The 115,343-nt window shown below is 52.8% G+C and carries 77 protein-coding genes, 4 tRNA genes and 4 rRNA genes (2 of these 85 running past the window's edge); 26 read left to right on the top strand and 59 right to left on the bottom strand.

The annotated features are described in order from the left end of the window. Window positions 1-178, bottom strand: the beginning of a protein-coding gene (aceE, locus tag STH12_RS20255) for a pyruvate dehydrogenase (acetyl-transferring), homodimeric type (RefSeq protein WP_164551264.1). Its footprint begins 2,501 nt before the window's first position; only the first 178 of its 2,679 coding nucleotides appear in the window; its start codon is at window positions 176-178; the stop codon falls past the left edge of the window. 72 nt (window positions 179-250) lie between these two features. After that, window positions 251-1,003: a pyruvate dehydrogenase complex transcriptional repressor PdhR gene (gene pdhR / locus STH12_RS20250; RefSeq protein ID WP_126169211.1), complete on the bottom strand. Its 753-nt coding sequence runs from the start codon at window positions 1,001-1,003 to the stop codon at window positions 251-253. A gap of 205 nt (window positions 1,004-1,208) precedes the next feature. On the opposite strand from pdhR, the gene STH12_RS21475 reads away from it, so the two are divergent. Beyond that, window positions 1,209-1,349: a hypothetical protein gene (locus STH12_RS21475; RefSeq protein ID WP_164551263.1), complete on the top strand. Its 141-nt coding sequence runs from the start codon at window positions 1,209-1,211 to the stop codon at window positions 1,347-1,349. On the opposite strand, the gene ampE is transcribed toward STH12_RS21475, so the two are convergent. Further along, window positions 1,342-2,220 (bottom strand): beta-lactamase regulator AmpE, encoded by an 879-nt coding sequence (gene ampE, locus STH12_RS20245; protein ID WP_126169210.1) that lies wholly within the window; start codon window positions 2,218-2,220, stop codon window positions 1,342-1,344. The two genes, STH12_RS21475 and ampE, sit on opposite strands and share 8 nt — an antisense overlap. Before the next feature lies 1 nt (window position 2,221). Next, window positions 2,222-2,794, bottom strand: a complete 573-nt coding sequence (gene ampD, locus STH12_RS20240; protein WP_126169209.1) for a 1,6-anhydro-N-acetylmuramyl-L-alanine amidase AmpD — start codon at window positions 2,792-2,794, stop codon at window positions 2,222-2,224. Window positions 2,795-3,040: 246 nt separating this feature from the next. On the opposite strand from ampD, the gene nadC reads away from it, so the two are divergent. The 9 genes from nadC (at window position 3,041) to mutT (ending at window position 11,765) form a co-directional block, all read left to right on the top strand. Beyond that, window positions 3,041-3,898 carry a carboxylating nicotinate-nucleotide diphosphorylase gene (nadC, locus tag STH12_RS20235; protein ID WP_126169208.1) on the top strand — a complete coding sequence of 286 codons (858 nt, stop codon included), beginning with the start codon at window positions 3,041-3,043 and terminating at the stop codon, window positions 3,896-3,898. A 1,313-nt stretch (window positions 3,899-5,211) separates the two neighbouring features. Further along, on the top strand, window positions 5,212-5,709 hold the full coding sequence (locus tag STH12_RS20230) for a pilin (protein ID WP_126169207.1): 498 nt from the start codon (window positions 5,212-5,214) through the stop codon (window positions 5,707-5,709). Window positions 5,710-5,765: 56 nt separating this feature from the next. Next, window positions 5,766-7,472 (top strand): type IV-A pilus assembly ATPase PilB, encoded by a 1,707-nt coding sequence (pilB, locus tag STH12_RS20225; protein ID WP_126169206.1) that lies wholly within the window; start codon window positions 5,766-5,768, stop codon window positions 7,470-7,472. 34 nt (window positions 7,473-7,506) lie between these two features. Continuing rightward, entirely contained in the window at window positions 7,507-8,766 is a 1,260-nt protein-coding gene (locus STH12_RS20220; protein WP_126169205.1) for a type II secretion system F family protein, read from the top strand. A gap of 26 nt (window positions 8,767-8,792) precedes the next feature. After that, window positions 8,793-9,707, top strand: a complete 915-nt coding sequence (locus STH12_RS20215) for a prepilin peptidase (protein ID WP_126169204.1) — start codon at window positions 8,793-8,795, stop codon at window positions 9,705-9,707. Then, window positions 9,707-10,324 carry a dephospho-CoA kinase gene (coaE, locus tag STH12_RS20210; RefSeq protein ID WP_126169203.1) on the top strand — a complete coding sequence of 206 codons (618 nt, stop codon included), beginning with the start codon at window positions 9,707-9,709 and terminating at the stop codon, window positions 10,322-10,324. The genes STH12_RS20215 and coaE overlap by 1 nt, the downstream gene beginning before the upstream one ends. Beyond that, complete coding sequence (gene zapD, locus STH12_RS20205) at window positions 10,317-11,051, top strand: cell division protein ZapD (protein ID WP_126169202.1); 735 nt, start codon at window positions 10,317-10,319, stop codon at window positions 11,049-11,051. Before coaE ends, zapD begins: the two co-directional genes overlap by 8 nt. A 61-nt stretch (window positions 11,052-11,112) precedes the next feature. After that, complete coding sequence (gene yacG, locus STH12_RS20200; protein ID WP_126169201.1) at window positions 11,113-11,328, top strand: DNA gyrase inhibitor YacG; 216 nt, start codon at window positions 11,113-11,115, stop codon at window positions 11,326-11,328. Between the two features lie 41 nt (window positions 11,329-11,369). Next, a complete protein-coding gene (gene mutT, locus STH12_RS20195) occupies window positions 11,370-11,765 on the top strand; it encodes an 8-oxo-dGTP diphosphatase MutT (RefSeq protein ID WP_126169200.1) in 396 nt (131 codons plus the stop codon). Window positions 11,766-11,896: 131 nt separating this feature from the next. Here mutT and rrf (STH12_RS20190) read toward each other — a convergent pair. The 10 genes from rrf (STH12_RS20190) to STH12_RS20145 all read right to left on the bottom strand — a co-directional run bounded on the left by rrf (STH12_RS20190) (window position 11,897) and on the right by STH12_RS20145 (window position 21,785). Then, window positions 11,897-12,012 (bottom strand): 5S ribosomal RNA (gene rrf, locus STH12_RS20190). A gap of 40 nt (window positions 12,013-12,052) precedes the next feature. After that, window positions 12,053-12,128: transfer RNA gene (locus STH12_RS20185), tRNA-Thr, on the bottom strand. Window positions 12,129-12,171: 43 nt separating this feature from the next. After that, a 5S ribosomal RNA gene (gene rrf / locus STH12_RS20180) occupies window positions 12,172-12,287 on the bottom strand. 38 nt (window positions 12,288-12,325) lie between these two features. After that, a tRNA-Val gene (locus tag STH12_RS20175) sits at window positions 12,326-12,401 on the bottom strand. Window positions 12,402-12,486: 85 nt separating this feature from the next. Next, window positions 12,487-15,380 (bottom strand): 23S ribosomal RNA (locus STH12_RS20170). Between the two features lie 286 nt (window positions 15,381-15,666). Then, window positions 15,667-15,742 (bottom strand) — tRNA-Ala (locus tag STH12_RS20165). A gap of 119 nt (window positions 15,743-15,861) precedes the next feature. Beyond that, window positions 15,862-15,938, bottom strand: a tRNA-Ile gene (locus STH12_RS20160). Window positions 15,939-16,009: 71 nt separating this feature from the next. Then, window positions 16,010-17,554, bottom strand: a 16S ribosomal RNA gene (locus STH12_RS20155). Together the 16S, 23S and 5S rRNA genes with 4 tRNA genes alongside form the textbook arrangement of a ribosomal RNA operon. A gap of 550 nt (window positions 17,555-18,104) precedes the next feature. After that, window positions 18,105-20,828 carry a preprotein translocase subunit SecA gene (secA, locus tag STH12_RS20150; RefSeq protein ID WP_126169199.1) on the bottom strand — a complete coding sequence of 908 codons (2,724 nt, stop codon included), beginning with the start codon at window positions 20,826-20,828 and terminating at the stop codon, window positions 18,105-18,107. A 57-nt stretch (window positions 20,829-20,885) separates the two neighbouring features. Further along, complete coding sequence (locus tag STH12_RS20145) at window positions 20,886-21,785, bottom strand: M23 family metallopeptidase (RefSeq protein ID WP_126169198.1); 900 nt, start codon at window positions 21,783-21,785, stop codon at window positions 20,886-20,888. Between the two features lie 27 nt (window positions 21,786-21,812). Here STH12_RS20145 and STH12_RS20140 point away from each other — a divergent pair, with 27 nt between their 5' ends. Continuing rightward, window positions 21,813-22,265 carry a DUF721 domain-containing protein gene (locus STH12_RS20140; RefSeq protein WP_126169197.1) on the top strand — a complete coding sequence of 151 codons (453 nt, stop codon included), beginning with the start codon at window positions 21,813-21,815 and terminating at the stop codon, window positions 22,263-22,265. A gap of 13 nt (window positions 22,266-22,278) precedes the next feature. On the opposite strand, the gene lpxC is transcribed toward STH12_RS20140, so the two are convergent. The 15 genes from lpxC to mraZ form a co-directional block, all read right to left on the bottom strand. Next, window positions 22,279-23,199 (bottom strand): UDP-3-O-acyl-N-acetylglucosamine deacetylase, encoded by a 921-nt coding sequence (gene lpxC / locus STH12_RS20135; protein WP_126169196.1) that lies wholly within the window; start codon window positions 23,197-23,199, stop codon window positions 22,279-22,281. Window positions 23,200-23,354: 155 nt separating this feature from the next. Continuing rightward, window positions 23,355-24,536 (bottom strand): cell division protein FtsZ, encoded by a 1,182-nt coding sequence (gene ftsZ, locus STH12_RS20130; RefSeq protein ID WP_126169195.1) that lies wholly within the window; start codon window positions 24,534-24,536, stop codon window positions 23,355-23,357. A 28-nt stretch (window positions 24,537-24,564) separates the two neighbouring features. Continuing rightward, window positions 24,565-25,800 carry a cell division protein FtsA gene (gene ftsA, locus STH12_RS20125; protein ID WP_126169194.1) on the bottom strand — a complete coding sequence of 412 codons (1,236 nt, stop codon included), beginning with the start codon at window positions 25,798-25,800 and terminating at the stop codon, window positions 24,565-24,567. 3 nt (window positions 25,801-25,803) lie between these two features. Continuing rightward, window positions 25,804-26,622, bottom strand: a complete 819-nt coding sequence (locus STH12_RS20120; protein ID WP_335925343.1) for a cell division protein FtsQ/DivIB — start codon at window positions 26,620-26,622, stop codon at window positions 25,804-25,806. Window positions 26,623-26,734: 112 nt separating this feature from the next. Further along, window positions 26,735-28,189, bottom strand: coding sequence for a UDP-N-acetylmuramate--L-alanine ligase (gene murC, locus STH12_RS20115; protein ID WP_126169193.1), 1,455 nt, complete (start codon window positions 28,187-28,189; stop codon window positions 26,735-26,737). A gap of 9 nt (window positions 28,190-28,198) precedes the next feature. Next, window positions 28,199-29,281, bottom strand: coding sequence for an undecaprenyldiphospho-muramoylpentapeptide beta-N-acetylglucosaminyltransferase (gene murG, locus STH12_RS20110; protein WP_126169192.1), 1,083 nt, complete (start codon window positions 29,279-29,281; stop codon window positions 28,199-28,201). Then, on the bottom strand, window positions 29,281-30,489 hold the full coding sequence (ftsW, locus tag STH12_RS20105) for a cell division protein FtsW (RefSeq protein ID WP_126169191.1): 1,209 nt from the start codon (window positions 30,487-30,489) through the stop codon (window positions 29,281-29,283). The genes murG and ftsW overlap by 1 nt, the downstream gene beginning before the upstream one ends. Then, complete coding sequence (gene murD / locus STH12_RS20100; protein WP_126169598.1) at window positions 30,479-31,798, bottom strand: UDP-N-acetylmuramoyl-L-alanine--D-glutamate ligase; 1,320 nt, start codon at window positions 31,796-31,798, stop codon at window positions 30,479-30,481. The genes ftsW and murD overlap by 11 nt, the downstream gene beginning before the upstream one ends. Window positions 31,799-31,813: 15 nt before the next feature. Further along, the gene (gene mraY / locus STH12_RS20095) at window positions 31,814-32,896 is read right to left on the bottom strand and encodes a phospho-N-acetylmuramoyl-pentapeptide-transferase (protein ID WP_126169190.1); all 1,083 of its coding nucleotides are present in this window, start codon (window positions 32,894-32,896) and stop codon (window positions 31,814-31,816) included. Then, window positions 32,897-34,264 carry a UDP-N-acetylmuramoyl-tripeptide--D-alanyl-D-alanine ligase gene (locus tag STH12_RS20090; RefSeq protein WP_126169189.1) on the bottom strand — a complete coding sequence of 456 codons (1,368 nt, stop codon included), beginning with the start codon at window positions 34,262-34,264 and terminating at the stop codon, window positions 32,897-32,899. It abuts the gene before it with no gap. Then, window positions 34,261-35,724, bottom strand: coding sequence for a UDP-N-acetylmuramoyl-L-alanyl-D-glutamate--2,6-diaminopimelate ligase (gene murE, locus STH12_RS20085; protein WP_126169188.1), 1,464 nt, complete (start codon window positions 35,722-35,724; stop codon window positions 34,261-34,263). Before murE ends, STH12_RS20090 begins: the two co-directional genes overlap by 4 nt. Continuing rightward, window positions 35,721-37,457 (bottom strand): penicillin-binding transpeptidase domain-containing protein, encoded by a 1,737-nt coding sequence (locus STH12_RS20080; protein WP_126169187.1) that lies wholly within the window; start codon window positions 37,455-37,457, stop codon window positions 35,721-35,723. Before STH12_RS20080 ends, murE begins: the two co-directional genes overlap by 4 nt. Further along, on the bottom strand, window positions 37,454-37,765 hold the full coding sequence (gene ftsL, locus STH12_RS20075; RefSeq protein ID WP_126169186.1) for a cell division protein FtsL: 312 nt from the start codon (window positions 37,763-37,765) through the stop codon (window positions 37,454-37,456). The genes STH12_RS20080 and ftsL overlap by 4 nt, the downstream gene beginning before the upstream one ends. 10 nt (window positions 37,766-37,775) lie before the next feature. After that, window positions 37,776-38,717 (bottom strand): 16S rRNA (cytosine(1402)-N(4))-methyltransferase RsmH, encoded by a 942-nt coding sequence (gene rsmH / locus STH12_RS20070; RefSeq protein ID WP_126169185.1) that lies wholly within the window; start codon window positions 38,715-38,717, stop codon window positions 37,776-37,778. A gap of 30 nt (window positions 38,718-38,747) precedes the next feature. Then, a complete protein-coding gene (gene mraZ / locus STH12_RS20065; protein WP_126169184.1) occupies window positions 38,748-39,206 on the bottom strand; it encodes a division/cell wall cluster transcriptional repressor MraZ in 459 nt (152 codons plus the stop codon). Between the two features lie 392 nt (window positions 39,207-39,598). On the opposite strand from mraZ, the gene STH12_RS20060 reads away from it, so the two are divergent. From STH12_RS20060 to STH12_RS20040, 5 genes are all read left to right on the top strand, one after another. Further along, the gene (locus STH12_RS20060) at window positions 39,599-40,285 is read left to right on the top strand and encodes a hypothetical protein (RefSeq protein ID WP_164551262.1); all 687 of its coding nucleotides are present in this window, start codon (window positions 39,599-39,601) and stop codon (window positions 40,283-40,285) included. Then, entirely contained in the window at window positions 40,282-41,322 is a 1,041-nt protein-coding gene (locus STH12_RS20055; RefSeq protein ID WP_126169182.1) for a PepSY domain-containing protein, read from the top strand. The genes STH12_RS20060 and STH12_RS20055 overlap by 4 nt, the downstream gene beginning before the upstream one ends. Window positions 41,323-41,373: 51 nt before the next feature. After that, on the top strand, window positions 41,374-41,643 hold the full coding sequence (locus STH12_RS20050; protein ID WP_126169181.1) for a hypothetical protein: 270 nt from the start codon (window positions 41,374-41,376) through the stop codon (window positions 41,641-41,643). Between the two features lie 75 nt (window positions 41,644-41,718). After that, window positions 41,719-42,900, top strand: a complete 1,182-nt coding sequence (locus STH12_RS20045) for a YjgN family protein (protein ID WP_126169180.1) — start codon at window positions 41,719-41,721, stop codon at window positions 42,898-42,900. A gap of 2 nt (window positions 42,901-42,902) precedes the next feature. Then, entirely contained in the window at window positions 42,903-44,000 is a 1,098-nt protein-coding gene (locus tag STH12_RS20040; RefSeq protein ID WP_126169179.1) for a M48 family metallopeptidase, read from the top strand. A 50-nt stretch (window positions 44,001-44,050) separates the two neighbouring features. On the opposite strand, the gene glpK is transcribed toward STH12_RS20040, so the two are convergent. The 7 genes from glpK to leuA all read right to left on the bottom strand — a co-directional run bounded on the left by glpK (window position 44,051) and on the right by leuA (window position 52,937). After that, entirely contained in the window at window positions 44,051-45,535 is a 1,485-nt protein-coding gene (gene glpK, locus STH12_RS20035) for a glycerol kinase GlpK (protein WP_126169178.1), read from the bottom strand. A gap of 26 nt (window positions 45,536-45,561) precedes the next feature. Continuing rightward, window positions 45,562-46,041: a nuclear transport factor 2 family protein gene (locus STH12_RS20030; RefSeq protein ID WP_126169177.1), complete on the bottom strand. Its 480-nt coding sequence runs from the start codon at window positions 46,039-46,041 to the stop codon at window positions 45,562-45,564. A gap of 270 nt (window positions 46,042-46,311) precedes the next feature. Continuing rightward, window positions 46,312-47,664 carry an outer membrane protein transport protein gene (locus tag STH12_RS20025; RefSeq protein ID WP_126169176.1) on the bottom strand — a complete coding sequence of 451 codons (1,353 nt, stop codon included), beginning with the start codon at window positions 47,662-47,664 and terminating at the stop codon, window positions 46,312-46,314. Window positions 47,665-48,182: 518 nt separating this feature from the next. Then, window positions 48,183-48,788, bottom strand: coding sequence for a 3-isopropylmalate dehydratase small subunit (gene leuD, locus STH12_RS20020; protein ID WP_126169175.1), 606 nt, complete (start codon window positions 48,786-48,788; stop codon window positions 48,183-48,185). 3 nt (window positions 48,789-48,791) lie between these two features. Next, window positions 48,792-50,204 carry a 3-isopropylmalate dehydratase large subunit gene (gene leuC, locus STH12_RS20015; RefSeq protein WP_126169174.1) on the bottom strand — a complete coding sequence of 471 codons (1,413 nt, stop codon included), beginning with the start codon at window positions 50,202-50,204 and terminating at the stop codon, window positions 48,792-48,794. After that, the gene (gene leuB / locus STH12_RS20010) at window positions 50,204-51,298 is read right to left on the bottom strand and encodes a 3-isopropylmalate dehydrogenase (RefSeq protein WP_126169173.1); all 1,095 of its coding nucleotides are present in this window, start codon (window positions 51,296-51,298) and stop codon (window positions 50,204-50,206) included. Before leuB ends, leuC begins: the two co-directional genes overlap by 1 nt. 70 nt (window positions 51,299-51,368) lie before the next feature. Beyond that, complete coding sequence (leuA, locus tag STH12_RS20005; protein ID WP_126169172.1) at window positions 51,369-52,937, bottom strand: 2-isopropylmalate synthase; 1,569 nt, start codon at window positions 52,935-52,937, stop codon at window positions 51,369-51,371. A 498-nt stretch (window positions 52,938-53,435) separates the two neighbouring features. Here leuA and STH12_RS20000 point away from each other — a divergent pair, with 498 nt between their 5' ends. After that, window positions 53,436-55,190, top strand: coding sequence for a hypothetical protein (locus tag STH12_RS20000; RefSeq protein WP_126169171.1), 1,755 nt, complete (start codon window positions 53,436-53,438; stop codon window positions 55,188-55,190). Window positions 55,191-55,219: 29 nt separating this feature from the next. Here the strand turns inward: STH12_RS20000 and recQ are convergent, their stop codons facing one another. After that, complete coding sequence (gene recQ / locus STH12_RS19995) at window positions 55,220-57,049, bottom strand: DNA helicase RecQ (RefSeq protein ID WP_126169170.1); 1,830 nt, start codon at window positions 57,047-57,049, stop codon at window positions 55,220-55,222. A 208-nt stretch (window positions 57,050-57,257) separates the two neighbouring features. Between recQ and rarD the strand changes: the two genes are divergently transcribed. Continuing rightward, window positions 57,258-58,139 carry an EamA family transporter RarD gene (gene rarD, locus STH12_RS19990; RefSeq protein ID WP_126169597.1) on the top strand — a complete coding sequence of 294 codons (882 nt, stop codon included), beginning with the start codon at window positions 57,258-57,260 and terminating at the stop codon, window positions 58,137-58,139. 89 nt (window positions 58,140-58,228) lie between these two features. On the opposite strand, the gene STH12_RS19985 is transcribed toward rarD, so the two are convergent. The 5 genes from STH12_RS19985 to radC all read right to left on the bottom strand — a co-directional run bounded on the left by STH12_RS19985 (window position 58,229) and on the right by radC (window position 61,759). After that, window positions 58,229-58,762, bottom strand: a complete 534-nt coding sequence (locus STH12_RS19985; RefSeq protein ID WP_126169169.1) for a PH domain-containing protein — start codon at window positions 58,760-58,762, stop codon at window positions 58,229-58,231. Window positions 58,763-58,930: 168 nt separating this feature from the next. After that, complete coding sequence (gene argA / locus STH12_RS19980; protein WP_164551261.1) at window positions 58,931-60,253, bottom strand: amino-acid N-acetyltransferase; 1,323 nt, start codon at window positions 60,251-60,253, stop codon at window positions 58,931-58,933. A 292-nt stretch (window positions 60,254-60,545) separates the two neighbouring features. Continuing rightward, entirely contained in the window at window positions 60,546-60,719 is a 174-nt protein-coding gene (gene rpmG, locus STH12_RS19975) for a 50S ribosomal protein L33 (RefSeq protein ID WP_126169167.1), read from the bottom strand. Window positions 60,720-60,725: 6 nt separating this feature from the next. Next, on the bottom strand, window positions 60,726-60,962 hold the full coding sequence (gene rpmB / locus STH12_RS19970) for a 50S ribosomal protein L28 (protein WP_011758449.1): 237 nt from the start codon (window positions 60,960-60,962) through the stop codon (window positions 60,726-60,728). Window positions 60,963-61,081: 119 nt separating this feature from the next. Next, the gene (radC, locus tag STH12_RS19965; RefSeq protein ID WP_126169166.1) at window positions 61,082-61,759 is read right to left on the bottom strand and encodes a RadC family protein; all 678 of its coding nucleotides are present in this window, start codon (window positions 61,757-61,759) and stop codon (window positions 61,082-61,084) included. An 84-nt stretch (window positions 61,760-61,843) separates the two neighbouring features. Between radC and coaBC the strand changes: the two genes are divergently transcribed. From coaBC to folE, 5 genes are all read left to right on the top strand, one after another. Then, a complete protein-coding gene (coaBC, locus tag STH12_RS19960) occupies window positions 61,844-63,106 on the top strand; it encodes a bifunctional phosphopantothenoylcysteine decarboxylase/phosphopantothenate--cysteine ligase CoaBC (RefSeq protein WP_126169165.1) in 1,263 nt (420 codons plus the stop codon). Next, window positions 63,103-63,561 carry a dUTP diphosphatase gene (gene dut, locus STH12_RS19955; protein ID WP_126169164.1) on the top strand — a complete coding sequence of 153 codons (459 nt, stop codon included), beginning with the start codon at window positions 63,103-63,105 and terminating at the stop codon, window positions 63,559-63,561. The genes coaBC and dut overlap by 4 nt, the downstream gene beginning before the upstream one ends. 39 nt (window positions 63,562-63,600) lie before the next feature. Continuing rightward, complete coding sequence (slmA, locus tag STH12_RS19950) at window positions 63,601-64,194, top strand: nucleoid occlusion factor SlmA (protein ID WP_126169163.1); 594 nt, start codon at window positions 63,601-63,603, stop codon at window positions 64,192-64,194. Between the two features lie 116 nt (window positions 64,195-64,310). Then, the gene (locus tag STH12_RS19945; RefSeq protein ID WP_126169162.1) at window positions 64,311-66,260 is read left to right on the top strand and encodes an alpha/beta hydrolase family protein; all 1,950 of its coding nucleotides are present in this window, start codon (window positions 64,311-64,313) and stop codon (window positions 66,258-66,260) included. Between the two features lie 182 nt (window positions 66,261-66,442). Then, window positions 66,443-67,093 carry a GTP cyclohydrolase I FolE gene (folE, locus tag STH12_RS19940; RefSeq protein WP_126169161.1) on the top strand — a complete coding sequence of 217 codons (651 nt, stop codon included), beginning with the start codon at window positions 66,443-66,445 and terminating at the stop codon, window positions 67,091-67,093. A gap of 81 nt (window positions 67,094-67,174) precedes the next feature. On the opposite strand, the gene pyrE is transcribed toward folE, so the two are convergent. Together pyrE and rph are read right to left on the bottom strand one after the other, a co-directional pair. Then, window positions 67,175-67,816, bottom strand: a complete 642-nt coding sequence (gene pyrE, locus STH12_RS19935; RefSeq protein WP_126169160.1) for an orotate phosphoribosyltransferase — start codon at window positions 67,814-67,816, stop codon at window positions 67,175-67,177. 104 nt (window positions 67,817-67,920) lie between these two features. After that, window positions 67,921-68,634 carry a ribonuclease PH gene (rph, locus tag STH12_RS19930; protein ID WP_126169159.1) on the bottom strand — a complete coding sequence of 238 codons (714 nt, stop codon included), beginning with the start codon at window positions 68,632-68,634 and terminating at the stop codon, window positions 67,921-67,923. A gap of 243 nt (window positions 68,635-68,877) precedes the next feature. Between rph and STH12_RS19925 the strand changes: the two genes are divergently transcribed. Both STH12_RS19925 and pepN read left to right on the top strand, forming a co-directional pair. Next, a complete protein-coding gene (locus STH12_RS19925) occupies window positions 68,878-69,741 on the top strand; it encodes a YicC/YloC family endoribonuclease (protein ID WP_126169158.1) in 864 nt (287 codons plus the stop codon). Between the two features lie 198 nt (window positions 69,742-69,939). Continuing rightward, a complete protein-coding gene (pepN, locus tag STH12_RS19920; RefSeq protein ID WP_126169157.1) occupies window positions 69,940-72,618 on the top strand; it encodes an aminopeptidase N in 2,679 nt (892 codons plus the stop codon). A 68-nt stretch (window positions 72,619-72,686) separates the two neighbouring features. On the opposite strand, the gene STH12_RS19915 is transcribed toward pepN, so the two are convergent. The 9 genes from STH12_RS19915 to STH12_RS19875 all read right to left on the bottom strand — a co-directional run bounded on the left by STH12_RS19915 (window position 72,687) and on the right by STH12_RS19875 (window position 108,571). Beyond that, window positions 72,687-73,553 (bottom strand): transglutaminase-like domain-containing protein, encoded by an 867-nt coding sequence (locus tag STH12_RS19915; RefSeq protein ID WP_126169156.1) that lies wholly within the window; start codon window positions 73,551-73,553, stop codon window positions 72,687-72,689. After that, window positions 73,528-74,295 (bottom strand): hypothetical protein, encoded by a 768-nt coding sequence (locus STH12_RS19910; protein ID WP_126169155.1) that lies wholly within the window; start codon window positions 74,293-74,295, stop codon window positions 73,528-73,530. The genes STH12_RS19915 and STH12_RS19910 overlap by 26 nt, the downstream gene beginning before the upstream one ends. A 16-nt stretch (window positions 74,296-74,311) precedes the next feature. Then, a complete protein-coding gene (locus tag STH12_RS19905) occupies window positions 74,312-79,261 on the bottom strand; it encodes a golvesin C-terminal-like domain-containing protein (RefSeq protein WP_126169154.1) in 4,950 nt (1,649 codons plus the stop codon). 261 nt (window positions 79,262-79,522) lie between these two features. Next, on the bottom strand, window positions 79,523-80,029 hold the full coding sequence (locus STH12_RS19900) for a DUF4304 domain-containing protein (protein ID WP_237158675.1): 507 nt from the start codon (window positions 80,027-80,029) through the stop codon (window positions 79,523-79,525). A gap of 80 nt (window positions 80,030-80,109) precedes the next feature. Beyond that, a complete protein-coding gene (locus STH12_RS21825) occupies window positions 80,110-83,745 on the bottom strand; it encodes an RHS repeat-associated core domain-containing protein (protein WP_472835747.1) in 3,636 nt (1,211 codons plus the stop codon). A 1,105-nt stretch (window positions 83,746-84,850) separates the two neighbouring features. Next, complete coding sequence (locus tag STH12_RS19890) at window positions 84,851-105,319, bottom strand: right-handed parallel beta-helix repeat-containing protein (protein WP_126169151.1); 20,469 nt, start codon at window positions 105,317-105,319, stop codon at window positions 84,851-84,853. A gap of 25 nt (window positions 105,320-105,344) precedes the next feature. Beyond that, window positions 105,345-106,022 (bottom strand): hypothetical protein, encoded by a 678-nt coding sequence (locus tag STH12_RS19885; RefSeq protein ID WP_126169150.1) that lies wholly within the window; start codon window positions 106,020-106,022, stop codon window positions 105,345-105,347. A gap of 323 nt (window positions 106,023-106,345) precedes the next feature. After that, on the bottom strand, window positions 106,346-107,038 hold the full coding sequence (yjjG, locus tag STH12_RS19880; protein WP_126169149.1) for a pyrimidine 5'-nucleotidase: 693 nt from the start codon (window positions 107,036-107,038) through the stop codon (window positions 106,346-106,348). 99 nt (window positions 107,039-107,137) lie between these two features. Then, the gene (locus tag STH12_RS19875) at window positions 107,138-108,571 is read right to left on the bottom strand and encodes an alanine/glycine:cation symporter family protein (RefSeq protein ID WP_126169148.1); all 1,434 of its coding nucleotides are present in this window, start codon (window positions 108,569-108,571) and stop codon (window positions 107,138-107,140) included. A 313-nt stretch (window positions 108,572-108,884) separates the two neighbouring features. Here STH12_RS19875 and STH12_RS19870 point away from each other — a divergent pair, with 313 nt between their 5' ends. Continuing rightward, the gene (locus STH12_RS19870; RefSeq protein WP_126169147.1) at window positions 108,885-109,520 is read left to right on the top strand and encodes a paraquat-inducible protein A; all 636 of its coding nucleotides are present in this window, start codon (window positions 108,885-108,887) and stop codon (window positions 109,518-109,520) included. A 69-nt stretch (window positions 109,521-109,589) separates the two neighbouring features. On the opposite strand, the gene STH12_RS19865 is transcribed toward STH12_RS19870, so the two are convergent. The 6 genes from STH12_RS19865 to STH12_RS19845 form a co-directional block, all read right to left on the bottom strand. Further along, a complete protein-coding gene (locus tag STH12_RS19865; RefSeq protein WP_164551260.1) occupies window positions 109,590-110,627 on the bottom strand; it encodes an MFS transporter in 1,038 nt (345 codons plus the stop codon). A 57-nt stretch (window positions 110,628-110,684) separates the two neighbouring features. Beyond that, on the bottom strand, window positions 110,685-110,825 hold the full coding sequence (locus tag STH12_RS21470; RefSeq protein WP_164551259.1) for a hypothetical protein: 141 nt from the start codon (window positions 110,823-110,825) through the stop codon (window positions 110,685-110,687). 257 nt (window positions 110,826-111,082) lie between these two features. Next, complete coding sequence (locus STH12_RS19860; RefSeq protein ID WP_126169145.1) at window positions 111,083-111,544, bottom strand: very short patch repair endonuclease; 462 nt, start codon at window positions 111,542-111,544, stop codon at window positions 111,083-111,085. Beyond that, window positions 111,534-113,096 carry a DNA cytosine methyltransferase gene (locus STH12_RS19855; RefSeq protein WP_126169144.1) on the bottom strand — a complete coding sequence of 521 codons (1,563 nt, stop codon included), beginning with the start codon at window positions 113,094-113,096 and terminating at the stop codon, window positions 111,534-111,536. Before STH12_RS19855 ends, STH12_RS19860 begins: the two co-directional genes overlap by 11 nt. Window positions 113,097-113,243: 147 nt before the next feature. Continuing rightward, complete coding sequence (locus STH12_RS19850; protein ID WP_126169143.1) at window positions 113,244-115,283, bottom strand: AIPR family protein; 2,040 nt, start codon at window positions 115,281-115,283, stop codon at window positions 113,244-113,246. Then, window positions 115,280-115,343: the 3' portion of a PD-(D/E)XK motif protein gene (locus tag STH12_RS19845; protein ID WP_164551258.1), read on the bottom strand. 953 nt of this gene lie beyond the right edge of the window; 64 of the gene's 1,017 nt are visible here — the last part of the coding sequence; the start codon falls outside the window, past its right edge — the gene reads right to left on this strand; the stop codon is at window positions 115,280-115,282. The genes STH12_RS19850 and STH12_RS19845 overlap by 4 nt, the downstream gene beginning before the upstream one ends.

The raw sequence follows: 115,343 nt of genomic DNA, 5'->3' as shown, positions 1-115,343 counted from the left end.
TGCCGGTGGGCATGTCTACACCGTCAAGACGGGCTTGCTCCAACACTTGCTCCAGCAGGAACTGGGCACGCTCTACGCCTTCTTCACGAACGACGGACTCGAGGGCCGCAAGCCACTCCTGGGTTTCGGTTGGGTCTAAGTCTTGTAGCACTGAATTTTTTTGCATAGGTTCAGACATGAGACTGTCCTTATTTATACATATTTATAGGAAAGCGGCTGACTGGGTACTGGCGAAGTGCCATCCCAGTTATCAGGCGCCGCTCTTTAATCGGCGCAGACTGCGCTGCAACCGGCTGTCTTCTTCCCTCACGGCCAGCATGACCTCCTCGATGTAGCTCAAGTGCTCATTCGAGGCTTCGCGGGCCGCTTCGGGATCGCGGCGAACAATGGCGGCAAGCAGAGCCCGGCGGTGTTCGTTCGCCATGCGGGAGGCTTCTTCGCGGCGGCTCAGAAGCTCCAGGTTTTGTGCCACATTCTTGTGAAGCACCGGAGTTAAACTTAAAACCAGATGCAACATGGCCACGTTGTGGGAGGCTTCGGCCACGGCGCGATAAAAACGCACGATGGCAGCGGCCTGGCCTTCAATATCCTTGGCCTCTTCCACTTCGAGGATCATCCGCTGGATGTTTTGCATGTCGGCATCGGTACCGCGCAGGGCGGCAAAGTAAGCCATCATGCCTTCGGTGGCATGACGGAATTCGAGCAGGTCGTATTGGCTTTCGGTGTCGCTCTGCATGAGCTCCACTATGGGATCAGCCATGCTTTGCCACAGCTGTTCCTTTACATAGGTGCCACCACCCTGACGACGCATCAGCAGGCCTTTGGCCTCCAGTTTCTGGATGGCTTCGCGCAGGGAAGGACGGGAAACTTCGAATTGAATGGCCAGCTCCCTTTCGGGGGGCAGTTTTTGGCCGGGCTTGAGACTGCCTTCGAGGATCATGCGCTCGAGCTGCTGCATGATCACATCTGAGATCTTCGGCTGGTTGATTTTGCTATATGCCATGTGGGCCCTCAGCTCCATTGTAAATTGGTCTTACCAATTTATGCGAGTGAGCGCACTTTATCAAATCACAGTTTTAAAGTCCATACAGTGATCGATATCACCCACGACAAGAGAGGATAGCGGAAAAAAATTGTCATGGGGTCAGACCAATTTATGAAAGCCTGAAATAGCCTCTTCAAGAAGGCGTAAATCGCAGGCTTTGGCCATGTCCTTTGGCACGGGTCTGAAGATGATTGGCGACGCTGAGCAGCAACCTGGTCGGCGTCTACTCGGCGCCTCCGCTATATCAGCTGCCCAGAGCCTTGGGCTGCGTCAATCTGCCAGCATTTTATTGGTGGTTAACTGATAAAGCCAAATATTGTCAGCAGCGATGCCAGCGCCAGCAGCAACACAAAGTTACGTTTACTCAGCCCAAGCAGCACCAGAGTTGGCTGCAAACACACGGGTGCGGCGCTGGGGGCTGGAATGGTTTCGGCCTCGGTGGCGGTTTCGGTAATGATTTGCCGCGCCGAAGACGATGCATTGAACGCCAGCTTTTGCCAGCGACTGAAGGCCGAGTGGAAATGCCCCGTCAGCACATAGCCGAAGGCAAATAAGCGGCTTGGCAACCAATCGAGCACCGTCAGAATGGCATCAACATAAGGCAGTTTGAACTCAGCGGTGGTCTGCTGCTGCGCCTTTTGACGCACATCATAAAAACGCACTGTGCAATAAAGGACGGCCGCGACCGGACCAAGCACAATCAGATAAAGCGCCACAGCGCCATAAAAACGGTAGTTAATCCAGGCCACACTCTGTCCGACCTTGAGCCCAAGCTCATCGGCACTCACCGCCTCGAGGCAGGAGGAGCAATCCAGCTCTGCTGCATGGCGATAACAGGCCTGGATATCACCACGACAAGCGGCCTGAATATAGCGCTTGAAGGCACTGCGCTGTTCCTGATGGCTGAAGCAAACCATGGCGACCAGCACCCACACAGCCAGCGATACCAGCCCCCACACCATACCCTCGACCAGGGAAATGGCGAGATACACCAGAAGTGCAGGCAGCAGTAGCGCCGCCAGCACTTTGAATTCTGAAACCTTGCCTGAATAAAAGTCATCTCCACCAAACAGACGTTGGTGCAGCCAGGTTTGTAACGAGTCGAATTGCCAGGACTCCGGCAACAGCTTAAGGCGCTCGGCCAGAATGGCCATCAACAATGAAAACAGTGCCATGTTAAATCTCCTCTCCCTGGTTGATTGGAGTCAGACCGGTTAAGTAACGCTGCCAATCAAATCCCGGACCGGGGTCGGTCTTGCGCCCGGGGGCTATCTCGCTGTGGCCGGTGATCCGCTCAGGCGTAATGGCCGGGTATTTGGCCATCATAGCCTTTGTCAGGGTTTCAAGACAGGCATATTGCGCATCGGTGTAAAGCGAATTGTCGGTGCCTTCAAGCTCTATGCCTACCGCATAATCATTACAATTTGTACGCCCCTCAAACGAGGACACCCCGGCGTGCCAGGCCCGGTCATCACAGGAAACAAATTGCACCAGCTCGCCGTCGCGGCGGATAAGAAAATGCGCCGACACCTCCAGCCCCTTGAGCTGGGCAAAGCTGTGATGCGCATGGCAATCGAGGCAACCGGTGAACAAGGCTTCGATGTGCGGCAACCCGAAGTGCCCGGCCGGCAGGCTGATATTGTGGATCACCAGCAGGCTCACCTCGCCGAGGGGACGCTGATTAAAAAAGGCTGAGGGGCTTCGCCTGGCATCGGCATACCACCCATTTTCCCACGTTGCCGTTGTCATCGCAGCTTATCGAGCCTCCACCTGTATCTGGCTAATGCCTGATTATTGTAGCGATTTTACTTATGTTCTCCAGCCATAATCTGAATTGCCAGCAGATGCCGGTCAGGCAACCATGGAGGTTGGCTTTGAGGAGGTCTGCTTCACTTCTAGATAAGAACCGATACGTGGTATCCTTTGCCGCAAAGGTTTGTCGCCTGTTCTTAACGCCAATAGATACAACGCTCACTTAAATTCAAGGAAGTCGTCATGCTGGAAAATGACATCAGACTCGCAGTTAAAGCCGCACTGGATGAAGATCTGGGTCAGGGCGGCGCCAACGCCGATATTACTGCCGAGCTTATCCCCGAAGACAAGATTGCCGAAGCCACTCTGATCACCCGAGAAGAAGGGGTTTTCTGCGGCAAGGCCTGGGCCGAGCAAGTCTTCAACCAGCTGGGCGGTACAGTTGCCATTCACTGGCATGTGGATGATGGCGATCTGGTGGTGCCCAATCAGGTACTATGTGAGCTGTCTGGTCCCGCCCGTGCCATCCTCACCGGCGAGCGCACTGCGATGAACTTTATCCAGACGCTTTCCGGCGTAGCCAGCCTGACCAAAATCTATGTGGATAAGCTGGCAGGCACGAATTGCCGGTTGCTGGATACCCGCAAGACGATTCCGGGGCTCAGAACCGCGCAGAAATACGCAGTTACCTGCGGCGGCGGTAAAAATCATCGCATCGGTCTCTATGATGCTTTTCTGATTAAAGAAAACCACATCATGGCGTGCGGTGGCATCAAAGCTGCCATCGACAAAGCCCGGACTCTGCATCCAACCAAGCCGGTGGAAGTTGAGGTAGAGAGCCTGGATGAACTGACCCAGGCTTTGGACGCCGGCAGCGACATCATTATGCTGGATAACTTCGACATCACCATGATGCTCGAAGCAGTCAGCATCAATGATGGCTACAAAGCTCGTGGCGGCGGGGCCAAACTGGAAGTGTCCGGTAACGTGACCTTGGATACCCTGGGCGAGTTTGCCAAAACCGGCGTGGATTTTATCTCGGTGGGCGCCCTCACTAAACATGTGCGTGCCATGGACTTATCACTTCGCTTAAAGAACTGATTTGATTGACATTGGTTGCCTGTGATTCATACAGGCAACCAACAGCAATTTTTATTTTTGCTCGATATTCTGAACGCTTAGCTTGATAGACCCCGAATGCAGATTATTCTGCCACTGCGGCTGACCGCAGTGAATTACTTCAAATTCCCATCAGTCTCAGGTTTCATTCTTCAACAAAAACCCCTGCCCTTTTTGACACAGGTTCAACCCGCAAATTACGACAGTTTTTTGACCTTGAACAGAAAACCGTCACCCTTTCGAACGCAGTCAAAAAATTGTTAGAACAAACCGTACACCAAACAAACTACTTTAGATAAATTAAGTGAATAGCGACGACTTTCGTGCAATTTCCTGTTTCATTTTCGCAAACTTTGTACTAACTTTTACCCAAGGCTCAATGGCCTTTCCGGCCAGTGCAAAAAAGCAGCAAATTTAGGGTGTTTTAAATCATTGGATCTTGTGCCTTCAGCAGGGGTTCATACTAAAGCACTATAAATGCAGGTGAACTTCCGAGTCTTGGGAGTGCCGCTTTACCGCACTACCGGAATAAAGTACGTTATGCGGCAACTTGGCTAGCTAACGAAGTGTAGGAGGCAAGCAAACTGGGTTCAGCGAGCAAACCACTACAATTTGTTTACAAGTGAGACAGGCAACGCCTAAGGTACTGGATACCGAGATAGCCAGAAGGGCCAAAATCGGTTTCTACCCTGCAGTCTGTTTGCTGAGTATTAACAGTTAGCAGCGCGCAGCATCGGCTACTTCCTAGCCGCCGGTGCAGCAAGCGGTCAAAGGTTAATTCATAGCAAAACGCTCATTCTTAACAGAATGAACTTCGGGGCAATAACAAACCAAGATGTGAACGGATCCAGTAATGGGCAAGGCCACATCCAGGGTGAAAACACGGGGCTGGACCAAGCTTTGAGGATAACAAGTGCAGCAGCACATGCTATCCAACTGAGTGGACGCTAAGCCCAAATTGGTTAACAGGCCTTCTCCATCTTATGCAAACTCAATGTTTGCGGCCGCATAAGCTGGAAAGTGCAAGTGTCGTCGAGGAAGACGTAAGCTTTAGCACGCGTAGCGCGCTTTTTACAGGTAGTAAATGATGCATTACACTTTAACTGCTCAAGCTTGCATGACAGGGCACCACAGGAGTGACGCCAACACCTTGCTGTGGGAAGTCTCACCAAACCAGCTCTTAGCAGAACGGGACGGGTGATAAAGATCGACCACAACGAAGGCAACTTTTTTGCGCTGTTGCTGAGGTTTAACACACACTACCTCACACAGCATTGCAATTAACGGAGAGAGAAATGAAAGGTATCACTTTAAACAAGAACGCCAAGGGTTTCACCCTGATTGAACTGATGATCGTAGTAGCCATCATCGGTATCCTGGCCGCCATCGCGCTGCCTGCTTACAAAACTTACACTCAGCGTGCAAAGTTCAGTGAAGTTGTTTTGGCCTCGACTCCGGCTAAAACTGCCATGGATGTCTGTTACCAAACCGGCGCAAACTGTGACACTTTAGATGAAGCGTCAACTGGCTGGGCCAACGCACCGTCTGTACAAACGGTATTAATCGACGCCGCGTTGTATGATGATGACAATGATCCCGCCACTCCTGACGTTGCTAATCCACAAGGTCCTTTCACCATCACTGTGACCTCTGAAGCAGTGTTCGACGGTAATAGCTACACCTATGTTCTTGAAGGTACTCCGAAACAGGATGCTGCCGGCAAGTACTTAGGTTCCATTGTGTGGGCAGTGAATGCTGCAGACAGCACCTGTAAAGCTGCCGGTCTGTGCTAAAAGCATTAAGTCTCATAGGGGCGCTTTAGCAGAGCCCCTATATTCAAGGTCAATTAATGCCAACTACTGGTCTCCACTTAGGATTATCGACGCTATTTATCCGTAAGAAGCTACTCACAGAGGAGCAACTGTCGGAGGCCGTCGCACTTTCGCGTAAAAACAGGCATTCGCTGGTCACCACCTTGGTGGCCAGCAAATTACTGTCGGCGAGGGAAATTGCTGAACTGTGCTACGAGGAGTATGGAACTCCACTACTGGATTTAGTCGAATTTGATATTAAGAGCATCCCTGAGGAATTCCTTAATCGCAAATTAATCGAAAAACACCGTTGCTTACCACTGTTTAAGCGTGGTAATAGGCTGTATATAGGCACATCTGACCCAACCAATATTGCCGCCCTCGAAGACTTTCAGTTTTCCGCAGGCCTGCATGCTGAAGCAATATTGGTGGAAGATGACAAACTAGTTGCAGCCCTTGAGAAAATCCTCGAAGAGGACATTAGTGCGCTGGACTTAAGTGGGATTGACGAGGACTCACTAGCTGGCATTGAGGTTGCTGATACTGATAAACGCCCCGAGAATGACAACGAAGGTGCAGATGATGCCCCTATCGTAATTTACATTAATAAAATCCTAACAGATGCCATTAGGCGTGGTGCATCAGATTTGCACTTTGAGCCCTATGAAAAGCGCTATCGCATTCGCTTTCGTATTGATGGGATCCTTCATGAAGTTTCTGAGCCACCGATAAACCTTTCGGGTCGTATATCCGCCCGACTAAAGGTAATGTCAAAACTGGATATTGCTGAGAGACGGCTGCCTCAGGACGGCCGTATCAAGATGAAACTCAGTCGTACCAAGAGCATCGATTTCCGTGTAAGCACCCTACCTACGCTCTGGGGCGAAAAAATTGTAATGCGTATTCTGGACTCATCCTCTGCCCAACTCGGCATTGAGAAGCTGGGGTATGAGCCAGACCAAAAGCAACTCTATCTGGACAATCTAGCCAAACCTCAGGGTATGATTTTGGTAACCGGCCCCACCGGCTCGGGTAAAACCGTATCCCTCTACACGGGTCTTAATATCCTCAATACCGAAGAGCGCAATATTTCCACCGCCGAAGACCCGGTGGAAATTAACTTGGAAGGTGTTAACCAAGTTCATATTAATAATAAAGCGGGTCTCACATTCGCTTCAGCCCTTCGTTCCTTCCTGCGTCAAGATCCTGATGTGGTGATGGTCGGGGAAATCCGTGATCTAGAAACTGCTGAAATCGCCATCAAAGCAGCACAAACCGGCCACTTGGTGCTTTCAACTCTGCACACGAATTCAGCGGCAGAAACATTAACACGTCTTCTGAACATGGGTGTTCCAGGCTACAACATAGCAAGCTCCGTGAATCTCATCATTGCCCAGCGTCTTGCCCGTAGACTATGTCCGGAGTGTAAGCAACCAGAAGAGATCCCACAGCATGAGCTTGAACGACTAGGATTCTCGCCGGAGCAGATTTCAGAAGGTTTTACTGTATTCAAGCCCTGCGGCTGCGACCTCTGCTCTGGTGGTTACAAAGGCCGCGTAGGTATTTATGAAGTGATGCCCATGTCTGACGAGATTGCCCGGGTTATTATGGAGGGTGGCAACTCACTGGAGATTGCCAGAATGGCCAAAACGCAGGGCATTAGGGACCTCAGGCAATCGGGCCTTTTAAAAGTCGTCCAAGGCGTTACCAGCATCACAGAAGTGAACCGGGTAACCAGTTTCTAATCTAGAATCTACAATTAACTAAGGAAGGCGTTACATGGCAACCGTGGCCGCGACCAAGTCAAAAAAAGCCGCCTCAAAACAGCAGCCCAAAGTGTATAACTTTGAATGGAAAGGCTTAAACCGTGACGGTAAAAAGTCCAGTGGCGAGCTGAGAGGGACATCGGTTGCCGAAATTAAAACTATTCTGAAGAATCAGGGCATTAATCCAAAATTAGTTCGAAAAAAATCTGAGGGTCTCTTCGGAAAAGGCAATAAAAAAATCAATGCGATGGATATCGCTATGATCACCCGTCAAATAGCAACCATGTTAATGGCAGGCGTCCCTTTAGTGACGACCATCGATATTTTAGGAAAAGGGCATGAAAAGCCTAAAATGAGAGAACTTTTAGGTACTATCTTAAATGATATCCAAGCTGGTATTCCTCTCTCCGATGCTCTAAGACCTCACCGTATCTATTTTGATGATCTCTATGTTGACTTGGTAGCAGCAGGTGAGCATTCTGGTTCTCTGGATGTGGTATTCGACCGCATTGCCACATATAGAGAAAAAGCAGAGGCACTAAAATCAAAAATTAAGAAAGCTATGTTCTACCCCGCCGCAGTTGTGGTAGTAGCCATTGCGGTAACAACCCTACTGCTACTTTTCGTAGTACCGCAATTTGAAGATATTTTTAAGAGTTTTGGTGCAGAACTTCCAGCATTCACCCAAATGATCATTAATATCTCGAGGTTCCTGCAATCATCTTGGTATTTCTTCCTCACCGCGATTGTTGCGTCAGTCTGGCTCTACATAAGGGCACACAGAAACTCTCAAGTTGTAAGGGATCGGCAAGACGAGTTTGTGTTAAAGATACCTGTAATCGGAGATATTTTACATAAAGCTGCCATGGCTCGTTTTGCCCGCACTTTGGCCACCACCTTTGCTGCTGGCGTGCCCCTCATTGATGGCTTGGAATCTGCGGCTGGTGCTTCTGGTAACGCAGTTTACCGTAAAGCGCTCTTAAAAATTCGCACCGAGGTAATGGCCGGTATGCAAATGAACGTCGCTATGCGCACGGTAAACCTTTTCCCAGACATGCTGATTCAGATGGTAATGATTGGTGAAGAGTCAGGCTCTCTCGATAATATGCTCAATAAAATTGCCAACATTTATGAAATGCAAGTAGATGATGCCGTCGATGGTTTGTCCAGTCTAATCGAACCCATTATGATGGTTGTAATTGGCACCTTGGTTGGTGGATTGATCGTAGGCATGTACCTGCCAATCTTCCAGATGGGTAACGTGGTAGGATAATCCACTCGTTTATATAATGATAAGCAATGACCGAATTAATCTCCTTAATGAGCCAGTACCTCTGGCTCTTTATTTTGCTCGCATTCATTTTTGCAGCCACCATCGGCAGTTTTTTGAATGTCGTCATTCATCGCCTTCCCGTCATGATGAAAAGAGAGTGGCAGCAGGAATGTAATGCCTATCTGGAAGAGTACCAGCCTGAGCTTTTTAAAAAACTTGGAAAAGCAAATCTGGAAAAGCCCATTGATGGTTATCCCGCACGTTACAACCTGATTGTCCCAGGCTCCTCGTGCCCAAAATGTGGCAACGGCATCAAGCCTTGGCACAATCTGCCGGTTCTGGGGTGGCTCATGCTTGGTGGCAAATGTGCCTCATGTAAAACTCCTATATCCAGTCGCTACCCCATTGTTGAAGCATTTACAGGTGTCGCTGTTGCCGCTCTCGCGTGGCATTTTGGCCCTACATGGGAATTTGCGGCATCAGCCTTGTTAACCTTCGGTCTGATTGCTATGTCAGGTATCGATCTGGATGAGATGCTGCTGCCCGACAGCCTTACGCTGCCTCTGCTGTGGCTTGGATTGCTGCTGAATTACCAAGACCTTTTCACCAGTCTAGAGGATGCACTGATTGGTGCCGTTGCGGGCTACCTGTCGCTTTGGTCGGTTTATTGGCTATTTAAGATTACCACCGGCAAGGAAGGCATGGGTTATGGTGACTTCAAGTTGATGGCACTCTTTGGGGCCTGGCTTGGCTGGCAAATGCTGCCGCTTATCATCCTGCTCTCGAGCCTCGTCGGCGCCCTTGTAGGCATCGCGATGATGGTTTGGAAAAGCCATAAACGGGAGAATCCAATTCCATTCGGCCCCTATATAGCTGCCGCAGGCTGGATAGCACTTGTGTGGGGGAATGACATCGTTACCTGGTACCTGGGAAGCCTGTGATGGCCAGCTATCTGCTTGGGCTCACCGGTGGTATTGGCAGCGGCAAAACAACCGTCGCCAACCTATTCCATGCCCGTGGCATTGACCTGGTAGATGCGGATATTATTGCCCGGCAAGTGGTTGAGCCAGGCTCGAGCGGACTTCATGCAATAGCAAAGCACTTTGGAGCCGAGATTCTCCAGCCCGATGGCACGCTTAATCGCGCCAAGTTACGCCAGTACATTTTTGCCAACGAGAACGAGCGGCTTTGGCTCAATAGTTTGCTGCACCCGATGATCCGCGAAACCATGCTGTCTTCGGCAAAAAAGGCCGACTCGCCCTATGTAATTTTGGTCGTACCCTTGCTATTTGAAAATGGGTTAGATAGGTTAGTCGATCGTACCTTGGTGGTTGATATTTCACCCGAACTACAAATCAGTCGTACCGCCAAACGAGATAACGTGAGCGAAGATCAAGTCGCCAGTATCGTCGCCAGTCAAGTAAGCCGCGAACAAAGGCTTGCCATGGCTGATGACATTATCGATAACCGGGGAGTGATTGCCGAGCTGGAAAAGCAGGTTGATCTCCTGCACCAGAAATATCTGGCATTGGCAGCATCGAAGACAAAAAATGACTGAACTGATTTATGAGCAACCCTTGAATGAAAAAATCCGCAGCTATCTGCGGCTTGAATACCTTGCTCAGCAAGTTCAACACAATTTGGATAATGACCATCAGCAGCGCTGTTTCTACCCCTTATTTTCGCTGCTTGAGCTCAATGAACGCTGCGACTACCGCGGTGATCTTCTTAAAGAAATTGATAAACAACTCTTCATCCTGGCCAAGTGGCAGGTACTCCCTCACGTTGACTCCGTTCAGGTACAAGAATATATCGATGGCCTCTCCAAGGCGCGAGAGCTGTTGCAAAACCCATCCCGGATCGGCAGTGCCCTCAAGCAGGACAGATTTCTCAGTGCTCTCAGGCAACGTTTTGGCATGCCAGGTGCTTGTTGTAACTTCGACCTGCCTCAACTGCATTATTGGCTTGCCAAACCCTGGGAAGAGCGCAGAGGCGAATATCAACAGTGGGTAGAACACTTTACGCCGCTGCTTACACCGGTAAGCCTGTTGCTCTCGCTGATCCGCAGCACCGCTGAATACCAGAATGCAACCGCTGCCGGCGGCTTCTATCAGGGCACCAATGCCCAGCCACTGTCGCTCATTCGGGTGAAGATTGACCCGGCACAAGGCTGCTATCCTACTATAAGCGGCCATAAAACCCGCTATGCCATTCACTTCGTTCAATTCGCCGATCAACGTCATTCAGATAAGACCATCGCCTTTAAACTGGCGACCTGCGCCTGAAGGCTTTACCATAAGGCTTCCCCATTTTGGGATTGTTATTCCATCCAAAAAGGTTTTTCTCATGACATTGACGGTTAAGTGCCCCCAGTGCCAAAAGCCTGTTACCTGGGACGCCTCCTCCGCCTTCAAGCCATTTTGCAGTGAACGCTGCAAACTGATTGACTTGGGAGATTGGGCCTCAGAGAAGCATGCCATTCCAGTAAAAGATGACATCAGCGAAGAGCTGCTGGATCAGCTCGGTTATGAAGAAGCAGACTTCTTCAAAGCACCCGATTGACCCCAAGCCCATTCCCAAACTTACTATCAAAGAGTCATCGTATGACCAAACGTGTTCACGTTGCCGTAGGCATCATTAAACAAGGCTCGCACATCTTGCTGGCGAAGCGTCATGGCCATCTGCATCAGGGTGGAAAATGGGAGTTTCCCGGTGGCAAGGTCGAGGCCGGTGAAACCACCTCAGAAGCCCTCAAACGCGAGCTAAAAGAAGAAGTTGGCCTGACGGTACACACCAGCCAACCTTATATGGAAATCAGCCACGATTATCCTGACAAGCAGGTACTGCTGGATATTCATCTCGTAGAAGACTTCAGTGGTGAAGCTAGCGGTATCGAAGGGCAACAAATCGAATGGGTGTCAATGCAGGACATAGGCACATATCAGTTCCCGGATGCCAACCAGCCGATTCTTGATAAAATACTGCAAGACTTTAGCTGAACTTTCTCTGCAGGCATTACTGAGGTGTTACGTTAGCTGTGGCGTAACACCTCTCTTAAAAACAGCATCTGGCTTTCGAAGCCCAGATAAAGAAAAACCCCGACGTTGCCGTCGGGGTTCTCATATTTGATGCCTGGAAATGTCCTACTCTCACATGGGGAGGCCCCACACTACCATCGGCGCTACTGCGTTTCACTACTGAGTTCGGAATGGGATCAGGTGGGACCACAGCGCTATGGTTTCCAGGCAAATTTTGTTGCTGCCATTTAGTACCTGGCGGCGAATAATGGTGCTGATACCCAGAATCGAACTGGGGACCTCATCCTTACCAAGGATGCGCTCTACCGACTGAGCCATATCAGCAAACTCTTTGATTTCACTTTAAAAGTGCAAATCAGAATTTGGCGTCTGGCAATGACCTACTCTCACATGGGGAGACCCCACACTACCATCGGCGCTGCTCCGTTTCACTACTGAGTTCGGAATGGGATCAGGTGGGACCAGAGCGCTATTGTCACCAGACAAATTTGTTAATTCGGAAAGCTGCTTTGCAGTAAATATGGTGGTCGCTACTGGGATCGAACCAGTGACCCCCTCCTTGTAAGGGAGGTGCTCTCCCGGCTGAGCTAAGCGACCGGTATTCTGTGCTATTGAGTTATCACTTCAATCAAGTCTGGTCTCTTCAAGACTATCTACACCATCTGAAACCCATCTGGGTTGTATGGTTAAGCCGCACGAGTCATTAGTACAGGTTAGCTCAACGCCTCACAACGCTTACACACCCTGCCTATCAACGTCCTGGTCTCGGACGGCTCTTCAGTGGACTCAAGGTCCAAGGGAAGACTCATCTTGGGGCTCGCTTCCCGCTTAGATGCTTTCAGCGGTTATCGATTCCGAACGTAGCTACCGGGCAATGCCATTGGCATGACAACCCGAACACCAGCGGTTCGTTCACTCCGGTCCTCTCGTACTAGGAGCAACCCCCCTCAATCTTCCAACGCCCACGGCAGATAGGGACCGAACTGTCTCACGACGTTCTGAACCCAGCTCGCGTACCACTTTAAATGGCGAACAGCCATACCCTTGGGACCGACTTCAGCCCCAGGATGTGATGAGCCGACATCGAGGTGCCAAACACCGCCGTCGATATGAACTCTTGGGCGGTATCAGCCTGTTATCCCCGGAGTACCTTTTATCCGTTGAGCGATGGCCCTTCCATACAGAACCACCGGATCACTATGACCTACTTTCGTACCTGCTCGACGTGTCTGTCTCGCAGTTAAGCTGGCTTGTGCCATTACACTAACCACACGATGTCCGACCGTGTTTAGCCAACCTTCGTGCTCCTCCGTTACTCTTTGGGAGGAGACCGCCCCAGTCAAACTACCCACCAGGCACTGTCCCTAGTCCAGATTCATGGACCGAGGTTAGAACACCAACACTACAAGGGTGGTATTTCAAGATTGACTCCACGAGAACTGGCGTTCCCGCTTCAAAGTCTCCCACCTATCCTACACATGTAGGGTCAATGTTCAGTGCCAAGCTATAGTAAAGGTTCACGGGGTCTTTCCGTCTAGCCGCGGGTATACGGCATCTTCACCGCAATTTCAACTTCACTGAGTCTCGGCTGGAGACAGCGTGGCCATCATTACGCCATTCGTGCAGGTCGGAACTTACCCGACAAGGAATTTCGCTACCTTAGGACCGTTATAGTTACGGCCGCCGTTTACCGGGGCTTCGATCATGAGCTTCTCTTGCGATAACCCAATCAATTAACCTTCCGGCACCGGGCAGGCGTCACACCGTATACTTCCTCTTGCGAGTTTGCACAGTGCTGTGTTTTTGATAAACAGTTGCAGCCACCTGGTATCTGCGACTGCCAGCAGCTTAAGGAGCAAGTCCCATCACCGCCAGCAGCGTACCTTCTCCCGAAGTTACGGTACCATTTTGCCTAGTTCCTTCAGCCGAGTTCTCTCAAGCGCCTTGGTATTCTCTACCCGACCACCTGTGTCGGTTTGGGGTACGATTCCTGCTAACCTGAAGCTTAGAAGATTTTCCTGGAAGCATGGCATCAACCACTTCAGTGCCGTAGCACCTCGTCATCAGCTCTCGGTATATGTGTGCCCGGATTTGCCTAAGCACACTACCTACCACCTTAAACACGGACAACCAACGCCGTGCTGGCCTAGCCTTCTCCGTCTCTCCATCGCAGTTAGCAGAAGTACGGGAATATTAACCCGTTTCCCATCGACTACGCCTTTCGGCCTCGCCTTAGGGGTCGACTCACCCTGCCCCGATTAACGTTGGACAGGAACCCTTGGTCTTTCGGCGAGGGGGTTTTTCACCCCCTTTATCGTTACTCATGTCAGCATTCGCACTTCTGATACCTCCAGTGTGGGTTACCCCTTCACCTTCAACGGCTTACAGAACGCTCCTCTACCGCGTACACGTTATCGTGTACACCCGTAGCTTCGGTGAATTGCTTAGCCCCGTTACATCTTCCGCGCAGGCCGACTCGACTAGTGAGCTATTACGCTTTCTTTAAATGATGGCTGCTTCTAAGCCAACATCCTAGCTGTCTAAGCCTTCCCACATCGTTTCCCACTTAGCAATTACTTTGGGACCTTAGCTGACGGTCTGGGTTGTTTCCCTTTTGACGACGGACGTTAGCACCCGCCGTCTGTCTCCCGGATAGCACTCTTTGGTATTCGGAGTTTGCAAAGGGTTGGTAAGTCGGGATGACCCCCTAGCCTTAACAGTGCTCTACCCCCAAAGGTGTTCGTCCGAGGCGCTACCTAAATAGCTTTCGAGGAGAACCAGATATCTCCCGGTTTGATTGGCCTTTCACCCCCAGCCACAAGTCATCCGCTAATTTTTCAACATTAGTCGGTTCGGTCCTCCAGTTGATGTTACTCAACCTTCAACCTGCCCATGGCTAGATCACCGGGTTTCGGGTCTACGCCTTGCAACTAAACGCGCAGTTAACACTCGGTTTCCCTACGGCTCCGCTATTCGCTTAACCTCGCTACAAAACGTAAGTCGCTGACCCATTATACAAAAGGTACGCAGTCACGGTCTCAAGAACCGCTCCCACTGCTTGTACGTATACGGTTTCAGGTTCTATTTCACTCCCCTCACAGGGGTTCTTTTCGCCTTTCCCTCACGGTACTGGTTCACTATCGGTCAGTCAGGAGTATTTAGCCTTGGAGGATGGTCCCCCCATGTTCAGACAACATATCACGTGTGCCGCCTTACTCGATTTCATCATCGGTTAGTTGTCGTGTACGGGACTGTCACCCTGTACCGTTGCGCTTTCCAACGCATTCCACTAACACCCCGAAGACTTAAGGGCTAATCCCCGTTCGCTCGCCGCTACTGAGGGAATCTCGGTTGATTTCTTTTCCTGAGGGTACTTAGATGTTTCAGTTCCCCTCGTTCGCCTCACTAAGCTATGTATTCACTTAGTGATGACACCTTATGGTGCCGGGTTTCCCCATTCGGACATCGCTGGCTATAACGGTTGTTACTACCTCACCAACGCTTTTCGCAAGTTACTACGTCCTTCATCGCCTCTGACTGCCAAGGCATCCACCGTATACGCTTAGTCGCTTAACCATACAACCCGGATGAGTTTCCTCACCGCGCTGTATTGCAACCAGCTGGTTTTCGATAGTTCATTTTACTGAACTCGCCTTGAAGAATTTCCAAAACACTTGATTGAAGTGTTTGAGAACTCAATTTTTGTATTCATCAATCCAACTCCTAAGAGTCGTTTTGATGTCTACTATCAGCTTTCCAAATTGTTAAAGAGCGGGCTTAAAAAAGCCAAAGATAAATTCATCACTTATCTTTGGCGTCTCTATCCTTGGGACTTATGTCCTGAGACTCACATATTGAATAGTGGTGGAGCTATGCGGGATCGAACCGCAGACCTCCTGCGTGCAAAGCAGGCGCTCTCCCAGCTGAGCTATAGCCCCGTTTCTGCAATATGCAGTCTGAAACAAATACGCATTGATAAATCTCATTCAGGCGAGGCGGAAGCGGAGGACGTTTACTGGTGTAAACGACGACGTTTCCAACGAAGCATCAATGAGATTGGTGGGTCTGAGTAGACTCGAACTACCGACCTCTCGCTTATCAGGCGAACGCTCTAACCACCTGAGCTACAGACCCATCGCATTTGTCTCTTTATCTTCTATCAAGCAATCTGTGTGAACACTCAGCAGGATAATGTGTCGCTTAGGTAAGGAGGTGATCCAGCCCCAGGTTCCCCTAGGGCTACCTTGTTACGACTTCACCCCAGTCATGAACCACACCGTGGTAAACGCCCTCCCGAAGGTTAAGCTATCTACTTCTGGTGCAGCCCACTCCCATGGTGTGACGGGCGGTGTGTACAAGGCCCGGGAACGTATTCACCGTGGCATTCTGATCCACGATTACTAGCGATTCCGACTTCATGGAGTCGAGTTGCAGACTCCAATCCGGACTACGACCGGCTTTATGAGATTAGCTCCACCTCGCGGCTTCGCAACCCTCTGTACCGACCATTGTAGCACGTGTGTAGCCCTACTCGTAAGGGCCATGATGACTTGACGTCGTCCCCACCTTCCTCCGGTTTATCACCGGCAGTCTCCCTAAAGTTCCCGGCATTACCCGCTGGCAAGTAAGGATAAGGGTTGCGCTCGTTGCGGGACTTAACCCAACATTTCACAACACGAGCTGACGACAGCCATGCAGCACCTGTCTCAGAGTTCCCGAAGGCACCAATCCATCTCTGGAAAGTTCTCTGGATGTCAAGAGTAGGTAAGGTTCTTCGCGTTGCATCGAATTAAACCACATGCTCCACCGCTTGTGCGGGCCCCCGTCAATTCATTTGAGTTTTAACCTTGCGGCCGTACTCCCCAGGCGGTCTACTTAATGCGTTAGCTTGAGAGCCCAGTGTTCAAGACACCAAACTCCGAGTAGACATCGTTTACGGCGTGGACTACCAGGGTATCTAATCCTGTTTGCTCCCCACGCTTTCGTGCCTGAGCGTCAGTCTTTGTCCAGGGGGCCGCCTTCGCCACCGGTATTCCTCCAGATCTCTACGCATTTCACCGCTACACCTGGAATTCTACCCCCCTCTACAAGACTCTAGTCTGCCAGTTCGAAATGCAGTTCCCAGGTTGAGCCCGGGGCTTTCACATCTCGCTTAACAGACCGCCTGCGCACGCTTTACGCCCAGTAATTCCGATTAACGCTTGCACCCTCCGTATTACCGCGGCTGCTGGCACGGAGTTAGCCGGTGCTTCTTCTGTGGGTAACGTCACAGCTGATAGGTATTAACCATCAACCTTTCCTCCCCACTGAAAGTGCTTTACAACCCGAAGGCCTTCTTCACACACGCGGCATGGCTGGATCAGGGTTTCCCCCATTGTCCAATATTCCCCACTGCTGCCTCCCGTAGGAGTCTGGACCGTGTCTCAGTTCCAGTGTGGCTGTCCATCCTCTCAGAACAGCTAGGGATCGTCGCCTAGGTGAGCCATTACCTCACCTACTAGCTAATCCCGCCTGGGTTCATCCAATCGCGGAAGGCCCGAAGGTCCCCTCCTTTCCCCCGTAGGGCGTATGCGGTATTAGCAGTCGTTTCCAACTGTTATCCCCCTCGATTGGGCAGATCCCCAGGTATTACTCACCCGTCCGCCGCTCGCCGGCGAAGATAGCAAGCTATCTTCCCGCTGCCGCTCGACTTGCATGTGTTAGGCCTGCCGCCAGCGTTCAATCTGAGCCATGATCAAACTCTTCAATTAAAGTTTTGGTCTCAATGAATTTCTGCTGTCATGCTCTGCATGAAAACTCCTTCATTGATAAAATCGTTTTGTCGACTTCATCAACCTGCGAGTATCCACACAGATTGCTTGATAAATTTTTAAAGAACGTGACCGACTTTCATCTGGTCAGGGCTGCGTATTCTACAGAAGCCCTTTTCGGCGTCAAGCCCTTTTTTGATGAACATTTTCAACTGTTGTTTTAATGTTCGGGCTCTTGCCTGGACCGGGTTAACAGGCTGCTTTCGCTGCCGTTGTGCCCTGTCAGTGGAGGCGCATTATAGGGGGCCAGAACTTTTGTGCAAGGGCTTTTTCCATCTTTTTTCGATCTTTTTGCGATCTGTTACGCTGCACACAAGTCTTACAGTTCTTACCCCCAGAGTTATCCACAATCGCGCGTTTTATCGACTGTTTTGATCTTCGCTTGGCTATATCAAAGATAAAAGGGGGAACTTGTAATCTTACTGTCTATCGCTAAACAACAGAAAAACAAAAGGCAGCCATGGGGCTGCCTTTTGTATTAGTGCGCTTATCAGGTCAACTTGCCGTGGCACTGTTTGTACTTTTTACCTGAACCGCAGGGGCAAGGATCGTTTCGACCAACTTTCTCGCCGTCGCGTACCTGAGGCACATGTGATGCCATTTCTGCCAGCTCGCTGTTGTCGCTGGCCATAGACTCAGCGGCAGCGTGTTGATATTCGCGCTGGATACGCGCTTCTTCTTCACGGCGACGGGCTTCCATTTCCTCTACATCGGACTGGGCCTGTACCTGCACTTTAGACAGAATCGCAATCACATCATGCTTGAGTGATTCCAGCATCTGCTGGAACAGCTCGAAGGATTCGCGCTTATATTCCTGCTTGGGGTTCTTTTGCGCGTAGCCACGCAGGTGAATACCCTGACGCAGGTGATCCATGGCTGCCAGGTGTTCTTTCCACAGACCATCGAGGGTTTGCAGCATCACAGCCTTTTCGAACTGGCGCAGCACAGGGGTGCCGACCATTTGCTCTTTGGCCTGATAAGCCTGACGCCAGGTATCGACGATACGCTCACGCAGAGTTTCTTCGTGCAGGTCGTCTTCTTTGTCCAACCATTCCTGAATTGGAAGCTGCAGACCAAACTCATTGGCCAGACGCTCTTCCAGACCCGGAACGTCCCACAGCTCTTCTACTGACTGAGGTGGAATGTACTGATCAACCAGGCCATCAATAACATCGGCCTGAATGTTCTGAATGGTTTCTTCGATGCTTTCGGCATCCATCAGTTCGTTACGCTGGGCATAAACCACCTGACGCTGGTCGTTGGCTACGTCATCGAACTCGAGCAGTTGCTTACGGATATCGAAGTTACGCGCTTCTACTTTACGCTGGGCGTTTTCGATAGCACGGGTCACCCATGGGTGCTCGATGGCTTCGCCTTCTTCCATACCCAGCTTCTTCATCATGTTGGCTACACGCTCAGAAGCGAAAATACGCATCAGGTTATCTTCCATCGAAAGATAGAAGCGGGAAGAACCCGGATCGCCCTGACGACCGGAACGACCACGCAGCTGGTTGTCGATACGGCGTGATTCGTGACGCTCGGTACCCAAAATGTGCAGACCACCGGCCTCAACCACGGCATCGTGACGCTGCTGCCAGTCGGCGCGTACTGCGGCAATCTGTTCGGCGGTTGGGTTATCCAGCGCCTCGATTTCAGACTTCCAGTTACCACCGAGCACAATGTCGGTACCACGACCGGCCATGTTGGTGGCAACGGTCACTGTGCTTGGACGACCAGCCTGGGCCACGATATCGGCCTCTTTTTCGTGGAACTTGGCGTTCAGAACCTGATGGGGGATCTTGTCTTGATTGAGCAGACGTGACAGCAGTTCAGACTGTTCGATGGACACGGTACCCACCAACACTGGCTGGCCACGTTCACGGCAATCTTTGATATCGGCGATGATGGCCTGGTACTTCTCACGGGCAGTGAGGTAAACCAGATCCGGCATGTCTTTACGCACCATGGGGCGATTGGTTGGCACCACTACGGTGTCCAGACCATAAATATGTTGGAATTCGAACGCTTCGGTATCGGCAGTACCTGTCATACCCGCCAGCTTCTCGTACAGACGGAAGTAGTTCTGGAAAGTAATGGACGCCAGGGTCTGGTTTTCGTTTTGGATACGTACGCCTTCTTTGGCTTCAACCGCCTGGTGCAGACCTTCTGACCAGCGACGACCTGGCATGGTACGGCCGGTGTGCTCATCCACAATCACCACTTCATCGTTTTGCACCACATAGTCCACGTCCTTTTCGAACAGGGTGTGGGCACGCAGGGCGGCGTTAACGTGGTGCAGCAAAGAAATGTTGGCGGCTGAATACAGCGAATCACCTTCCGCCAGCAGGCCGGCTTCGGTAAGCAGTTGCTCAACCTTTTCCTGACCACGCTCGGTCATGTGTACCTGACGGGCTTTCTCGTCGATGGAGTAGTCGCCTTCACCCACGAACTCTTCACTGTCTTCTTTGTCCTGACGCACCAGATTGGGGATCAGTTTGTTGACGCGGATGTAGAGCTCAGAGCTGTCTTCGGCGGCGCCGGAGATGATCAGTGGCGTACGGGCTTCATCGATCAGGATGGAGTCCACTTCGTCGATAAGGGCGTAGTGCAGTGGGCGCTGAACGCGATCGTCTGGCGAAAACGCCATGTTGTCGCGCAGATAGTCGAAACCGAATTCGTTGTTGGTGCCGTAGGTAATGTCGGCATCGTAGGCGGCTTTTTTGTCGGCGTGGCTCAGACCGGCGACGTTGATGCCCACAGACAGACCGAGAAACTCAAACAGCGGACGGTTGTTTTCGGCATCGCGGCGAGCCAGGTAGTCGTTCACGGTAATCACGTGTACGCCTTTTCCGGTCAGTGCGTTCAGGTAAGCCGGCAGGGTCGCGGTCAGGGTTTTACCTTCACCGGTACGCATCTCGGCGATGCGGTTGCTGTCGAGTACCATACCACCCATCAGCTGCACGTCGAAGTGGCGCATCTCGAACACACGCTTGGATGCTTCACGCACGGTGGCGAAAGCTTCGGCCATGATGTCGTTGAGGCTTTCGCCTTTTTCCAAACGGGCCTGGAACTCGGCAGTCTTGGCCTTCAGTTCCTCATCGGAGAGCTTTTCGTAGTCGGCTTCCAATGCGTTAATTTTTTGGACAACTTTACCCAGCTGTTTCAGGGTGCGGTCGTTACGGCTACCGAAAATTTTTGTCAGTACATTAAACATCTGAATACTTATCTCAATCTAGGCCAAGTCCCTGGTCGAGTCTCACAGCCAAAGTTGTTAACCTGCCTTGCGGTAGACGTACTTTCTCGGATCCACTTGCTGACCCGACCGCAACACTTCGTAGTGCACATGGGGACCAGTCGAACGACCGGTACTGCCCATAGTGGCAATTTTCTCACCCTTGGCGACCACATCACCTACAGCTACTGACAAAGTTTTATTGTGTCCATACCGGGTACGCAGACCATTACCATGATCTACCTCCACCAATTGGCCATAACCGAACATGTCTCCAGCCCATGTCACCACACCACCGGCGGTAGCGACAACATCGGCCCCCTCTGAACCAGCGAAGTCTATGCCTTTATGCATGGTTCTTCGGCCGGTAAAGGGATCATTGCGTAAACCGTAGGGCGACGAGAGATAGCCTTTGCTGACAGGGCGCCCTGATACATAACGTTCTTCATCTATATGGAGATTGGCTGCCACAGTTTCAAGTAGTGCCAGCTGAGCGTCATTGTTATCAATTCTGAGTGCCAGCTTATTCATGTCTTCGATAAGCTGACCAATTTCGATGGCAGAGCCGAGATCGGATGAACCACCCACACCGGCTTCGGCGGAGAAGTCAAACTGATCATCGAGCTTGTAATTCTGAGCAACATGCTGACCCAAGGCTTCGAGGCGAGTGATTTTCGCCTGCATGCGCGCCACATAGGCGGTCAGGGTTGCGAGTTGGGATTCGGTAGCGTCCTTGAGTTCCAGCACTTCGCGTTTTTGGTTTTCGCGGGCCTGACGTTCACTGTCTACACTGGCCTGCTGGCTTTCGAACCGGGCATTATTGTACTGGTACAAGCCGGCTCCGGTGGCGAGCAACAACACCGGCAGCAACAACCAGCGTTTGCCGGGTTGCCAACGGGTAACGCCGCTGCGACCTTGAATAAAAACTGTTACACTCATAGCTTCAGTCAGCCATCTTCTTATTGAATGAAAAAGTTACCTCAGGACCTTGCTGCACTCATGCACACCACAGGCACACTGCCGGATATCGCCGAAAAGGCAGAGTTGCTGAACAATCTGGATCACATCGTAAAACAGATGGTTTCAGGTCCGGTTGCGGAGCAACTAAAGGTAGCAAATCTCCGCCACGGTACTCTCGTTATAGAAACGGCTACGGCCGCCTGGGCCGCCCGAATCAACTTTCAAAAGCCTATGCTTCTCAAACAACTGCAGGCTGAAACGCTCCCAATGCTTACCGCTATTGACGTTAAAGTCAACCCGGCGCTGGCACAGTATCGACCAAAAGCGCCGATTAACACCAATCAGTTGAGCGAAACGGCCGCAGCCCATATTGAAGCCCTGGCCGAGCACACCGAAGGTAGTCTGGGCCAGAAACTGAAACGGCTGGCTGCATTGGCCAGCCGTCACAGGCAGTCATAAATCCATTTGTTGCTCAGGCAAGAACCACACTGCCTGGCATGGCGAAGCTGACAGGTGCGTCGGCTTCTTTGTCAAAGCTCACCAGTTCCCAGGCATCCTGAGCGGCAAGCACCGCCCTGACCAATTGGTTGTTCAGGGCGTGGCCGGTCTTATAGGCACAAAACTCACCTATGATGGCATGACCGGCGACATAGAGATCGCCAAATGCATCCAGGATCTTGTGCTTAACGAACTCGTCCTCATAACGCAGGCCATCGGGGTTGAGGACGCGGTATTCATCAAGCACAACGGCATTTTCCATGCTGCCACCGAGCGCCAGGTTGTTGGCACGCAGGTATTCGATATCGCGCATAAACCCAAAGGTGCGGGCACGGCTGATATCTTTCACAAAGGCAGTCGAGGAAAAGTCCATCACCATATGCTGCTGGCTGCGCGCGATCTCAGGGTGGTTGAAGTCAATGGCAAAGTTGACTCGAAACCCCTGGAACGGACGGATTTCCGCCCACTTGTCGCCGTCTTCCACGCGTACGGTGCGCTTGATACGCAGATATTTTTTGGCCGCTGACTGCTCCTGAATACCGGCGCTCTGCAGCAGGAATACGAAGGGGCTGGCACTGCCATCCATAATCGGGATTTCAGGCGCGTCCACTTCTATTACGGCATTATCAATGCCGAGACCTGCCAGGGCGGCAAACAGGTGCTCGATCGTCGAAATGCGAACACCTTCATCATTTACCAGGGCCGTACACATGGTGGTTTCCCGAACCATATTTGCCTTGGCTGGAATGGCCACGGCTGGGTTCAGGTCAGTACGCATCAGTACGATCCCTGTATTGATAGGCGCGGGTTTAATGGTGAGTGTGACCTTGTTACCGGAGTGCAATCCAACACCGGTGGTCTTAACCATTTCTTTAACTGTTCTTTGAAAAATCATTCAGTTACCCGTTTTTGCATTCAACAATTCACTGTCACTCAGGCAGTCGTAAACGACAGCCGGAGAGTCGGCTGGTCAGACATGCTACCACAAGTCTGGCATTTCACAAAAAGTACGCTACTTCGCCAGCGCTCTGTCTGTACCGCTTTTTTTACTCAGTCTGCCTGTTTGCGCAGGAAGGCTGGAATATCCAGGTAATCAAGCTCGTTCTTGGGCGCAGGGGCAACCTGAGGTGCTGCCGAGGGTACGGCGTTACCTTTGGCTGCTGGCTGAGCCTGGAATACTGGCTCTTCGGCCACGAAGGCTTCAACCTTTGGCTCTACAACCACTGGCTCTGGACGAGGCTGAACTTTAGGTACCAACTGGATATCAGGCTTCTTCTCGGCACCGATACCGGTAGCAACTACAGTAACGCGCAGCTCATCGCTCATCTCTGGGTCGATAACGGCCCCCACCACCACAGTGGCGTTGTCAGAGGCATAAGCCTTAACGTGGTTACCTACGGTTTCGAACTCTTCGATAGTCATGTCCATACCGGCGGTGATGTTCACCAGTACGCCACGGGCACCTGCCAGGTCGATGTCTTCCAGCAGCGGGCTGGCAACGGCGGCTTCGGCGGCCTCTTCGGCACGGTCTTCACCACGGGCAACACCGGTACCCATCATGGCATTACCCATTTCGGACATAACGGTTTTCACGTCGGCGAAGTCGACGTTAATCAGACCGGGACGGGTAATCAGCTCAGCAATACCCTGCACAGCGCCCAGCAATACGTTGTTGGCCGCAGCAAAGGCGTCCAGCAACGACGTACCGCGGCCCAGTACCTTGAGCAGCTTTTCGTTGGGAATCGTGATCAAGGAATCGACGTGCTTGGCCAGCTCGTTGATACCCTGCTCGGCATAGGCCATACGCTTCTTGCCTTCGAATGGGAACGGCTTGGTCACCACGGCTACGGTCAGAATGCCTTCTTCGCGTGCCACTTCGGCAACCACTGGCGCAGCGCCAGTACCTGTACCACCGCCCATACCGGCAGCGATAAAGATCATGTCCGAGCCCTTGATGGCAGCGCGGATGCTTTCTTTATCTTCTTCGGCGGCCGCACGGCCCACCTCAGGATTGGCACCGGCACCCAGACCCTTGGTCACATCGCGACCCAACTGGATGGTTTGGCCTGCGGCAGATTTGCGCAGCGCCTGTGCGTCAGTATTGGTTGCAACGAACTCAACACCTTCAATATTGTGCTTCACCATATGCTCGACGGCGTTGCCACCACCGCCACCAACGCCGATGACTTTAATCACCGCCTCGTCGGAATGAGTATCCATGATCTCAAACATGGTCTAAATCTCCATTTGCCTGCGTTAGTTAAAATTCACCTTTAAACCAGCTCTGGACCCGATTCCAGACACTGGTCACCCCCTGACGCTGCGGCCGCTCGTATTGCCTCTCGAGCACCCGGCGCGCGCCATAATGGAGCAGCCCCACCCCGGTGGAGTAAATGGGCTGATCCACATATTCAAACAAACCTTTCACCGGCAGTGGCGATGCCACCCGCACCGGCATACCGAACACAGCTTCGGCCACATCGACGGCACCCTCGATGGAGGATGTGCCACCGGTGAGCACTATGCCCGCGGCAATCTGGTCTTCCAGTCTGGCCCCGCGAAGCTCCTTGAGTACCAGTTCAAACAGCTCCTGGTATCTTGGCTCCACCACCTCTGCCAAGGTGTGGCGGGACATGGTTCTGGAAGGACGCCCGCCCACTGACGGCACTTCAATGCTGTCTTCGCGGCTGACCATGGCACTGCGCGCACTGGCGTACTGCACCTTGATTTGCTCCGCGTGGGACAAAGGCGTTCTGAAAATCTTGGCGATATCGTTGGTCACCTGGTTGCCGGCCACCGGCACCACGGCGCAGTGACGCAGGGCGCCATTGGTGTACACAGTGATATCCGTGGTACCGCCACCAACGTCCACCAGGCACACGCCCAGATCTTTTTCATCGTTGGTCAGCACCGCATCGGCGGAAGCGATACCGGAAAACACCAAATCGTCGACCTTAAGGCCGCAGCGCTCCACGCTCTTGGTGATGTTCTTGGCCATATCGTTGGCACAGGTAACGATATGCACCTTGGCTTCCATGCGCATGCCCGACATGCCGATGGGGCTCTTGATGCCCTCCTGCACGTCGATGGCGTATTCCTGCGGCAACACATGCAAAATGCGACGCTCGGTTGGGATCTTCACCGAACGCGCGGTGTGGATGACGTTGTCCACGTCTTCCTGGGTCACTTCTTCATCGTTGATAGACACCATGCCGCGCTCGTTCTGGCAGGCGATGTGCTTGCCGGAAATCGACAAATACACAGATGACACCTGGCAGTCAGCCATCAGCTCGGCCTGGTCCAGCGCCCGCTGCACACTGCGCACGATAGAGTCGAGGTCGTTCACCCCACCCTTGTCCATCCCCCGTGAAGGGTGATTGCCAAGACCCACAATGCTGATCTCTCCGTCAGGCATGACTTCGCCAATGATCGCAGCGACCTTGGCGGTACCTATGTCCAATCCGACTATCAGATTTCTATCCTGGTTCTTGGTCATCAGTTAGCGACTCTCTTGTGTTGTCTCATCCCAGCCTACGGCCAATCCTGTGTCGTAGCGCAAATCCACCCTGGCTACAGCCTTGGTTTGCTTTGCCAACGTCGGGTACACATTGATAAAACGTTGCACCCGCGCCATCTTGTCTTCTCTGCCCAATTCGAGCGTGATGCCGCTGTCGAGCACGGCAATCCAGGCGTGTCTTGGACTCAGGCTCAGGCTCTCAAGCCCAAAGCCGTTAATCTTCAACAGTTCGGCCACTTGCCGATAGGCGGTCAGTACCTCGGCCGATCTGGCTTCGGGTCCCGACAGCTTGGGCAGCTGTTCCAGCCCCGGCTGGGTGGGCGCACTGAACACTTCACCGTGCTCGTTCACCCAGTCCATGCCATTCCAGCGGGCTACCGCCTGCTGCTCTTGCAAATACACCTTGATGCGCGCTGGCCAAACCCGCCGCACCGTGGCCTTGTACACCCAGGGCAAGGCCTCGATGGCCTGCTGGATTTCCGCCACGTCCGCACTGAAAAAGCTGCGTTGCATCAGTTTTTCCATGGCAGAGCGGATTTCATCCTCGGTGGTGTAAACCCGCTCACCTTTTATCACCAGCGCCTCAATCGGCAAGGCTTCGGCATCGTTCAAAAGCCCATGGAGCCGATAACCGCTGTAGCCCAGCATCCCCAGCACCAGCAGGAAAAACCCAAAGCCGGTGATGAAATACCAGTTCAGCGCCTTAAGCCTGGGCAGTATTGGCTGCCGCGGCGCCTTGACCTCTTTGGTCCGCTCTTCCCGGGAAGGTCGTTTCCGGGGCTGCGCTTTTTCTCTTGCCAAACCCGGCTCCTCAGCGACCCGCCGCAGGGGAACCGGCCATTATATAGACCCGGGATCTCAGGTCAAAGGCCAAAAGGAACAACCACTTAACTGGCGAATATTTCAGCAGCATCTAGTTGTTGTCCGCCTTGTCGAACCCCAGTTGGCTCGCCGCCAGCTCACGGGACAGGGCACCGATATTGCCCGCCCCCTGACACAGCAGCAGATCGCCATCTTCCAGCACGTCCGGCATCACCGCCGCGAGTTGGTCGGGGCTGGCAACAAAAATCGGTTCCAGCTGACCGCGCTGACGAATCGAGCGGCACAGGGCCCGGCCATCGGCGCCGGGGATTGGCGCTTCACCGGCGGCATACACTTCAAGCAGCACCAGCTTATCGACCTGAGACAGCACCTCGACGAAGTCTTCGTACAGGTCCCGGGTACGGGTATAACGGTGCGGCTGATAGGCCATCACCAGACGCTTGTCCGGCCAACCCGCGCGGGCAGCCTTGATGGTAGCGGCCACTTCGCTGGGATGGTGACCATAGTCGTCCACCAACATCACTTCGCCCTTGGGGGTATCGAACTTACCCAGGTGCTGGAAGCGGCGGCCAATGCCCTGGAATTCGCCCAGCGCCTTGACGATAGCCTCGTCTTCAATTTCATCCTCGGTCGCCACCGCAATCGCAGCCAGAGAGTTGAGCACATTGTGCTGCCCAGGCAGATTCACCTTCAGCGACAAATCGTCTTTGCCCTTGCGGCGCACGGTAAAGCGGCAGCTGTGGCCTTCCTGAACAAAATCCAGCGCCTGCACATCGGCATCGTCGCTGAAGCCGTAGGTCACTACCTGGCGGCCAATGCGCGGGATCAGCTCGCGCACCACAGGGTCGTCCACACAGACCACGGCCACGCCGTAAAACGGCAGATTGTGCATAAAGTCCACGAAGGTGGATTTGAGCTTCTCGAAGTCGCCGCCGTAAGTATCCATGTGGTCGGCTTCGATATTGGTCACCACAGTCACCATTGGCTGCAGATGCAGGAAGCTGGCATCACTCTCGTCAGCCTCGGCAATCAGATAACGGCTCGAACCCAAACGGGCGTTGGTACCTGCGCTGTTGAGCAGACCACCAATCACAAAGGTTGGGTCACGGTCGGCCTGACCATAAATGCTGGCAATCAAACTGGTGGTAGTGGTTTTACCGTGGGTACCGGCCACCGCCACCCCATGGCGATAACGCATCAGCTCGGCGAGCATTTCGGCGCGGCGCACCACAGGAATACGATTGGCCTTGGCAGCCAGCAATTCCGGGTTTTCTTTGTTGATGGCGGTGGATACCACCACCACGTCCACGCCTGCTACATTGTCGGCACCATGGCCGATAAAAATACGGGCACCCAGACCACCAAGACGCTCGGTCACGGCATTGTTCGCGATATCTGAGCCGCTGACCTGATAGCCTTCGTTCACCAGCACTTCGGCAATCCCACCCATACCGGCGCCGCCAATGCCCACAAAGTGGATTCGGCGCACCCGGCGCATCTCGGGGATCATGGTACGAAGCTGTCTGTACTTCTCTGTCTGTGTCATAACCAACCTTTACTTAGCCAGCTCGCGGCAAACGTCAGCCACCCGCTCGGTGGCATCCAATACGGCAGCCGCTCTGGCTCTTTCACCCATACGGGTCAATTCTTCACGGTCGCCGGCAAGCAATCTGAGCTTGTCGGCCAATAGCTCGGTGGAAGCGATAGGCTGAGGCACCAAGAAGGCCGCACCGGCATCCACCAGCACTCTGGCGTTCATGGTCTGATGGTCATCCACCGCATGGGGATAAGGCACCAGAATGCTCGGCAATCCCACCGCCGCCAGTTCGGAAACTGTCAGGGCGCCGGCCCGGCACAGCACCACATCGGCCCAGCGGTAAGCCGCTTCCATATCATCAATAAATTCAGCGATATTCACGCCACCGTCCTGCCCCAGCTCCTGGTATGCCGCCTGTACGGCCGCCAGGTTGTTCTTGCCGGTCTGATGCCAGACGGTCACGGCCTGCTCCTGCGCCAAACGTGCCGTCACGGCAGGCATCAGGTCATTGAATACCTTGGCGCCAAGGCTGCCGCCAACCACCAGCACCTTGAGCGCATCGCTCTGCACCTGGCGGGGTTTGGCGCCCAGGGCCACCAGCTCATCCCGAATCGGATTCCCCACGGTTTGCCCCTGAGTGCCAAAAGCACCGTCAAAGGCGCACAACACCCGACTGGCAATGCGGGACAAAAGCTTATTAGTCATCCCCGGAATGGCATTTTGCTCATGCAGCACCAGCGGGATGCCGCACAGCTTGGCAGCCACGCCGCCCGGACCACTGGCGAAACCGCCCATGCCCAGCACCACATCCGGCTTAAAGCTTTGGATAACCTTTCTGGCCTGCATCACTGAGCGCAGGATTTTCACCGGCGCCGCCAGCTTGCGCAGCAAACCATTTCCACGCACGCCCTGAATATCGATAAAGTCGATATCGAAACCATGCTGCGGAACCAGACGAGCCTCCATACGATCGGCGGTGCCCAACCAGCGAACCTGCCAGCCTTCACTCGCCAAACGACGTGCCACCGCCAGCGCAGGAAATACGTGACCACCGGTACCACCGGCCATCACCAAAAGACGTTTTCCTGACTGCGGGCCCATTAGAGTCTCCCCTGTACCGCCTGAATTTGACTCAGGCGTTTTTCATAATCGATACGAAGCAAAATACACACGGCCGAGGTCATCACCCACAGGCTCGAACCACCGTAACTGACAAACGGCAGTGTCAGCCCCTTGGTGGGCAGCATGCCGATGCTCGCGCCCACGTTCACCACGGTCTGGAAGCAAATCCAGATGCCGATGGCATAAGCAAGATACCCCTCAAAGGCGCGCTCCAGTCCCAGGCATTCATTGCCAAGGCGAATCGCTTTGAGCGCCACAAACAGCAGCCCGGAGAGCACCAGTACAATGCCAACAAAGCCCAGCTCTTCGCCAATCACCGCAAAAATAAAGTCGGTGTGAGCCTCGGGCAGGTACTCCAGCTTCTGAATACTGTTACCCAGTCCCTGACCAAACCAGTCACCGCGACCATAGGCAATCAGCGACTGCACCAACTGATAACCGCTGCCAAACGGATCTTCCCATGGGTCTAGAAACGACGTCACCCGTCGCATCCGGTAAGGCTCCAGCAGTACCAGCGCCACAAACGCCAGCACCCCGGCAAAAATCAGCGCGAAGAAGTCAAGCATCCGCGCGCCAGCCAAAAACAGCAGCCCCACTGTGCCCACAAACAGCACCACCACAGTGCCCAGATCCGGCTGTGCCAGGATCAGCAGGGCATACAGGGCAAACACCGCAATCGGCTTATAAAATCCCTTGGCGTTTTCACGCACTTCCTGCAGCCGCCTGACCAGATAACCCGACAGGTAAATGGCGAACACCAGCTTGGCCATCTCGGCCACCTGAATCCGGATAGGGCCAACACTAAGCCAGCGTTTGGCGCCGTTTACCGTGGTACCCACCGCCAGCACGGCCACCAACAACAGGAACACCCCGAGCAACAGAAACGGGCTGAACTTTTGCCAGGTCTTCATCTCAACCCTGAGCACCACGGAGGCAATCACCACGCAGCCCAGCAGATAAAACACATGGCGGTACATAAAGTGGAACGGATTATCTTTCAGGCTCTGGGCTTCCGGCATCGAGGCCGACATCACCATCACAAAGCCAAACGCCATCAGCGACAGCACAGCAGTCAGCAGCGATCTGTCATACAGCTGCGAGCCGGGGGCCTTCTGGCTCCCGAACCAGCCGGACCAAAAATGACCGCTGCGCTCAAACAGATTGAGCTGTCTGCTGTCACTCGCCATAGACCCGCTCCACATTGGCCCTGAAGTCATCACCCCGGGCCATAAAGTTGGCATACATATCCAGGCTGGCGCAGGCTGGCGACAACAGCACTATGTCACCGGGATTGGCAAGCGCCTTGGCCTTATCCACCGCCTCGGCCATGTTGGCCACACGAATCGCGCCTTCTTTAAGCTCGGCAATCTTGTCGCCGTCGCGCCCCAGAGTAATAAGGTGCGTCACCGAGGCAAACGCGATCCGCAAGGGCTCAAAATCGGCGCCCTTGCCATCGCCACCGGCGATAAGAATGATGTCGCCCAGGTGATCCCTGAGGCCATTCAGCGCCGCCGCTGTGGCGCCTACGTTGGTGGCTTTGGAGTCGTTGACCCAGGCGATGTTGTCGTGGTTCGCCACCAGCTCGCAGCGATGACTGAGACCTGTGAACTCACGGGCCACTTTGACCATGGCCTCGCGGGAAATACCGGCCGCTTCGCACAGCGCCATGGCCGCCAGCAGGTTGGCATGGTTGTGGGCACCAATCAGGGCCACATCCAGCAAGTTCATGATTTCACTGGTGCCGTGATAGACCTTGCCATCCATCAGCCCCCATTCATCCCCTTCGGGAATGCCAAGGCCGAAACTGGTGGTGTGACAGGGATCGTTCGGCTCGGTGGCCAGATCGTCACGGTTGAACACACTCAATTTTGACTGCGGATAGATCCGCAACTTGGCCTGACGATAGGCTTCCAGATCGGCGTATCTGTCCATATGGTCTTCGCTGATGTTCAGACAGGTGGCGGCAATGCACTTGAGGCTGTGGGTCGTTTCCAGCTGAAAGCTCGACAGCTCAAGCACATAAAGCTCGGCAGACTGAGACAGCAAATCCAGCGCAGGCACACCTATGTTGCCGCCCACGGCCACTTTTTTACCGTCGGCCGCAGCCATGTCGCCCACCAGGGTGGTCACTGTGGATTTACCATTGGAGCCGGTAATCGCCAGCACGCAGGGCGCACGCTCGGCCAGTTCCCGGGCAAACAGCTCCACATCACCAATCACTTCGATGCCCATGTCCATGGCAGCGCGCACCTCGGGGGTATCCACCGCAATGCCCGGGCTGATGATAATCTGCTGCGCCTGTACCAGATGACGGCAATCAAAGCCGCCACTCACCAGGGGCACATCCGGAAATTCGGCAGCCAGAGTCTCCATACCGGGCGGCTGGCGACGACTGTCCATCACCAGCGGCGCAATGCCTTTGCCAGTCAAAAAGCGCACCACAGACAGCCCTGTGGCACCCAGGCCCAGCACTATGTGTGTATGTGGCTTATCCAGCGGCAGACCCATAAATTACCTCAGCTTCAACGTGGCCAGACCAAGCAGCACCAGGAACAGGGAGATAATCCAGAAACGGACAATCACCCGCGGCTCCGGCCAGCCCTTGAGCTCATAATGGTGGTGAATTGGTGCCATGCGGAAAATTCGCTGACCGCGCAGCTTGTACGAACCCACCTGCAGGATCACCGACAGGGTTTCCATCACGAACACGCCGCCCATGATCACCAACAGGATTTCCTGACGAACCAACACAGCGATGGTGCCAAGTGCAGCGCCCAGCGACAGTGAACCCACATCGCCCATAAATACCTGAGCTGGGTAAGTGTTGAACCACAAAAAGCCCAGACCCGCGCCCACAATGGCGGTACAGACGATTACCAGCTCGCCGGAGCCCGGCAGGTAAGGCACGTGCAGATAGTTGGCAAACTGCACGTGACCGGACAGATAGGCAATCAGCGCAAAGGCCGCCGCCACCATCACGGTAGGCATAATCGCCAGACCATCCAGACCATCGGTGAGGTTCACCGCGTTACTGGCCCCCACAATGGTGAAATAAGTCAGCACAATGAACATCAGTCCAAGCTGCGGCAGAATGTCTTTGAAGAAAGGCACCACCAGTTGGGTTTCGCCCGGATGCTTGGCCGAATAGAACAGGTAAAAGGCAACCAGAATGGCCGCCAGCGACTGGAAAATGTATTTCCAGCGGGCAATCAGGCCCTTGGGATCTTTGCGAACCACTTTGCGGTAATCGTCGATAAAGCCAATCAGACCGAATGAGCCCAGCACAAACAGCATGACCCACACGTAGCGGCTGCCCAAATCGCCCCACAGCAGCACACTGATAAAGATACCGGCGAGGATCAGCAAACCCCCCATGGTTGGGGTGCCGCGCTTACTGAAATGAGACTCTGGGCCGTCGTTGCGAACCACCTGGCCGATTTGCAGCAACTGCAGGCGCTCAATCAGTTTTGGCCCCCACCAGAGGCTGAACATAAGCGCAGTCAGCAGCGCCAGAATGGCCCTGAAGGTCACATAGGAAAATACGTTGAACCCAGAGTAAAACTGGGTCAGATACTCGGCCAGATAAACCAGCATTTATACTAACTCCCCGCGCCCGTGGGCGGCCGTTAAGGCCTCAACAACCCGCTCCATGGCGGCGCTGCGAGACCCCTTCACCAACAGGGTCACTTTTCCATCTACCCCGTTGATATGTTTAATCAAATTGCTCACCAGAGCATCCAGCTCCACGAAGTGTTCGCTGCCGAATGCCTCACTGGCATGGCGGCTTAAGCTGCCAAGGCAAAACAGACTGTCGAGACCGGCTTCCTTCGCCCGCTCACCCAGTTGCCCATGCAAAAGGGCAGCATTGTCGCCCAATTCACCCAAATCGCCCAGTACCAGGATCCGGTTTGCACAAATTTCCTTCAGCCAGTCGATGGCGACGCCAACCGAGTTGGGGTTGGCATTGTAGGTGTCGTCCACCACAGTGATACGACCAAGCGCCACTGGCAGCATGCGGCCCTTCACAGGAGCGAGCTTGCCAAGGCCTTGGGCAATCTCATCGAGTGCCAGCCCAAGGGCAATACAAATGGCCGCGGTGGCCAGCGCGTTATGTACCTGATGGCGTCCGGCCAGTGGCAAGGTCACCCTGGCATGGCTGCCGCCATGACAGAGCACAAAGCTGTGACGACCAAAGGCATCACAGGCTACTTCACGGGCGGTCACGTCGGCATCACTGCCAAGACCAAAGCGCAGCACCTGTTTGCCCTGCAATTTGGCGAGCATCACATCGGCGTAGCTGTCGTCGGCATTCACTATGCCCACACCGTCCTCGGCCAGATGGCGGTAAATCTCTGACTTGGCCTGGGCCACACCGGCCTCTGAGCCAAAACCTTCCAGATGCGCGCTGCCGACGTTGTTGACCAGCGACACCCTTGGGCGCACCAATGAAGAGGTGTAATCGATTTCACCCTTGTGGTTGGCGCCCAGCTCAAATACGCCAAACTCGTGGCCCGCTTCGAGGCGCAGCAAGGTCAGCGGCACGCCGATTTCGTTGTTGAAATTACCTGCGGTGAAGAGTACCGAGTGACGCTGTGCCAGCACTGTGGCTACCATTTCTTTCACGCTGGTCTTGCCGTTGGAGCCGGTGAGCGCCACACATACCGGATTGACGCGGTCACGCACCAGCGCGCCGATACGCCCCATGGCTTTCTGCGGGTCAGCAACCAGCAATTGCGGCACGGCGAACGGCAATTCACGCTCAACCAGCAAGGCGCTGGCGCCCAGCTCAACCGCTTTGTCAGCAAAGGCATGGCCATCAAAACGCTCGCCCTTGAGCGCCACAAACAGGCTGCCCGGGGTCATTTGGCGGCTGTCACTGCTTAAGTGATGTATGACTACATCCTCACCCAGCAGGGTACCGTCGGTTGCATTGGCCAGTTCTGACAACTTCAGCGGGATCACGATTTCTCCTCACAAAGCGCCTTTGCCAGGGCGCGTTCATCGTATTGGTGTTTCACGCCGGCAATTTCCTGATAGGTTTCATGGCCTTTACCGGCCAGCAGGATAAGGTCGCCGGGTTTGGCCAGCGCCACAGCGCGGCGGATAGCCTGAATGCGGTCTACTTCGAACAGCGCATCTTCGGGCGTTTTCAGTCCGGCCTTCATATCATCGAGAATGGCCTGCGGATCTTCACTGCGGGCATTGTCGGAAGTCAGCACCAGCTGATCGGCAAAACGCTCGGCAGCTGCCGCCATCAAAGGACGCTTGCCTTTATCGCGATCGCCGCCGCAGCCAAATACAATCCACAGCTGGCCTTCGCAGTGATGACGCGCCGCCTTGAGCGCCTGCTCGATGGCATCCGGGGTGTGGGCGTAATCGACCACCAGCGACAGACCATCTGCGCAGGGGAAACACTCCATCCGACCGGGTACCGGCGTCAGTTTTGCAGCCGCCTGCACCAGAGAGTCGGCGCTGTAACCAAGCTGGTTCATCACGCACAGGGCAGCGAGCAGGTTGGACAGGTTAAAGGCACCAAGCAGACGGCACTCGAGGGCAAATTCACCTTCGGGGCACACCAGGGTGGCGCTGAATCCGGCATGATGGAAGCGGGCCTGCTCAAACCGCCAGGCGGCCTTGGGATGCCCTTCGCAGCTGAAACCTACCGCGTGCCCCATTCCGGCAAACCAGCCTTCGCCTACGGCGTCGTCCAGGTTGATCACACTGGCCTTAAGGCTGCCGAAGGCGAACAGACGACGTTTGGCAGCGCCGTAGTTTTCCATGTCACCGTGGTAATCCAGGTGGTCGCGGCTTAAGTTGGTAAATACCGCCACTTCAAAGGGAACGGCTTCAACCCGTCCCTGCACCAACCCGTGGCTGGAGACTTCCATGGCACATACCCCGGCGCCACGCGTTTCGAAATGGTGTAAATCCGCCATCACCCGAATGGGGTCGGCGGTGGTGTTACCCACATCTTCAAGCTCGCCCCACAGGCCATTGCCGAGGGTACCCATTACCGCTGCGCGGCTGCCGAGCTGCTCAGAAAGCTGGGCAATCAGTTGGCTGACCGAGGTCTTGCCATTGGTCCCTGTGATACCGACTGTGTGCAGCTTGCCGGGTGTCAGCTCATAGTATTGACGGGCCAGCGCCGACACCTGACGGCTGAGCTGGAAGAAATGGATCACCAGCCCCTGCTCACGCTCCACCAAACCATGGGCCGCAGGGTCATCTGTGTGAGTCAGTACTGCCGCGGCGCCTTTTGCAAGGGCGGCACCGATAAAATTGCGGCCATCGACGGCATGGCCGGGAATGGCCACAAACAGGCCGCCTTCGCTGACCTGACGACTGTCGAGCACAGGCGCATTAACACTTTCAGTACCGGCATAGTGGAACCAGGGCGCCAATAAATCTTTCAACAGCATCATTCGGCCTCCCGTCCGTTGGCAGCCAATTGCATCTGTTCGCGGGAGCTGATGGGCTCCACATTCAGCATTTGCAGCGCGCCAGCCATTACCTTGGCAAACACAGGCGCCGACACGTCGCCGCCGTAATATCTGTCGCCCTTGGGCTCGTTGATCACCACGGCAATGGCAAGCCGAGGGTTGTTCACCGGCGCCACGCCGGCAAACGTTGCCAGGTAATCATCACCATAGCCACCGGCCACGGCTTTACGGCTGGTACCGGTTTTACCGGCAACAGGATAGCCATCGATATGGGCCTTAAGCGCAGTACCGCCCTGCTCGGTTACGCCCACCAGCATGTGCAGCACTTCGTCGGCAACCCGCTCGGAAATCACCTGCTGACCTTCCGGCTTTTGTTTGAGTTTGAGAATGGTCGCGGGATACAGGATGCCACCATTGCCCAAAGTGGCGTACATCCGCGCCAGTTGCAGCGTGGTGGTGGTAAGGCCATAGCCGAAGGCCAGGGTCGCACGTTCAAAATCAGACCAGCGATGCTTTTCACGGATAAGCCCGGCGCTTTCACCCGGCAAACCTATGCCGGAGTAATTGCCCAAACCTATGGAGTAGTAAGTCCCCAAAAGCTGCTCAACCGGCATGCCGAGTGACAGTTTGGCCACGCCCATATTGCTTGATTTAACGAGAATTTTCGTTAGTGACATATCGCCATAGTTGCGCGAGTCACGCACCTGGCGACCACCAATCCGCATCCAGCCCGGCGACGTGGAAATCACTTCGCTTTGCTTGACAGTACCGGACTCGAGCGCCGCTGCCACCACAAAGGGCTTCACAGTGGAGCCGGGCTCGAAGGTGTCGGTCACGGCGCGATTACGCATCTTGAAGCTTTGCCAGTCGTTGCGGCTATTGGGGTTGTATGACGGGGTGTTGGCCATCGCCAGCACTTCGCCGGTATGGATATCAATCACCACCACAGAACCCGAAGTGGCCTGATGCATCTCGGTGGCGCGCTTAAGCTCGCGATAAGCCAGCTGCTGAATACGCTGATCGATACTGAGCACCAGATCGTTCGGGCTTTCACCTTCCTGAACAATATCAAGGCGCTCCACCACGTGACCATCACGGGATTTACGCACTTTCTGCTTAGAGGGCGTGCCTGTGAGCCAATTATTGTAGGTGCTTTCAATACCTTCGATGCCCACATCGTCGATATTGGTCACGCCAATCAGCTGAGCCGTGATTTCACCTGCAGGGTAATAGCGGCGCGATTCAGGCTTGAGATAAACGCCGGGCAGCTTGAGCTGACGGATATAATCCGCCACCGCCGGAGTAATTTGACGCTTGAGGTAGGTAAAACGCTTGGCAGGATTGTCCTGTACCCGGGCAATCAGCTCGTCGGGCTTTTCGTGCAGCACATCGGCCAGCGCCTGCCAGCGGCGCATATCGGCGAAGCCGTCTTTGTCATGCACTTCTTTGGGATCGGCATACACGGCCTGCACAGGCACACTCACGGCCAACATTTCACCGTTTCTGTCGGTGATAAGGCCGCGCTGCACTTCGCTGCTGCTGGTACGCAGGGTGCGCATATCGCTTTCGTGACGCAGACGGTCGGGTTCAATCAATTGAATATAGGCGGCACGGCCCACCAGACTGGTAAACAGCAAACACACAAAACCCACCACCACGTACAAACGCCATGGAATGGGTTGTGCTTTCTGATTGCGTTTTGCCTGCCTGCTCATGGCACTCTCACAACCACTTCTTCATTGGGAAGGGGTCTGACCATATTCAATTCCTTTGTCGCTATCCTTGTTATCCTGCTGTGCTCTGCCAGGGATTGTTCTTCGAGCAGCAAGTTGCGCCACTCGATGTTCAATCTGTCCCGCTCTTGCATCAGCCGCGCCTCTTCCGAGGTGAGTTTGCGACTGACATGACTTGTATATACAACTAAAACACCATGGGCCATCACCAGCAGCGCCAGCAGGACTATCCACTTGTGGTGCCACAAATCCATCAACACAACACGTGGCAAATCCAGTTGCTTACTCATCCGCAGATCCTCAGTAAGGCAGACGTTCTGCCACCCTGAGCACCGAGCTGCGGGCTCTGGCGTTACGCTCAATCTCTTCATCGGACGGCTTCATCGCCTTACCCACAGGCAGCAGCATCCGCGACTTGTTCAGCTGAGCCTCGGTTACCGGCAAGCCATGGGGCAACTCTTCCCCCTGACTGTGACGACGGATAAAACGCTTCACTATTCGGTCTTCCAGCGAGTGGAAGCTAATCACCGACAGACGACCTTCCGGAGCCAGCACCTTGAGCGCGCCTTCCAGCGCCTGATCGATTTGCTCAAGCTCGCTGTTGATGTAAATGCGAATGGCCTGGAACACCCGGGTGGCCGGATGCTTGTTGCGCTCTTTGCTCTTGGCCACTCTGGCAATCAGATCCGCCAGTTCCTTGGTGCGGGTAAAGGGCGTTTTCTCCCTGTCGGCGGCAATGCAGCGCGCGATATGACGGGCGTTGCGCTCCTCGCCGTAGGTTTTAAATACCCAGGCCATGTCTTCGATTTCAGCGCGGGCCAACCACTGGGCAGCAGTTTCGCCCTGAGAGTTGTCCATGCGCATATCCAGCGGACCATCACGCAGGAAACTGAAGCCACGCTCGGCATCGTCCAGTTGCGGCGACGACACTCCCAAATCCAGCAACACCCCGTTAATCTTGCCCTCCAGTCCCAGGTCTTCGACGTAAGAAGCCAGCTGACCAAAGCCGCCATGGACAATCTGAAAGCGACTGTCGTCGGCAAATTGTTCGGCCGCCTTGATTGCCTGTGGATCGCGATCGATGGCAATCAAGCGCCCATTGGGGCCCAGGCGGGACAACACTTCACGGGAATGGCCGCCACGGCCAAAGGTGCCGTCGATGTATATGCCGTCCGCATGGATGTTGAGGCCGTCCACGGTCTCAGCGAGCAATACGGATAAATGGGCAAATTCCTGGCTCATGGCTCTCTTCTTATCTTTTTGTATTCACTGTTACAGTGAAAAATCAGCGAGACGCTCATTGGCGGCCAGATCACCGGCGCGGATAATATCCTGCGCATCCTGGATCTGGGCTTGCCACTGGGCTTCGTCCCACAGCTCAAATTTGTTCAATTGCCCCACCAGCATGGCTTTCTTCTCCAGCTGGGCGTACTGACGCAACGGCGGCGGCAACAGCAACCGACCATTGCTGTCCATTTCTATCTCGTGGGCATAGCCGAGCAACATCCGCTTAAGCGCGCGCTCGGTGGGCTGGGTATCGGACAGCTTCAGCAACTTGGCTTCAATCAGGCTCCACTCGCTGGCGGGATAAATCAGCAGGCAGTTCGCCTGAATATCCACGGTGATGACCAGCTTACCCTCGTGAGCAGACAGCAGAGGGTCGCGGTATCGCGTCGGAATCGCGATCCGTCCTTTGGCATCAAGATTGATTGCACTGGCCCCTCTGAACACTGGTGGCTGTCCCCCTGTTGAAGTTGTTCGATCCACAAAGATCCACAATTTCCCACAATTGCTAAGTGTAGGGACAGTGCGCAACCTATGTCAAGGGTGCAAAATTGCGATAAATCCAGACGGCAAGCGGCCTCGCGCGATGTTCAAACTTTGTTGTTCGCGTGGAGAAAAGTGGCAAAAATTTGCTAAACGGTGGAAAAAACACACATTAAATGCCAGTGAATTTTTGATAATGTGCCCGGGATTGTGGGGCGCTGTCCCATTTTGCAGACAAAAGGTGGATTTTCGACCTTGAATTGGCGCACGCAAATCTGTGAAGATGCGTGACACCTTCGACTGATTTCCCTCTGTTCATGGCATCGATCACACAAGTTAGGCGCTGGCACCGACTGTTGGCGCCCCTGATAGGTTTGCAGATCCTGCTCTGGAGCCTGAGTGGCGCCTATATGGTGCTGACCGATATTGAAGACATCCATGGCGATCACCTCGTTGATGAACCAGTACTGCCCATAGACCATGGCGGGGTGCAACTCACCTTTGCCAAGGTACAAACACGCTATCCCGATGCCATGCATATCCGCTTGAAACAAACTGAGCATGGGCCTGTGTACTTATTCACAGACGCAAGCGGCGTCAAAGCCCTGGATGCGACCAGCGGCGAGCCCATTGCGCCACCGGACGAGGCGGCGATAAAAGCCAGAGCCAAGCTTGTATATACAAGTGATGAGCCCATTTCAAACGTCACCCTTTATCAGGATGAAGCACCGGCTGAAATGAGCCCCCGGCACCTGCCGATGTACCGGGTTGATTTTGATGCCCCGCTGGCTCCCAGCCTGTATTTCTCAGCCATCACCGGGGAGCTTGTCGGCAAGCGATTCGATGGTTGGCGACTGTTCGATGTGCTGTGGATGCTGCACATCATGGATTACGCCGAGCGCGACAATATCCACAACAACCTGCTGCGCATCGCCTCAGTATTGGCACTGCTGCTTGCACTCACCGGCGCCTTGCTTGCCTGGCGCAGTCTTACTCCGGCAGTGAACTCCGAATACGCGCCAAAGTCGGAGGCTAAGCGATGAACTGGCTGAAGCTTCATCTATACCTTGCTGCGCTGTGCGGCTTGCAGATGCTGCTGTGGCTGGGGTCTGGCCTGACGCTGAGCCTAATTGACGAAGACTATCTCGATGCCAACCGTTATCGCGTCAGTGACATGGCCAAGACGACAAGGGCGCCGCGCCCCTTCGATCCCGAAGGACTTTCCCTGCCTGCTCAGGTCAGCGAGATCCGCCTCGAGAGCCTGTTGGCACGGCCGGTGTATAGATTGAAGCTCGGCGAGCAAAGCATGAGCCTGTGGGCAGATACCCTGGCGCCGCTTAAACTGGACGATGCTCTGCTCAGGCAAATTGCCGCGGCAAGTATCAAGGCGCCGCTGACCAACCGACTACAATATCTGCCCGGTGATGCGATTGGCTTTCCCGGCTCGGCCAAAGTTGCCCTTTTCCAGGCTCAAACCGACAGAAATACCCGGGTTCTCCTTGATGCAGACAGCGGTAAACTGCTGGCACACAAGGATAAAGGCTCTGATTTAAAAGAACTGCTGCTGATGCTGCATTTTATGGACTATGCACCGGGCAATGGCATCGGCTTTAACCATATCGGCATCCGCCTGTTTGCCTTACTGACCTTACTGATGGCGCTGTCGGGCACAGTGGTGGTATGGCAGCGCTGGCGGGCAGGCTTCTATCCCTTGGGTAAGGGAGCGGCCAGAGAAACACAGCCTTCCCTCTGCGTGCTGGATACCCAGGGCAATGAGCTTGGCCGCTTTAGCTCCGGCGCCTCACTGCTCGAAACCATCAATGCCAAAAGCCCCTTACTGCCAACCCAGTGCGGCGGCGGTGGCAGCTGCGGTATGTGCGCCCTGGTGTTTATCGATACGCCCCCCGCACCAACAGAGGCAGACATTGAGCGTCTCGGGAAAAGAGTCGAACAGGGACAACGACTTGCGTGCCAGCACGGCGCCTACCACGGCCGGGTCAGCCTTGCCAATAAAGCTCAGGAGCGCTATTGGCAAAAGCAGCGTGGCCTCTGTGAACCGGACGCCAGTAAAAATGTCTAAATATTAGGCAGAACATGCCGATAACCAGTGCAGGAAGCACAGGAGGCGAGAATGAGCGGATTGGACAGCATCTATGCCATGTTGGCAGCACCGGTAAAGGCAACCCTTGAGCGTCGCCGCCGGGTAAAACAGCTGGATAATGACACGGCTATCGACAAAGACAGCCATGAGGCGCCCCAATCCCAATTGCCACCGCAAACCTCAACCTCCGCCAGCAGTGGCACCGAAGAAAAGGAAAATCGGCCACGGGAAAGCGTGAATAAGCCTGCGGTAGAACGCCGGGCCCGCCGCAGCGGCAGTCATATCGACATTGAAGTATAACGTACTGATTTATTTAAATTGAATTAAGTCGAAAGTACTGTATACAATAGAGTCTCCAATGGATGGAGAACTCTAATGAATCAGGATATATCCTCTAAAAATCAAAATTATACCTTTAAGTTCCACGGCAACGGCGCTGAGTTTTTCGGGATCTGGATAGTCAATATCCTGCTGTCCTGCATCACCCTCGGTATCTATTCGGCCTGGGCCAAAGTCAGAACCAATCAATACTTTTACGGCAATACCGAACTCGATGGCGACAGATTCGAGTACCTGGCCACCCCAATGCAAATCCTTATCGGGCGCATCATTGCGGTGGTGCTGTTTCTCATCTGGATTGGCACCAGTGCGCTGTTTCCGCTGATCAACGCCGGCCTCGGCGTGATATTGATGCTGTGCTTCCCGGTACTCGCGGCCCGTAATATTCGTTTTGATGCCCGCATGACCCGTTTCCGTAATGTCCGCTTCGACTTTCAGGGCTCCTATGGTGGTGCCTACCTGGCGTTCCTGGCGAAGCCGATCGGTGCCTACATCATTGCTTTTATTGGCCTTGTATTCGTTGTTTCCGCTGTGCGCTTCGGAAACATATTCGCCATCAGTGCAGCCGTACTCGCGATGAGCGGGTTATTTATCCTGGCTTACGGCTGGGTCACGGCAGGGATTGCCCGCTATGTTGCCAACGGCTACCGCTATGGCGACACCAAGTTTGAGGCCAAGGTAGACACAGGCGAATATCGGAAAATCGCGCTCGGCGCGGCACTGATTGTGCTGGGAGCCGTGGCGCTGCTGGCCCTTTGCGCCTTACCATTTGGATTGGCAGATGCCCTGAAAGGGCTGAACGATTCTCCAAGCGCGACAGAACCCAATTACGCCAAGCTGGCAGCTCTGAGCGGCTTCGTTATGGTGGCTTATCTGTCGAGTTTCATTGTCGGCATGTTTGTGTATGCCTATGTCAAAGCCAGCACCCGCAATTACCTGCTGGGCCAAATCCGCATCGACGACAAACTGAGCCTGAAATCCACTTTGCCAGTGAAGGGCTTTGTCGGCCTTATCTTCACCAATATGCTGATCACCATTTTTACCCTGGGCCTGGGTCGTCCCTGGGTGGATGTCAGAACCGCCCGCTATCTGGCTGAGCACACCCATGCCGAAGGCGACATGAGCTTTACCAATGCTCACGATCACAACGCAGGCAGCGACAGCGCTCTGGCCGATGAAATGGTAGACGTATTCGACCTCAATATCGGGGTAATTTAACCTTGGCGTTAGATCTTGAGGGGCATTTACTTGCCCCGAAACAGGCACAGAAGCATCCCGCCAGGGTCAGCCTCGACAGTCGCGGATTTGTGTCCCTGAGTTCTGAGCAGCATCAGTGCAAAGTTCACATCGAATTTGTTGAGGTGGCCGACGCAATTGGCACCATGGCGCGTAACCTCACCTTTGAGGGCGGCTGGGTGTTTGTGGCGGCCAAACCTGAAGAACTCAACCGTTGGCTGAAGCAGCATAAGCGCCACTCAAGGCTGTCAGTTATCGAACGCAGACCTCTGCTGGCAATCTGCTTCAGCCTGGCGCTGCTGGTGATCATGTGGGGCGGTTATCGCTATGGCTTACCTCTGGCTTCCAAGACCTTGGCGGCCATGGTGCCGGTGTCGGTACAGGAGCATTTGGGCGAGTACAGCCGGGACAGCCTCGACAGCATTGGGCTGGGTGAATCTCAGTTGGATGAAGCCACTAAGGCTCAGGTGCAAAAAAGGTTCGATAGCCTGCTGGCCACACTTGAGCAGCAAGGGGTTCAATTCAGCCCCAAGCCCAAACTTTATTTTATGGGCAGCGCCGCCGAAGAAGAGATGATTGACGACGTCCCCTCCAGTTCACAGACTTCGGACACTGCAGAGGCCAGCAACCCCCATCCAGGCATGGTCAATGCCTTTGCCCTCGCCGATGGCAGTGTGGTGCTGACCGATGCCATGGTTAAGCTGGCGGACGCCGAAGGGGAATTGGAAGCCGTGCTGCTGCATGAGCTTGGCCACCATCATCACAGACACCTGATGACGTCGGTGGTGCAAAGTACCCTGCTGTCGGTGGCCGTGGCCATGATAATAGGTGACAGCAGCGGTCTGGCGAATGTGATGGCCAGTACTGCCGTGCTGGGGCTGACGCTGGGATATTCCCGCGACAATGAGCGTGAGGCCGACGCCTTCGCCATTTCGCAGATGACATCCAGCCATGGCAGTGCCGAGCCGCTCGCAAGCCTGTATCAAAAACTGAAGCAGCAGCCCGGTATGTTCGATGTGCCCGACTGGTTAAGCACGCATCCCGACTTAAACGAGCGGATAGAAAACATCAGGGCGCATTGATTGCGCCCTTTTTCTTGCCTGTACGGCCAACCGTGCCGTTTGAGCGGCACTCAGCTCAGGCTGCGACTCACCGCGTCCTGCCAGCCCTGATAAAGCCCGGCTCTGTCCCTGTCGTCCATCAACGGTACAAAACGCCGGTCGATACCGCTCTTGTGGCGAATTTCATCGACACAGGACCAAAAGCCCACCGCCAGACCACCAAGGAAGGCAGCACCCATGGCGGTAGTCTCGGTAAGCGCCGGGCGCAACACCTCAACGCCTGAGATATCCGCCTGAAACTGCATCAGAAAATCGTTGGCCACAGCGCCGCCATCCACCTTGAGCTGTTTAAGGGCTACGCCGCTGTCTTTACTCATGGCATCGAGCAGGTCGCGGCTCTGGTAAGCGATGGACTCCAGCGCTGCGCGGATGATGTGATTGCGGTTGGCCCCGCGGGTCAGCCCCACCAGGGTGCCACGGGCATCGGGGTCCCAATAGGGCGCGCCCAAGCCCACAAAGGCGGGCACCAGATACACGCCGTTGGTGTCGTCCACCTTGGAGGCAAAATATTCGGTATCGCTGGCATCGCGGATAAGCCCCAGCTCATCCCGCAGCCATTGTATAGTCGCGCCGCCCATAAACACGGCGCCTTCCAGCGCATAGTTGATGCCGCCATCGGCCCCCACTGCGATGGTGGTGAGCAGGCCATGCTCCGATTTCACCGCCTGCTTGCCGGTGTTCATCAGCAAAAAGCAGCCGGTGCCGTAGGTGTTTTTGGCCATGCCGGGCTCGACACACAGCTGACCAAACAGCGCCGCCTGCTGATCTCCCGCCATACCGGCAACCGGAATTTCCGTACCTTCTCCGGCGATACGGGTAGTGCCATACACCGCCTGTGATGGCTGCACCTGTGGCAGCAAGCTGCGGGGGATAGTGAGCGCCTTGAGCAGCTCATCGTCCCATTCACCGCTGTGGATGTTGTACATCAGGGTACGGGAGGCATTGGTGGGGTCGGTGACGTGCACCTTGCCTTCGGTGAGTTTCCACACCAGCCAGCTGTCCACAGTTCCAAACAGCAGCTCGCCCGCCTCGGCGCGCTCACGCACACCGGGCACATTGTCCAGAATCCATTTGATTTTGGTGCCGGAGAAATAAGGGTCGAGCAGCAGCCCGGTTCTATCCCTAAACAGCCCCTCCAGCCCTTCAGACTTCAGCGCCTCACAAATGGCGGCACTGCGGCGACACTGCCACACAATGGCGTTACACACAGGCTTGCCTGTGTGCTTATCCCAGATGATGGTGGTCTCGCGCTGATTGGTAATGCCGATGGCGGCCACCTGCTCGGCATGAATACCGGCACGGGCCAGCACTTCAATCAGGGTGGAGCTCTGGGAGGCCCAGATTTCCATGGGGTCGTGTTCTACCCAGCCGCCCTTGGGGTAAATCTGGGTGAATTCACGCTGAGAGACCGCCACCAGATTGGCATCGCGGTCGAATACGATGGCGCGGGAGCTGGTTGTGCCCTGATCCAGCGCCACCACATATTGCTTGTCCACTTGCATATCCTTATTGCCGCAACCCATCAATGGGTTGCGCTCGCCTCTGGTGCCAGAGCCTCAGTGCTTTGCTCCATCTGGTTGTCCCTTGGCTCACACACGTGGGCGGGGTAATACCAAATGGAGGAAATTTTTTCGCCAATCAACTCGTACACACCGAGAGAGCACTGGCTGTTTATTTCGCCATCCACGGTCCAGCTGACTTGCTCCAGAATGCTGACATAGCTGCCAGATGCCGTCATCGACAGGATCTCGGCATGGGCACCGGGCAGAGATTCAAAATAGTCCTGCAGAGCAGCACCAAACTCGGCCTGGGTTTCGGCCTTGGTGTCCACCTTCTGGCCCTTGATATGGTTCCAGTACACTGCCTGATGGGTATTGGACAGCATCTGCGGAATATTCTGTTGATTAAATGCGGCTAAAAAGTCGCGCACCACAGCTTCGGGTGACGCATTGGCCATTGCAGGGAAGGCAAGCAAGGCTGTCAGTAACATCGCGGGTTTCATCCGGCACCTCTTGTTATCTTTATCCAATGAGAGAAAAGGCGGGACTGTCGCAAACTGGCGCAGTATCCCGTCAAAAAAGATCCACCTTAAGCTGCACACTATACAACCTGCGCAAGCTGTACGCCATGAGTCTGGGCGGGGTGAAACCGGGAAATTTTCTGCCTGGGATTGCGCCGTTAAGCCTCTTGCAATCAAGCGCTTAGTTGCAAGCAAACTAAAGTATGATGGCCAGATAGCAAAAGCCCCGCATCTGCGGGGCTTTTTGATGAATTACATCTTGTAGCTTAACTGCACACCGGCCAGCCACACGCTGCCGCCGGCTTCACCGTTAAAGCTGACCTGAGCCAGACCGGCCAGATCCTGATGCTCATCGATAGGCGCGTAACCATGAGCGCGAATATAGGTGATTGCCATATCCACGGTCAGGTTCTCACTGGCGCGGTAACCGGCACCCAAGCTGAACCACAAACGATCTGAGTCAGGGATGGTGGTGGTACGGAACTCATCATCCACGGCAGTGCGGTCAACAGCAAAGCCGCTGCGAACGGTCCAGTCTTTGTTTACATTCCAGGTAGAGCCGATGGCAAAGCGCCAGTTGTCCTTGAAGTTCTCTTCCTTCACCAGATCGGACTCCAGGCCACCCACTGGCTTGGTTTCGCCGGGGAAGTAAGCCACCAGACGGTCGAACACGCTCCACTGGGTCCAGTTAACGCTGGCGTGCAGCGCCACATCGTCACTCAGCTGATGGAAAGAAGACAGCTCGGCAAACGCAGGCAGCTCCAGCGGCAGATAACCTTCGATATCCAGGTTCTGGCCACCGGTGTACAGCAGGCCAGAAGCCTTGCCGGACAGTTCCAGCTCTACGCTGCTGTGGTAGGCCAGGCCGAATCTGTGGTTTTCAGAAGGCTGCCAGCTTCCGCCGATTTGCCAGCCGTAGCCCACATCATCGCCTTCCATGGTCTTGAGCACAGTGCCTGGCTCGGGCAGACGGGCAGCAATTTGAGGTGGCAGGTTAGGATTGGCCTTGATGGCACCTACCCAATAAGGGGTTGACGCGCCAATGCTGCCTTCACCGTACACCACGCGCACACCGGCACCCAGAGTCACGGCATCGTTCAGGCGATAAGCGATGTTGGGGTTGAACTCAACTGTGGTAACCGCAGTTTCGCTGCCAAACAACGAAGCGGCGTGGGTAGCAGGCAGTTCGGTGGCCAGACCGTAGTTGGAATTCACCGCCAGACCCCAGGTCCAGTTGTCATTGATTTGGCTTGAGTAATAGAAGTTGGGGATAAGGGCGCTGTCGGCAACGTCATAGGCGTCGGCGTTCAGGGTCACGCCCTGTGGACCCAGCACAGGAGAAGCAATGTGCACATCGCCGGTCACGTCCACTTCGGTGGCTACATAGATAGCGCCGCCAGACACCTGACGACCGCTCAGGTAAGCCAGCATGGCTGGGTTACGGGCCTGGGCAGCGGCGTTGTCGGCCATAGCCGCTTCACCGGCAAAGGCACGGCCAAGACCGGTGGCAGAATATTCGGCCAGCTGGAAACCGGCAGCGTTAACCTGAGTCGCAATCCCCATAAGAGCCGCTGATACGGCAAAAGTCAGTACACTCTTTTTCATTATCATTCTCTGCTGATGTTATTGATTTTGCGTTCGGTAAATAGAGCATTCACTCGAAACAAGTGCATGGCAGTGTATTCATACAGAAGATCTTTGCAACCAAAAGCCGCAAAACAGCGAATTCAACTGCAACAATCAAGCAGGCGGAGTGAGAAAATGACCAGGATCACAGCTTTAAACAGAAAAACAGCACACAAAAGCGCGAGAATGTTCGCAACACAGGATCAAAACCAAAGCCAACAAAACACCTAACACCGTGTTTTAAATAGACTTAGCCACAAGCGCACACAGAAACAGGCGTAAGCTAAAAACAACGTCAGTTTTCAGCATAAATCACTGGCTATTTTAATTCGGCAAACTCAAACGGAATTAAGCACAGACTTAAATTCATAAAAATCAATCAACTAGCATTGAATCACAACAATAAAAAACGGCCATTTGTAACCCGCGAAGGTTGCAAATGGCCGTATATCGAAATGGCTGTTACAGCTGTACGCCGAAATCTGTCAACTGGCGGTTCAGCGACGCCAGGCTGGAATACGTGACTCGTAGTCGCTGATGGCCGCTTCGTGGGCCAGGGTCAGACCTATGGCATCCAGGCCCTTGAGCAGGTTCTGGCGGGCAGACTCAGCCAGGGTAAAGCTAAACTCGGCACCCGATGGCGATACCACCTTGAGGTTTTCCAGATCTACAGTCACCTCGGCGCCTTCATTGGCTTCCACTTCGTCCATCAGTTGACGCACAGCCGCTTCCGGCAAGCGCACCGGCAGCAGGCCGTTGTTGATGGCGTTGCCATAAAAGATGTCGGCAAAGGTGGGCGCAATGATGGCGCGCAGGCCAAAGTCCGCCAGCGCCCAGGGGGCGTGTTCGCGGCTGGAGCCGCAGCCAAAGTTTTCCTGGGCCAGCAAAATAGTGGCGCCTTTGTACCTTGGCTTATTGAGGTTGAACTCGGGGTTTGGGGTATCGCCGGCGTCATCCAGATAACGCCAGTCGTGGAACAGATGAATACCAAAGCCGTCCTTGGTTACCTTGGACAGGAACTGCTTGGGGATGATCTGATCCGTGTCGATGTTGGCCGAATCTATGGCCACCGCCAGCCCCTTGTGGGTAGTAAAAGCCTGCATTGATTAATCCTCCAGGGGTCTGTGAACGCGAATATCGACAAAGTGACCGGAAACCGCAGCCGCAGCGGCCATGGCAGGGCTCACCAGATGGGTGCGACTTCCGCGTCCCTGGCGTCCTTCAAAGTTACGGTTACTGGTCGAAGCGCAGCGATCGCCCGCTTCCAGCCTGTCATCGTTCATCGCAAGACACATGGAGCAACCCGGCAAGCGCCACTCGAAGCCCGCCTCGAGAAAGATTTTATCCAGCCCCTCGGCCTCGGCCTGCAGTTTTACCTGGCCTGACCCCGGTACTACGATGGCGGTCACGCCAGTGGCGACCTTGCGGCCCTTGGCCTGGGCCGCCGCAGCGCGCAAGTCTTCAATACGGGAGTTGGTGCAGGAACCAATAAACACCTTGTTGATAGCGATATCGGTCATGGGCGTGCCCGGGGTCAAGTCCACATAGGCCAGCGCCTTTTCCATGCTGGTGCGCACCACGGGATTGGCTTCATCGGCGGGGTTTGGCACCACGCCGTCGATGGCCACCACCTGGCCTGGGTTAGTGCCCCAGGTCAGCTGCGGCGCAATGGCGGCAGCTTCCAGTACCACTTCGGCATCGAACACCGCATCGGCATCTGTGTGCAACTCACGCCAGTCGGCCAGCGCCTGCTGCCAGGCATCGCCCTTGGGGGCAAACTCGCGGCCTTCCAGATAAGAGAAGGTGGTTTCATCGGGGGCGACCATACCGGCCTTGGCACCCATTTCGATGGCCATGTTACACAGGGTCATGCGCCCTTCCATGGAGAGGTCACGAATGGCCTCACCGCAAAATTCCACCACATAGCCGGTGCCGCCATCCATGCCGATTTTGCCGATAATGGCCAGCACTATGTCCTTGGCGGTGATGCCGTCGGCCACCTTGCCGCGCACCTCGATTTTCATGGTCTTGGCTTTGAGCTGACGCAGGGTCTGGGTGGCGAGCACATGCTCCACTTCCGAGGTACCGATACCGAAGGCCAGCGCACCAAAAGCGCCGTGGGTCGCTGTGTGGGAGTCGCCGCACACAATCACAGTGCCTGGCAGGGTAATGCCAAGCTCAGGCCCCATCACGTGCACAATACCCTGATTTGGATGGTGAATATCGTACAAGCGCACATTAAAGTCGCGGCAGTTGTCCGCCAGGGTTTCAACCTGAGTACGGGCCATGGGGCTTAATGCCGTCAGGCTCGCGCTCTTGGTGGAGGTGTTGTGATCCATGGTGGCGAAGGTTTTTTCCACCGCCCGCAGTGGGCGGCCGGCCATCTTCAGACCACTGAAAGCCTGAGGCGAGGTCACCTCATGCACCAGATGGCGGTCTACATAGATGATGGGCGCTTCAGCGGCGGGCTCGACCACCAGGTGGGCGTCCCACACTTTTTCATACAGAGTCTTTCCCATCACACACCTTCCCGGATTGCCTTGGCGATAAAGTCGCCCATTTCTTTGGTTGATTTTGCGTTGTGACGCTGGTCAGCAGACAGCAGCTCGCCGGTTAAGAAGCCCGCTTCCAAAGCGGCACCCACGGCGCGCTCAATACAGGCGGCGGCCTCTTCCTGTTTAAGGCTGTGACGCAGCATCAGCGCAGCAGAGAGAATTTGCGCTACCGGGTTGGCGATGCCTTTGCCGGCAATATCCGGCGCACTGCCACCGGCAGGCTCATACAGACCGAAGCCTGAACCGTTCATGGACGCAGAGGACAACAGCCCCATGGAGCCGGTGAGCATGGCGATTTCATCAGACAGAATATCGCCGAACAGGTTGGAGCAAAGCATCACGTCAAAATCGAACGGACGACGTAGCAGCTGCATGGTGGCGTTATCGATATAGATGTGCTCCAGGGTCACATCGGGGAAGTCTTTGGCTACCTCTTCCACCACCTCGCGCCACAGCACAGAGCAGGCCAGTACGTTGGCCTTGTCCACAGAAGTCACCTTGCCGCGACGACCGCGGGCCGCCTCGAAGGCGATTTTGGCAATACGGCGGATTTCACGGCGGCTGTAACGCATGGTGTCGAAGGCTTCTTCGTCTTCACCCTCGCCCTGACGGCCTTTTGGCTTACCAAAATAGATGCCGCCTGTGAGCTCACGCACGCACAGCACATCGAAGCCCTGAGAAGAGATATCGGCGCGCAGCGGCGACATGTGCTCAAGGCCGGTGTGCAGCTTGGCCGGGCGCAGGTTACAGAAAAGCTCGAAGTGACCGCGCAGAGGCAGCAGTGCGCCGCGCTCTGGCTGCTCGTTGGGGGGCAGATGTTCCCACTTGGGGCCGCCCACTGAGCCAAACAGGATGGCATCGGCCGCTTCACAGCCCTTGAGGGTGGCATCCGGCAGCGGACAGCCATGATTGTCGATGGCAATGCCACCCACATCGTATTCGCTGTATTCGATATTGAGGGCAAAACGCGCCTCGACTTCGGCCAGCACCTTACGCGCTTCTGCCATTACCTCTGGGCCAATGCCGTCACCGGCCAATACGGCTATCTGATAACTCATGCTTTGCTCTACTCCTGCGACTCTTTGAATTTGTTACGTTTCGCCACGCGTTAATCTGGCTGCTGGGTGCTTATACGCCGCCCAGCTCGCGGGTCTTTTGAATTTGTTGTTTGCAATAGGCAACCTTGTCAGCACGCCAGGTCAGGTTCATCACATGCACCAATGCCTGCGCCGAGGCCTCAACCACGTCGGTGGCCAATCCCACGCCGTGGAAGTTACGGTCGTCATAACGGGCGGTGATGTCCACCTGACCCAGGGCATTCTGGCCTTCGCCCTTGGCACCAAGCTTATAGGTGCTGATATTGATGGTACGCTTGCTGGCGCGGGCAATGGCGTTATAGGCCGCATCCACAGGGCCGTTACCGGTGGCAGCCTCAGTGACTACCTCATCGCCAATGCGGATACGTACTGTGGCAGTGGCCTTGCCTTCGGTGGAGTCGGACTGCACAACAAGCTGCTCCATCACATAATGGTCGTCGTCTTCGGCCTGGGCTTCCATAAAGGCCAGCGCTTCCAGGTCATAATCGAATACCTGGCCTTTGCGGTCGGCGAGTTTCAGGAACTCGTCGTACAACACGTCCATATCGTAATCGTCTGCGCCATAACCCATTTCTTCCATGCGATGCTTAATGACATGGCGGCCGGAGCGTGAGGTCATGTTCAGGTTGTTACGGTTCAGGCCTATGCTCTCGGGGGTCATGATTTCATAGGTGTTTTGCGCCTTTAACATGCCGTCCTGGTGGATACCGGATGAATGGGTAAAGGCATTGGAACCAACGATGGCCTTATTGGGCTGGATGGGCATGTTGCACAGCTGGCTGACCAAGCTGGAGGTGCGGTGGATTTCACGTGCGTTGATATTGGTCGACAGCCCCAGCAAATCTTTGCGGGTGGCCAAAATCATGGCGATTTCTTCCAGAGAACAGTTACCGGCGCGCTCGCCGATACCGTTGACGGTACATTCAATCTGGCGTGCGCCCATTTGCACCGCGGCGATGGAGTTGGCCACCGACAAACCCAAATCATCGTGGCAGTGCACCGAAATCACGGCCTGGTCGATGTTGGGCACCCGGTTAAACAGGGTCTGGATGATGCCGCCAAACTCGCTCGGTACTGTGTAACCCACGGTATCCGGGATATTGATGGTGCGGGCACCGGCGTTAATTGCGGCCTCCACCATGCGGCACAGGTTATCAATCGGGGTGCGGCCCGCGTCTTCACAGGAGAATTCCACATCATCGGTAAACCGGCGGGCATATTTCACTGCGCCCACGGCCATCTCCAGCACCTGATCAAAAGAGCGCTTGAGCTTGCTCTCCACATGGATGCTGGAGGTGGAAATAAAGGTATGGATACGGAACTGCTCGGCCACCGACAGCGCCTGAGCGGCGGCATCGATATCTTTTTCAAGCGCCCGTGACAATGCACACACCCGACTGTTTTTAATATTGCGGGCAATAGTTTGCACCGACTCAAAATCACCGGGAGAAGACACTGGGAAGCCCACTTCCATCACATCCACACCCAAACGTTCGAGGGCCAGGGCGATCTGCAGTTTCTCTTTAACCGAAAGACTCGCGGCCAGCGCCTGTTCGCCGTCCCTCAAGGTGGTATCAAAGATGATGACTCTGTCTGACATTCCGCTTCTCCATGGAACCCTCAGGTTCTGTTTGCGTGTATTGGGCGTTTGAAACAAAAAACCCCGCGTTGTTAGCGCGGGGTTTGTGTAGACTTTGCTTGGCTAGCGAGCGTGCGACACTAATTCCTCCGCGCAGAGATTGCGAGAGTAAGAAGGAGGAGACCGAGTAGCGCAACAATTCTATTCATAAAAACCAAATAATTATGCTGTAGAAAACCCAAGCGAGTGGCTAATATGTAACTTGAGCATCGGGTACTGTCAACCCCATTTTTTTCACGATACAGAGTTCCGACCAGAGTCAGTGCGGCGTTTTCAGGCTGTAGCAGGGTAAAATCGATGCTTTTTCAGGCCAAATCGCAGAGCGTGCGGCAAAGCCACCGGATTGCAGTCAAAAACGCAAAATGCAAATTGCATGGGTTTGATTTATGCAAAAGCATTCGAAAAATTGATATACTCCCTGCCGATTTCATGGATATGCGCTGATTCTTCGGAGACCAAATGGACTTTCATCGTTGGTGTTGTTGCCTGCTGCTGTGGCTGGTGCCACTGTTTGCCTGCGCGCAAGATCCCATGGATGAAATCAATACGCTGGTCTACCAATATCCCGCCGAAGCCAAACAAAAAATTGCCGAGCTGGAAGAAGCACATCGGCGCGGCTCGCCCTCCCCCTTTGAAGAATTAAGACTCAAGCTGCTTAAATGTGAGCTTTTTTTGCAGCTGGGTGAAAACGAAGCAGCCATTAACCTCGCACAAATGGGCGAAGCCACCGCCAAGCGACTGAACGCCGAGCATGTGCGGCCCTACTTTATGTCCTGCCTCGCCGATGCCTACAGCGCTTACGATAACCTGCAGGTTGCCCTGCCTCTGCTGGACACCGCCATTACTCTGGCAAAGCGTTATCAACAGCCGCAAGCTATGGTGATGGCACTGCGCTTGCGAGGGCAGCTTGATACCGAAACCGATAACGTCGCATCAGCCATTGAAGATTTACGTTTAGCGCTCGATGCCTACGACAACATCAGTGCTCAGGAAGATGATTGGGCCTGGCCACCCAAAGCCTTTGTTTATGCCGCTATGGGAAATCTGCTGTTCGTCACCCACGATTATCAGCAAGCCATGTATTACACAGAGCTGGGGCTCAAGTCCCCGGAGTGTCTCGGCAAAATCCGCCAGGTATTGTTACTGAATGCGTCCCGTATCGCCCTGAGAAAAGGTGACATTACGACCTCAGATACGTATCTGCAGGAGGCCAGACAATTGCTGCCGGAGCTCAGTACACCACTCGAGCTTGCGGTAGGTTATGCCACTATTGCAGCCATCGAACTGGAGAGGGGCAATTCCGACAAAGCGAAAGATTTGTTGGATGTGGCATTAAACACCTTCGAGCAGCAACAAAAGCAGCTTTACAGTATGCGAACCAAACGCTTACTCGCCCTGATAGCGTTCGACAAAGGTGATGAAAAAAACGCGCTTAAGCTAATGAATGACGCTATCAGCACCGCGGAGCGAATGCAGGTGTACTCAGATCTAGCGTCTTACTATTTAACACTGTCCGAGCACAGCGCCAATCAATCAGATTTTAAGCATGCCTATGAGTTTCTAGAGAAAAGCTACAAAGCTGCGGAAAAAGCCCACAAGGCGGCCAGCGATACCCGCATGCTGCAATTCAAGGCGCGGCTGAGCCAAAGGGCAAGCGATGCCACCCTGGAAAAGCTGCTCAGTGATAACCTGGAAGAGCGCAGCAGTATCAGTTGGATGTATATGATTTTACTGGCGATGATCCTGCTGCTATTGGCACTGGTGTTGTGGCAGCTGCTGCGCCATGTTTCGCTGCGTAAGCAATCCAGCGAGGCGCCCTTGCCTCAGTCGCCGGATCAGCATCTGGAATATGCCATGCAGCATGCCAAGCGCGGCAACCACTCGCTGTCGATTCTCCTGCTCAATATTCGCGATATACGCCCGGTTGACCTGCCGGCACTCAAAGGCGCCATCGAAAAACGCCTTCGGGAAACTGACATGATCCTGCGTTTCAGCCCGGACGAGCTGTTACTGCTGCTGCCTTACACCAGCAATCAGGGGGCGGAACTGGTAATGAAACAACTGCAACCGGTGCTGGACGATTGTCAGGAAGGTAAAATATTGATTGGCCACGCCAGCATGCACCAGTTTGATACCAGCGAAACCCTGCTGAAACGTGCCAGCGTACGAGGTATGAGCCGGGCGCAGCTGGGTAGCTACAGCAAAATGAGCTGAAGTTCAGCCCTGACAATCAGACCCTTGGCTCAGTCGTTACTGATATAAGCGGCAATCTCATCCAAAAAGGCATCGCCGAACTTTGCCAGCTTGCGCTCACCCACGCCGTTCACCGCCAGCAACTCGGCTTCCGACTTGGGCAACATCCAGGCCATTTCGGCCAGGGTCGCATCGTTGAATACCAGATACGGCGGCAGATCATGCTCTTCGGCTATGGTACGGCGCAAATTCTTGAGCCGGGCAAACAGACGACGGTCATAGTTCACCGGCGCCCTGGCATTATTTCTGCGGCGAGGTGATTCGCTCACACTGATATTCAGTCGCGGCTCAGCCAGCATCAGTGCCACTTCTCCTTTCAGCACAGGTCTTGCGGCAGGATTAAGGCGAATAGAAGAGCCTCGGGTGATATCCTGACTGGCCAGCCCCAGGTGAATAAGCTGACGAATAACACTCAGCCAATATTCGTGGCTCTTGTCCTTGCCAATTCCCCAGGTCGAGAGTTTGTCGTGGCCACGTTCAACCACATTTGCCGCCCTAGAGCCCCGCAGCACTTCGATTAAGTGATTGATACCAAAGCGCTGTTCCAGCCTGTATATACAAGATAGAACCTTCTGGGCGTCTTCAGTGCCATTGTATCTTTTAGGCGGGTCCAAGCAGATATCACAGTTACCACAGGGCTCACTCGCCGCTTCGCCAAAATAGTGCAGCAGCACCTGTCGACGACAGGTCTGCGCCTCGGCAAAGGCCGCCATGGACGCAAGCTTATGGTACTCAACTTGTTGCTGCGCCCCCGGCTCCAACTGCTCAATATGGTGTTTCACCCGCCCAATATCGGCAGGGTCAAACAGCAGCAGCGCCTCAGCATCCAGACAATCCCGGCCACCGCGTCCGGTTTCCTGATAGTATGACTCTATGCTTTTGGGAATGTCGTAGTGCACCACAAAACGCACGTTGGATTTGTTAATCCCCATACCAAAGGCAACTGTGGCTACAACCACATCGATTTGGTCTTTGAGGAACCTGTCCTGCACGCTGGCGCGCTCATCCTGAGTCATACCGGCATGGTATGCCTCGGCGTAGAAGCCCTGCTGACGAAGCCGCGCCGCCACCTCATCGACCCGCCTGCGGCTGCTGCAATAGACAATGCCACTGGCGCCCTTGCGCGACTGGATAAACTGCCGCAGCTGATTGGCAGCATTCAGCTTCTCCACCACCGTGTAACGGATATTGGGCCGGTCGAAACTGGCTAGGTGACGAAATGGATTGATGTACAGCCGTTCACAAATGCTGACACGGGTCGCTTCATCGGCAGTGGCCGTCAGTGCCATCACGGGCACATGTGGGAAACGCTGTTTGAGCTGTCCAAGCGCCGAGTATTCGGGCCGGAAGTCATGACCCCATTCACTGATGCAATGGGCTTCGTCAACGGCAAACAGGCTGATGTGCAGATCATCAAGACGGTTGAGAAAATCCCCCTGCAGCAACCGCTCAGGCGACACATACAGCAGTTTCAGCTCACCAAACCTGAGCTGCCGGAGCACTTCAATAGCCACTTCGCGTGGCTGGGATGAGTTGAGATATGCCGCCGAGACCCCGGACTGACTCAGGCTGTCGACCTGATCTTTCATCAACGAAATCAAGGGAGAAACTACCAGCGTCACCCCTGGGAGTACCAGAGCCGGCACCTGATAGCACAGGCTTTTGCCGCCACCGGTGGGCATGATCACCAGTGCATCTTCGCCCTGACAGACCCGCTCCATCACGTCCCGTTGACCGGGGCGGAAATCCCGATAACCAAACACCTGTTGCAGGCAGTGGCTCAGGGGATCCGGGGTTTGACTGAGAGAAGCTGGTTCCATGAAAAGGCCGTCCGAAAATCAAGGCGCCCATTCTAACCAAGGCGGGGCTTGATGTCTTGTCGGATAAACCGATTGACCGGCACTATGGGCAATCAACCAAAGCTGGCTTTACAACTTGCCAAACTGTGTCGCCGGTGTTTATTTGTATCGCTTGAGCCAACAATCAAGGGCGCTTACAATGCGCGCCCCGATTGCCGGAGACCCGCAAATGACTCAGGACCAGGAATACCGCAAAGGCATCATGCTCGCCATTGGTGCTTACACCATGTGGGGCTTCGCGCCACTTTACTTCAAATTGCTTGAGCAGGTTTCCGCAACCGATATTCTGCTGCACCGGGTGATTTGGTCGTTTGTGTTCACCATCTTACTGATGGCTTTTGTCGGCGGCTTTTCCAAGCTTAAGCAATTGCTGAAAAACCCAAAACAGCTGTTGGTACTACTGGTGACATCCTTACTGATTGCCGGCAACTGGCTGCTGTTTATCTGGGCCGTGAACAACGACCATATGCTGGATGCCAGCCTGGGTTATTACATCAACCCGCTGCTTAACGTCCTGCTTGGTATGGTGTTTTTGGGTGAAAGGCTGCGTAAATTGCAGTGGCTGGCGGTATCGCTGGCGGGCATTGGTGTCGCTGTGCAGCTGGTGTCCTTTGGCTCAATTCCTGTGGTGTCGCTGGCACTTGCAGGCTCATTTGGTATCTATGGTTTGCTGCGCAAAAAAGCCAATGTTGATGCCAAAACCGGCCTGCTGGTCGAAACCGCTATTCTGATGCCGGTGGCCTTGGGCTACCTGCTCTACACCTTGCCAACGGCCGAACACAGCATGTTGGTGAATAACTGGCAGCTCAATCTGCTGCTCATTGCGGCAGGGCTGGTAACCACAGCGCCTTTGCTGTGCTTTGCAGGCGCCGCTGTACGTATCCCTCTATCAATGCTGGGGTTTTTCCAATATATCGGCCCAAGCATTATGTTTGTGCTCGCAGTCAGCCTGTATCAGGAACCTTTTGATATGGAAAAAGGCATCACCTTTGGCTTTATCTGGACCGCACTGGCCATTTTCACTGTGGACATGTTGCGGCGGCGGGGCTGACCTGTCCCCTTCCCTCACAGCAAATTGGCAAGGCCTATTGCAGCGCTGCTCGGGATTAAACTCTGAGCGGCGCTGGCAGCTTGTCTGGCTTATCTGGCCTGCTTGGCCTTCAGCGACTCGAGTATGGCATCACCTTGCGGGGTGCTCAGCAGCAGGCTGTAGCCATCTTCCACCGGAATAATCAGTAGCGGATCATCACCCGTAACCGAGGCCAGCACTTTGGCCTCACCTCCCTTTAGGCGAAACCAGCCCAGGTTGTAACCGGGCATACCTACACCATTGGTTCGAAAACCCAGCTGCGGCGCATCGCCATCGTCTTTGCTGACAACCCGGGCTTCGGCCAATTGCAATGAACTCAGTGGGATATCCCGGCTATAGGCTGGTAAATCGAGCACTAACTTATCTTGCTCGAGCCGCACCTCAGGCGACAATGCCCCCACAAATATCCAACCCAGTAAGCCAACAACCGCGAGGATAAGCCCCGTGGTCACCGAACGCGCGGTGTGAGTGGTGGGTTTACGTCTGGCAATCGCACCGATAAGAAGTACTCCGGCCAACAGGCCTATGGCGCCCCAAAGCGCGCTGCCCGCCAAAGGTGAGAGTAAAAATGTGTCCGCTGCCATTTGATGTTCCTTAAAAGATAAGCGCACTCAAGATTGCTCAATCGACATAATATGTCAACCATGATGACCCATTCACAGCGATATAAAGGCGTATTTGTCATATGTGCATAAACAAACAACCAGCCCGAAGGCTGGTTGTTTAGTGGCGATACAGAAATATCGAGCTGCTTACTGTAAATCCAAGGCGAGGATTTTCGAGCGGCGCTGATAGTTGTACAGCTGCTTTTTCTTGGTCGGCAGCGCGTCCACTTCCACCATGTCAAAGCCGTGCTCCAAAAACCAGTGGATGCTCCGGGTCGTCAGCGCAAACAAGCGGTGATAGCCCCGCACCCGCGCCTGGCTGATGATGTTCTTAAGCAGCAAGCTGCCACGGTCTGCGTCGCGGTAATCGGGATGCACCACCAGACAGGCAAATTCACCGGCATTATCTTCTTCAAAGGGATATAGAGCCGCGCAGCCAATCACCAGGCCATCACGCTCAATCACCATAAATTGCTCAATCTCGATTTCCAGCTGCTCGCGGGAGCGACGCACCAGAATGCCCTGCTCTTCCATGGGACGAATAAGATTGAGGATACCGCCGATATCGGCAATGGAGGCGCGGCGCAGACGCTCGGCGCTCTCAGTCACGATTTGAGTACCGATACCATCACGGGAGAACAGCTCCTGCAGCAAAGCACCATCATCCAGGTAACTCACCAGGTGGCAACGGGGCACGCCGTTGCGACAGGCATCGATACTGGCTTTAAGAAACGCCAGCGTGCCGACACAGGCCTGGCCGCCTTCCTGCAGCTTGGTGACAATCTTCTGGGCATCCCCCGGCATCAGCTCGGCAATCACCTCTCCTTCACGGTCGAGAATACCGTTCTGAGAGCTGAAGCCAATCATCTTGTCGGCCTTGAGTTTCACTGCCACCTGGGTCGCCACTTCTTCTGCGGTCAGGTTAAAGCTCTCACCGGTAACAGAAGCGGCAATGGGTCCCATCAGCACTATGCCGTGGCTGTCGAGTTGGTGCCTGAGCCCCTGTACATCGATACGACGCACCCGGCCTGAGAGACAATAGTCCACGCCATCATCCACCCCGAGAGGCTGAGCAATCACAAAGTTGCCGCTGACCACATTGAGCTGAGCGCCCTGCATAGGAGTGTTGGACAGACTCATCGACAGACGCGCTGTGATATCAAACTGCAGCGCACCGGCTACCTGTTTAATCACCTTGAGGCTGTCTTCATCTGTGATGCGTACGCCGTTGTGATAGGCCGGCGCGATGCCGTGCAGCTCGAGGGCGGCATCGATTTGCGGGCGGGCACCGTACACCAGCACAATGCGGATCCCCAAACTGTGCAGCAGCGCCACATCGTTGATGATGGCTCGAAACTGGGGTTGCACCATGGCCTCGCCGCCCAGCATGACCACGAAGGTCTTGCCACGGTGAGCGTTGACATAAGGGGCGGAATGACGGAAACCGTCAACCAATTCGGTGGTACGCACGGGCTGTATTGTCCTCACAAGCACCTGCGCAGTGACAGACTGCGCCAAGTTGAATTCTTGCGCAATTTTAGTGAATTTAAATTCACTTTGAAAGCATTTATTTTTATCACATCAATGTTTCAATCATATGAAACCTATGCGCAGCATCAATAGCTTCTGCAAACGTTCACAAAAACACACAAATGAATAAAAAAGCAAACGAGGGATAAAGGGGAATGTGAAGGGAAGCAAATCGCAGCCAATAAAAAACCCCGGACCAGGCCGGGGTTTTTTTAGAAGCTAATCAAGTTAATTACTTGATTTTGGCTTCTTTGTAGATAACGTGCTGACGGATCACAGGATCAAACTTCTTGATCTCCATCTTTTCTGGCATGTTACGCTTGTTCTTGTCAGTGGTGTAGAAATGACCAGTTTTAGCGGTTGACACCAGCTTGATCTTTTCGCGATTGCCTTTAGCTTTAGCCATTTTCTATTACACCTTCTCGCCACGGGCACGAAGTTCAGCAACAACTACTTCGATACCTTTCTTATCGATGATACGCATACCTTTAGTGGAAACACGCAGCTGTACAAAGCGCTTTTCAGTTTCCAACCAGAAACGGTGGTTCTGCAGGTTAGGTAAAAAACGACGACGGGTCGCGTTTTTTGCGTGCGAACGGTTGTTACCAACCATTGGTCGCTTGCCAGTTACTTGGCATACTCTTGACATGTCAATCTTCTCCAAACAGTTTTTAACGCTCGAGCATTAATGTACCTCGTATGGCCGTCGCCCGAGGCACAAAGAGGGCGCATTTTATACACGAAAGCCCATGGGAGATCAAGTAAAGATCAACCAATCCACCCTCGCTCGGCAAAGGAGACTATCTCCCGGTCCCCCACAACCAGATGATCCAACAGGGGAACATCGATAGTTGCCAGGGCATTTTTCAATCTATCTGTGATCCGTTTATCGGCCTGACTGGGCTCAGCCACGCCGGACGGATGGTTGTGGCAGACGATTACCGCTGCCGCACTTTTCTCCAGTACCAGTGCCACCAACTCCCTGGGATATACCGAGGCGGCGTCGATGGTGCCACGAAACAGCTCAACAAATTGGATTACCCTATGTTGACTGTCCAGCAGCAACACCGCGAACACCTCATAGGCTCTGTCAGCCAGTTGCTGTCTGAGGTAGTTCCGGGTCAAATCCGGACTGGTAAGCACCTGACCCCGCTGCAAAGATTCACCGGCAAGACGCCTGGCAAGCTCAGCGGAGGCTTGAAGCTGGGCGTATTTTACCGGACCCAAGCCCTGTAGTCGACACACCTGCTGCTTAGATGCGCTGAATAATGCTCTAAGACCGCCAAATTCCCCAATCAACCGACGGGCTAAATCCACGGCATCCAGCCCCACAGCGCCGTTTCTGAGCAGTACTGCCAGCAGTTCTGCGTCACTCAACACCGCCGCTCCCCGCAGCAATAATTTTTCTCGCGGGCCCTCGCCCTTTGGCCAATCCCTGATAGCCATCAATTTGCCTCCTGCCGTCCATGGCGCGATAACCGCTTCGCGTGAATAATTTGGCCTGGGTCGCTCACCCTGACGGCGGCGACTATGGTATGGTTAGCGCCAGTTAATTTTAGTCGGGATCTGTCCGTGAGCCTGAATAATCGAAAAATTCTGCTGGGGATTGGCGGCGGTATTGCTGCCTATAAAAGTGCTGATTTGGTGCGCCGTCTCAAAGAGCGTGGCGCCGATGTGCGGGTGGTGATGAGCCAAAGCGCCGGAGAATTTATCACTCCGCTCACCCTGCAAGCCCTCTCCGGCCACCCGGTTGCCATGGATTTGCTGGACCCCGCCGCTGAAGCGGCCATGGGCCATATCGAACTGGCACGCTGGGCAGATCTGGTGATAGTGGCTCCCGCTACCGCCAACCTGATTGCCCGTATGGCAGCCGGCATGGCCGACGAGCTGATCACCACTACCTGTCTGGCCACCTCCAGCCCCATCGCCCTGTGTCCAGCGATGAATCAGCAAATGTATGCCAATCCGGCGACTCAGGATAATCTCGCGACCCTTGCCCGGCGTGGCATCAAGCTTTGGGGCCCGGGTAGTGGCAGTCAGGCCTGCGGTGAAGTTGGTCCAGGCCGGATGCTGGAGCCGCTGGAAATCTGCGCCTTTGCCGAACGTCTGCTCGAAGACGCCGCCGCCCTGGAGCTGTGTAAACAGAGCCTAAAAGGCCAAAAGCTGATACTGACGGCAGGCCCCACCCGCGAAGCCATCGATCCGGTACGCTATATCTCCAACCACAGCTCCGGCAAAATGGGCTTTGCCCTGGCCGAAGCGGCCGCCGCCATGGGCGCCGAGGTGACCCTGGTTTCGGGTCCGGTTCGCCTTGCAACCCCGGCGGGAGTGACACGCATCGATGTCGACTCGGCTCAGCAAATGCTTGATGCGGTGATGGCACAAATCGATGAGCAAGATATCTTTATTGGCTGCGCCGCAGTAGCCGATTACCGGGTTGCAGACGTCGCCACGGGTAAAATCAAAAAGAGCAGCGAGACCATGCAACTTGCACTGGTACGCAATCCTGATATCTTAGCCACGGTCGCGTCTCACCAGACAAGACCCTTTACGGTGGGATTTGCCGCCGAAACCCATGATGTGGAAACCTACGCCAGAGATAAGCTCAAACGCAAAAATCTGGACATGATTGCGGCCAACGATGTGTCAGTGCCGGGTCAGGGTTTCAACTCAGATACCAACGCCCTGCAGGTATTCTGGCCAAACGGACACCAGGAGTTACCCGCTACCGACAAGTTGTCACTGGCGTATCAACTGCTTTCATTGATAGCGACAAAAATAACCAAAAAATGAAAACACCCATCGAACTGAAGATCCTTGACTCCCGCATCGGCTCCGAATTCCCGCTGCCGGCCTATGCCACTCCAGGCAGCGCCGGTATGGACCTGCGCGCCATGCTGGATACCGCCATTACCATAGCGCCGGGCGAAACCGTGCTGGTGCCCACCGGCATTGCCGTACACGTGGCCGACCCCAGCCTGGCTGCCGTGATCCTGCCCCGCTCAGGGCTTGGTCATAAGCACGGCATAGTGCTTGGTAACCTGGTTGGCCTTATCGACTCTGATTATCAGGGCCCGCTGATGGTGTCCTGCTGGAACCGCAGCGACAAAGATTACACCCTGGAAATTGGCGATCGCCTGGCCCAGCTGGTGTTTGTGCCTGTGGTTCAGGCCGAGTTTAAATTGGTGGACGAATTCGACACCTCATCACGTGGTGAAGGCGGTTTTGGCCATTCTGGCACCCGTTAATTCCCTCGTTTTGTCAAAGTGTTGTGTGAAGGACTGTCAATGGCCACCAAAGAAAAACTGAGCCGCCGCGAACATATTCTCCAGTGTCTGGCACAGATGCTGGAAACCAACCCCGGACAACGTATTACCACTGCCAAGCTGGCCGCCGAAGTCGGTGTATCCGAAGCGGCGCTGTATCGCCACTTCCCCAGCAAGGCGCGGATGTTTGAGGGCTTGATAGAGTTTATCGAAGACTCACTGCTGTCTCGTATCAACCTCATCATGGATGACGAGAAAGACACCATGCGCCGCTGCCAACTGGTATTGCAGCTGCTGCTGTTGTTTGCCGAACGGAATCCGGGCATCTCGCGGGTACTGAATGGCGATGCCCTGCTGGGCGAAAATGAACGTCTGCGCAGCCGCGTCAGCGCCCTGTTCGGCAAAATCGAAACCCAGCTCAAGCAAATCCTGCGTGAGAAAACCCTGCGGGAAGGCAAGGGATTCGAACTGGATGAAGCCATGCTGGCCAACCTGCTGCTGGCAGTGGCCGAAGGCAGAATAGCCCAGTACATTCGCAGCGAGTTCAAGCAAAAACCCACCGAACACTTCGATGAACAGTGGGGCTTTATTCAGAAACAACTACTACAAAGCTAGTTGATTTTAAAGAGAATTAAGGACGGTAAATCACCGTCCTTTTTTATTGTTTGCGGCATACTTTTGTATTAACCTCCAAGACTGATTTCAATAACAAGCCACAACAAGGATGTGACATGAAGCTACACCGTCTTTTTGGTGCGCTGGCCCTGTGTCTTTGTGCCTCTGCCAATGCTGCCACCCCCGAACAGGTATTTGCCCGCGGCAGCCAGTTCAGTCAGGTCAGACTCTCCCCCGGCGGCGATTACCTCAGTGCCATTACCAAGCACGAGGGTAAAAACAAGCTGCTGATCCTCGACACCGAAACCCTGAAACTCAAACACGCAGTGTTTTTCCCCGCCAACGCCCAGGTCGGCGATTACGACTGGGTCAGTAACGAGCGCATTGTGCTGGCCAAGGAATACCTCAAAGGCTGGAGCGACCACCCACTGTACTACGGTGAACTGTTCGCAGTGAATGCCGATGGCAGCCGCGCAACCTACCTGTTTGGTTATAACGGCGGTGAGCAGCAAACCGGCTCCAACCTGAAAAAGAACACCCCCATCCGCGCCACAGCCTCTGTGCTCGACCCACTGCCGGATGACGACAAATACCTGCTGGTCAAGGCCTTGCCCTGGAGTGGGGTCGACTGGCAGGAAGGCAACGCCGATGTGTACAAGGTTGATGTGTACCGCGGTACCCGCAAAAAAGTCACCCGCGCCCCCATCGGCTACGCCAGCTTCCTTACCGACCATGAAGGTGAAGTACGCTTTGCCGCCGGGCGCGACAGCAACAACGACCTCAAGGTGTTCTTTCGCGATGACGGCGACTGGCAGACCAGCGACAAGCTGGATCTGGGGCTGGATGACTTCATTCCGCTGTCTTTTGTGGGCGACAACAGCAGCATTTACGCCGCCGGTACCGAAAGCGGCCAAACCATGGGTGTCTACCGTATTAATCTCAAAGACGGCAGCAAAACCAGGATTATTCAGGACCCACGGGTAGACCCGGCCAATTACTGGATAAACGGCCAAACCAAGCAGCTGTACGCAGTGGAGTTTGCCGATGGTTACCCTACCTATGCCTTCGTGGATGCTAATGACGAGCGCAGCCAGCTGCTGAAGACACTGCTGGCCTCTTTACCCGGCCATCAGGTACAGATAGTCAGTGAAGATCGCAAAGGCGAGCTTCTGGTTGTGGCCGCCAGCAACGACAGAAACCCCGGCGACTATTACCTCTACAATCGCAAAACCAACAAGTTGCGTTATCTGGTTTCGGTGAACGATGCCCTGGACCCCGATAAAATGGCCGAGGTAAAGCCCTTCGACGTTACCGCCCGTGACGGCACCAAAATCCAGGCCTTCCTCACCCTGCCCTTTGGCGTCGATGCCAAAAACCTGCCCCTGGTGGTCAATCCCCACGGCGGCCCCCATGGCCCACGGGATTACTGGGGGTTCGATCCGCAAAACCAGCTGCTGGCGAGCCAGGGCATAGCGGTGTTGCAGGTGAACTTCCGTGGCAGTGGCGGCTATGGCAACGCCTTTGAAGAAGCGGGCTACGGCAAGTGGGGCAGCGAAATCCAATACGACATCATAGATGCCACCAAAAAGGTGATTGCCGATGGCACTGTGGATAAAGACCGCATCTGTATCGTGGGCGGCAGCTTCGGCGGCTACAGCGCGCTGCAAAGCTCGGCGCTGGCCCCGGATCTGTTCAAGTGCGCCATTGGCTTTGCCGGTGTGTACGACCTGGAGCTGATGTTCGAAGAAGGTGATGTGCAAAAGCGCGATGCCGGTATGGCTTACCTGAAGAAGGTGCTGACCCAGGATAAGTCGCTGCTGCAGTCCATGTCGCCCACCCACAACGTGGATAAGCTCAAGGCCGCCATCCTGCTGGTGCACGGCGGCGAAGATGAGCGCGCCCCTATCGAGCAGTACGAAGCCATGGCCAATGCTTTGAAAAAGCACAACTATCCGTACCAGTCGCTGGTCATGGATGATGAAGGCCACGGTTTTTATAACGAGGCTCACCGTGCCAAATACTATGGCGAAATGCTTGGCTTCCTGAAGACCCATCTGAAGCTGTGACATAGGGCGGCAACGCCGTGATTATCAGCCGGGCCTGGCCCGGCTTTTTTATGGGCCGACTACAATTTCGGTATGAATTTACGCCAAATAGCGGTATCCTGCGCCACTCGCGCAATACCCAAGTAAATTGCCCTGATATTGCGCAGCGGCCAAGGCGCCGATGATGTGGTTGGAGGTAAAAAATGGCACTCAGCGAAGCAGCACTCAAGGTACAGGCCGCGCTTATGGAGCGTGGACTGGAAACCCCTATGGTTCCCTGTGAACTCTCCCGTGAGGAACGCAAAGACAAAATCGAAGAGCATATGCGGGCAATTCTCGGCCTGATGTCACTCGATTTGACCGACGACAGCCTTGCCGATACCCCCCGTCGCATCGCCAAAATGTACGTGGATGAAATTTTCTCTGGCCTCGACTACGAGAACTTCCCCAAAATCACCGTCATCGACAACAAGATGGGCGTGGATGAAATGGTACGGGTACAGGACATCAGCCTGACCAGCACCTGCGAACACCATCTGGTGACCATAGACGGCACAGCCACAGTGGCCTATCTGCCGCGTAAAAAAATCATCGGTCTGTCGAAAATTAACCGTATCGTGCGCTTCTTTGCCCAGCGCCCTCAGGTGCAGGAACGTCTGACTCAACAGGTACTGGTGGCACTGCAGGCACTGCTGGAAACCAAAGACGTGGCAGTGAAAATCGATGCGGTGCACTACTGCGTTAAATCCCGCGGCGTGATGGATGCCACCAGCTCCACCACCACCACGGCACTGGGCGGCATTTTCAAATCCAACCCGGCCACCCGGGCGGAATTTTTGCATCAGCCCCGCTGAACCTTAGCGTATTCCCAATAAAAAACGCCGCTGATTGCGGCGTTTTTTTATGCTTAAGCCAAGGGCCTAAGTGGCATTGGATTAAATGCCATACTGCTCGCGGTAAGCACGCACCGAGCTCAGCACCTCTTCCATTCCGGGCTTCTCGGCCAGGAAGGCAATCAAATCGGCCAGCTTGATGATAGCCACGATACCGCAGCCAAAGTCGCGCTCCACTTCCTGAATGGCAGACAGCTCGCCCTTGCCCTTTTCCTGACGGTCCAGCGCAATCAACACCCCGGCCAGCTCAGCGCCATTGGCCTGAATGATTTCCATCGATTCACGAATGGCAGTACCGGCGGTGATCACATCGTCCACCAGCATGACCTTGCCCTTGAGCTCACTGCCCACCAGGTTGCCGCCTTCACCGTGATCTTTTTTCTCTTTACGGTTAAAGCAGTAAGGCATATCCACATCGTGATGCTCGGCCAGTGCCACGGCGGTGGTGGTGGCAATAGGGATACCCTTGTAGGCCGGGCCAAACAGCAAATCGTAGTCGATGCCGGCATCCATCAGCGCGGCGGCATAGAAACGGCCGAGGCGAGCCAAATCACGGCCGGTGTTGAACAGGCCGGCGTTGAAGAAATAAGGGCTCTTACGGCCGGACTTGAGAGTAAACTCACCGAATCTCAGTACATTACGCTCGAGAGCAAACTCAATAAATTCGCGCTGATAGGCTTTCACTGTCTTTCCTCTATCATGTGTCTGGCCGCCAAAGCCGCCAATTTTACAAGGTGCAGGGTGGTAAAAAGGCCCCTGTCGGAGCCTTTAAAAATTCAATTCAATAATCAGTTCAGAGCCGCTTTCTGAGTATCGATGATCTCACGAATGCCGTGCTTGGCCAGCTCCAGCATGGTCAGCAGCTCTTCGTGGCTGAACGGCTCGCCTTCGGCGGTGCCCTGAACTTCGATGATCTTGCCGGTTTCGGTCATCACCACGTTCATGTCGGTCTCGGCGGCGCTATCTTCCACGTACTCGAGGTCACAGATGGCTTCGCCGTTGTGAATGCCCACGCTTACGGCGGCAATCAAAAACTTAAGAGGGTTGGCCTTCACCATCCCTTTGCCACGGGCCCAGTTCAGCGCGTCAACCAAGGCCACACAGGCACCTGTGATAGCGGCGGTACGGGTGCCACCGTCGGCCTGAATAACATCACAATCCACCACTATGGTGTTTTCGCCCAGTTGCTTCAGGTCTACCGCGGCGCGCAGGGCACGGCCAATCAGACGCTGAATTTCCTGGGTACGGCCAGACTGCTTGCCACGGGCGGCTTCGCGGTCCATACGGCTGTGGGTAGAGCGCGGCAACATGCCATACTCGGCGGTCAGCCAACCCTGTCCGCTGCCTTTAAGGAAGCGTGGTACACCTTCGGTGAAGCTGGCGGTGCACAGCACCTTGGTTTCACCAAACTCAACCAGCACAGAGCCTTCGGCATGGGCGGTAAAGTTACGGGTGATGGTGATTGGACGGGTCTGAGCCGATGTACGGTTACCTGGGCGCATGGTAATTCCTGTGACGTGTGAACTTGGCTGTAAATTGGCTGCATATTATAGGGCTATGGGCGCCCAGTTGCCATGACCCTTTTGCATGGATTGGTTTAAAACAGCCCGCTCGGGGCCATATTGGTCACGCCCAAACACGGGTCTGTGCCCTGAGTCGCTGTTCGTAAAGCGCTTTCCATGACGCCTTGGCAACATCTGGTTATAATGGCCTTTCGACTCAGACGAAAACCAGCCGGAATCCTTATGATCCACAGCATGACCGCCTATGCCCGTATCGAGCATAAAGCCACCTGGGGCACCGCCTCCTTCGAAATTCGCTCAGTGAATCAACGCTATCTCGAAACCTACCTGCGCCTGCCTGAACAGCTGCGCAGCCTGGAACCGGCCCTGCGTGAACGCCTGCGTAAACGCCTGAGCCGTGGCAAGGTGGAAGTGAATCTGCGTTACGATCTCGCCAGCGACAACAGCAGCGAGCTCAGCATCAATCAGGATCTGGCCCGTCAGCTGCTGGGCGCCGCCAACTGGCTGAAGGCCGAAGCTGGCCAGGGCGATATCGCCCTTACCGACATTCTGCGCTGGCCCGGGGTAATTGCCACCGCCGAGCAGGATATGGATGCCATCAGCGCCGAACTGCTGGGCGCCTTCGACAAGGCGCTGGATCAGTTCATCGAGGCCCGTGGCCGCGAAGGCAGCGCCATCAAAGAGATGCTGGAAAGCCGTCTTGGTGCGGTCGAAGGCCAAATCGCCATTGTGCGTGAGCATATGCCCAGAATTATGGAATGGCAGCGTGAAAAGCTCACCAACCGCCTGTCTGAAGTGCAGGGCGAACTCGACAGCACCCGCATCGAGCAGGAAATGGTACTGCTGGCACAAAAACTCGATGTCGCCGAAGAAATGGATCGCCTCGAAGCTCACGTGGCCGAAGCCCGCCGTATCCTCAAAAAAGGTGGCAGCGAAGGTCGCCGCCTCGACTTTATGATGCAAGAGTTCAACCGTGAGTCCAACACCCTCGCCTCCAAGTCCATCAGCACCGAGATCACCGCCGCGGCAGTGGAACTCAAAGTGCTTATCGAACAGATGCGCGAACAGATCCAGAACGTGGAATAACGCCACTTTTCGCTTCTGCAGTACAAAGAGCGCCAGTTGGCGCTCTTTGTTTATCTAGCCAATTTAGTTCCTGCCAGTTCTTACCTATCACAGCCGCCAAACAACACCTCCGGTTACAATTTTTACACTGTGGCAACCCACGCGGCCGTGCTATACACGGGCACAGATTAAGAGGGGAATCCACAAGGCAATAACACCATGAAAAGAAAAATAATTGCAGCAGCCATCACTGGCCTGCTGTTGGCGCAGGGCTGCTCGAATACAGCGTCCGATAACGCATCTACAGGCAAGCAGACTTCCACTGCGGCGGCCAGCGCGTTTGCCCCAAGGGCAGTGCAGGATTCACTGGAGCAAGGCTATGCTGCCCAGCGCGCCGCGCTTGTCAGCAATGTCGACTATCGGCTGTCGATTGACTTCACCCGTGGCGACACCGAATTTGCCGGCACCAGTCTCATCAGTTTCGACTATAAGCCGCTCTCCGAGCTGCCGCTGACAGTAGACTTCTATCAGGGCGACGTAGAGGCCGTCCTCATCAACGGCAAAGCCGCCGAATTCAGCTATCAGAAATGGTTTATCAGTATTCCATCGGCGCAGCTCGCCAGTGGCCACAATCAACTGGAAATCCGCTACCGCGCGCCCTATGGCAATACCGGCACTGGCCTGCACCGTTTTGTGGACCCGGAAGATAAGGGCGTGTACCTCTATACCGACTTTGAACCCTACGATGCCAACCGCCTGTTCCCCCATTTCGACCAGCCGGATCTCAAAGCCCGCTATCTGCTGGATGTAAAAGCACCCGCCGACTGGCAAGTGGTGGCCAACCAGCGGGAAGACAAGGTAGAAGCCGCAGGGGACAATAAACACTGGCAGTTCAAGCAAACCGAACGCTTCTCATCCTACATTTTTGCGCTGCACGCCGGCCCCTATGCCGTGTGGGAAGACAACTCAGGCGCTGTGCCGCTCAGGCTGTTTGCCCGCAAAACCATGGCCAGATACGTCAAACCCGAGGAATGGTTTGGCCCAACGCAAAAATCGATGACCTTTTTTAATCAGTATTTTGATATCCCCTACCCTTACCACAAGTACGATCAACTGGTGGTACCCGACTTTAACTCCGGCGCCATGGAAAACGTCGGCGCGGTAACCTTCAACGAGAGTTACCTCAGCCGCGGCGAAAAGACTCAGGATGCGCTGCGCAACCAGGCCAACACCATAGCCCACGAACTGGCGCACATGTGGTTTGGCAACCTGGTCACCATGAAGTGGTGGGATGGTCTGTGGCTCAACGAAAGCTTTGCCACCTTTATGTCAAACCTGGCGCTGTATAAAACGGAAATGTTTCCCGGCATTTGGGAAAACTATTACAGCGGCACCAAGCAATGGGCTTACGATGCCGATGACTCGGTTACCACGCACCCCATTCAGCTGGATGTGGCCAATACCACCGAAGCCTTTGCCAACTTCGACGGCATTACCTACGGCAAGGGTGGCTCAGTGCTCAAGCAGCTTTGGTTCTATCTGGGCGAAGATAAATTCCGTGACGGCGTAAGCCACTATCTGAAGACCCACCGCGAAGGCAACACCCAACTGAGTGACTTCATTGGCGCCCTCGGTGAAAAATCAGCACTTAACCTCGATGCCTGGTCCAAAGAGTGGCTCTACACCCCAGGGCTCAACACCCTGCAGGTAAACTTTAGCTGCGAAGGCGACAAAATCGCATCGTTCAGCCTGCAACAGGGCCACGGCGAGCATGACAACAGCCTGCGCACCCAAAAGACCCGCATCGCCCTCTACAACCAGCGCGGCGGCAAGCTCAACAAGAGCCTGACTCAGGATGTTATTTTCAGCGGCAGCAGCACCAAGGTCACCAGCCTGGTGGGAGCCCGTTGCCCCGACTTGGTCTATCCCAACGATGAAGACTTTGCCTACATCAAGGTGCGGCTGGACGCCCAGTCACTGAATACCCTGAAAACCCAGATTAATCAGGTAGAAGACGCCTACACCCGGCTGATGCTGTGGCAAAGCCTCAGCAATGGCGTGAAAGAAACCGATATCAGCCCACAGCAGTTTATCGACTTCGCCCTCGCTAACCTGCCCGCCGAGCAGGACGAAACCATCATCAACGCCGTGGCCGATGGCATGGGCTATGCGTCCAGCTTCCTGTGGGAAGCCCGTCGTCAGGGTAAAGATGTGCAGCGTTATATCACCGCCATGGAAGACTTCAGTTGGCAACAACTGCAATCTGCCAAGCCGGGCTCTGATCTGCAAAAACTGTGGTTTTACATGTACCTGAATAGCATCGACAGCCCACATCAATGGAACATTCTCAATGCCATGGCCAGAGGTACCAGGACCATTGACGGCTTAACCCTGGATCAGGACAAGCGCTGGCGCATCGTCAGCAAACTCAATCGAGAGCTCAAGGGTGACTACGACACCCTGCTGGCGACAGAAAAGCAACGGGATGGCTCCGACAGGGGTAAGCTCTTTGCGCTGGCCTCCGAAGTGGGAAGACCCACAGCGGCCAACAAGGCCAAGTGGTTTGAGATTATTCAAGATGACAATCAAGGCCTTAAACTCAGGGAGCAGCAGTACATCCTGAGTTCTCTGCCCGATAAGAACCATCCTGAACTCATGGCCCCTTTCCATGCCGAGGTGCTAAAAACCATTCCGGAGCTGAACAAAACCGCAGACGATCGCTTCCTGGTGAGTTACGTCAACGCCCTGTTGCCGTCAACCTGCAGCCGCGAAAACGCCGCCGAACTGGGCACGCTGCTGAATGAATGGCAGGGGCTTAAATTCCCGGTGGTACGGGCGATTAAACTCAAAAAAGAGCGGGTCGACCGCTGCGTTAAAATCACCGCAGCGATGAACTGATCTCCATAGCAGTTTGTCTGCCCAAAATAAACAAAGAGCGCCAACAGGCGCTCTTTGTTTAATTAACTTCAATACATGACAACACTGATATTGCTGGTGCTTGAAAACCGTCTTTCACTTGCCTCACCGTCGAGGTAACTTACCGTGAAATAAGCATTATCGTCTGGCCCAAAATGTCGTTTCTGAGCATCAAGCACTCGCCAAACGCCATTAATACCAACCTCAACCCAGCTATGAAAATCAGCGGCACTGAGTACACCACTTCCCTGGATAACATAGCCACTGGCTAATCTGGCGGGAATGCCATTCCCCCTGAGTAAGGCAGCAAGCAGGTAGGTAAACTCGGTGCAATCGCCCTTGCGATGCTTTAACGCATACGCAGCACCCAAGGTGCTTGGGTTATAACCAGAATACAGAATATTTGAAACAACCCACTGGTAGCTTTCATCAATCACTGCCTGCGGATTATCGCGTTTAAGGTCAGTAACTAATCTAGAAAATTCAGGCTGCCGAAAGGGCATCAACCGCGTTTCGGCGAGATAACTAGAAGCCAAATGCGTGGGGTCATATACCTCCGCATCCTTTGAAGCATAACGAACTGATACTGATACTATTTTTACCTCTCTGGGCAACAGACGCTCAAATTCTATCAGGAACTCTCGGTTACCCCCGTCCAGTTCAACAATTTTACCCTTCACATTGGTATCAATAGCCAGCACACCGTGCCTGGCTGAATCAGCCACCGGTAGCGCAAAACTTGCTTTCTCTCCAAAAACGACTGAATCCGTTGTATTGGTAACTTTGTACCTGAAGGTAACCTCAAAAGTTTGTGCATTCTCTGGTTCGAGGTCCTGCTCTTGCTTTTGCGTACAAGACACAATCAGAAAAAGCAGTGTGATAAAACAAGCTTTACCTAATGTTGTTACACTCTTCATTCTTCTCACGTTGTTTTTTTGCTGTCAGGATGATGCCCTGTTCCAGTGAAAATTTCTGCAAGGCCTCTGAGCCACCCTCTAAAATAAACAACACTCGAACCAGTTCCGGTGTCGGCGGAGAGGGCAAAGGCTTTCCCTCTCCTACATAGAGAAACCTTTCACCAAAAGAAATGGTGGCTGTATCCCCAAACACTTCACCTAGCTGCTGCTCAGTCTCAAGAAGCTGCCATCCGCCGAGCGCAGACTCGGAAAAAAACTCTCTTGCCGTTATAGTTTGCAACTCCATAGGCTCTGCGTCCCCATTGGCATAACGCCAAAGAGTCGGGCTGCCATTGTAAATCTTAACCTTTGAAGCCAGGTTTTTTTCAAGCCAGAGAGTTTCTTGCTCCAATTGAGAATAGCTTCTTCCATTGCCAATCAGTAACAGTTTTTGGCCAGCAAGATAGGACTTATGCTTAAGCGTATGCAGCGGCAGTTTGAGAGTTCCTGAGATAATATCAGACTCTTCAGACACATCGATCACAGTCCAGGAGCGGTCCACTTCAGCAATATCAGTCACATACAAATCAAGCTTCCTGGTTGTTACACCCGGTGCATTCAATTGCATGTCAAACCCATAAAGTTGCTTCTTACCATGATTGGCATAGCACTGCTGCAAGACAAAATCATCAGCATAGAGAGGCTGAAACGCTATAGTGGTACAAACACTAATTAATCCAATAAATAAACCTGTACCTCTCATTCCACTTCCTCAAGCTCTACTCTACGCGAACCAACCTAACGGCATCGGCCACCAAGAACCCATGTCCCTTGTTTTTCAGTGTGACCTCCAGATTAGTTGTGGCCTGGATCTCGACTTCACCCAAATTATTCCAACGTGCTCCCGAAGACTTCTGAGACATTCTATTGGTTGAGACTGGGGCACCATCCGCTTTCAACACAAACTCTGCCGACGAAGAATGGAATATGCTCGCGGGCCAACGAGCCTCTATCCGATACTTTCCAGCAGGAAGCGTTCCAAGAGACCACTTGGCTTCACCATACAAAGAAAACAGATAATTCTCGCCGATAAAGCCATCGATCAAACGGCTGCTTTGCCACCAGCCTCTGGTTTGTGCGAATTCAGCATCAGAGTTATCCCACATAAAACTCTGTTGTTGTAATTTTCGTATACGGATGGCATCGGCCACCACACATCCCCCACCCTCGGCTCTGTTCAGGGTAACAGCAACCTCTCCGCCCCCGCTTTTCACCACTGATAGGGGTTGCCAAGTTCCGCCATTACGCTGTTGATTTAGCTTCATCGCGACTTTTGTTGGCACCCGATTGTTATCCGAGTACACCAATTCGACTCGCGCCCCCCGTTGATTCTTAAGCCTGGCGGGCCACTTGGCAGACACTTCATAGAAGCCGGGCTCATTGAGGCCGACGCGCCAAGACGCCGACGCGCTGCCACTGCAGGCAGTAAAATAGTCAACGCCCTCAAACCCACTACCCCTGGATGAAATCCGCCAACTGCCATTAGCATTAAAGCCTGTGTCGGTATTGTCCAAAACCAACTCATTGGTACTCATCAAGGCAGTAAGGCGTAACTCAATAGCATCAAGTGCAACCACCCCCACTCCTTCGGCAGAAACCCGAAGTTGATACTCACCTGGTGCCAGCCAGAGTTGCCCAACATGCCCCCATCCAGGCTCAGCGACTTTGTGGAAATATCCCACCTCCATCACATTGGCTTCCTGAAGCAGCTCAACCTTGAGCTGCTGTAAATCAACCCCCGGCAAGCCAAAAAAGCTGACTTCATACCAGCCGGCATTGTCTATATGCACAGGCCAACTCACGCTGCCCGGTCCATCGTGTAGTGATAACTGATGGAAAGTACCGCCAACAGCATCCGCCGACATCTGCTCATGCCAATCTCCTGCAATCACAGCCGTGGGATCCTGGTTGTCCAGTCGTAAGTAGGCCTGTTCCCGCAGACTAACCCTGTGAGGCGAATACACAGTAACTTCCTGGGTTTCATCTGCAATCCTGGCAAACAGCTGGTATTCACCTGGCTGCATACCACTTGTATCCCACAAATAGGTGTCGGCATCACCATCCGGGGTTTCCTGTATATCTTTCACCAGCAATTGATGGGGCACATCTATCGGGATCAGACGGATCTGGTCAGCTATCAAGGCTCTTTTCTTATGCCCCCTCCCTTTAAGGAACAAACTAAAATCCCCCGCCTGGAGTTGATGCTCACCCAGACTGTTCCAGCCCGTTACGGGTTTACGCAGTTCTTGGTAAGACAGGCTTGAGCCGTCTTCGCCCACCACGGGGAAGAAATACTGCACATCTTTGGCATACTTACCTTCAACCTCAGGCCAGTAAACCTGGATTTCATAACGGCCGCTCATTTCCAACGGCCTGGTCCACTGAGCAGAAGCATCTTCACCATGGGCGGTAAAGAGGTGGAATCCTTCAACATCTTCATCACTTTCCACATGCTGCCAATCGCCATAGGCACTGAAACCGGCATCCAGATCGTCAAGCACAATCGCGTCTTCCGGGCGCATATAATACAGCGAGATAAGTGCGTCGCTGTCTGGATCTATATCCTCCCAACGCAGCAAAATTGGCTGACCAAGGGCAAATTCTGTGTCGGCCTCGGGTGAGCGCCATTCAAATATCGGCGCTTCATCAATACCCTTGTCGTTAACAAAGAAACGGGACACCGCTGACCAGGCACCCATAATCCCGGCAGAGTCAACAGCCCTGACCCGCCAATACGCCCAGGCGTTATCAGGCAGAGCCTCTGTTAACTCCACACTAGTCTGAGTAACCTGCTCAGTCGTCAACAAGCTGGATAGCGCCTCGTCTCCATAAACTTCAAATTGGTAATGAGACACGGGTCTATCACTGTCTAATACCGGATGAACACTGAGTAACGGCATGGTGCTCTGCACCCAGGAGCCATCACCGGGGTTATCAATGACAGGTGCCGACGGAGCCGTAATCTGCAAGCTTATTTTGAATCTGCCCAACACCGGCTCGCTGGACATGCCCAGCGGGTCCTGGGCTCTCACCCGCCAAAAATACTGCTGCTCGTCCAGCAAGCCACTGAGATGCCACAGCACCTTACCATCGGCATCCACTTCAATCTGCTCAGATTGCTTGTCGTTCGAATCAAAGCTGGCCACTCTATCCAGTTCAAACAGATAACTCAGCGGTTGTCCTTCAGGGTCTACCGCCTGGGCCACCTCCAGAACTACATCATTATGTCCCAGCACCTCGTCAATCGTCGGTGACACCAGAACCGGGGTCGATGGCGCGAGATTCGACACATAGACATCAAACCAAAATGGCTCGCTCAGGGTGCTTAAACCGCCGGGGTCGATGGCAGCGACCTGCCAGTAATATCGGGCACCTTCCTGCAACGGTTCGGTCACCCGCCAGGCGGTTACCCCATTGTCACCGGGCAATAAGTCGGCAGATACCAAGACCAAACTGGTCATGGCTTCGTCGCTATACACACTGAAACGGTAGCTGAGTTCATCACCGTCGGGATCGGCACTATTCAGCACGCTGAGCAGCGGCATCACCTCATCCACTTCCACGCCCACCATAGGGCTGTTCAATGCCGGCTTGGTGGGTGCTTCCGGTGTTCTATTTACCTTAAAGGAAGCGTTGCTCCAGGCGCTGTAGAGCACCTGGTTAAAGCTGCGTACCCGCCAGAAATATTGCTGATTCTCCATCAGAGATTCAGGTAATACCCACGCTGTACTGTCCACGCCCTCTGGCACGGCATCGGATGCCAGTACCAACTGGCTTAACTGCGCATCGGCATAAAGTTCGAAGAAATAGTCCAGGTCCCGATTACCCAGATTCACCGAATTATTCACCAACAAACGGATCTCAGTCTCGGTGATCTCTTCATCATCCGGACTCACTACTTCGGGGGCCAGGGGACCATTTTGCATGGTGGGATCGGACCCCAGTTCAAACTCTTCACGGTCGGTCAGGCCATCACCATCGAAATCGCCGCTGCCATCACGGCTGAGATCCCCAAAGTGTTCGATTTCCCAGGCGTCGTCTAATCCATCGCCATCGGTATCATGGGCAGGAAACACCCTGAGCATCAGCTCCTGATTAGAGTAGAGCTTGCCATCGGTCGCAGACACAGTCACCGGATAAAAACCGGCCTGGCCCACGGCAATAGGCCAATTAAATCTGGCTTTACCCGGCTCAATGTCGGTAAGACTCGCCCCATCGGGCATGGGGGTTACCGCAAAACTCACCGCATCGCCATTGGGATCGCTGGCCTCCAGCAGAAACCCTATCTGGCCACCCTCGGCACCGGTCCAATCTGGGATATAGGCCAGCACAGGCGCTGCAGGCACGGCTTGCCTATCGGCAAATTGCAATAAATAACGGCCCTGGGTATGGGTGTCAAACAGGTGCAACAGATGCTGGGTCTGTTTAGTGTCTTTGTTGTAATGCTTCGATAGCCAGCCATTGGCGGGGTGCAATACTTTGCCATCGCTGCGCAGGACCTGCACCAATTGACGGCTGCCTCCGAAGGGGTCTGGTAGCTGTACATAGGCGCCGCCAAGCTCGGGGGCAAAGGTGAGTGATAGGGTATCGCCACTGCCCGAGAGCTGTGCTGTGCTGCTGAGGTCGGCAACCGGGGTATCGACACTGTCAGACTCAAAGGCGGTCAGTGCCGTGCCATTGCGTACCAAAAAGTCCCGCACCGTGTCACGGCCGGGTAAATCCACCACCACATCTCTTAGCAGCAGGTGGGCGTTCACAGCGTCTATCAATGAGGTAAGCGAGCCCCCCAGCTCATCGGCATGGCTGAAGGTGGCGGTAAACTCGGTAAAGCGGCCACTTAAGGTGGTGTACATGATCCAGCGGCCGGTGCCACTGCTGAGGCTGGGAATATCGCCAAAATCCAGCAGCAAGGAATTGGTCACAGGGCTGTCGCCCACGAAGGAATCGGTGATCTTAAAGTCGATGGCCAGCCCCTGGTTATTTTCGACAATTTTTGGCTGGGCAGATTGGATTTTAACCTTGTTGGCGGCGGCCTTACCGTTGTTGCTTACCCGAACCCCCAGGGTAAAAGGCTCAATGGGTTCGATTTCATTGGTCAGGGGATCATCGGCGTACACATCACTTGGTAAAAAGTAATCCAGCGTCAGCTTGGGCATGGGGCGCACAAAAATGGTGTCGGGCGCCACATCCAGGCTCTCATCCAAACCATTGAGGCGGTAATTGAGTTTAGCGCCCACATAATAGAGGGTGCCGGAGGGCACATCGCCGGCACTGCCGGGGGCGGGAATAATCAACCACTTGATAAGGGCACTGGACGCCGCAGCCAGCTCACCGGTACCGGCCACATTGTCGATGCCCTCGATACTGGAAATGCGGATAAAAAAGCTGGCATTGGGGTGATTGGGATCGCTTGAGGCCACCACAGGCTCGCCGGCACTGTCGGTAAACACCACCTCGACGCCGACATTTTCCAGCGACCTGTCTTCGAGGGCATTATTGATTTTCATAATCGCCTCAAAGCCCTGACGCTCCAGTGTCAGCTCCTGAACGATTTCAATCTTGACCACGGCGCACAGGGTATCTTCCTCGGCCGCCACACCCAGGCTCAGGCCAAGCAGAAACCAGGCCAGTAGCCTTTGCCATATAAATCCCTTTAGGTGCCCTTTCATCTTTTATCCCCAGCCGGATTTGCCGACCAATGTTAAATCCATTCCAGCCACCACCATGACAGTGGTTGTGTGCGTGTTAATTGCCGCTGACATGCTAGTGTCAGAGGCTATGCGTATCGACACCTAGCCTTTCTGCGGGTCAAACATGGTTCGCTTATTCCATTGTCGCCATCATCACAGAACCCAAGTCTGCAAAGTTATGGCTGTAACCTCTTCTTTGTCAGCGCCAACGAAGCTGATAGCGCTCTTGTTCCATGCCAACTACTCAGAGGGCAGCTCAGCGATATAGCTACGCACATATGCGGCTCTTTTCTCCCAAGAGTCACTTGCTGCAACAACCTCAATCAGATTTTCACTTTCATCCACTTTCCCGACCAAATACAACAGTATTGCCATTCGCAACTGCTCTGGTGGCGGAAAATAAGAGCGCCTAAAAACTTCAGAAAATTCAAGTACGGCTACCGCTGAATCAACTTTATCTAATTCGGGCAGCAGTATCTGCTCCAGCGCCCGCGACACTTCCTCTCCAACTCCTGCCAATTGCAACTCGCTTCCAATTGGCCACCACTCGTCATTTCCAAACTGAGAGTCAAAGACATAGCTTTTGAGTCGAAATCTTGGAAAACAAACGACCTCGTTGATAAATTTAGTCATGTCTATTTCGAATGCTTGCCCACAGTGTTTATGCAGCACTCCAACATTGATTGTGAAGTACAACTGGTCGAGGTGTTGCTTTTGTATATCAATAACCTGAATTACATCTCTCACAGTTCTATTCCACTTGAGACCCTGTTTCTTGAAGCCATACTTTTTCAAGATTGGCGAGATAAACAATTTTATAAACTCATTTAACATTTGGGACCTCTGAAGTTTTTAGGGTCGTAATAGACTACTCGACCTTTTTTACCTAAAGCTTTCTCGTATTTTTTCAGCTGGCGCCTCCCCTTAGCACGACCAGAAGGAGTATCTGGCTTAAGTTCTATAGGACGACCATCTTGCGTTATAGCATCAGGTATGCCATATGAGCCATCACCATATTCCACTCTTTTATCAGTTAGCCATCCTCTTGCTTTTGCTTTTGCCTTGAACTCTTCATGAGCTAACTGTCCTATTTCTGTATCTTCAGAATTACCACCTGCCCCTGTTGTAAATCTGCCTTTTGAGTCTCGAGGCTTACCGGCTTTCGGACAAGGTTTCGCGTCAAATTTACAGCCTTTTTTAGCGTTGTGAACTAATACCTTGTCCTTGCCGACAAAAAAGGTATTGGCGTTTGCAACGCTAAGGTTGTATACGGTTTCGGTGCGAAATTCTGTAGTGATAGCGCGGATATGCAGGGTGCGCTTATCGCTGAGGTAAAGCGGGTCGCCCTGTTGCAAGTCTTCGGCTTCGACCCACCCCTTGCCGAGAATATAAAAGGGGTGTTGATTGGTCGCGACTATGGTCTCATCGGACTCTAAGGAGAGGGTAACCAGCAGGTATTCCCTGGTGTTCCTGATTACCTCTTCGACGGGCTCGAATTGCTCCTGTCCGTTCCACTCGGTGTAGGACCAGACCCGCTCACCAACCTTGATATCGCTGATGGGGCGCATGCCGGTTTCGGTATAAACCTGGGTATCACCGGTAAAGCTGTTACCCAAACAAGGTACTTTTTTACCCAGTTTAGCGAGTTTAAATAGCCGCCCTACGCAAAGGGCATCTCCTATGGCGTCCCCCCAGCCATAGCTAAAACAGCTACCGGTCAGCTTAGATGCTGCATACTCAGTAGCAAGTCCTCCCAACACCCCAAACACACCACATTCACCATTGGGATCTATGCGGTTTATGGGGTCACCATCCACATAGGTGTATAGGTTTGGGCCACCGGCCAAATCTATTGGGTCAGGGGTAATATAGCGGCCGCTGGTGGGGTCGTAATAACGACGCCAGTTGTAATGCAGGCCAGTTTCGGCATCGAAATATTGGCCAGGGAAGCGCAGCGGGTTAACTACTTCATTGCTACTGGCCAATATTGCATTGCCAAAGGCATCGAACTTTGTGTCCCAGACGATATGGCCACTGGCGTCAGTCAGCTTGATAGGGGTGCCCAACTGATCGTTATGGAAGTAAGCGTATTTTTTACCCCCTGCCCCATGTTCCCCATAAAGGAAAACAGGTTGGGTGCCCCAGAGAGTGCCGGGCCGGTAACCAATACGCAGCTGCTCCAGGCCTGCGTCGTCGTATTCGGCAATCAGACCTTCATCGGCATATAAAAAGTAACGCTGACCGGCTGAGGTGCGTTTGCTGATGCGGCGATCGAAGGGATCGTAATCATAGGCAGCAACCAACTCATCCTTTTCATTATCGACTCGTATCAGTCGATTCAGAGGGTCGTAGGTAAACTTGAGAAAACTGTTGCCCTGACTCTTGAGGATAAGGTTGCCATTGGCATCGTATTGATAAGTGGTTTTGTCTGCATCCTTGCCACGTACCGTTAATTGCCCGGCATCGTTATATTCCCAATGGGATAGAGAGTGGCTGCCGACACGGTTGCCATTGGCATCGAGAACATAGGTTTCTGTTCTTACACTGCCATCGCGCGATGTGGTTTCGGCCAGTTGCAGGCGGTAAATGTCATCGTACTGGTAAGTGGTAACATCGCCATCCAATTGCTTTTGGCTGATTTTTGCTGCATCGCTATATTCATAGTCCAGTGACAGCAGGGGTACACCATCGGTGCCTATGGCCTGAAACTGCTTGATATTCAAAAGCCCACTGTAGCTGAAATGCCGCTCTACCCCGCCTGGCAGGGTTTCCTGAGTGGGGGCCCGCCAGTCAAAACCATTGACCCAAATAGAGCCCTGACCAGGGATCTGAATGCGTGTCAGCTGATTGTTGGCATCATACTCATAGCTATATTGGGTGCCATCGGGCATCTGCAGCCCAGAGATGGTGCCATTATCAAAATAGCCGTAACGGTATGTCTTATTGAAGCTGCCGTAATTGACGGTTTCAGCACTGAGAAAGCCATTTTTGTCCCAAACAAACGTGCCGGAATAGGTGCCTGATTGCCACTGTGATAACCGCCCCATAGTGTCGTAACCGTAGGTCAGTGTCTTGTATGCTGGCTCACTGGGATCCGCTGGCGATTGCATATACCAGTGCTCGGCTACCAATTGATTGGCATCATCGTACTCAAAGCGAATACCCTGGCCTTTGGGATCGGTCTGCACCGAGATATTTCCTGCCGCATCATAACTGTAGTGCCACTCGCCGAAACCGGCACGACGCTTGACCGTCATTTGGCCGAAAGCGTCATACTCAAATTCAGTGACATAATTGTTGCGATCAGTAAATCGGGTGAGATCACCAAATGCGTTATATTCGTACTTGGTGATAAAGCCTGATGCATCTTCCTCGACTAGGTTGCCATAGGCATCGTAGGTGTAATAGGTGCTGTGACCATTGGGGTCAGTAGACACAATTGCCCTTCCGGCAGGATCGTATCTAAAACTGTAAGTACTGCTCTTATCTGATTCGATTACCGAGAGTTGCGCTACCTGATTACGGTTGTTGTATTGGTATACTTGGCTATAGGTGGGGTAATCCACGCGACGTAAATGCTCAAAAGCGCCTTGATTGGTTTCAGCATCTTTACCCGAGGTAATCAGGGTTTTATTTTGATTACCATCGACCCGGTACGCTGGGCGGCCCGCCCGGTCCATCACCATGCCACTGGTTTTGCCCAGTTCATCAGTAAACTCAGTTACCACCCCCATGGCATTGTGCTTATATTGGCGCACCTTGCCATAGGGGTCAGTGACTGAACGAACCTGATTTCTGGCATTGTAAGCAAATAAGTCTTCGGAATTATCTGGATTAATCACTTTCACCAGATTTCCGACTTTATCGTACTGATAGGTAGTCTTTCTCAGCAGAGGATCGGTTTCAGTGAGCACTCTGCCTTCGGCATCGAAGGTATATTTCCAATGCTTTCCACGTGGATCAATAAGCGATTGGGCATCGCCTAGCGCATTAAAATCGGCATATTGGTATACAAGAGTGGCGTTTACGGTTTCTTTTATGAGATTGCCAAATTGATCGTATTCAAACTCAAACTGTCTTTGCTCTCCACTTAGACTTTGATAATGCACCGATTGAATTTGTTGGTTCTGGTCGTACTCGAAAGAGATTTCCAACGACTCAGGTTTGCCTTTCGCTTGGATAGTTTTGGTGATTAGTCCCTGATCATCGTAGATATACTCTGCCACTATGCCATTTTCATCACGGCTACGGGTCACCAGGTTATAGCTTGGGTGGTAATCAGTGGTTCTGTATGAACCATCGGCATTTTCTACACGAATGACATTATTGTATTCGTCAAAGGTGGCTTTAGTTTTATTACCAGCAGAGTCCAAACGAATGAGGGTATCTTCCAGTCGCGCCTGACTGAATACCAGTTCACCGCCGCGAAATAACCTGGCGATAGAGCCGTCTGGCCCCAACATCCGATGTGTCTGTACGCCATCCGCATCCACCTCCTGTACCAGATAGCTGCTGCTTTGACCCGAATAAGAGTACACATAACTGTGACGATTACCGTCGTGATCTATCACGGCATCCGTCAGCATCTGAGTTGGAATTGGCTGAGGAGGGGGCATGATACAAGTAGCTTCCCCAGAGCTTGCCCCTGGTTTATCCACGACTTCTATTGTGATCATGCCGGTATCAGGATCGACCACCTCCTTTAACTCTTGGGTGCCACTGCCTGGAGGCTCGCACTTAAGCTCTTTAAAGACAGTACCCCCAACCACCACATTCTTGATAGTGGTAACTCGGCTTTCGGGATCTGTGATGGATTTGAGGAAGTAAGGCAGCATGTAACTACTGCTACTTGGGGCAAATTCTTCATATTCGTATAGCCAATCATTACCGCGGACGTCGGTAACCTTGGTGAGCCGCCCTTTGTCGTCCCTTTGGTATCTGACACTGCGGCCGCTGTGATCTGTGACCGTGGTCAAGGCCTCGCCGATGTAGCTAAACACCAGCACCTTGTTGTTAAAGCGGTCCTGTAATTCGGCTATTTGACCAGCGCCATTATGAACAATAATCGCTATCGTGCCCTGGAGGTCTCCATAGGCGCGGATACGCTTATCATCGCCATACTCAATCCAGTCACCGGATCTATCCTGCCAGCGAAAACCATCCTCCAATTTCACGATAGCGGTATCACCATCATAAACGTAGCGAAGGGGTGAACTGTCCTTTACCAACTCATAGGTGTAACCATTACGGATGATCGCACGCTCATCGTCGTAGTAACTGCCATCTGCCGGATTGGTCGATGGCCCGGGCACATAGATCTGGCGGTATTTGATGGGTGACCAGGGAGTAAAGAAACGCCAGTCGCCATCTTTAAAATCACGGACTATGGCAACATGGCCGCCCATCACCTTGACCTGAATATCTGCCACAGTTTGTTCGAAACGGCCGCTGCTGTGATCTGGCCCCTGTTTTAGCACAGTGACCGCTGTGACCAATGGGCTCATGGCAAGCAATGACAACGCAAATGCAGGTGCAATCATCCGTTTCATTTTTATTTTCCTACACTTGTTAAATATCATTGCCGCCTCCATTCGACTGCTGATCACATGGGTCTCCATCCTTACGACAAGCACCCATACCACTGTTACCAGAACCTCCGGAACCATCACCACCGGAGCCACCACCGCCCCAGCCACCGCCCCAGCCACCACCACCGCCGCCACCGCCGCCGCTGTTGGTGCAATAGCCAGCTGTCCAACAGGCACTGGCAGAGCCAGAACTGGTAGAGCCATTGGGGCAAACAAAAGAATGACTCGATGACGCACACGCACCATAGGTACTGCAGCCACCGCCGCTGGCATCGCCATCCCCAGATGGGTCAAACGGCTGCAGGCTGATAATCCGATACGGGATCACCAGGCTTTGCTTGGCCTCCAGCGAATCAGGGATGACCGAGGTCATAAACTCATATTTGAAGAATTCGTCAGATGTTGGCAGGCGCATTTTCAGGTTATCGGCTCTCACCAGACCATAGTTGGTCAGGGTAAGCTCACCGTTATACACGTCACCCTTTTGCATATTGGGCAAGCGGATACTGAACGGCTCCATCACCACCACTGCGGCAGGTACGTCGGTTTCAAAGGTCCCTTTGAGTATGATTTCGTATCTGTCTTCAATGGTGATTTCATTTACAACCCACTCCACCGTGACCAAGGCATACTTCATAAACAGATCGAGGTTACGCACTACCCCCGGTAGAATGCGAATTTCGCCGGTTAAGTCTTCATGCTTGGTAGCCGAAATCCGATAGCGATAATTGCCGGCTTGAATGCCCGGATAGTAGATTTCTCCCAGTTCATCGGTAGTGGCCTGATACTTGACTTCGGGCACATCGAGGTTTTGCAGGCTTAGCGATGCCCCCTGAAGGCCACGGATCAGCTCTCCCTGCTCATTCAGGGTAGCCGTGTATATATCCGCCAGTTTCAGCTGTAAGCCACCAATACCATCTTCGACCATGGAAGCAATAACGGGGATATCGCGGGTCGGATGATTCGCAGAGGTCACCCTGAGTTTGAGCCGGTAAACTCCTGGATTGGCACGATTTTCAGGGTTAAATGCCAGATTCACATTTACTCTGTCGCCCACCGCCAACTGTGGCCAGCTGGTATTGCCCGACAACTTGGCCCACGTAGGTGGCAAGGAGTTATCGGCATTCAACAGCCGCACAGCCAGGTTTTCCATTGGCAGAGTGCCTCTGTTTTCCAACTGAACGACTTCGTTTGCCATACCCGCCAGGGTCATACCGGTTTCAACTTGTGCGGGTGAGTAATAGAGCACTGGCATGGCTTCGCTCAAGCGGTAGTTGACAGTGAGTTTGGCCAATACTTTGCTGCCGGTACTTGCTGACTTAAGTTGCAATTCAACACTACCTGTCTCTACGGCACTTTCATCTGCCTCAAAACCAATAGGTGTCGCGAACACTTGTTCTGAACTCAAGTCTTTTGCTTCGGGCAGCATGATGCTGATACCCGCTGGCGGTAAGTTTGCAAGTTCCCAGACAACCCCCTGGAAATCGGCTCCCTTGCGAACGCTGACACTGGCCGGCACATCAAAGCGTGCCCCTTTTGGCAAACTCAACTGGTAGGTACGGTAGTTTGCATTGATGCCACCGACACTGAACTGACCGTGATCGGGTCTGTCGGTCATGCCCGGATAGATTGCTGAAACCTGGTAATGGCCACTTTCACCCGCTTGAGGCTGATATTCATGATTGAATATACCTTCAGCATTCGACGTCAGCGCCACTATCTTTTCAAAGCCATTCAAGTTCAGAACCAGCTCGAGCGCCGCATTGGCGACCGGTGCCGAGGTATACCTATCTACCAATTGCCCCTGAATACTAATGGCTTGATCACCATAAGAAATCGTTGGTGTTATACCTGTCACCTGTCCGAAGTAGGGGCTGGCGCTGGTATTGACTTCTTTACGGGTTGAGATCCCGGCAAGCAGCACTTGTTGCTCGCGGCCCAGCTGGTAACTGAGCTGCCCAATAGCGACTTCAAGCTCGGCAATATCCGGTGTTGCCATTGGAACCACTATTTCGGCCCAATCGGAAACAAAGCTCTGCCCCGGTGCAACACGGGCAAGCGTGATACCCGCTGCCGTGGTGACCACATTATCACCCAGACTCTGGCGGAAGGTGCCAAGACTCAGTACGTTGCCATCTTCATCCCTGAGACGGAACTGAATATGGCGTGCATCCCGAGTACCATTGCCCGATGCCGTTTCCAACTCAACGTCAACATCCGACGTATTTTCAAGCTTGAAGCGGAACTTGCCGGATCCGCCTTTAATGAAACCATCGGTTTCAACGGTCAACAGGTATCCGGATTCTCGGACACTGATTTCGAAGGTTTTCCCAACCACAATCTCATCTGACACAGTAGGTTGAACAGAGATAGCGGCAATCAATTGTGCCAATGAATCAAGTTCACTGTAGCCACCAATAATTACTGTGACTTCTTTCGTTTCACCAGCTGCGAGGGAGAACGGCAGCGAAGCATGCTCTCTCTGAGCCAACTGCACTTTAAGCTTGGCACTATTGATGGGACGCTCCTCAAGGTTGCTGACCTTGAACATGAGCTTGTTCATCACACCTTTTTCGAGATAAACCCCTTCGTCGAGCAGCAAACTGACGGCCGGCAAATGTACTTCCTTGGCCAGACTTTCAATACCATTGTTATCGATGGCAAGGATACGGTAGTCGCGGGCGCCGGACGTATAAGTGTCGTCGACAAATGACATCTCCTGCAATGGCGTCTCATTCAGCTTCAGGTCGAGCGTATCCTGGAGTAAATGCAGATCGAAGCCAGCGATATTGCTACCTTTGTGCTCCCACGACAGGGCGGGTTTTTCTCCGTCAATCTGCGTAAGGCGCACTTTGTTAACGGGCAGCAGGCTAATATTCAAATAAGCCGTGTTCGACACAGTTGACTCGTTGCCGGCCTCATCGACGGCGGTGACCACATAACCGGCCAAAGCAGGATCTGGTTCTGTGTCCAGCGCCTCCAGGCTGATTATCTTATCAATAACCGGACTCAAGCCCTCTACGTCAAGGATCTCAGTGGAGTCGGATCTGTAAACCCGGTAACTGATATTAGCCTCAGGCGAAGCTTTCCATCTCAGACCAACACCATTTGCATAAAGCTCTGCATTCAACTCGACCGGAGCCACCGGTGCCACCGAATCGGATACGACCTTAACCTCCTGACTTGGTGAACTGACACTGGTCAGGCCTTCATGGGTTCTGACACTGGCTATCGAATAATAATATTCGTCATCATTAAGCGTGTAGTCGGTGTAGGAGTCAACATCAGACAAGGCCACCAACAGCGTGGTTTCTGTCTCATTGACGCCTCGTCGGTATAACTGATAGCCCGATGCTTCTGGCACCTTATGCCACGACAGGGCGACTCTCCCTTCTGGTTTGACTTTTGCTGCCAGACCAAAAGGTACATCCAGAGGTGGCAGATCACCTTGGTAAACCTGCAAAGGCTTGCTAAACAACTTGGCTTCTCGGGTATTGCCAAGTTCGTCAGACACCGTATAGGCAATATCAATCAGTTCTACCTGATCACGCCCCCAATCGGCGGGAAGTTGGAAACTGGCAACCCAGCGACCATCAGCATTTTGATATACACCGGCTAACTCCACCGGATCATCTTCGAGACGCAAGATTGAGACAATCAAGGATTCCGTCAATACGGCCTCATCGAAGGCAAAACTGAAATCAAGGGATACCGAATCCTGGCCCTCGTTCTTGATAGGGCTCTGGGGAGTGATGACTATCTGTTCTGCTCGTGGCCCCTGGGTGTCAATCTGGATAATATTACCCTGATTAACTTCTGTTCCTCGGTTACCTACCTGATCTCTTGCCGAAAACAGGGCGTAAACAGCCGTATCTACATAGTTCTCTGGAACATCCACAGTACCCTGATATTCAAGGTCTGATACTTTGAACAGATCAACTGTCAAAGGCGCAACGCCCTCAGGAGTCAGACTCAAAAACGGACGGGTCAGCAACGGCTCATTAACCACAACCCGAATGTCCAACGGCCCCACTCCGATAATGTCACCGGAACTACTCTTATTGCCTTTAGGCGTATAGTAGATGCCGGTTGCATAGGGCAGAGTGGCGTCTGAGACAGCGCGAACTATCTCAGAAGGAGCGCCTTCAGTTCCCAGGGCGTTAACAGCGACGACCCGATAGAAATACTCTCCGTCAGCCACAGGTTTATCCTGATAGCTTAAGGCACTTATAGGTTGAGCATTCACCTTGGTCGCAGCCGAAGTATCACTGAAAGCCGAATTGGCACGGTAGAGATTGTATGAAACCGACTCCGTTGTATTGCTGGACAGCCAACTCAGAGCGATATAGCCAGACTCTTTAGCAATGGCATTGAGCCCTGACGGCGTTTGCGGCAAAGACGAGTCCAGAGTGACGGAAATGGTGGCCGAGGGTGAGCTCTGCCCGCCACGATTTTTAGCAACTGCATGAAGCTGGTTTTCACCTTCTACGAGTATGACCTCATGTAGGGCTTTACCCGACACATCCACACTTAACCAGTCTGTCGCTTCGCCGTTGTACACCAGTTGCACGTCAGTTCCCGACTCTGCGGTAATAGTGACGGACTGGGCCGCTTTATTGGTCTTGTACCCTGATACTGGCGAGACAATCACAGGAGTAGATGGTGCTTCCATAGCCACATTGACCGAGAATGCCACTTCTGTGTAATTATCAAGTGAATCAAAAGCTTTGACGACTAAGGCGTGTTGCCCATCAGAAATCTGAGCTATCGGCGCCTCCACAGCGAAACTACTGGAGTTATTGGCGCTGCGGCCAAACAGTTGCCCATCCAGCCAATACTCAACGAGCGAAACGCCACTCTCATCCTGCGCAGTTGTCTTTAGTATTCCATCAGTGGAGATTGTGGTCTCACCACCACCGACAAGCTCATTGCTGCCCCAATTTACTTTCACTACATCCGGACCAGTAGCATCAGCAACAGGTTTGACAGTTACAGCCTGAACATCAGGCGTTTGCCCACCCGATGTATTTACCACACTTACGGCCACGTAGTAGGTAATGCCATTGGTTAAGCCACCGACAGTAGCAGACTCCTGCACACCACTGACCGATAAACGTGGTGTCATACCATTTATTGAAGAAAACGGTGTTTCACTGGCATACAACCTGAAACCACTGATGAGGCCAACCGATGTGTTTTGCCATTTAAGTAGAGCTTTGCCGCTGAGTGCTTCAACCTGGGTTATTGAAGGCGCATCAAGAAGTGTCACGACTGATTTTTCAACCCCAACACTTTCATTGCCACCGACATCAAAGCTCGCCACGCGCGCCTTATAGGATGTAGCTTTGGACAGCCCCTCCAACTTATAGGAAACAGCGGTACTTGGTAGGGTCGCCAAGAGCTGCTCATTAAGATAAACCTTAAATCCACCCAGATCGTCAGCTTCTGAAGACGGAAGTCGCCAGCCCAAATCCAGGCTGGTGTATCCGCTATTTACCAACTGCAGCCCAGTGACATCACCCGGCGGAAGGGTATCAGCCAATTGAACCGCTACAGGAGCCAATTCTGGGTCTGCGTTGCCGGCCAAATCCACAGCCTGAACAGCAACATAATAGGTTGTACTCCGATCCAAACCACTCTTTTCAAAGTAACGAACTGGGCTGTGTGTAATTCCAATTAACTGAGCTTGGCTGGCATTGGAATACGGGGCTTGTGCCAAATACACTCTGTATCTATCGATATCAGCACCATTAGCCTGCTCGTCGTAGTTTGACCAGTCGATATTGATCCCGGTACCAGATAATTGGCTGGTGACTGTCGGTACAACCTTGCCCGGTAGTGAATCATCGAACGTCACTCTAACGATAACAATTGGGCTCAAATTACCAGCATAATCAACCGATTGAACTTTGATGAGGTTTTCACCCGCATGTAATGTCCAAGACGCTTGCCAACTAGTATCTGAGGACGCGGCCACAACCGATTGCCCTTCTAATACAATGCCTGTACCTGCTTCCTTAGTGCCGGATATTTGCAATGTCTTAATATTAGTCACTTCGGGTACTGGCAATACAACCGGAGTCATTGGTGCTGTATTGTCAATGGTAAATATGCTGACCCATTCGTTGGATGTATGGCCCAGTTTATCTGCCAGAGTAGCCTTTATTTCATATTCACCTTCGACCAATACAGCCGAAGGAATGAAATTAACGCCCGAACTCGACTGTAGCTTTTCGCCACTAATCACAGTACCCGCACGTGTGAGACTGATGACTGAGCCTTCGATATTCAGCCCTGAACCATCCTCTTTGATATTTAGAGAAATATAGTCTGGCGCATATCTCAGATAGGACGCGTTTGCCGGGGAAACTGTTTGAACCAGTGGCGCTGTCGAGTCAACCAAGAAATTAACCAACACTTCCTTGGAACGCACTCCTCTGGCATTTTCTGCAACAAAAGAAAGTGTGCTCAGGCCTTCAGACAGCGCGATCTGATGGTTCCATCCACCGATACCAGACTCAACAATCTTCTGACCATTCATGAATATGGCTACTTGACCGGAGCGTTCTCCTTCAACCATCTGTACCGAAGCTGAGCTAATATTAGTTTGAGGATAAGGTTTAAGCCCGAACAAAGACGGTTTATCCGGACGAATCGAGAAGCTATAGATATCACCATCTTGAACGAAACTATTTCCGTATGGATCTTTTGCTCCTTGGGTTAATAGATTTAGCGGGTGGATAATATCGGTCGAAAGACCATCGACCTCAAATATATAAGTATCATTATCAAAGTAAGTCTGGCTCCAGTGACCATTCACCGCAAACAACTGAACACCATCGTCCGAAGACAAGGTTATTTGCGGAACACTCTCAATATCCATGGAACCATCAAAAACAATTCTAATACTGAAAACGAGATCCAGATCTATTGGACTATCCTGGGATGCTCCAGTGTGGATAACTTTTGGAACAATGGTATCAATTAGCGTCAACTTACCTGTATTGGCAAATTTATTGCCAGAACGATCAATGAGCTGACTGCTGGGCGTGACTGTCTCATTTCCGTCAATCGTAAATCCTTCGGTAATAACAACCTCACAAGAGTCATAAGTCGCATCGCACCGAATAAGATTCACATCACCATACTGCTTACCCTCTGGTGACAGGTTGTGATTTGCTTCGCTCGTACCAGACGACAACGCAGATGGGTTAACCGGTTCACTGAAATTGAAACGGTACCAATCACCAACTGAGAGTATTCCATCAGCATCAGTATCGTTATAAAGCACAGCGCTAATCTCTGGAGCGATTGTGTCTTTACCCAGCAGAAGGATCTGACCTACAACAGGATTACCTGCTAGATCTTGGACAAACGCCGTTGGAGTGACCAGCTCATCCCCCTGCACCGTAAACCCATCGGTAATGGTTAGAGCAACTGTCTTATTGTTATCACCCCACAACAAAGTATTGCGAGTGCCATACTTCCTGCCGTTAGCAACTCTCAGGTTTGAATTGGCATCCGTGGTACCATCTCTGAGATATTCTGGGTTCATAGGCTCAGAGAAAGTAAATTTATAAATATCACCAGTCGTAAGTTGACCAGAATTGTCAATATCCAACCATTCAAACGAGTCTATCGTTGGTGGAACCGTATCTATCAAAGATAGAATTTGTTGTCCGATAACGGCATACCCGGCGAGATCTACGAGTCCTTTAAGCGACAGTATGGCACCATCTGGTAGACGACTATTTTCACCTACTTTAAGCTTCAGACCTTGATTCGTATCAGTGAATTCAAGGGTTGCACCATCTCCAAAGCTATTAAGCGGATCAGTTTCGACAATACTGCTTACACTCAACTCGACGCCTTCCGCGAGAGTCACCTCTTCTGAGAGAAGAAGATATAGGCTGTCGCCCATAGTCAGGCCACCAGAGCCATCCTTATCATCAAACTTAAGCTCTTCAAAGATAGGGGGCGTAACATCTGCCAGCACCTCCGTCAGGCTTAACTCTGCAACTGCGACCCTGAATGAAGTGTCCGGGTTTAGATTACTAACCTTAATCAGCAAATTGCCATCATGATAAGCGCTGGACGGAACTTCTACATATACTTTTGTAGGGTATGCTCTTGAAACTCTTGCTCTTAGAACCTCTCCAACTGGCTCAAAGGAAACCCCAGCAAGAGTCTCGCTCACATCTCCATTAAACAGTGTCAGGCCTAACTCATACCGCTTGGACGGATCCAAGCCTGACAAACCTAATCCAACTTCATGACTATCCACCAACGCGGTTTTTCCGGGATGTTTGGTAACCGGATCCCATTCATTGGAGAGCACTCCACGCAGGATTTCTGGTTCAGGAAGATTACCACTGAAAATGATCGAATCAGCTTCAAAATTTGTGTTTAGTAAATGTTGGCTCAGCGCAGGTAGATAGCCATCCACCGAAACACTTCCCAGCACTCGTCCCCCTGATGCATCAGGAGAAGCATCAGTCAGTGGCCCGGTACCGTCAAAATCACCCCACCAGTTACTTTGTGCCAATACATTAACTTGGGACTGATTCTGTAACTGACCTTTATTGTTGGCAAAGAAACGACTATTACCAATTTTTGGCGAAGCGTTACCTTTTGTAATTACACCAAATTCACCATTGGAGAATATGTTGGAGAAGTTGATCTCTCCTGCAGCATAACTTTCATAGCTGACACCGGCGCCAAAATTGTCAACGATATTGCTTCCAGAGATTACAGGCTTAGCTGAGTTTCTGATTAAAAGACCATGGGCTGCCGAGTTAAAGACATCCAAGCCACTGACATCATAAGATATATTCGCCCCATCAAATAGAACTGCGGCTTGATTAGACCCGGCGTACAAAACGCTTATATTGTCTAATTTTGAAAGACCTGTGTATAAACCACTTTCAATACGCAACCCGCCCCAGTCACCTCGCCCAGGGGTTGAAGTAGAAGCGTCAGCGTTAGAATCACCGCCATGAACATCATCTTTGTATGAGGTAAATACGATAGGAGACAGCACTTCACCTGTGATATCTGCAATCCCCTTGAGGTAAATCGACCTGTTGCCATTGAACTTAACGACAACGCCAGGATCTATCGATAGCTTACTCAACTCCCGAACATAAAGATCCCCATGTGTAACATAGACGGTGTTGGTATTCCCCTGAGGGCTAGCAAATCCTCGCATCCGAGTGCTCTTTGGCAAATCACCGCCAAGTAAGTGGAATGTAGCATCAGTATTGGGATAGATAAGGTTGCTCTCATCAGGGAAAAGCGATGCTGGGATTTGGAAAGATTTAGCATTATCCACGATGGTGTTATTTTTTAGCTCACCCGCACTCACACTACTGTTATAGTAAATACCAAATCCGCTATTATGATGAATATTATTGTCCAACACATAGGATTGTGTGGCATTTCCTATATATAAACCACCACCATTATCAGAAATGACAGAGCCACTTACACTCACCACTTGATTAGAGTTGGAATGAACAGCATAGTCAGTTACATCGACCACCGAAGAATTATTAAGGTCCAGGCTGCCACCTACAGTATAAATGCCTTTCCCTTTGCCTGAAGATAGCTTAAATCCAGTCAACGAAGCGTTTGTGTAATATGAGTACACTGAGTAATCATTCCAACCAGCATGCTTCACTAACGAATCATTTAAATTGAACGATTCGGCTCTATTTGCATAAATACCGGCCCAATCCCCCTTCGCAGGAGAAGATTGGCCATCTTTATTAGTATCTCCTTTCACATCATCCTTAATCGAAGTAAAAATAACACCAACCTCTGATTTAGAATTGACATTAAACTTGCCATCAATACGGATCTGTTTACCAGCAAGAGCCTTAAATACAACGTCACCGGAAACATCAAGATACTGATTATCTTTTACAATTAAATCATTTGAAATGTGATATACACCAGCATCAATGACCCAGTCGCCAACAATTTGCCCTCCTATTTGAATAGCCTTAACTTCAAAGGGAATTATTTTAATGTTTTGACTAACTCCGGAACTTTCATGCCCATTTATATCAACAGAGATTATGGAAACAAGATATTCAACGTTTTCTTCCAGTTCGCTGAACACTACATTAGATCGGGTCGCTGTTACTGCCTTTTCGGAGACCAAGGCATCAGAATTGGCATCCTTTATGAGTATCCGATATTCACTAATTCCACTCGTAGAGGGAAGCGGATACCAAGAAACAAACACTGCGCTTTTACTATCTATATCATAACTATACTGGACACTATGTTGACTGACATTGTCTGGCTGCGTTAACTCAGGATTTTCTACATAGCGTATTGGTCCAACAACATTACTATCAGAGTAATTACCTTTGTTATTGAAAGTACGAACAAAGTAACTGTAGTAAGATCCATCTACTACCGCAGAGTCTATAAATGACGAGCTCTCACCTGTTAATTTAGACAATATAACTGGACTGTTACCGAACTCAGCTCTGAATATTTCTTGAGAGGAAATATCAGGCGATCCGGCACTCCACTTAAGTAAGATAGAACCTGATTGATTAAATACTCTAAGATCTTTTATTTCATGCGGAACTACCAAGTCAGCAACTAACTCAACGAGCTCTGAATAGACAGTTCGTCCATCAGCGTCGCTCAGTCTTGCACGCAATTTATGGTTCCCACTGGCTTGGGGTTTCCACAATTTAGACCAGTGTGAATCACCAACATTATTGACTCTTTCCCATGTGGTGGAACCATCAGGCGAAGTAATGCCGAGGTCAATATTGACCTGATGGCTATCTGCTTCAAAACCACCACTCAAGTTGACTCCAGAGCCACCAACCACTCCATTAGAATCATGGCTAAGAGTGATATAGGTTTCTGCTGAAATGGTATCTGCTTTAACTAACACTAACTCAGATATATGATTCACAACACCATTTTGAACTCTGACCAAACCTGTAAAGTTTCCGTCAGTTATCATCTCGGGAGAAATCATTACCTGTCCAACATACCTGCGGCCTTTGTCCAGTTTTAACTGAATAAGACTCAACTCATTGGCAATAACAGATTGAGTAACATTAGCTTCCGTTGGGTTATAAAAGCCCGTGATGAGCGAGTAATAGGAATTAGATTCCAAGCCCGTAAACTCGAAACGAATGTCCCGCCCGGATGGCTCCCAATTCGCTGACTGATAAGGCTTAGTCCCCCATTGTGACGAAGGCTCTCCACTAACTATTGGTAACGATAGGGCGTAGTTACTCGAAACACTGCCGCCAGCATCGAAATAGGCATACTCAGTTCCATCGCCCCGTACCGCACCCACACTCACTACCGCGTTGATTTCATCGCCGCTGCCGCTGCCCTCTCCACCAGGGCCATCTCCGGCTCCCCACCAAAAATCATCCAGCTCTACCGTGGTATTGCCTTCACCAAAGGCACCATAACCGCCATTCGCAAATATCTCACCACCGTCCAGCACTATGCTGCCACTGTTTCCATAAACTCCATGTTGGCCATTCAGGTATATTGATACTCCCTGACCTGTGATACCTGCTCCATTACCACTCAAACCATTCCGCTTGTTGGCAAAAAGACTCGCTCGCTCCAGCAATACATTACTGTAATAACTATACAGCCCTGTTCCATCACTGTTGCTCACCTCAATATCGGATAACGTCTGATGGGTCCGTGAGAACGTCAGCCCCTCACTCTCACCCTGACCGGCATACCGTACCTTCACATGCGTAAATCGGCTCTGGTTATCCGGCGCTGCATCATTGAACCGGATACCTTGCCAATCACCTGCCGCCGCACTGCTGTTGTAACCATCCAGGTTACTGTCACCACCCACACTGTCATCGGCATAACTTGTGTAGTAAATCGGCTGAGCGGCCGTACCCTCACTCAGTAACTGACCATTGACCGCCAAAGATGCACCCGACAAAAACTTCAGCGCGACTCCCGGTGCCACCGTCAGCACATTGCCATTGTTCACCGTCAGCTGACCCGACACGGCATAGGCATTCAGCTGCTGCCCCTCATGGCTCTGCACACCCAGTGTTAATTCGCGGGACAAGTTCTGACCCAGCAGCAACACCGTATTACTCTCATTGGGCAGCAAGACGTTACCGTCCACCTCATTCGGCATCATCGATACCGGCACCTGCAGCGGACGACGGTTGTTCTGCAGGCTATTGCCCTTCAGCACCGGCCCCGTCACCGCGTAGCGGAAATAAATCCCCCAGCCACCACTGTGCTCAATCCGATTTCCTACCAACTCCGGTGCACTGTTGCTGGACTCAACACGAATACCCTGCGTGCCGGCATGACTGATGACATTGTCTTTCAACAACGGGTTCGAGCCATTATTTACCCGAATACCATCGTTCGCCACCGCGTCTATACGACTGCGCTCCACCACACCACTGGCATTGGCGAACTCTATCCCTTTCGCCGCCGAATCACGGATGACCGCATCACCTATGTAGATATTGGCGCCATTCATTGATATTGCAGATGTGTTACTTCGACCCGCAAAACGCTGCTCAATAAAACTCAGTCGTGTCAGGCTGTCCGCTACTGTGTCGCTGAAGTACAGACCATTCCAGTCACCCGCCCGACCTTCGCTGTAACCATCACCGTTACTGTCTCCACCCAAGCTATCATCACGATAGGATGTGAAGTAAATGCGCTCACTCTCGCTGCCCACCGCATTCAGCGCACCATTGATGGTCAGGCTTGTATCAGGATTAAACTTCCAGATGTTGCCACGACCGAGATTCAGCAAACTGCCAGCGACTACAGTACCCGTGCCACTAACCAATCGATAAGTCTGCCGCTCAGCTGTTTTAACATTACGCCTGAGTTCTGAACCAACCAGCTCTATCTCCTGACGCTGGTTGCCGACAAACTCGTTACCGTCATCGACGCCAGGCAATGCGGAAAACGGCAAGCGCACCGCGCTGCCATTTTGCAAAATACGGTTATTAACAAAGGTAAAACCACGGGGGGCGGTATCCGCAAATATCCCATACTGACCATTGCCTTCAAAGGTGTTGCCTGTCAGTACTACATCATAGGTAGAGGAAGTGAGCTTCAATCCATGCTCACCGTTTTGGCCTATATAACTGTCTGAGAGGTGAAGCTCCAACTGATAAGCACTATGCGAAGCATAGATACCGTTGGCACTGTTATGATGAATGCGGTTATGACTCCCGGTCAGGTTGCCATACTGCAAATAGATACCCTGTCCCTTATGGTCATTCACTTCTGAATGTGACAGCGCCAACACGCCTTGATTGGCAACAAAAATACCGTAGCTTGCATTTCTGCCACCAAAGCGCACATGGGTATGCTGTAACGACATACTCGCGCTACTCTGCACATACAGGCTATCCCAATAACCAGCCTCACCGGCAGTGGCTGCACCATCACCGTTGCTGTCACCACCAACACTGTCATCGGTGAATGACGTGATATGCACCGGTGAACTTTCCGTTCCCAGTGACTGCAGCTGCCCTGCGATCGTTATCCGTCGACCCAGGCCCAACTTAACAACCACACCCGGATGAATTGTCAGTGTCTTACCTGTCGGGATGGTGACATCACCACTAACATGGTATACGCCGGTTCGCCAGGATGTATCTTCACCAAGCGTGCCCGATACCACAGTCACCGCATTCGCTGACGGACTGACCGCCGCAGAGACAACCCCAGCACTGAGATTGCCTGCACCATCCTGTGCCCGTATCCGGAAACGATAGACCTGCCCATTTGTCAGACCATCCACCAAATAGTCAGTGAACTGGCGGCCCAAACTCACTGATCCGCCATCATTAAACGCTGGCGGTACCTGGCCCCAGCTGGCACCATCATCCGCAGACACATCCAACACATACCCTATCAGGTCATTGTCACTGTCAGGACTTGCCTGCCAGCTGAGATAAACTTCGCTATCTCCCCGGGTCAGTTTCAAATTACTGATATCTTCCGGCGCCTGGTTATCACCGGCATTATCTTTGGCAAACACCTCCACTGAAGATACGCCATCACTGCGATTACCAGCCCTATCTCTGGCAAACACCCGGTAAACATAACCAATACCGGGCATCACCCCGGTATCAACAAAGGTAAGCACGCCAGCACCCAACTGAGCAATCTCAGTAAATTGCCCGACTCCTTCCCGACGCTCCACGCTATATTGAGCAATGTCTGCCGAAGGGGAACCTCCCCACTCTACGGAGATAGCATTCCCATTGTCGTTCGCAACATCTGCGCCAGAAACAAATGACACCGCCGAAGGTGCGGTTTGATCAACCGTAACCGCTATCTGTTCACTGTAAACGGTCGACTCAGCATTACGAACCCGTGCTTGCAGCTCATATACGCCATCCACCGGTAATGACCATACATAGTCCCAATCTCCACCGTTACTCCAATTACCAGCCGGAGCCCAACTGAATGCATTGTCACCCTGACGGCGTACACCCAGTTCAACCATACTGCTATCGGGATACAGATCTCTGGCTTGACCGCGAACAATTGACTTGGCCTGCCCCACAAATGCACCGGCTTGCGGAGAGGTGATAGACACATTTTGCTCAAAGCCGCCCAGCGCCTGCTGTTTGGTCAGCAATACTTCAGCAATCGTGACGCGATAACCACCATCACGCACAAATTTCAGGGTCGCTTTACCTTCTGTGATGGATGCCTCGGGCAGTGAATAGCGATAGGTCGTGGCCCTGGCAGGACTCACCTTCGCCGACTGCAAAATATTCCCCTGACCATCTTCCAGGTGCTGACGGTTCAGACAGTCCTGACACCCCGATGCCACCACATCCTTATTCTGATAGGTTACATCCAGGGTATAAGCTTGATTGGGTACCAACCCCTCAAGTAACAGTTCAACCGCATCCAGATCGAACAGAATACGTTCCCGAGGCTTAGCTCCCCACTCCGATGACGCAGTCCCTTTAGTCGCGGTTACCTGCGCCAGGCCACCGAAGCTGCCACTGCCGCCAGCATCGAAATAGGCATACTCAGTTCCATCGCCCCGTACCGCACCCGCACTCACTACCGCGTTGATTTCATCACCGCTGCCACTGCCCTCTCCACCAGGGCCATCTCCGGCTCCCCACCAAAAATCATCCAGCTCTACCGTGGTATTGCCTTCACCAAAGGCACCATAACCGCCATTCGCAAATATCTCACCACCGTCCAGCACTATGCTGCCGCTGTTTCCATAAACTCCATGTTGGCCATTCAGGTATATTGATACTCCCTGACCTGTGATACCTGCTCCATTACCACTCAAACCATTCCGCTTGTTGGCAAAAAGACTCGCTCGCTCCAGCAATACATTACTGTAATAACTATACAGCCCTGTTCCATCACTGTTGCTCACCTCAATATCGGATAACGTCTGATGGGTCCGTGAGAACGTCAGCCCCTCACTCTCACCCTGACCGGCATACCGTACCTTCACATGCGTAAATCGGCTCTGGTTATCCGGCGCTGCATCATTGAACCGGATACCTTGCCAATCACCTGCCGCCGCACTGCTGTTGTAACCATCCAGGTTACTGTCACCACCCACACTGTCATCGGCATAACTTGTGTAGTAAATCGGCTGAGCGGCCGTACCCTCACTCAGTAACTGACCATTGACCGCCAAAGATGCACCCGACAAAAACTTCAGCGCGACTCCCGGTGCCACCGTCAGCACATTGCCATTGTTCACCGTCAGCTGACCCGACACGGCATAGGCATTCAGCTGCTGCCCCTCATAGCTCTGCACACCCAGTGTTAATTCGCGGGACAAGTTCTGACCCAGCAGCAACACCGTATTACTCTCATTGGGCAGCAAGACGTTACCGTCCACCTCATTCGGCATCATCGATACCGGCACCTGCAGTGCTCGGCGGTTGTTCTGCAGGATATTGCCCTTCAGCACTGGACCCGTCACCGTGTAGCGGAAATAAATCCCCCAGTCACCGCTGTGCTCAATCCGATTTCCTACCAACTCCGGTGCACTGTTGCTGGACTCAACACGAATACCCTGCGTGCCGGCATGACTGATGACATTGTCTTTCAACAACGGGTTCGAGCCATTATTTACCCGAATACCATCGTTCGCCACCGCGTCTATACGACTGCGCTCCACCACACCACTGGCATTGGCGAACTCTATCCCTTTCGCCGCCGAATCACGGATGACCGCATCACCTATGTAGATATTGGCGCCATTCATTGATATTGCAGATGTGTTACTTCGACCCGCAAAACGTTGCTCAATAAAACTCAGTCGTGTCAGACTGTCCGCTACTGTGTCGCTGAAGTACAGACCATTCCAGTCACCCGCCCGACCTTCGCTGTAACCATCACCGTTACTGTCTCCGCCCAAGCTATCATCACGATAGGATGTGAAGTAAATGCGCTCACTCTCGCTGCCCACCGCATTCAGCGCACCATTGATGGTCAGGCTTGTATCAGGATTAAACTTCCAGATGTTGCCACGACCGAGATTCAGCAAACTGCCAGCGACTACAGTACCCGTGCCACTAACCAATCGATAAGTCTGCCGCTCAGCTGTTTTAACATTACGCCTGAGTTCTGAACCAACCAGCTCTATCTCCTGACGCTGGTTGCCGACAAACTCGTTACCGTCATCGACGCCAGGCAATGCGGAAAACGGCAAGCGCACCGCGCTGCCATTTTGCAAAATACGGTTATTAACAAAGGTAAAACCACGGGGGGCGGTATCAGCAAATATCCCATACTGACCATTGCCTTCAAAGGTGTTGCCTGTCAGCACTACATCATAGGTAGAGGAAGTGAGCTTCAATCCATGCTCACCATTTTGGCCTATATAACTGTCTGAGAGGTGAAGCTCCAACTGATAAGCACTATGCGAAGCATAGATACCGTTGGCACTGTTATGATGAATGCGGTTATGACTCCCGGTCAGGTTGCCATACTGCAAATAGATACCCTGTCCCTTATGGTCATTCACTTCTGAATGTGACAGCGCCAACACGCCTTGATTGGCAACAAAAATACCGTAGCTTGCATTTCTGCCACCAAAGCGCACATGGGTATGCTGTAACGACATACTCGCGCTACTCTGCACATACAGGCTATCCCAATAACCAGCCTCACCGGCAGTGGCTGCACCATCACCGTTGCTGTCACCACCAACACTGTCATCGGTGAATGACGTGATATGCACCGGTGAACTTTCCGTTCCCAGTGACTGCAGCTGCCCTGCGATCGTTATCCGTCGACCCAGGCCCAACTTAACAACCACACCCGGATGAATTGTCAGTGTCTTACCTGTCGGGATGGTGACATCACCACTAACATGGTATACGCCGGTTCGCCAGGATGTATCTTCACCAAGCGTGCCCGATACCACAGTCACCGCATTCGCTGACGGACTGACCGCCGCAGAGACAACCCCAGCACTGAGATTGCCTGCACCATCCTGTGCCCGTATCCGGAAACGATAGACCTGCCCATTTGTCAGACCATCCACCAAATAGTCAGTGAACTGGCGGCCCAAACTCACTGATCCGCCATCATTAAACGCTGGCGGTACCTGGCCCCAGCTGGCACCATCATCCGCAGACACATCCAACACATACCCTATCAGGTCATTGTCACTGTCAGGACTTGCCTGCCAGCTGAGATAAACTTCGCTATCTCCCCGGGTCAGTTTCAAATTACTGATATCTTCCGGCGCCTGGTTATCACCGGCATTATCTTTGGCAAACACCTCCACTGAAGATACGCCATCACTGCGATTACCAGCCCTATCTCTGGCAAACACCCGGTAAACATAACCAATACCGGGCATCACCCCGGTATCAACAAAGGTAAGCACGCCAGCACCCAACTGAGCAATCTCAGTAAATTGCCCGACTCCTTCCCGGCGCTCCACGCTATATTGAGCAATGTCTGCAGAAGGGGAACCTCCCCACTCTACGGAGATAGCATTCCCATTGTCGTTCGCAACATCTGCGCCAGAAACAAATGACACTGCCGAAGGTGCTGTTTGATCAACCGTAACCGCTATCTGTTCACTGTAAACGGTCGACTCAGCATTACGAACCCGTGCTTGCAGCTCATATACGCCATCCACCGGCAAAGACCATGCATAGTCCCAATCTCCGCCGTTGCTCCAATTACCAGCCGGAGCCCAACTGAATGCGTTGTCACCCTGACGGCGAACACCCAGCTCAACCATACTGCTATCGGGATACAGATCTCTGGCTTGACCGCGAACAATTGACTTGGCCTGCCCCACAAATGCACCGGCTTGCGGAGAGGTGATAGACACATTTTGCTCAAAGCCGCCCAGCGCCTGCTGTTTGGTCAGCATTACTTCAGCAATCGTGACGCGATAACCACCATCACGCACAAATTTCAGGGTCGCTTTACCTTCTGTGATGGATGCCTCGGGCAGTGAATAACGATAGGTCGTGGCCCTGGCAGGACTCACCTTCGCCGGCTGCAAAATATTCCCCTGACCATCTTCCAGGTGCTGACGGTTCAGACAGTCCTGACACCCCGATGCCACCACATCCTTATTCTGATAGGTTACATCCAGGGTATAAGCTTGATTGGGTACCAACCCCTCAAGTAACAGTTCAACCGCATCCAGATCGAACAGAATACGTTCCCGAGGCTTAGCTCCCCACTCCGATGACGCAGTCCCTTTAGTCGCGGTTACCTGCGCCAGGCCACCGAAGCTGTCACTGCCGCCAGCATCGAAATAGGCATACTCAGTTCCATCGCCCCGGACCGCACCCGCACTCACTACCGCGTTGATTTCATCGCCGCTGCCACTGCCCTCTCCACCAGGGCCATCTCCGGCTCCCCACCAAAAATCATCCAGCTCTACCGTGGTATTGCCTTCACCAAAGGCACCATAACCGCCATTCGCAAATATCTCACCACCGTCCAGCACTATGCTGCCACTGTTTCCATAAACTCCATGTTGGCCATTCAGGTATATTGATACTCCCTGACCTGTGATACCTGCTCCATTACCACTCAAACCATTCCGCTTGTTGGCAAAAAGACTCGCTCGCTCCAGCAATACATTACTGTAATAACTATACAGCCCTGTTCCATCACTGTTGCTCACCTCAATATCGGATAACGTCTGATGGGTCCGTGAGAACGTCAGCCCCTCACTCTCACCCTGACCGGCATACCGTACCTTCACATGCGTAAATCGGCTCTGGTTATCCGGCGCTGCATCATTGAACCGGATACCTTGCCAATCACCTGCCGCCGCACTGCTGTTGTAACCATCCAGGTTACTGTCACCACCCACACTGTCATCGGCATAACTTGTGTAGTAAATCGGCTGAGCGGCCGTACCCTCACTCAGTAACTGACCATTGACCGCCAAAGATGCACCCGACAAAAACTTCAGCGCGACTCCCGGTGCCACCGTCAGCACATTGCCATTATTCACCGTCAGCTGACCCGACACAGCATAGGCATTCAGCTGCTGCCCCTCATGGCTCTGCACACCCAGTGTTAATTCGCGGGACAAGTTCTGACCCAGCAGCAACACCGTATTACTCTCATTGGGCAGCAAGACGTTACCGTCCGCCTCATTCGGCATCATCGATACCGGCACCTGCAGCGGACGACGGTTGTTCTGCAGGCTATTGCCCTTCAGCACTGGACCCGTCACCGTGTAGCGGAAATAAATCCCCCAGTCACCACTGTGCTCAATCCGATTTCCTACCAACTCCGGTGCACTGTTACTGGACTCAACACGAATACCCTGCGCACCGGCATAACTAATGATGTTGTCTTTCAGTAATGGGTTCGAGCCATAATTGACCCGAATACCATCATTCGCCACCGCGTCTATACGACTGCGCTCCACCACACCACTGGCATTGGCGAACTCTATCCCTTTCGCCGCCGAATCACGGATGACCGCATCACCTATGTAGATATTGGCGCCATTCATTGATATTGCAGATGTGTTACTTCGACCCGCAAAACGCTGCTCAATAAAACTCAGTCGTGTCAGACTGTCCGCTACTGTGTCGCTGAAGTACAGACCATTCCAGTCACCCGCCCGACCTTCGCTGTAACCATCACCGTTACTGTCTCCGCCCAAGCTATCATCACGATAGGATGTGAAGTAAATGCGCTCACTCTCGCTGCCCACCGCATTCAGCGCACCATTGATGACCAGTCTGGAATTGGGAGTAAATTTAACTATTGCACCGGCCTCAATAACTAATTCGACACCGGATGACACTGTCACATCACTTTGTACAATATGAATATTTGCACTGGACCAAGTCGCTCTTGCTGAGATAGTACCGGAGTGATACTCAATAGAATCAGCTACTGATGATATTGAAAAGAAAGCTAAGCCTGCGCAAAAAAACTGAAACAGTTTCATATTGACGTCCGTGTATTAAAAACTTCTAGCGATTAGAGAATCGAATAGTCAACTCTATTACTTTTCGTCCCCAAGCATTCACCAATACCGAACTACAGTCCGTATCCGTGACGCCACTCTGGAGATCCATAACGTGCAAAGGAATGATCGGTTGGTCACTCTCACTGATAAAGAACCAACTGCCAGATTCTCGTTCACGATATTGGATCCAGCATTTTGGAGAAGTATATGAATCAAATGAAACCTCAACTCCGCTGACTAACCTTGCCTCAATTCCCTCTTTGGACAAAAACGTTAGAGTAGCCGAATGGTCAACAAACTTATTGCTTTGATTTTCTGACGGAAAGCCCTGAGACATTTGCTCAGGAGTCTTAGGAAGTTGCATTATGGTGTTGTCATCTGCAGGAAACGACAATTTGAACTTATCTTCATAGACTTCTATCATTCCAACACTAGGGTCTTGGCTTTGTTGCGAGGCAACTAAAGTCAACTCACCTGCTCTACCATTTAAGTGAGTCATGCGGTCAGAGATAGTGTCAAAGTTGTAGGCTGAGCTAACTTCGTTATCAGTGTTTCTATCAAAATATTTGTTCAGTTTTACCGAAACATTGAGATAAAGAACACTCTCTCTCTTTAAATTCTGAGAGCAAAATAGTGCTATTAAAAAAGGTACAAGAACAACTGCAATAACAATATACCGCATAACATCCCTTTAACAAAAAATCCAATCTTATCAAAAATACTATAGTTAACAGAAAGTGAGAATATCTTTTTCATATTTTTTTCATATAGCTTCGTTATTTAACTATAGACACATCATCTCTGTTGATCACACACTTCAAATTTATCTTTATAGCAAGGAAACAACCGTATCTTGAGGTCTATAGCCTCCAATACAGATGATTAAACTAAATAACCGCTGCGTTAAAATCACTTCGGCCATGTGATTGGCATCGCCTCAAGGGGGCAACAATAGACAAAGAGCGCCAACGGGCGCTCTTTGTCTATGTTCATTTAACGCTTAACTCAGGGAGCCAAAAAGGCCTTTAGATCTGAGTGGCAACGCACTTCCAAATGCGGCACTGTAGCCGGGTCAGCCGCCTTGCCATCGGGGTTGTACCAGCAGGTACGTAGCCCGGCATTGAGGCCCCCCTGAATATCGCTCGACAGGGTATCGCCCACCATCAGCACCCGTTCGCGGGCAGGGTTGCCCATGGCATCGAGCGCATGGTCGAAAATCGCCTTATCGGGTTTGGCCAGGCCAACTTCTTCGGAAATCACCAAGAGTTCAAAGTGATCGGCAAAGCCGGTGCGCTCGAGCCGAATGCGCTGCAGTTCGGTAAAGCCATTGGTGATAATGCCAAGCCGGTAGCGGCCTTTCAGACTTTCAAGCAGTTCCGGCACTCCGGGCAAGGGGGCGCAGATATCAGCCATCGCCTGTAAAAAGCCCGAATTAAGCTCGCCCGGTGCCACCCCAAGCCGCTCACCCCACAGGGCAAAACGCTGCTCCTGCAGGGTTTTGGCACTGATCCGCCCTTCCTGATACTCAAGCCACAAGGGCTTATTTACCTGCTGATATTCCTGGAAATGCGCCTTATCGAATTCCACCTCAAAACGGGCAAACAAGCGCTGCAGGCCGGCAAAGGCATCAAAGTGGAACAGGGTTTCATCGGCATCGAATAACACCCAGTCAAAGCTGAGTGGTGAGCAGTTGGACATCATTTATCCTGTAAAATACGGCTTCAGGGCGCCCGATTGTACGCCCAAAAACGTGCCAGCCCAAACCCTGCATTGCTTATCCGTTACCCGCTATCTTCTTCAGCGCCGGGCCACCGGGTCTTCATTGTCTGCCAGTTGGTGCCCATGGGCGCGCAGGCGACGGAAGTAGTCTTTGGCGGCTGCCCGTACCCGTGGGGCCAGCAGCAGCGCTGCGGTCATGGTGGGAATAGCCATCAGGCCGTAGGCGCCGTCAATGATGTTGACTAAGTCGGTGAGGCTGTTGGTGGCAGCGAACAAAATCGCCAGCAAATACAGGTACAAATACCAGCGCTCACGGCTTGCTCCAAACAAAAAGGCAAAGCACTGGCTGCCATAAAAAGCCTGGGTGAAGATGGTGGTAATGGCAAAGAAGCTGACGCAAATCAGCAGCAGATAAGGCCCTACCCCGGGCATGGTGGCCGCAAAGGCGGCACTGGACAGGCTGATGCCGTTGGCGCCGCCCTGCTCCCACACGCCGGAGATAAGAATAATCAGCGCCGTGGCAGTACACACCAGCAGGGTATCTATCGCCGGGCCGAGCATGGCCACCAGGCCTTCTTTTACCGGCTCTGAGGTCTTGGCATTGCCGTGCACCATCACCTCGGTGCCAATACCGGCCTCGTTGGAAAAAGCCGCCCGTTTCACGCCGGTAAGCATGGTGCCCAAAATGCCCCCCGCTACCGATTGTACCGAAAAGGCATCTTCCACAATCCGCCACAGGTGCATAGGCACTTCGCCGATATGGCTCGCTATTACATACAAAGCGCAGCCGACGTAGAGCAAAATCATCGCCGGCACCACCCGAATCGTTACAGCGGCAATGCGTTGAATACCACCCAGGATCACCAACGCCACCAAGGTCATGATGGCGAGACCCATGCCAAGCTCTAAATAAAAATGCTCGCCACTGCCCACGGCCACACCGCTGTCGCCAGGGGAGAGAAACAGATACTCCTTGAGGATTTGCACCAGCTGATTGGTATTGAACAGCGGAAAGTTACCCACCAGCCCCACCAGACAAAAGAACACCGCCAGCGGCTTCCATTTTTGTCCAAGGCCATGGGTGATGATATACATGGGGCCGCCGCGCACCCGGCCGGTTTCATCCTGGCCGCGGTACATAATGGCCAGAGTACAGGTAAAAAACTTGGTGGCCATACCCACCAGCGCGCTTATCCACATCCAGAAAATGGCACCGGGACCGCCCGCCACTATCGCCAGCGCCACTCCGCCAATATTGCCCATGCCCACGGTACCCGCCATGGCACTGGAGAGGGCCCCGGCGTGGCTGATATTGCCCGCAGCATCGGCTTCGGGGTATTTCCCGCGCACTATATCGATGGCGTGTTTAAGGTAGCGAAATGGCGCAAGCCCTGAATAAATGAGGAAAAACAGCCCGCCACCCACCAACAGAAACAGCATGTGAGGACCCCAGGCAAAGGCGGCAAATTGGGCAGCAGCGGCAGCAAAATCGAACGATGTGTCGGCAGTCATTTGTTGAGGATATGTTAATTATCTTTCGGCTAACTTATCAGTCAACGCACAGGAGAGAAAGGCCTTTGCTTACCTGCTAAAACCCACCCAAGCCTTATCGCGCCACGTCAGCGAGCCCCTGTGTGCTATCATCCTGTCGCCAAAAAGGCTGAACCCGCGCCATCTGGCTTCACCCAAGGGCGCAGCCGTGTTAATACCATCCTCATTGCGCTATCGGACGAAACCATTCAGCCAGTCTTCATCTCGCATGGCGTATAACCACTGTTTTTACCGCCGCAGCCTGACTCGTTCGGGCTGGGAGTATGGAGTGCGTATGACCACAAAAAGCAAATGGCCACAACTGCTGCTGATCCTGATAGCACTGGCACTACTGATCCCGGGCCTGAGTCTGCCGATGCTGAGCCTCGATGGTCAGGCCGATAAATCCCAGTTTGCCCAAACCACCATAGAGCTGATGACCGACGATGGCGACGTGCGTGGCATCCTCGGTTCGGTATCGGCCTTTTTGGGCTTTAATCAGCTGGAAGGTCAGGTTGAGATTTACCAAAAAAGCCGCAGCATTATCGGTACCATCACTGACCTGTTCGACAGCGGCAACGTGCTGGTAGGCATACTTATTGGCACCTTTTCCGTGGTGATCCCCACCCTGAAGCTTTTGTCCCAGGCCGTGCTGCTGTTTGTATCAGGCACGCTTGCCCGCACTCTTAAAGGCTTTATCGATGCCATCGGCAAATGGAGCATGGCCGATGTGTTTGTGGTGGCAATTATCGTCAGCTACCTTGCCGGCAACGCCAAGGGGCAGATGGGCGAACTTATCATCATGAACGCCCAATTCGAGCCCGGCTTCTGGTACTTCACCGGCTACTGCCTGTTCGCCATCGCCTCCAATGTACTGATGAGCAGAAGGCTAAAGTCAGCGCCTGAGACTGTCAGTCAAAGCGCCATCTAAACCTGTCGATATGAAGCTTCGTCCCTATGTAGACAGGCTCTATGCAGACAGGCCCTATGCAGACAAGCCTTATGCAGACAACAGCATAGCCGCGACGGCAAGGGTTGTGGTGAGATATTTGGGGTTTGCCCTTTGCAGCAAGACCGACATCGCCAGCGGGTACAACAGTGCCTGCACCAGGCCCGCCGCAACCACAAACAGCCACACCATGGCACTGTCAGGGTCGCTGATAAGGCCACTGCAAAAATAGGCCAGAATATAGAGCGCCACTATCAGCAACAATTTTGGGATAGAGGCGCTGGGCTTAAACCAAAATAGTGGCCCGAAGAATATCAGCGCCAACGCCATCACGATTATCGACCCATTGCTGATAAGCAAAGAATCGGCCTGCAAACCGTCCAAATGCAAATCGCCAACAAACATACTCAGCGCACCCACCGCCAGAACGGCAATAATCCACAGCAAATCCCGTTTTGGCCAGTCGCTGGCATCTGCGTCCAGGCTTCTGGCACCAGTCACCGCCGGCAATTTACCCAAGATAAACAGAATACAACCCAGACTCAGCAGCTGAGCCAGAGCAGCAAACAGGAAGCCGCCACTCCAACTGTATTGGCTGATAGCGATACCCACCAAAATGCCACTGAGCATAGCGGCGAGATTAATTAAAAAGCTGTTCAATATCAGAGCACTATCCAGCTTTTCCTGTCGCTCGCAAAACAGCTGTCCGATCAATGCCAAATGGCTGGAGGCAGAGCAGCCACTGCCCAGCGCAATCAGCCCGACGCCCGGGTAAACCACGGCCGCCTCACCCGTGGCCAGCAAGGCATTTCCCAGCAGCAGTGCCGCCGCGCCAAGTAACAACACTTTTCGAGTGCCCAGCAACAAGTCAGCGAGCAAGCCACCCAGCAGCTGACACGCCAAAACCACGATGGTAAAGGTGGCGTAAAGCTCCAGAGCATCGGCATGCTGCCAACCGGGACCATTGGCAACATCGACCAGATACAACACCAAAATGGCCCGCATGGCATAGTAGCCAAGCCGCTCAAAGGCCTTGGAAAACATAAGAAAAGTAAAGCTTTGTGAAAACTGCCTGCGGGTAATGTCCATATTTATTGATTCTCTTTTTTTCGTTTTCTTCCGGCTGAAATTAAACCCCATCCTGAATCAAATTACACCCAGGAAGGTAAAGGCCCCGCAGAGCGCATCGGCCAATCCCTGTGGGTGTACCTGCTCGCCGCCACCGCCGTCGCCGCCATCACCTGGATTACGGTTGCCAGCATCGCATTCAAGGCCGCCAGCAGCCAACCGGCGCAGATCTTGAGGTATGAGTGAGTTGGGATTCGAGGAACTAGGGGGCTAGATTCTGGATTCGAGGTTCTGGGTGATAAGTTCTGGGGTCGTGTTTCTTCGGCCCCATGACCTTCACCCCAAATGAAGCACAAAACAACATGGATGTTGAAGTCAAAACCGAGTGCCCCCACAACACAGATAGCCATTGAAGAAAACCGTCAGTGGCTTGGATTGCGAATAACAAATTCCTCGGCTCATGAGTTTTAAGTGTGCTAATTGGCGGGGAAAGGTATTTCCAAATAGTGACTTCCGGACTCCAGCCACTGGGTGATTTGCTCGATGATCTGCGGTTCTGGCAACTTATCCCTCCCCTTGAGCGCACACTCCCACAACAGCAGCACGCGCCAACCAAGCTCCCGGCACTTTTCGATATTCTCAAGATCCCGCTGACGATTGCCAATCAGCTTCTCCCGCCACCACTGCGGCCCACGGCCTTTGGTGGAGGAAGATGCAGGGAATTGAAAGAAACGGCATTGGTGCATATGCCAGAAGCAGCCGTTTACAAAGATCACGGAATGGTATTTGGGGAGAACCAGATCCGGCTTCCCAGGTAAACGTTTGTCGTGCAGCCGATAGCGAAACCCCAATGCATGGAGTCGTTTCCTCAGCCACATCTCGGGGCGGGTATCTTCACCCCGAATGCGGGACATGTTGTAGCTGCGGTTATGCTTCAATAATTTCCTTCACAATCCTAGCTATCTTGTACGCCAATAGAGGAGGAACAGCATTGCCAACCTGATGGAATTGCTGAGTTCTGTTGCCCTGGAAGAAGTAGTTATCCGGGAATGTCTGCAATCTGGCGGCTTCCCGCACGGTTAAACTTCGACACTGGACAGGGTCGGGGTGAATAAAATAGTGACCGTCTTTGGAGATATGACTTACCACTGTGGTGGACGGTCTGTCATAAACCTGAACCCTGAATCGGTCTGCAAACTTACCACTCTCCCAATTCTCATGGGCAGGGGCCAAGCCAGCATAATTAAACTCCTTATGCCCTTTCGGCGATACCCCACGAGCATGCGCAAAACAAGCTGCATACATGTATCGTTTTAAATCAGAATCCATGTGCCCTCTGGCTTCATGATTCAAAACAACAGTCAGTAGTTGTGCGTTTTTCCCATACCACCAATCCAAGGTGCCAGTCTTTTGCTCACTAAGTTTCCATGTGTAACGCAAAGAGCCTTTAGATAAGTCCCGACGAACAGCCTTTAAGGTGCTTTGGAACTCATTCTCCAAGTCCACATCACCCCGCCCTCGTGACTCTGACAGCAACCCTTGAAGATGGCGCTTGATAACGGAATCCCAATTTTTCTCCGATTCTCCGCCACGAGACAACGTGCTACGCAGCTTTGGAAGATCATTAATTACATCTCTGACGGAAACAACTGGTGCTTTCTGAAGTAGTGGCAATGGTCCCTTGGCAAGAACTGTCTCAAAATGCGATTGCTTGATACCTAACAAAATCACACGATGCCGGGCTTGGGGAATGCCATAATCTTCAGCACGAATTACAAACTGACCAGCATCAAACTTAGAAGCGTCATCGCCATGATGGTACTGAGCATTAGTAACGAGCGAGCAAATCACGTAACGATCGCCACAGTCTGAAGCACCTAAAGCGGCATCTGGATTCGACAAATCGTGAAGAATCTCATGAAAAACTCGTTTTCCACCGACAGTAGAAGAGAGGATCCCTTTAACGTTTTCCATGACGAATACCGTTGGCTTATTCTGCTGAATAATCCTTAGGTACTCTTTGTATAAAAAGTGGCGATGGTCTTCTTCAGGCCTGTAGTCTTTCTTCCCTTTGTTTCGGGAACGACCAACCATGGAGTATGCCTGGCACGGAGGCCCGCCAATCAACACCCATGGGGCTTCTTTATTAAGACCTTTCTTAATCGCACCGTCCAGACGAGCGTTCCCGTCCTCAGAACCCAACACTATTTGCAAGGCTTCTTCGCCAGATTCTTCCCATAATGGTTCAGTTTCCGAGCTATAAGGTTTGTCAGAAACACCATTACAGAACGCAAAGTAATCATCCAATTGACGGGGTGCGTGATTAGAAAGCAAACGATAAAACGCTCTCAAGCGTAGAGTTTGATGAGCGAAAGGGTCCATTTCAGCCGAGACCAGAATCTGAAAAGTCCTGTCAACAGAGGAAAAACCCTCCCCAAGACCACCAGGACCTGCAAACAAATCAATAATTTGGATAGTATTTTTAGACATCAACTGGTACTGGGCTACAACAAATGGTAGAGATTTTAACTGTTATAGACGTTGAACTATAGTCAGTAGCATCAATTCCTCGCACATCACGCGGACTCTGCGCAGGTTCCTAAATCTGAGGAAATCCGCCCATTTCGGCGTGTTGCATTAAATATATTTAAACCCTAGTCGCTGAACTTCCTCTAAAATTTCAGCACCATCCTTTGCCTGTTTCACATTTATACTGCTGGACCGGCTAATAAGTTTACCCAGAGAGATTGTAAGTCTTCGTTGCCACGGCTTTAGGTTATCAGTTTCCTTCGACCATTTGGAAATCTCGAACCATATATCGGCCGGTACGGCTTTGACTTGGTCAATCAGGTATTGCTCATGCTGGTTAGGAGCATTCACGCCTTGGCTTCCATTCGTTTGACTTCCCTTTCGCGATACATCAATGAGCTCATGCTCTAGCGCCGGGTCCAAACTGACCTTTAGGTCCTTAATTTTTTCCCAGCACTCTTTGCGTTTGCACCATTCTGTCACGTTCTTCCCGTTTGGTGGGCTGACGATGACGCGGTGAACGGCTATTGAGACATCACTAATTGTATTGTGAAGTGCGTTTGAGATGTCCTGGCTCTTCCAGATTCTATCTAGGTCAATCAGCTGAGATGTTTTATTGGATATAAAAGCAATCGTATATGTCACAATGTTGGCCTTGTATCCACCAAATTTCTGGTCGCGGACAATGCGATCAGCTCTGCTGAAAATAATGGCTTTGGCGATCAGGTGTTCAAAATATCGAGCGTCGACATTAACTCGCCCACGCTCCTTCAGCCTGATGGCGAAGTCATTGAAATTTTTCTGCGCTCCAAGACTGACAATGTGTGGGAGCTGCGCCCAAGTATTTTCATATTTCGCCAAGTCAGTCTTCGTAAATTTCTGGCGTGCGGGGAAGGTTGCATCAAAACGGCGTTTTCTGCCAGGCGTACCTTCTCTGGCTTTTGCGTCGAGATACTGCCCTCTTGCCCGCTCGTAAAACCACTTGAATTGTTTGCTGGAGCCATCTACTGCCGGCGCCCAGATTGTCCGGGAGAGACCTTCGATCTCTATATGGAATGGGTCATTAGCGTAGAAATCAGCATCGTTAACCTTGTTCTGGCTGTTGGCAAATCGTGAGATAAGCGGAACGATATGCTCAAGATGCTCTTCAGGGATCACTGATATTTTTGCCTGAACAAAAATCCCCTGCAAATCAGCTTTGTCTTTTCTGGCCGTATAATAAAGAGAGGCAGTGGTCTGACCGCCATTCACGATCTGCAGATTGCGGATCTTTGAAATGGAGTAGCCGTTCTCCTCGTCGAACTCGATAGCATCCGCTGTTGCCGAAATTCCGTTATTGTAGGCAAAGAAGCGATGAGGCTCCTCAAGAATAGTCTTTCTGATACCTTTATTAACGTTGCCCCTAGCCTGCAAAAACGATCTGACATTTCGCTCTAGCAGGCGCGGCCCGTATTTTTCGTAGATTCCGGAGATAATTTCTCCAGGGATAACGGCAAGATAGCCTTTGTAATCAGATTTGGGATCAGCTAGCGAAAGACAAGGGATGTTCTGGCCAAATTCTTCAGGGAAATTAATTTCAATCGGCTCGTATTTCTTCCCGGAACTGGCAAGGCGATGCAGGCGTGCAACGTCCCACACATGAAGCGTAATAGAGATATCTCCACCACCTTCCGGATGGAAGGCATCCTGATTAACGATCCCGTCCGTCAGCAGGAAAATTCTGCAGCTGACAAGACTGTCGTTGAACTCATGGATTCTCTGAAAGACATCATAGCTTTCCGACGACTCTTCGAGGGTTTTGTGAAACCCTGTAAGCCCCTTGCGCAGGCAGGTTTCCGCCTGCCTGAAAGCGGCTTCGCATTGAGCCTTTGTGACAATAACAGGGGGCGTCAGCTGGTTAAACACTGATACAAAAATGTCTAAGCAGTCTTCGTCCTGATTTACGTTGTAACCATTGAGTTGCATCCCCCGGGACTTATAGAAACAGACATTCACGTCTTCTACCTCACCGGCTTCAATAAGGTAGTCCGCGACAATTCTCGTGAACTGGTCGACCTTGAATCCACCGTCTTCCGAATCACCGGCACCTGCAAGAACCTCCTGCAACAGATCCTCGCAGAATGAATTAAGTCCATCTTTTTCGTTCACCAGCAGGCCTCTTCTATTTTTACAGAAAGCTCTGAAAATGGGACTTCATAGCTCTTGCAT

It is taken from the genome of Shewanella khirikhana, assembly GCF_003957745.1.
Taxonomy (GTDB): Bacteria; Pseudomonadota; Gammaproteobacteria; order Enterobacterales; family Shewanellaceae; genus Shewanella; species Shewanella khirikhana.
Note: the sequence above shows the minus strand (reverse complement) of the source record. Positions and strands in the feature narration are given on the sequence as shown.

Coding starts and splice junctions, on each gene's coding strand:
- pdhR (WP_126169211.1), bottom strand. CDS start 1,003: ATGGCATATAGCAAAATCAACCAGCCGAAGATCTCAGATGTGATCATG.
- STH12_RS21475 (WP_164551263.1), top strand. CDS start 1,209: ATGTCCTTTGGCACGGGTCTGAAGATGATTGGCGACGCTGAGCAGCAA.
- ampE (WP_126169210.1), bottom strand. CDS start 2,220: ATGGCACTGTTTTCATTGTTGATGGCCATTCTGGCCGAGCGCCTTAAG.
- ampD (WP_126169209.1), bottom strand. CDS start 2,794: ATGACAACGGCAACGTGGGAAAATGGGTGGTATGCCGATGCCAGGCGA.
- nadC (WP_126169208.1), top strand. CDS start 3,041: ATGCTGGAAAATGACATCAGACTCGCAGTTAAAGCCGCACTGGATGAA.
- STH12_RS20230 (WP_126169207.1), top strand. CDS start 5,212: ATGAAAGGTATCACTTTAAACAAGAACGCCAAGGGTTTCACCCTGATT.
- pilB (WP_126169206.1), top strand. CDS start 5,766: ATGCCAACTACTGGTCTCCACTTAGGATTATCGACGCTATTTATCCGT.
- STH12_RS20220 (WP_126169205.1), top strand. CDS start 7,507: ATGGCAACCGTGGCCGCGACCAAGTCAAAAAAAGCCGCCTCAAAACAG.
- STH12_RS20215 (WP_126169204.1), top strand. CDS start 8,793: ATGACCGAATTAATCTCCTTAATGAGCCAGTACCTCTGGCTCTTTATT.
- coaE (WP_126169203.1), top strand. CDS start 9,707: ATGGCCAGCTATCTGCTTGGGCTCACCGGTGGTATTGGCAGCGGCAAA.
- zapD (WP_126169202.1), top strand. CDS start 10,317: ATGACTGAACTGATTTATGAGCAACCCTTGAATGAAAAAATCCGCAGC.
- yacG (WP_126169201.1), top strand. CDS start 11,113: ATGACATTGACGGTTAAGTGCCCCCAGTGCCAAAAGCCTGTTACCTGG.
- mutT (WP_126169200.1), top strand. CDS start 11,370: ATGACCAAACGTGTTCACGTTGCCGTAGGCATCATTAAACAAGGCTCG.
- secA (WP_126169199.1), bottom strand. CDS start 20,828: ATGTTTAATGTACTGACAAAAATTTTCGGTAGCCGTAACGACCGCACC.
- STH12_RS20145 (WP_126169198.1), bottom strand. CDS start 21,785: ATGAGTGTAACAGTTTTTATTCAAGGTCGCAGCGGCGTTACCCGTTGG.
- STH12_RS20140 (WP_126169197.1), top strand. CDS start 21,813: ATGAAAAAGTTACCTCAGGACCTTGCTGCACTCATGCACACCACAGGC.
- lpxC (WP_126169196.1), bottom strand. CDS start 23,199: ATGATTTTTCAAAGAACAGTTAAAGAAATGGTTAAGACCACCGGTGTT.
- ftsZ (WP_126169195.1), bottom strand. CDS start 24,536: ATGTTTGAGATCATGGATACTCATTCCGACGAGGCGGTGATTAAAGTC.
- ftsA (WP_126169194.1), bottom strand. CDS start 25,800: ATGACCAAGAACCAGGATAGAAATCTGATAGTCGGATTGGACATAGGT.
- murC (WP_126169193.1), bottom strand. CDS start 28,189: ATGACACAGACAGAGAAGTACAGACAGCTTCGTACCATGATCCCCGAG.
- murG (WP_126169192.1), bottom strand. CDS start 29,281: ATGGGCCCGCAGTCAGGAAAACGTCTTTTGGTGATGGCCGGTGGTACC.
- ftsW (WP_126169191.1), bottom strand. CDS start 30,489: ATGGCGAGTGACAGCAGACAGCTCAATCTGTTTGAGCGCAGCGGTCAT.
- mraY (WP_126169190.1), bottom strand. CDS start 32,896: ATGCTGGTTTATCTGGCCGAGTATCTGACCCAGTTTTACTCTGGGTTC.
- murE (WP_126169188.1), bottom strand. CDS start 35,724: ATGATGCTGTTGAAAGATTTATTGGCGCCCTGGTTCCACTATGCCGGT.
- STH12_RS20080 (WP_126169187.1), bottom strand. CDS start 37,457: ATGAGCAGGCAGGCAAAACGCAATCAGAAAGCACAACCCATTCCATGG.
- ftsL (WP_126169186.1), bottom strand. CDS start 37,765: ATGAGTAAGCAACTGGATTTGCCACGTGTTGTGTTGATGGATTTGTGG.
- rsmH (WP_126169185.1), bottom strand. CDS start 38,717: ATGAGCCAGGAATTTGCCCATTTATCCGTATTGCTCGCTGAGACCGTG.
- STH12_RS20055 (WP_126169182.1), top strand. CDS start 40,282: ATGAACTGGCTGAAGCTTCATCTATACCTTGCTGCGCTGTGCGGCTTG.
- STH12_RS20050 (WP_126169181.1), top strand. CDS start 41,374: ATGAGCGGATTGGACAGCATCTATGCCATGTTGGCAGCACCGGTAAAG.
- STH12_RS20045 (WP_126169180.1), top strand. CDS start 41,719: ATGAATCAGGATATATCCTCTAAAAATCAAAATTATACCTTTAAGTTC.
- STH12_RS20030 (WP_126169177.1), bottom strand. CDS start 46,041: ATGAAACCCGCGATGTTACTGACAGCCTTGCTTGCCTTCCCTGCAATG.
- STH12_RS20025 (WP_126169176.1), bottom strand. CDS start 47,664: ATGAAAAAGAGTGTACTGACTTTTGCCGTATCAGCGGCTCTTATGGGG.
- leuD (WP_126169175.1), bottom strand. CDS start 48,788: ATGCAGGCTTTTACTACCCACAAGGGGCTGGCGGTGGCCATAGATTCG.
- leuC (WP_126169174.1), bottom strand. CDS start 50,204: ATGGGAAAGACTCTGTATGAAAAAGTGTGGGACGCCCACCTGGTGGTC.
- leuB (WP_126169173.1), bottom strand. CDS start 51,298: ATGAGTTATCAGATAGCCGTATTGGCCGGTGACGGCATTGGCCCAGAG.
- leuA (WP_126169172.1), bottom strand. CDS start 52,937: ATGTCAGACAGAGTCATCATCTTTGATACCACCTTGAGGGACGGCGAA.
- STH12_RS20000 (WP_126169171.1), top strand. CDS start 53,436: ATGGACTTTCATCGTTGGTGTTGTTGCCTGCTGCTGTGGCTGGTGCCA.
- recQ (WP_126169170.1), bottom strand. CDS start 57,049: ATGGAACCAGCTTCTCTCAGTCAAACCCCGGATCCCCTGAGCCACTGC.
- rarD (WP_126169597.1), top strand. CDS start 57,258: ATGACTCAGGACCAGGAATACCGCAAAGGCATCATGCTCGCCATTGGT.
- STH12_RS19985 (WP_126169169.1), bottom strand. CDS start 58,762: ATGGCAGCGGACACATTTTTACTCTCACCTTTGGCGGGCAGCGCGCTT.
- rpmG (WP_126169167.1), bottom strand. CDS start 60,719: ATGGCTAAAGCTAAAGGCAATCGCGAAAAGATCAAGCTGGTGTCAACC.
- rpmB (WP_011758449.1), bottom strand. CDS start 60,962: ATGTCAAGAGTATGCCAAGTAACTGGCAAGCGACCAATGGTTGGTAAC.
- radC (WP_126169166.1), bottom strand. CDS start 61,759: ATGGCTATCAGGGATTGGCCAAAGGGCGAGGGCCCGCGAGAAAAATTA.
- coaBC (WP_126169165.1), top strand. CDS start 61,844: ATGGTATGGTTAGCGCCAGTTAATTTTAGTCGGGATCTGTCCGTGAGC.
- dut (WP_126169164.1), top strand. CDS start 63,103: ATGAAAACACCCATCGAACTGAAGATCCTTGACTCCCGCATCGGCTCC.
- slmA (WP_126169163.1), top strand. CDS start 63,601: ATGGCCACCAAAGAAAAACTGAGCCGCCGCGAACATATTCTCCAGTGT.
- STH12_RS19945 (WP_126169162.1), top strand. CDS start 64,311: ATGAAGCTACACCGTCTTTTTGGTGCGCTGGCCCTGTGTCTTTGTGCC.
- folE (WP_126169161.1), top strand. CDS start 66,443: ATGGCACTCAGCGAAGCAGCACTCAAGGTACAGGCCGCGCTTATGGAG.
- rph (WP_126169159.1), bottom strand. CDS start 68,634: ATGCGCCCAGGTAACCGTACATCGGCTCAGACCCGTCCAATCACCATC.
- STH12_RS19925 (WP_126169158.1), top strand. CDS start 68,878: ATGATCCACAGCATGACCGCCTATGCCCGTATCGAGCATAAAGCCACC.
- pepN (WP_126169157.1), top strand. CDS start 69,940: ATGAAAAGAAAAATAATTGCAGCAGCCATCACTGGCCTGCTGTTGGCG.
- STH12_RS19915 (WP_126169156.1), bottom strand. CDS start 73,553: ATGAAGAGTGTAACAACATTAGGTAAAGCTTGTTTTATCACACTGCTT.
- STH12_RS19910 (WP_126169155.1), bottom strand. CDS start 74,295: ATGAGAGGTACAGGTTTATTTATTGGATTAATTAGTGTTTGTACCACT.
- STH12_RS19905 (WP_126169154.1), bottom strand. CDS start 79,261: ATGAAAGGGCACCTAAAGGGATTTATATGGCAAAGGCTACTGGCCTGG.
- STH12_RS21825 (WP_472835747.1), bottom strand. CDS start 83,745: ATGTTGGGGCCAGACGGCTCTATCGCCAGGTTATTTCGCGGCGGTGAA.
- STH12_RS19890 (WP_126169151.1), bottom strand. CDS start 105,319: ATGAAACTGTTTCAGTTTTTTTGCGCAGGCTTAGCTTTCTTTTCAATA.
- STH12_RS19885 (WP_126169150.1), bottom strand. CDS start 106,022: ATGCGGTATATTGTTATTGCAGTTGTTCTTGTACCTTTTTTAATAGCA.
- yjjG (WP_126169149.1), bottom strand. CDS start 107,038: ATGTCCAACTGCTCACCACTCAGCTTTGACTGGGTGTTATTCGATGCC.
- STH12_RS19875 (WP_126169148.1), bottom strand. CDS start 108,571: ATGACTGCCGACACATCGTTCGATTTTGCTGCCGCTGCTGCCCAATTT.
- STH12_RS19870 (WP_126169147.1), top strand. CDS start 108,885: ATGACCACAAAAAGCAAATGGCCACAACTGCTGCTGATCCTGATAGCA.
- STH12_RS19865 (WP_164551260.1), bottom strand. CDS start 110,627: ATGGACATTACCCGCAGGCAGTTTTCACAAAGCTTTACTTTTCTTATG.
- STH12_RS19855 (WP_126169144.1), bottom strand. CDS start 113,096: ATGTCTAAAAATACTATCCAAATTATTGATTTGTTTGCAGGTCCTGGT.